The sequence below is a fragment of the Agrobacterium deltaense RV3 genome (assembly GCF_900013505.1).
In the GTDB taxonomy this organism is placed as follows: Bacteria; Pseudomonadota; Alphaproteobacteria; order Rhizobiales; family Rhizobiaceae; genus Agrobacterium; species Agrobacterium leguminum.
On the sequence record NZ_LT009746.1, the window covers coordinates 582,013 to 697,355 of the forward strand.

Here is a 115,343-nt window from a genome sequence, read left to right on the forward strand (position 1 = left end):
AATATCATCGAGGACCGCCATTTGCTGGCGATTCCATTCAACGGCGTCCTCAAACGCCCTGTTTCCCAGTTCCTGCCGCTGATCGCGGCTGGAGGCGAGCTGCAGGATCGCGTCGGCGAAAGCCCGATGGTCATTATCTTCCACAATGACCACGCCGCGCCGGTATCGCTCCGAAAGTCCCCTCACACCTGTCCGGGTGCTGATCGTGGGAACACCGGCCGCCAGGGCATCGAGCAGTTTTATATTGATGCCTGTTCCGAGCGTGATGGGATTGATGGAGAGTGGCGCGCGCGCGAAGGCGTCCTTCAGATTATCCACGCGACCGAGCTTGAGAATGCCTTCCCCGTCTTCGATCTTGCCGCATATGCCGCCCGCCAGAACCAGACGAATATCCGGCCGGGCAGCCCTGACCAGCGGCATGACATTTTGCACGAACCCCTTCAGGGAAATGATGTTCGCGTCGTTGCCGGAACCGAGGAACAGGAAGTCGCTCGGTGTTAAGTCTTCCACCCTTCCACCGAGATCGAGAATATGGCTGACGGTCGCAACAACCGGCGGCTCTCTCCCAAGCCGCTGCCTGAACGTCCGCTCCTCTTCCTCCTGAATGGCGACAACCACATCCGCACGGCGGAAAGCCTTGCTCTCCACGGTCGGCGGAACGGAGAACCAGTATCCATATTTGTTCGCGGTATTGACGAAAGCCTTGTGTCGGTCAGCGAAGGAATCATGGGTATCGAGAATGCGCAGCACACCCTTCGGCAACGCCAGGAACGCCCGCGAATGAAAGGCATATTCGACAATGACGGCATCGAGACCAAGCAGGCGCTGAAGGTCCCGGACCTGCCGACCGATTTCGGGATAATAGAACTCGTCGAGGTAATTATAAAAACCGCTGTCGCGACCGAGAAGACGGTGGAATTTGCGAACGCCGCGAAAAGCTTTGTGGCTGAACTTGAAACCGAAATCGTCGATGAAACGTATTTTCCAATCTTCAAGACGTCGGCTTATCAGATGAAAACACCCCTTCCCAAATTCGGTCTCATGTGCTGCCGGGTCGAAATCGAGAACCATCGGCGTTTCGACATAAGCGAAGTGCACCTCATGGCCGAGCGCGCGAACAGCGCGCGTCAATTGCAGAATTCTGCTGCGATTCCCCTCACTTGCAGGGACGGCAGGGATGGCTGAGACAAAAGCGACTTTCATACCGTCAATCAATTTTTCTTTGAAAAGGCTTCAAATATCTGGAAATTCTTTTTTGACAGGCTGAGCACGTCCGGCAATTTCTGCCTGATACGCTCACGAATATCATCGGCCTGATCGACGAAATTTATCAGGGCATTCCTGATGCCGTCATCCGTATAAAACGCGGCTGGCGACAGCAATTCGGACGTAGCCAGCCCGAAATGCTGGTACAACCCCTCGAATTTTCCCTGATAGGCGATACATATGACCGGGACGCCTTTCCCTAGCGCGGCGATGGCAAGATGCATACGTCCGCTGACAATCCCGTCCAGCTGTCCTGCCACACCTTTCAGCACTGTCGCCGGCCATTCGCCATCAAGATATCGAACCCGATCCGCCAGCGAGGCAGGCACCAACTCCGCAATGGCTCGCAGGCACGCCTGATCGCCAAAGCCTTCCCGGTAGTCATGCGGGATCAGCAACCAGCATATAGGCCTCGCATCTGCCACGAATTGCAACGCTTCCGCTCCGCGCTTGATGATCGTCTCGATCTGCGCACGATCCGCATCCTTAAAGAGCATGGGGTGGAGGTTCAGGCCCATCACCCTGTATCCTTCGGCGCGTTTGCGCGCGATCCACGCATGTGTCTCCTCATCGGGCGCGGAGGGTGCAAGACTGAACGCCGAATCGGCGACCAATGAGGTTCGATCCGTCGCAAAGGACGTCAGGCGCCCTCGCGAAACGGCGTCACGGAGGTTGACCGAAACCCCTGGGTGCAAGGCGCGATAGAACATCGCCAGCGCAGGATGAGGCGCTTCATTGAAGCTGAAACCGAGGATGACATTTCTGATCCCGGTCGCGGCAGCCAAATCCGCACTTGCCAGAAGTTTCGCGCTGACCAGCGCATTGTAGTAGCCGTCCATCACATCCGCGCCGACCACAACGACGCAATCATATTTCCTTGTTTTGAATTGACGACGCAGGGCATCGATAAAATCAGGTCTCCCGAAAATATCGACGGGAACGAAGCCCCTCTGGAGGGCGACTGCGGCGATTTCCATTCCATTGACGAGGATGTCGATCTCCACATCGGGATTGACCGCTCGGGCTTGCTGTAGCGTTGCTGTGATCATAGCGTCGTCGCCGATGGACCCGAAGATCGTTTTCGGGTCACAAGCCACGATCAAAAGGCGCTTGAGCTCGCCACTCGCCGGGCGTGCAGCCCTTAACCTGCGCTTTTCCTTCTGCAAAGCCTCGTAGAATTCATCGATGGTCGGCTCTCGATTGCGACGTTCGTTATACTCCACCCAACTGCGATGCAGCGGTGCTGGAAGCAGTTTCTTTACGAGCTTGCGCATTCAATGTCCTTCCGGGAGAATACTTTGCTCATGACGAACATCGTCGCGGATCGAGCCTGCTCTCTGGCGATCAGGATCATGAGCGAAAAATAAGTAACGACGAACAGGCCGCCGAGCAGCACGCCGGAGATGAAATCGCCTCCGCCTAATTCCCAAATTTCGGGGCGTATCCATTGGACCAGGACAAAGCCCAGGCCGCTTGAAGCGAAACTCGGCAACAGCAGGAGGAATATTCTCCCGAGCGGAACGTCCAGCTCGCGCGATACAAAAAAGAATGTGAAGGGAGTGGAGGTGAGCTGGCCGAGGATATACACCAACACCAGTTCACCGATATTTTCCGTCGGTACGAAAACGATCATTAGGATCGTCGAGATCGATTTGACGGTTCCCGCGATCAGCACCTTGTTCGGCTTGCCGCGAGCCGAAAGAAAGGGGCCGTTTTGGAACTGCACGCATTGCAAGGCGCCGAGAAGAAGCAGAGGTCGCGCGATCGCCTCCGCCCCTTGCCACTGCGTGCCAAACAGAACGCTGCAAATCTCCGGGGCCAATGCGGCAAAAAGAACGAAGATCGGCGTAGAGACGATCGCCGATATCGTTATCAGCTGCCTGTAAAGTTCGGCCATGCGCTCACGCTCATGCGATACGCGGGAAAGCACTGTCAAGGAGACATCATAAAGCGCCGATTGAAGCAGCTGCATGAGAAGCTGGTAGAGCCGGCTGCCGACAGTATAGAGACCGAATACAGCCACGCCATAACGGCCCAGAATCAGGAAATCGATCAGGCGCGTGGCTCCAAAATCCACGATCCGCAAGCCTAGCGCCGAAGAGCCGAAGCGAAACAACTCCACAAAACTATCGAGTTTCAGCCGCGTTCCGGGAAGCCATCGCGGATTTTTCCACAGCCAGACGAGGTTGACGACGGTCGCCACATAACCCTGGACGACGAGGCTCCAGACGCCCAGCCCCAGCCCCGCGAAAGCAAGTGCCGCGGCTCCGCCAATGATATTCGAAATAAACGTTCGGATCGCCAGCGGCCTGAAGGCCAGTGCCCGCCGATAATTCACCTCCTGAAAAAGCGAAGCGGTATTTAACGGTAATAATATGCAGACGGCCACTACAATGGGCGCCAACCCTTCGACCTCAAACCAGCTTTCCAATTGCGGTGAAAAAACGCAAACAGTTATGGTCAGCACCGTTGCAACCGCAACCGATGCATAAAATGGCAGGTTGACGTCGCTGGGCTCAAGATCGCGTTTCTGAACGATCGCATCTGCGAATCCGAATTCCGACACCATCTGGATTAGCATCAGAACCAGCCCCGCGGTGGCGACCATACCGTAATCGGTAGGACTGAGGAAACGGGCCAGAACGATGAAGAGAATGGAGGTGAAAAGCTTGCCGCCCCAGTTCTGGACGATGGACCAGAAGACACCCGTAACGGCGGCGCTGCCTATCGAATTTGAAGTCGACATCAATTAGCCATCCGCAAACTTGGCTGTGGCGCCAAACTGGAGTTGATGAAATTGCGTGCCGGCTTCTCGAACCCTCTGAAAACGACATAGCCCATGAAGGTCAGAGAAACGATCGTCACGCTCAGATAAAGCAGAAAAAAATCGATAGGTTCACCGAGCGCCTGCCACACGAATTTGAATAGTGTGGCGAATAGAATCCCATGAATCATGTAGATTGCGTAGGAGCAATCGCCAGCTCTCGATAAAATGGAAGCGGTTTTCCCAGAGTAGGAAATGCTTCGCTCTCCTAAAGCTGTGGACAGCATCGAAAATGCCAACAGCACCATAATATGATTTGGATTGGAAAGCCGGAACATCCACCACGCCGCAAGTAAAAACGTGGCGATCCCCAGATATAGAAATAGAGAACTTGAGATTCTCACCTGCTGATAGATTCTATAGGTGAGGCATCCAAGCAGAAAGCTCGGTAGAGCACGAAGCATGCCGAAATCATAATTGGCACCATACATACCGCCCGGCTGCTCCCAAACGGGCAGCCACGGGCGCGAAAAAATATAAAAAACAATGAGGACGAGCGGGGCGGAAACGTAAATCTTGACGCTGCGGATCATCACCATAATGAAAGGAAAAAGCAGGTAGCAGAAAAACTCCGCGCTAATAGACCAGGATGGATGATTGAGCGTCAGTTTGTCTGCCAATCCCCAAGCCTGCACAAGAAAAGTGTTCAGCACTATATCCAGGTACTTCACAGTGCTTGTGGGGAGCGGCAGCACAACGGACATGCAAATCAAAACCGCCATGGTTGCGATATGGAGCGGATAAATGCGTGCAAGCCTTCGAACCAGGAACGTCGAATAACTTGCCACACTAAGTTGCAAATCTTTGTAATTGTGAAAAAGAACAAACCCTGACAGCATAAAAAAGAAGTCGACAAAGATACCGAAACTTCCCACATCGATGACTGATTTAGCGCGGCTGTCGATACTGTTTACGTGAAACAGCACCACACCGATTGCAGCAAGAAACCGGTAAAAATCAAGCATGAGGAACCGCAATTTATCGGTACTGGCTGTTTCCATCTGCTTTTCCTTCGAAAAATCCTCGCAACACCGGGCCCGCTGCCGGGTCTACGATGCACGTAAGATCTGGTTTCCGCCCTGCTTTGCCAGCACGTCCTCGTAGAGCTTCACGTAATTCTCACCCACTCGCCGCGAGGTGGATTCCTCGACGATGTTTCCGAAATCGGCCTCCGTCGGCAATTGCTCGCGCGAAAGCGTCAGCACCCGGCGGATACGGGCGGCAAGGTCGGTGGCGTTGCCCGGCTCGAACAGCCAGTCATGGTTGGTCTCGCCGATCAGCTCCGGAATGCCGCCTGAGGCTGCGCCGATGACCGGCACGCCCATGGCATAAGCCTCGTAGATCGTGCGTGGCGAAGGTTCCGCCCAGAAGGAAGGAACGATGAGCACGTCGATCTCTTCGAGAAACTCCTTCGGTTTCGCCCAGCCGACGAATTCAATCGGCAGATCGCCGGCCTGAGCCGTGAAGCGTTCGATCGAATCGTCCATCGCATGGCCGGCGACTAGACAGCGCCAGTTGCCGTGACCGATTTCCTTGAAGGCATCGACCATGTTGCCGACGCCTTTTTCCGTATTGATACGGCCGATATAACCGAAGGTCAGCGGCCGGCCAGTGCGGTCGATCTGCCGGCGGGCGACGGGATCGCCCTCGGGAACCGTGCAGGAATAAAAGATGACGCGGCGCAGGCTTTCCGGAATGTGGTGGAAAAGCCCGTGATTGACATGCGTCTTGAGGATTTCCGTGCCGACGCTTGCGACAGCCGCGATATAGCGCTGGGTGAATTTCTTGGCGAAATTCACCGCCTGACAGCCGAGATGGATGTGCTCGCAGGGCTTGCCGCCCTTGAACATGGCGGCGTTGCCGCACAGGAGATCATATTCGCAGATCGTGTGAACGATCGGAATGCCGCGCTTATGCGCCGCCCGCCACACCAGCGTCGTCACATCCAGAAGCGAGTGGGTGTTGAGAACGTCAGGTTTGAAATCGTCGAGAACGGCTTCGAACTGCTTTTCGACGTCGAAATTCCATTGCTGCTTGAGCTTCTGCATGCGCCGCTGCTGCGGCGAATATTGCGGCCAGTCCTCGAGCCAGAAATCGTTGTTGTGGAACATGCGGTAAACGGTGACGCCGTTGCGCATGGTTTTCGGTTCGGCCTGCCGCTCGATACAGGCGGCGCCGACCGTATGTCCCATGGAAACGAGTTCCTCGGCGAGGTGTTCGACCGAGCGTTCGCATCCACCAACGATATGCGGCGGATAAAGGCTGCTAAGATGGAGAATTCTCATGCGGATACGCTCTGTTTTCCTTCATCGAAAATCTATGGCGTTCATCCCGGGCTCGTTCGTCTCACCTCATTCAGGAGACCAGTGAGACATCTGCAAAAATAAAAGAGCCGGAGCAGAACTAATGTTTGAAAATATGAATTACCAAAATCTACTTTTCAAAAAGCACGGGAATCGGCGCTATTTCAAGTGATTTTTTTCGCGGCGCGGTAAAAGCCATGCGGTGTTGCGAAAAGAACCGGTCTCGTGTTACGGTTTAGCCACTTTAAAGTGCAGGCAATCTGGAGAAATCGGTTGCGTTGCAGCTTGTGATTATGTTCGAGTTGATAATATCTTTTTATTTCAAACACATGAATTTCAGGGCGGTTGTAGATGCCGAAAACTTCCAGGACATTCTGATTTCGAAGCCTTGAGAGGCATCATCGCCATTTAAACGGCGACGTCCGTGTGATGACGTCTGGCTTATATTTTCTCCGGACATACCAGGAGGCGCAGATGAATGGAAAAACGCCGATCGCCATGGGCAGCCTGACACGGCGCAACCTGCTTTCAGCCGCGCCGCTTGCATTGGTCGCCGCCTCCGGTTTGCAGGCCGTTCCCGCACGGGCGCAGACGGTTGCTTCGGCCGGTACCGAAGCCTTTCTGGACAGTGTAGGGGTGTGCGGTCACTTCACCCGTCCCACGGGCGTCTATCCGGAACAGTTCGAGCGGATCGTGCCCGAACTCGAAGCACTGGGCGTCCGGCATCTGCGCGATGACGGGCTGATCACCGCGAGAGACAGTCGCAACAGCCCCGTCTTTCGGCGGCTGCGCCGGATCGTGGCGGCTGGCGTTCGCCTCACCGTCATCTGTTACGACAATCTAAACCCTTACGTTTCCACGCCGCTCGACAGACTGGCGGATTTCTACGACTGGTGCGACGCGGGTATCGATATTTTCGAGGGCAGCAATGAGCCTAACCTGACGAAGGACCCGCAAAATGCTCCGCGAATTTCGGCGGAGCATCAGGCGGCGCTGCACGACGCCATCCGCTCGGTTCCGCGCCTGAGTGCGGTGCCCGTTGCGGCGCCAAGTTATGTCCTGTCGAACAGAGCGCTGGCGCTGGACCTGAAAAATGCCTGCGATTACGGCAATATCCACGCTTACGCCGGGATGGAGCATCCCGAAACGACCGGTCCGGGGGCACTCTCGAAATCCGTCGCCGCTTCGGCGCATATAGCGGCCGGCAGGCCGGTGCTCGCCACGGAAATGGGCTATCATACCTCGCTGCAAACCAAGACCTTTCATTTCCCCGTCACCGAAGGCATCAAGGCGCGCTATATGCCGCGCATGCTGCTCTCGTGCTTCATCAGCGGTATCCGCCGGTCCTACATCTATGAAATGGTTTCAAGCTTCGCCGCCGATCAGACAAACCCGGAATCCTCCTTCGGCCTCCTGCGCCACGATCTCAGCCGCACCCCCGCTTATGAGGCCGTTCGCGCCCTTCTTTCCCTTTGCAGGGCAGAACGGCAAACCGGACCGGAGAAACGACAGCTCGATTTCCTCACCGCCGATTCCCAAAGGTTGTCGCTGCATCTGGTGAGACCGGACGGTGCTTTGCTCGTGCCCGTCTGGCTTGGAATTTCCGGCTGGCAATGGCCGGCCCGCATCGAAAACCCGCCTGCCGAACGGATTGCGACATTTTCGGTGGCCGGCCAGTATAGTCACGTTATCGCACACCGGTTCCGCGATGACGGCTCCGTGAGCCAACAGACAATCACGCAGGAAAGCGGGCAATACCGGCTTTCGGTCAGCGACCAGCTTACGGTTCTGGAAGTTTTCTGAATGGCGCCGACGAAATGCCGCGTCGCAAAATTGTGTGTATCGCGTCGCGTTATTGCATGATAGCCTGCTTGAATACTGAACTTCTGCCCCGTAAAAGCGGCGCAATATAATACTAAATATATCTTTATTTTTTATAGATTGACGATGATGAAAAACTTTAAAGAAGCGCCCGCTTCCGGGGCGCAGCGTCTTGATGTTCTTCAGGTGATGCGCGCCGTCGCGGCAACCATGATTGTTGCGCTGCACGCGGACGTGAACTGGCAATTCACGCTTTTTCCACTGCATCTGCTGAGGCTGGGCGGCGGTGTCGACCTGTTTTTCGTCATTTCCGGATTTGTCATCGTTTATGCGTCCCGGCCCTATTTCGCAGCGACAGGTGGTCGTTCCGCGTTTTTGCTGCGCCGCTTTCTCCGCATCGTCCCGCTTTACTGGTTTGTGCTGACCCTGCGGCTTGCCATGGCCGCCAGCGTGACCCTTATCAGTGCGAAGGCCTTTCCGCCGTTACAGTCGATCCTCACCTCCTACCTGTTTATTCCCTATGACAGCATGGGTTATGGCGACGCCTATCCGTTTCCGCTGATCGATCTCGGCTGGACGCTGAATTACGAGATGTTCTTTTACATCGTTTTCGCAGCGTTCATCTTCCTGCCGCTGGAGCGCGCGGTATTCACGACGGCCGGCGTGCTGTTTGCCGCCGTCATGATCGGCTCCGCCTTCGATCTCGGCCTGCCGTTCAGCTTCTGGTTTCAGCCGATCATTCTCGAATTCGTCGCGGGCATGTTCATTGCAGTCCTCTTCCTGCGAGGCGTTCGCCTGCCGCCCCTGCTCGGGCTTGCAACGGCCCTGTGCGGCCTGGCGATCTGGATGCTGACCGATCTGAGCAGGATAGGATTCAAGTGCGATCCCGGCTGTTATTCCTTTTCACGGCTGTTGGTTTTCGGCGGCGGCGCGATTTTGCTGATGGCAGCGGCGACCTTGACCAGAAACATCTCCCTGCCCCGTTTCGCACGGCCGCTGGCAAAACTCGGCGATTCATCCTATGCGCTTTACCTGCTGCACCCGTTTATTTTCCGGGGCTTCAAGATTGCGCTCGGCGGCGTCACCTTCCCGCCCGAGTGGAGCAACCTCGTTTATCTCGTCATCGTCGTCAGCACCGTCGCCATAGCCCACACCTTCCACGTCCTTGTCGAAACGCCGGCCAATATCTGGCTGCGTGACCGGCTGATAACAGCGCCACGGAAAGTCGCCGTGTCATGAGCAAACCGGAGAAAGGCAAGGGCGGCCGTTAACAATAGCTCAGGGTTTCCGCCGCAGGTTTATTTTAGCGCTTGATCCTTTGCTTGGGCTGTGCGATCTAAAAAGAAATTTTAGATGTTGGGTAACCTTGCCCGGCATTGGATGTATTTAAAGTCGTATTTTAAAAGATTTGGAGAGTTGGATGCCCCGCATTCGTAACGGCTCGATGCTCGTTGGTGCGATGTTTATTGCCAGCATGAGTCTCTTTTCCGCTGTTGCCAACGCACAGAACGTGGAAACCGCACCGCAGCAGGCGCCCTCGGTTGAGAGCGCTGCAACAGGCGCACCCGTCAAGGCCGGCGATGAAACCACCGCTGCATTTCTGAGCCGCGTCAACACCACCAATCCGGACACGGTTTCGATTGCCGCAGCGGAACTGTTCAAGCAGTCTCCGACGCAGGGCATGATCAGGGATCTGGTCACCATCGCTTCCAGCACGGATGCGGCAACAGCCGACGTAACCGGAAAAGTGACGAGCGGGTTTCCGATCATCGCCGTTTCCACAAGCGCGGCACAGTTCTCCGAACAGCTTTCCGCCCTCATCCTGAGTGACTCCGGCCAGTTGCCCACCATCGTCGCACTGGCCCAGAAGGTCGGCAACAAGGACTTCTCCGAAGTCGTCGGCGAAGGCCTGGCGCTCGCCCACGCCACCGCGATGAGGAACGGCAATACAATACTCGCAGCCGCCATCCAGTTGCAGACAAAGGGCGCCAACGTACCCGCCGATCTGCTGATCGCCTTTAGCGAAAATATCGAAGGAACGGCTGCCGGTCCGGCCGCCCCTGCGGCGGCCGCAGCAGCGGCCTCGCCGATCGGCGGCGCCGGTTCCTCGCCGGCAAGCGCCAACAGCATCGGCGGTTCGGGAACGGCAGGTGACGCCGGCGGCACCGCACAGGCGGGTGGCGGTAGCGCACCCGTTGGTGGCGGCGGCGGCAGCAGTGGCGGAACGACGGGCAGCACCGGCACGTCCTTCTTCACCACGATCAACAATTTCTTCTCGACCGGCAGCACCACCACGCCTGTCAGCACAAGTCCCGTTTGAGTTTGGCTTTGTCGCCTTTCCCTGAGGGAAGGCTGCCGCCAGTTCTGTGATGCAACCGTGACTTGGCGGGCGCTGCGCCCGCCTGAAAGAGCGAGGCTGACAGTTGTTGCAAAGGCACGATCCCCTGACGATGGCTGACTACGATAAAGGCGGGCTGACGTCCGAGTTTATCGATATCGACGCCGTTCTCGCAATGATCCGCCGGCAGTGGCGCATCGTGCTTGCCGCGGTGGCAGTCGCCGGGGCAATCGGCCTCGCCTTTGCCGCAACGGCCGTTCCGATCTATTCGGCGACGGCGACGCTGCTGATCGACCGCAATAACAGCCAGATTGTCGAACAGCTTTCGACGATCGGCGGCGTCATAGAGGATGAGGCTTCCATTCTCAGCCAGGTCGAGGTGCTGCAATCGGAAACCATCGGGCTTGCCGTTGTCGATAGTCTCAATCTCACGGAAAATCAGGAATTCAGGGCAACGCGTGCGTCGCTTCTGAGCTCGATATTCGGCACGATCCGCTCGCTCGTCAATGTTTCGCAATGGTTCTCGCCAGCGAAAAAAGAGGCGGTGGTTGATAATGTAACCCTGAAGAGATCGCTGTCAGACCGGCTGCTGAACAACCTCAGCGTCAAGCGCATCGGCCGAACCTACGCGCTGGAGCTCACCTATAATTCGACATCGCCGGTTCTCGCAGCGCAGATCGTCAACGCGGTGGCCTCAGCCTATCTGGTGGACAAGCTGAATTCCAAATATGAGGCGACAAGACGGGCCAGCGACTGGCTGTCGGACCGTATTGCCGAGTTGCGCCAGCGGGCGCTCGAAACCGATCTGGCCGTTCAGAAGTTTCGCGCCGAACATAATTTGATCTCGACCGGCAATAACGGCCTGCTCTCCGATCAGCAGCTGGCGGAATCCAATAGCGCCCTGATTTTGGCGCAGTCGGAAACCGCCAGGGCGCGGGCGCGGGTGCAACGCATCGAACATATTCTCGCCACCGACGATGTCGATGCAGTCGTTACCGACATTCTCGACAGCTCGGTCGCCAACGATCTACGCAAAAAATATCTCGATGCCTCCAAGACTGAGGCGGAAATTACCAGCAGGCTCAGCAGCAACCACATTCAGGCAGTGCGTCTGCGCAATGAAATGCAGGAATACCGGCGGCTGATGTTTCAGGAAATCAGCCGTATCGCGCAAAGTTACAAAAGCGATCTGGAAGTCTCTGAAGCGAGGGAAAAGTCGCTAGCCGAGAGTGTCGCCAAGGCGACCGACATCAGCAACTCCGCCAGCGAGACACAGGTTCAGCTGCGGGAATTGCAGCGCGAGGCCGAAACCTACAAGAACATGTACCAGACCTTCCTGCAGCGATATCAGGAAGCGATGCAGCAGCAATCCTTCCCCGTGACGGAGGCGCGCGTGATTTCCAAGGCGATGCCGCCGGGAATTCCGAGCAAGCCGAACAAAACCATGATTTTGGCCCTCTTCATGATCATGGGTGCTGCAGCCGGCGGCGGCATTGCCGTGTTCCGCGAATTCCGGGATCGTTTTTTCCGCACCGGGGAACAGGTTCGAGACGTTCTCGGGCTGGAATTCCTCGGCAATACCCCGCTCATCCAGAACAACAAGGCGATAATAGAAGATCAGGAAGGCGGCCATCCGACCCTGACGCGCCCCACCAGCGTTGCCCGCTACGCGGTCGACCATCCGCTCTCCTCCTTCGCCGAAACCCTGCGCAGCACCAGGCTCGCCATCGATCTCGGTATTCCCGCGAAAAGCGGAGCGCGGATTGTCGGTGTCGTCTCAGCCTTGCCGAGCGAAGGGAAATCCACGATCTCCATCAATCTGGCGCAGCTGCTTGCCGGGCAGGGTGCGCGGGTCCTGCTGCTGGATGCCGATATTCGCAATCCCGGCGCCACGCGCGCCATGGCGCGTCACGCGAGCGAAGGCCTACTCGAAGTATTGCTGGAAGGCCGTAGCGTGCAGGATGTGCTGCTTCGTGACGAAAAGACACGGCTCGCTTTCCTGCCCACGGTGGTCAAACAGCGTGTCCCTCATTCCTCCGAACTGCTGACCTCGGCGCAAATGCACAAGCTGCTGGCCGAAGTGAGCAATGCTTTCGATTATATCATCGTCGACCTGCCCCCGCTCGGGCCGGTGGTCGATGCACGCGCCATGGCGGGGCGGATCGACGGTTTCATCTTCGTCACGGAATGGGGCAAAACCGCCCGCAGGGCAGTGCGGAACACGGTGGAGAATGAGGTTCATATCCGCAAGAAGTGCCTCGGCGTCGTCCTCAACAAGGTGGACACCGAAAAGCTGAAGCTTTATCGCGCCTATGGGTCGAGCGAATATTATCATTCGCGCTATACACGATATTACCATGACCAGGCGTGACGGTGTGGTGCGCCTGCGGAAAATCCTCGCGGTCGTACCGGTCCTCGTCATTTCCATCTTTGTCCTGTCCGTGGCGGCGCAGGCCTTTTCGCAAAGCCGGCGGTTTTCCGATATTGTCGCATTGGCGCGGATCGCCGACGACAATAATGGCCTCGCGCCTGATCTCCTTGCGGAAACGGTCCCTGAACTTCAGCCCATCGTCACCGAGAAAATCTGCCGTTCGGATATCGTCAAAGCCGGGCTAAGGCTCGTTCTGGCCGATCTCGATGCAAATGGCGTCGATCCGGCATCCGATTCCGGCGCAGCGCGTCTCGGTTTTGCCGAGACCTTTATTCGCCATTCGCTCTCTTGTTTTCCCGCAAATGGCGATGTCTGGCTGCGTCTTGCCATGGTTCGCTCGCTGCGCAACGCCTCGCCCATGGAAGTCGCCGTGCTGATGAATTTCTCCCAGCTCTATGGGCCTGCCGATGCCAATCTGATCCGTGGGCGTTTCGTGATGTGGCAGCAGTTTCCGAAGAACACCTTGCCCGAGGCCGAGTCGGCCCGCGAGGCGGATACGGCCGTCGTCTGCGGCAGGCAGGGGGAAATCCTGCGATGGACCTTGGCGCAAGTCTGCCCAAAGCCACCGCCGGCAGACACAAAACGCCCCGCGCCGCTGTCATGATCTGAAACAATGAAACGGCTGAGCCTCGTCGATATTCGCGGCATAGCCACCACAAACAATTCCGACAAAGCCCAAAGATATGTCGCTCACCGAAGCCCGATCAGAACCGCTCTCCTCCTCGCAGCCCCCACTCGTGGCGGTTCGGGACTATGTCCGGCCGGTCGCAATAGCCGCATTCTGGGCAATATTTCTGCTGGCGCTTCTCAATAGGGGCGCTACGGAAATAGAAAGTCGCATCGTCGTCACGGCCGGGATCTATCTCCTGCTGGTGCCATCGATCCTCCTGTTCGGACCACCGAAGGCCGGTGCGGGCAAGGTACTCGCCGCAGCCTGCCTTTTATTGGGAGCGCTCATCGTTCAGGTGCTGTTGCAGACCTCCTCCATACCCGGCATCGCGCGCCTCAATCCGGCATGGTCCACCGCCGCCATGTTCATGCAGACTGCGCCAGCCGCCACAATTTCACTGACACCTGCGGATGACCGGCTCGGCGTCATGAGCGCCGCCGTGCCCTTCGGCGCCTTCATGGCCGGCCTCGTGCTTTTCGATAGCGACGAGCGTGCGGCAAAGACGCTGCGATGGTTCGCAATTGCCGGTGGCTGGCTCGCGCTGTTTTCCATCGTGCAATTCGTGCTTTTCCCCGAAGCTCTCGGCCTCATCCAGAAGCGCTTCTACCTCGGCAGCCTTACCGGCCTTTTTGTCAACCGCAATACCGCCGCGACCTTCTTCGGTCTCATCCTTCTCACGCTCGCCGCATTATTGCACAAAAGCCTCCTCGCTCCGGATTGGGCCAGGGTAAAAGCGCTCGTGGCAAATCGCCTCACCGTGCCGGCGGAGCAGAAACAGCTTATCCGCAGGGCCGCTTTTCTTGGCGTCCTCGCGGGCTTTTGTTTCATCGCGTTAATGTTGACGGGATCGCGTGCGGGGATCGGCTCAAGCCTCGCAGCGCTGATTGTCCTGATCCTGCTGATTGTGTTCAACTCTCCCCCCAGAACCGGCCGCAATGGAGCCTCCAGCCGGCGTAGGCAGCGCGGGACGAGACGTCGTGCCGCGCTCCTGATCGCAATCGCCATCGCCCTCTTCGCGCTTTTCGCCAACCGGGTGGCGCTTCGCATGGAAACGCGTTTGGAAGACGATATGCGCTTCTGCTACATGCCGGGCATCGCCCGCGCCATCGCCGACAATTGGCCGCAGGGGTCGGGCCTTGCAAGCTTTACGGAAGTCTATGCGCCGTATCATGTGGCGCGGTGCGGGGTGGACGCCGTCGTCACCCATGCCCACAACGTCTACGCGGAGGGATTGCTGACACTCGGTGCGGCCTTCCCGTTTTATCTCGCTTTTTTTGTGCTCATCCAACTGGTGATTTTCATTCGCGGGGCACTGAAACGCAGAAATTATCGTTATGCCTCTCATCTCGGCCTTGCCGCGCTGCTACTCGTCCTGTTGCATTCGACGCTTGATTTTTCGCTGCAGATTCCAGGCTTTGCCATGGCCTATGCCGTTTTCCTCGCCCCGGTCGTCACGCTTTGCCTTAACCCGCCAGGAATGGAGCGGGAAGGCCGCAAACGGCGGAGACAATTTCCGGAAGACGCCGCAATGCCGGTGCCGGTCCGTTCCGACCAGACAGTACAAACGCCGCTTCGTCTGCAATAACGGATTTTACGAATGCAAAACAGGTTTCGTGATCTTGAAGGCGCAGGAATTTGAGCATGCGGATATTGCAGATAGCCTCGCTGTTTTCTCCGGATCGGGTGGGCGGCGCGGAAATATTCGTGGAAGATCTTGCGCGTGGGCTTGCGGATAAGGGGCACACCGTCGCGGTGGCCGCCATCTCGCGTGAAAAGCAGGCAGCACAACAACGAGACGGTTTCACCATTCACCGCCTCGGGCATACCACGCCGTTCTTTATCGGCGACTGGGGGCAACAACCGGAATGGAAGCGAAAATACTATAAGATCGCTGTGCAGCTGGATCCGCGCCTCGTTCGCCGGCTTGCGCGTGTCATCGATGATTTCCGGCCGGACGTGGTCAATACCCATTCGCTGTCGGAACTGACGCCGCTGATCTGGCCGATGATTCGCAAGCGCGGCGTTCCACTGGTTCATTCCCTGCATGATTTCACGAGCATGTGCACCAATGGCTCCCTGTTTCATGACGGGCATATCTGCGATGGCAGCAGCAAAAAATGCCGTGCCTTTTCTTATCTCCACCGGCGTTGCCAATGCGCGGTCGATGCTGTCGCCGGCGTCGGTCGCGATATCGTCGAACGCCACGTGAGGGCCGGTTTTTTCACCCATGTTCCCGAAAGCCGCCGCACGGTGATCTGGAACGCCATCTCACCGCCCAGTTCGCCAGAACCGCGCATTCCCCGCACACCCGGCGAGCCGCTGGTTTTCGGCTATCTGGGCCGCATCGAAGCGGCAAAAGGGACTGACTTGCTGATAGAAGCGTTGCGACTTTTGCCGCCGCAGGGCTGGCGGGCGGTCATGGCGGGCCGCGCGCCAGATGGCATCGAGGCCTATCAGCAAAAGGCAGCCGGCATGCCTGTCGAATTTCCGGGCTATGTGGAGGCTGATCGTTTCTTCGCCGGCATAGATTGCCTCATCGTGCCGCCCCTATGGCCGGAGGCCTTCGGCCGCACCGTCGCTGAAGCCATTTTGCGCGGCGTACCCGTCATCGGCTCAAATATTGCGGGTGTCGCCGAACAGATCGGCGCGGACAGGCCGGAACACCTGTTCGCCCCGGGCAATGCCGCCGAACTGGCCGCACGCATGGCAGAGGCGATGCGCAATCCCGCCATGCTTGCGGAAACACCTGAAACCCGGGAGCGAATTCGTCAAGGCGTTGAGCCCAAAGGGGTCGTCGCGGCGTATGAGAAGCTCTATGCGGATGTGTGCAAAACCGCATGAGCGTGACGACAGCGCCCCTCTTCAGGCTGCGGCTCCTTGCTTGAAAAGCCGCGCGTAGCTCTCCGCCGCCTTCCGCCACGAATATAATTTGCGGTTTTCATGACCCGCCAGGCGGAGATTTTCTGCCAATTCCGGATTATCCAAAAGTCTCTCGAGCGTGTCGACAAGGCTCTGGGCATCCGCCGGATCGAAAGTCAGGGCGCCTTCGCCGGCAATCTCCGGTGTTGCCGAACGATTGGAGCAGACGACCGGGCATCCCAGCTGCTGCGCCTCCAGCACCGGCAGGCAGAAGCCTTCATAGGTGGAGGGGACGCAAAGGCAGGCTGCGTGACGGTAAAGTTCGGCCAGTTGCCGGTCATCTATGCCGGAAAGCCGGATCAGCCGGGCCTTCAATTCCGGATCGTCCAGCGCGCCGGCGATTTCCTCCGCCTCGTCGCGGCCAACATGCACGATGCGCAAATCCGGCCATTTTTTACCGAGTATGGCAAAGGCTTTGCCCAGGAGAGCGAAATTCTTATTGGACGTCGCGTTTCCGACCGCCAGTATGTAGCGTCCGGGAACAGGCGGCAGCGTGTCGAAAACCCCGGGATCGACATTCAGCGTGCTATCGGAATGAATGGTGATGCTCTTATCGGCAGCGGCTGGATAGAAACGCCCCAGATCCTTCCGCGTCGCTTCGGATACGCAGATGACCCGATCCGAACCGGCCATCATCAGCTTAAAGATGAAATCGGTCGTCAGGGTCGCCCGCCAGCCGATCTGTTCGGGAATGGTTTTGAAATAAAGATCATGAACAAGGGTGAGACGCCGTTTGCCGCCGAGGGGACTTCCGAAAGGATCGGCATTAAACAGTACATCGATACCGTGCCGGCGGCAGAGCGCGGGCAGCATCGCGGCCTGACGCACCACATCGAAAACCATGACGCGCGGCCGTGGGATCTGGATGAGCTGCAAGCGGCTGTCGCGCAGGTTTTCAGGCAGTTGCGCCCGCGTCCAGGGAGAGCGCAGAACATAGTCATCACCCGTCTGCTCCAGCAGCCGCTCCAGCAGGCTGAAGGTCACGCGGGCCACACCAGAGGCCTTGCCACCATATTGGCTCGGCATGTTTACGAGAATGCGCATCCTGACCCTTCCGCCTGCCGGCATTGCCTGTTCCTGTCGATCGCCCGGCGAAACTTCACGCCGCCTCCGAGAGCAGCGCGGAAACGGAGCGGCAGGTTTCCTCCAGCGAGAAACGCTGGCTCACATCCTCCCGCCCCTTTTGCGCCAGCCTTTCCGCCAGTGCTGGTTGCGACAGGACACAGCCGATCGCCGCTGCCAGCGCCGATGCATCCCCCGGCGGCACGAGAAGGCCGGTTTCGCCGTCACGGATGATTTCGGTAACACCGCCGCCGCGCGTGGCGACAACCGGACGCCCGCACATCATGGCCTCCACCACCACACGGCCGAAGGGCTCGGCAACAATCGAGGTATGAGCAACCACATCCATCGCCGCCATCAGTTCCGGCACATCCGGGCGGAAACCGAGAAAACGGACGCGACCCTCGAGACCGAGACGGGACGCCTGTTTGCGGATGCGCGCCTCATAGGCCTCCTGCCCGAAAAGCGCACCGCCGACGATGACCGCCTGCACGCCCTCCATCGCCGCAATCGCGTCCAGAAACACATGTTGTCCCTTCCATTCGCTCAGCCGGCCAAAAAGGCCGACAAGCGGTTGCGGACCAAGGCCCAGTTCCGCACGCAGCCGCGCGGCGGTGCCAGGCTCGTAAACCCTTGCTTTCGCAGGGTCGAAGCCATTGTAAACGATGCGAACCTTATCCGCCTCGCCGCCGGCCTCGATGAAAGCCCGGCCCGTCTCTTCGGAATTGACAGCCACCAGCCTGGCGAAAAGGCGCGCAAATGCCAGCGAGGCGCGGCGATTGGTGGCGCTGAAAGCCGGATCGGTGACGATATCGTGTAAAATCCAGACAAGCGGCCGGCGGCTGAGCTTCGCGGCCAAGGCACAGACAAAAAGCGCCTTTTGCGAGTTGGCGCAGATCACATCATAGTGCCTCGCCTCCCGGCTCAATTGCCAGGCAACCGCCATCACGTCGGCCGCCCCGTGCAACAGGGCCCCGAAGGACGCGTTGCGGCGGATCGACAGCATTTTTTCTCCGGCAGACAGCATGATCGGAGCCCGCCCTGCATCAACGAGATCATCTGCGGCCGCACCGCCACTGAGAAAACAGGCGCGCCAGGAGTGCGGGCCCGCCTTGACGAGGTCCGTCAGAAAAAGTTCGGCGCCGCCCTTCTCTCCGGTATGGCTGACGAAAAGAGCAGATGTCATGGCGTCTCTCCTGCCGGATGAGAGGACCGACGATGCACCTGTCTGTGATTGCGGGCATGAACAGCCGGCCGGCAAAAAGAACGAACCTGCCCGAAAGCGACGTGAATATCTTCATCGAAAGCTGCGTGGAACCGCATGTCGCCAGATAAAAACACCAGCCTTAAACCTTTTCTCGTAATAAAATTCAATAATAACAATAATTCTAGAATAATATTCTATTTTTATACTTCAAACGAAACCAGATAAAAATTCCTGACGCTCGTTTTTATGCGCTGTTTTCTGTTTCGCGCCCGGCATTTTTCCCCGGTCCTCGTGGCGGAACTATTCTGAAGCCAGACCAGGAGAACGAACGATGACACCGCCCGAACACAACATATGCATATATACGGCGCGAACGGAAGAGGTGGCGGCATGATCGGCTTAACGCTCGGCATACGTCCCCGAAACATGGGTGACATCGGTTTTTCCCTGACCGCGTTCTCGCCCCTGCGGGCCCGTCTGGCGGCCGGCCAGAATGCCACGATCTTCGTGAACGGCGACAGCACCGCCCATGCCGAAGCCGGACCATTTCAACAATTTGCGATGATGCTTGGCGATCTGCACGATACGACTGTTGTTTTATACCGTTGGGCGGAATGGGAGACGAGCGCCCCCACCGGTCCAAAAACCTATGCAGCCCCAGTCACGCTGCGCGCCGGCAAGGAGGCGACGCTGACGCTCTATCTTGCGACGCTGCCCGGCGGCATGGCGGGTTACATGCTTGCGGAACAGCGCGCAGCAGCGCTGAATATTCCCCGTCCCGATCTCTGCATCATGCATCAGGGCCACAATATGCAGACCTTCGAAGCGCCCGGCGGCATTTTGAGCTCTGGACGATCCGCCCTGCTCGGACCGCTGGGAATGACCGAATGGCAGTGGCCAAATGCTCCGCAACTCATCACCACGCAGAACCCGTGGCGGGATGGGACGGGTTACGACAAGGTCTATCAGGCAATCCTCGACCTGGCCCGAGCCCATCCGAACCTCACGCTGGTGGATACGCATGCCGCATTTCTGGCGAAGGGCAAGGACGCCGCCCTTTATCGGGACAATATTCACCCAAACGAGGCGGGCTCCCGGCTGATTGCCCGGACCCTGTTCGATACCTATCTGGTATCGGCACGCGATAACAGCTTCCAGACACCTTGTTGGCCAAAGCTGCCCGCCGCCAATCTCATCGGCAATGGCGATTTCACCGATTGGACTGGTTCCGTTCCGACAGGTTGGGGCATGACCTCGCCAGGTTCCGCCACCAAAGCTACCGACATCACCTTCTCCCCGTCCTTCGCAAGCAGCCTCGCCCTCTATCCAAATGGCAGCCAGATCGCCGGGCTTACGCGCAATTTCCGTAACGCGGAAGCCATATCGATGATAGGCAGGACCGTTTCTTTTGCCGTACTTTACAAGAATAACGAGAGGCAGCGCTTGCCATACATCACCTTGGTTGCAAAAAGCGGTGGCGCAGTCCGGACAATCGTTTGCTCCGCCCTGCAATTCGGAGGTGCCAACATCGCCGGCAATAGCGGCTGGATGTGGGCGATCGCCAACGGGGTCGCCATCGAGCCTGACATCAACCCGGCGGGGTATAGTTTCTATCTGCGAATCCTTCCGGCATTCGGTACCAGCGCGCCCACCTCGAATGAACCAGTTCACATTCAGCGCATCATCGCGGTCGAAGGGGATTTGCCGAAAGGCAATCTGATCTCATGAAGAAACGATAAAATAGCTTGCGCGGCGACGTCATCGAGCCCACTAATAACCGCCATATTATATTGATTGCCACGCGGTAGCGCTGTCCTGTGGACGGTCGAAATCCGCTTACAAAAGATTGAGACCGCGGATGAAAAGACCAGCAAATCATGCGGCATCGCGCCAGCCCGCTATACCGGGTTTTGTTTTGGCAATGCCGCTTTATCCTTCAAAGACAATCAACATTCCCGGCATCCTTCTCACGACATTCGTTTTCGCTATTGGCTTCTTCATTCAATGCAATGTGGCGACCAGCAATATCGGCCTGCGTTTCCTCAACATTACCGACATGCTGGTGCTGATGACGCTGCCCGTCATCGCCCTGCTTTACATTCGCTGCCTGACGCTGTCGATTATCCTGTTTTATCTTCTCCCGCTGACGATGCTGTTTGTTCTTACGACGCTCTTTGCAGATGCGCGCGGTGATGGCGAGTTTTACACGACGGCGATGACCTATTTTTATGCGGTCTATTTTCTGTTCTTTGCCTATATGCTGTTCAAGGAAAACCTGCTCGAACTGTTCTGCTGGGGCGTATTTGCGGGCTTCATAGCGGTGACGATCCTGCTTTTCCTGGACATCGTCATCCATGACCAGCTCGCCTCCCTCGGATTGTCGTTCATGTTCGATGAGGCGGGCGTGCTGGAGCTTGCGGCAAAAGGTGAGATAACGCCGCTGCTTTTGCGCGTCGAAAAGGCAGGCGGCATCTGGCCCGTTGGCAACACGGCTGGACCGGCCTTCGCGCTGGCCGGATCAGCAGCGGCCTATGTCGCCGAACGCCACAAGCGCCCGGCACTGTTTGCCGTGTTTCTGCTCGTATATCTTGCCAGCTTTACCCTTACGCTTAACCGCTCGGGGGTGTTTGCCGTCCTTGCCATCGGACTCTATTTCTACGTCCGGAATTTTTCGGTCAAAATGCTGCTCAGCACCTATTTCGGTTTTGCCTTGTGCGCCCTCGTCATCGCCGCCGTGTTGCCGCTCGGCGCTTTCGACTTTGCGGAACAGGCCTTTTCGAAACGTTTTCTCGAGGACAGCAATAGCAGCAACAACTTGCATGAGCGGTGGGAGACGATCACCGGCGGCTTTCAGGTCATGTTCCAACATCCTTTGGGCATAGGATTTACCGCGCGATATGAAGAACTTGCGCAGATATCGAGGATCGGCACGCCACATAATGGTTTTATGGCCACCGCCTATGCTTCCGGGTTGGGATTTTGCATCATGAGCGCCTTCGCGCTCTTTTATGTAATTCTCCGGAAACGGAAAATCGGCTTTTTCGCCTATTCGGCAATCGGCGTCATTATCGGCTATCAATTTGAAGAGCTGAATTTCAACCCCGTCTTCATGGCCCATGTGGGACTTGCGCTTGCCTATGCCGCCATTGATCTGGACTTCAGACTTTTCCTGAAAAACACGATGATGCGGATGCTCGGAACGGCAGACAATGCCCGCAACCGGGAAAAAGGAAGCCTCATCGGAAACAGGCCGGGTCTAAGTCCGCCTATGTTCTGACCGAACGCTTCAGGCGACGTCGACGATCTCGATCTCCCTACCGCCCAAACTGACGAGATCGCCGGCCGCTTTTCCCATCAGCACCCTTGCAACCGGGGAAACATAGGACATCGTTCCCGCAGCGGGATCGGCCTCATCCTCGCCGACGATCCGGAACCGTTGCGTTCGCCCGTCATCGCGGCTGAATGTCACCAGGCTTCCGAAAGCGACGACGCCATCCGCTGGCGGATCAGGCATCAACTGCGCGGTGCGGACCCGCTCGGAGAAATATCGCAGATCGCGCAGCGAGTTGGCGGAAATGCGTCGTCTTTCATTGATGTCTTCAATGGCATTGGCCGCCTCGCAGGCTTCGCGCGCCAGACGCAACTGCTCTTCCAGCGCCTGCAGCCCGGACTGCGTTACCAGATTGGGATGAGGCGAGATTACCCGATCCGGCAGAACGGTTTCGGCTGCGGTTTCCGCACTGTCTTCCTTGGTGAAGGCTACGCTCAATCCTGACACTCCATTCCGATATGCCTAGCGACATATTTGCGACCCGCCCCAATCTTGCCACCGCCCGCAGGGACACCGCAAGACCGTGCTGCGCCGGTTCAAAAAGGAATATGTAACAGGCGGAAGCGGGTCATGACAACGCACCTCCTCAACAGCTGAATGCAACCGCAACGGAACATACCCCTCATATTTCGGCCTAACAGGAGGCTTTTTGCCCTGTTAGGGTGTGCAGCAGGAGGAGTGAGACACCAACGCTAACGGACAGGAGACGGTTCATGGCCCGGACAGTAGTGAATGCGCTTGGAGACACACTCTATTACAGCGGCAGTTCCACGGGATTTTTCTCCGCCACGGGTTCCGGCCCGCTGCTCACCGGCACCGCAGGCAATGATTCCATGTGGGGCGACAGTTCCGTCAACGTGACCATGGCGGGCGGCACGGGCGACGATATTTATTATCTCTATTCGAGCATCAATCGCGCCGCCGAAAATGCCGGGGAAGGTATCGACACCATCGATACCTGGATGAGTTACACCCTGCCCGACAACTTCGAGAATCTGCGGGTAACGGGTGACGGGCGTTATGCCTTCGGCAATTCGCTCGACAATATCATTACCGGCGGGTCGGGCAGCCAGACGATCGATGGCGGGGCCGGCAACGACGTGCTGATCGGCGGCGGCGGGGCCGACACCTTTGTTTTCACGAGCGGCAACGGCACCGATCTCATCACGGATTTCAGCGCCAATGACACGATACGGCTCAATGGCTACGGCATCACCTCTTTCGATCAGCTTGTCGGCAGCGCCACGCAGCAAGGCAGCGACCTGTGGCTCAATTTTTCGAATGGCGAGACCATCGTTCTTGCTGGAACGACCATAGACGACCTTCAGGCCGACCAGTTCGAACTCAGCCTCGACCGATCGTCCCTCACCCAGACCTTTGCCGATGAATTCGATACGCTGTCGCTGCGCAGCGGCGATCAGGGCACCTGGGACGCCAAATATTGGTGGGCGCCGGAAAAGGGAAGCTCGCTGACGACGAATGGCGAGGCGCAATGGTATATCAACCCCACTTATGCCGGCACATCGGAGGTCAACCCTTTCAGCGTCGAGAACGGCGTTCTGACCATTACCGCCGAGGAGACCCCGCAGTCGATTGCCGACGAGGTCGAGGGGTATGATTACACCTCGGGGATGCTGAACACCTATTCCTCCTTCAGCCAGACCTATGGTTATTTCGAAATCCGCGCCGATATGCCGACCGACCGGGGCGCCTGGCCTGCCTTCTGGCTCCTGCCCGAAGACGGTTCCTGGCCGCCGGAGCTCGATGTCATCGAAATGCGCGGTCAGAACCCCAATACGCTCATCATGTCCGCTCATTCCAACGCCACCGGTGAACAGACCTCAGTCATCAACAATGTCAGCGTGCCGAGCACCGAAGGGTTCCACACTTACGGCCTGTTGTGGGATGCCGAGCACATAACCTGGTATTTCGACGATGTCGCCGTGGCGCAGACGGATACGCCCGATGATATGCATGACCCCATGTATATGGTCGTCAACCTTGCCGTCGGCGGTACTGCGGGAACGCCATCGGACGCGGATTTCAGCGACGGCTCGCAGATGATGATCGATTACATCAGGGCCTATTCACTCTCCGACTGGGCCGCATGAATTAAAACGCCGGCAGTCGCATGGGGACTGCCGGTGTTTCAAACATCAGCCTGTCGGCTTACGCCTCGTCCAGGCCCATCACTCGGCCGCGAGTTGGGTGCGGGCGCTATTTAGCGCGATCAGATGCCGCGCCGTTTCCAGGCTTGCGGGCTGTTCGGCGCGATAACGGCGGCCGATTTCCATCATCAGTACGGTATCGGGCAGGAAGGAAAGTTCCGAGAAGATGTCCTGCCAGTCGATATCGCCCCAGCCGAGCGGCATGTGCAGATCGCCGATGCCGAGTGCTGTGTTTTCCTGCGGGAAATAGGGCTGATAGAAGCCCTGCGGGCGGCCGAAGGAATCGTGCACATGCAGATGGCCGGCAACCGGCGCCATGGCGCGAAGTTCATGGCGGAAATCGAGGCCACGATAGGTGGATTCGAGATAGGCATGGCTGAAGTCGATCAGCGCAACGAGATTGTCGTGACCGACAGCCTTCACGGTCTCTGCCACTTCGGCCGGCGTCTGGCGATATTGGCCGGGTTCGGTGGAGAAGATATTCTCAAGGGCGATGCGCACGCCATAGGGCCGGCAGAATTCCGCCAGTTCGAAAAGCGCTTCCCGCTCGCGGCTGTCTGCATCGGCCCGTTCGGCGATCTGGTCGGCACGCAGCGCGCCGCTATGCTGGACGAGAATGCCCGCGCCGATACGGTCGCATAGAACGGCAAGCGCCTTGGCCGCATCGATCTGGTAACGGCATGTCACCGGATCCATGAAATTCGAAGAGACGAGACCGTGCACGGTGTAGCGGAAGTCGAACTGCTTTGCGAGCGACACGAAACGGTCGGCGCGCTCTTCGATGATCCGGCCGCCGGCGATCATGTCGAGGCTTGTTGCGGCGATTTCCACGGTATCGCAGCCAATTTCGGCAAGCGCGCGCAGATCGCATTCGAGGGTGGCCAGTTCGCCATCATCCGAGTCGGCGTTGAAGCCGGTACCTATAAGATTGCTCACTTCGTCATCTCCAGGGCAAGAAGGTCATGGGAGTTCAGACGCCGCACATGCGACGCCACTTCAAACAGGTCCGGGCGGTCGATATTGACGTCGTCTATCCCGGGCGATGCGATGTCGTAAGAAAGTCCCAGGTCGCCGCCGTGTTGGTAAAAAGCGACCGGGACATGATGATCCGTTTCCGTTGAAACCGATCACTCAATTAAGTTTCTTCATTTACAGCTTTATGACATTTCCGCAGGCAAACAGCAGGGAGAGCGGGCGTTCGCGGCCGGACAGGCGGCGGCATCGTGAAGAAGTGCGCGGGAGGCTGTCAAAAGGTCAGGTTGCGGACACTCGGGTCCGCTCAAACGGCGAAATGGCCGCAAATTGCGGCGATAGGCCTGCGCGCCAGAGGTCGAAACCGGATGTCTTCCGGCGGGAGGTGCTAACCGAGATTGTGCACCATGAAATAAATCAGCCAGCAATGCGCGATGGCCAATATCGCCCAGGCCCATTTTGCGGCCCTGATATCGGCATCGACAATCCTGTTTCGGATTTCGGCCCCGCCCGACGCTTCTTTTCCGGCTCGATCATCGCCGACGGCGGATGCGGGCAATGTCTGGAAAACGGGCTCGCTGACAACATAGAGCCTGTCGCTGCGCAGAAGCGGGCGCGGCTCGTCCTCAACGCTCTCCGCATCGGAAAGAATATCGTCGTCGGAAACGCAATTCACCGCCACAAGCTGCGATGACATCCCCCCGTTACGCACTTGACCTCTATTGGGCATCATAATGTTCCACACAATAAAAATAAAAATATTCCCGGGTGACTTCCGATAAAGCCGTGCTTTACCGGACATGCCGCAATACGCGCATCCATGCCTTCCGCCCGTTAACCCAAAGAGCGCCCCCCGCGGTCAGGCCATCGGGACTCCCGGCAGACCACGCCTGCCCGCATAGGGTTTTGCCTCCCGCTGGATCAGGAAGACGGATTTTTCCACCGGCAGCGGCTCGATCGTCCGGTAACGCTGAAACCGCCTGGAATATTCGAACCGGATGAGCCTGTCGTCGAACTTGCCCGCCAGAACGCGATAGCCGTTGACGAATTCATTCAGGATTTCCAGTTCTTCTCCCCACACCCAGCCGCCGTAGGACGTCCCCTCATTCGAACGCAGCACGATCTCGAAAAAGTGCCCGCCCGCCACCAACGGCATCCGAAAGAGAATATCGAGATTATCCTCGTCCTCTTCGTCGCCCTTTTCCGCCGACAGCCTGGCATGCGCGACCTTCGCATGGACCAGCGCCGAGACCGGATAGAACGGACGGCCCTTGAACCACATGAATTCACTGACCGCATATCCGACATCGTCGGCACGCTGGTAAGGCTCGATACGCGGCTCGAAGGCCATGTAGCTTCCGTTAAACGCTATCACTGTCGAAAATTCCCGATGCCTGCCCGTCGCATGTCCGCTGTTTTCCACCCGTCATTCATGCTTCTGTCTGCGACAATAGGCAGGCCGCGTCACACCAGCGTCAAATGGAACGCTATGATGACTTTCAATTTCCCGGACACGTTGTTAGATGATGATTCATGAGGGGACGAAAGTGGCTGGGAACGCTGAACTGATACCGATCCGGCTTTTTGGCACCCCGCGCTGTGATGCGGTGCGGGAGGCATTTTTCCCGTCCAAGGGCTTCGCCCTTACCGCCGCCCTCATCCTTGCGCCGAACCAGTCCCTTTCCCGCCAGCATGCCGCATCGCTGCTGTGGGAAAATGTCGAGCAGAAAAGGGCTCTCGGCAATTTGCGGCAGCTCATTCTCCGCCTACAGAAACTGCCCAATGAGGACGATGCCATCCTTCTGACCGAAGGAAACGACCTGAAGGCCGGCAAGCTGGCTCAGCGCACCGACCTTGCCATCTTCCTTGCCGGCGCAAGGGCCGAAGACCCGATGCGGCGGCTCAACGCGCTGCTCGAATTCGGCGGCGAGTTGCTGGAGGGGCTGGAGGCCGGGCAGGACCATCTTTATCTCTGGCTGCTTTCGGAGCGCCGCCGTCTCAGGGACCTGTTCTTTTCGAGCTACACCCAGCTTCTGGAGGAATTGACCCGCTTCGGCCGCGCTAGCTCGAACGACATCGCCAGACTTGCCGAATGCGCCTGCAAGATCGAACCGGAGCGCGAAGAAACCTACCGCGCCGCCATGGCGGCCTATGCGCGGATCGGAAATATCAGCGCCTGCGAGGGCATGTACCAGCTTCTGATGGAGCAGCTTCGTCAGGAGGGTCGTTCGCCGGAAGCGGAAACCGTGGCGCTGAGGCGGAGAATACAAAGTCTGACCACCACGATAACGGCCCCCGCCGAGCCGGAAGAAGGCAGTCGCCGAAAATCAATGGCAAAACCGCGCGTCGCATTCGTGCGCCCGGCACGGGTCGACGGACAGCCGGTCTCGCCGGTCATGCAAGCCTTCGTCGAGGATGTCGCCAACAGTCTTGTCCGATACCGCACCTTCACCGTCCTTTCGCCGCACAGCACCTTTGCGCTGGCGCATGACCGGGCCGATGACGGCTACGCCATGCTGCGGGCGGATTACCGCATCATTTCGACCGTGTTCGACGAAACCCGCATGTCGGTTGCGCTGATCGAGGATGCGAGCGGTGAAATCGTCTGGTCACTGGAAGCGGTCCTGACCGAACGACATATCCACGCCGCCTTCCGGCTGCTCTCCAAACAGGTGGCGGCGGCGCTTGCCCGCGAAATCGAGCGGCTTCAGGTGGAGCCCGACCGCAACCATAGCGGCGAGGCCTACCGGCAATTGCTGGAAGGCCAGCAGCTTCTGCGCGGCAAATGCGATCTGCCGCTTCTCAGAAGAGCCCGTTCGATGTTCCGCAAGGCCGTCGATCTCGACCACAGCATGGCGGTTGCCCGCGCCCGCGTGGCACAAAGCCTGCAGCTGGAATGGCTGATGCTGGGCGGAAACGACCCCCATCTCCTGCACCGCGCCAAGGCGGAGGCCGATTCTTCCGTCGAGATCGACCCCGCCCTCGGTGTTGGCCATTGGATGTGCGCGGTGGTGGCGCTCTACCAGCGGGACTTCGACATCTCCGCCGAAAAATTCTTTGAGGCGGAGGCGCTGGCGCCCAATTCGGCCGACCTCCTGCTCCAGCATGCCGATGCGCTCGCTCATTTCGGCGATGCGGAAATCGCCTGGGAGAAGTTCCAGCAGGCCATCGACCTCAATCCGCTGGCGCCCGACATCTACTGGTGGGCTGGCGCCAGCATCGCTTTCAAGCGCGAGGACTACGGCACGGCGGTGGAACTGTGCGGGCGGATGGAAAATGACGAGCCTGCGCTGCGCGTCCTCACCGCAAGCCACGCGCTGCATGGCGATCTGGCCTCCGCCCGGGAATCCGGCAACAGGCTTCAGGAAAACTATCCGGGTATGACGGCGAGGGAGATCAGCAGCCTGTCTCCAGACCGGGACCCGATAGCGAATGAAAAATTCTATCACGCACTTCGATTAGCTGGGATTAAATAGGAGATACTATGTCCTCGCATTTCTTCATTGTCGGAAAAAAGGGTTTCGGCGTTCTCTTCATTCGCACGGCGCCGCTCAGGGTCGCGTCCGTGTCGCATGAGACGATTGCCGCCTATGAAGCCAGCCATCCCGGCGTGGATGGTTATGCCCGCGTGGCAGCCGCCGCAAAGTCCATGCTCGTTCGCCAGAACGGCCAGCCGGAAGCGGAACTGGACCAGGTTCAGATCCAGGGCATCGAAGCCCTCGTCTCCGGCGGCGCAGTGGTTTCCGAAGCCGATTTCGCCTTCATCGGCGAAGTGAACGACGCCGGCTGGGATTTCAACCGCATGGTACAGGCGCCGATCGAAGCGGCCCTGAAGGCTGTCGGCCCGGCCGGCTCCGTCACCGGCGAGCTGTTCGACGCCATCCTTGCCGACGACAGCAACACGGCGCCCTGATCGCGGTCTCGCAGCCTTGACCGGCGCCGATGCTCCCATATCAGCGACAGCGGCTTCAAGGCATGTCGACGCTTCGTTCTTCGATCCCGGACTGCTTCGGCGGTTCGGGATTACCCGTGTCGGCGACGTGACCGGCCTCGATATTATCGGCATTCCCGTCTGGTTCGCGGCCCGGCCCAATTCGCGCGGGCTGTCCGTCTCGCAGGGCAAGGGGCTTGTCGCGGAACAGGCCCGGCTATCGGCGATCATGGAGGCGATCGAAGGCGCGGTCGCGGAAGAAACCCGTAAACATATCGCCGCCTTCAGCTCCGTTCAGGAGATGCGGGATAAGGGAACTCCTCTAATTCCTTTCGAAACCGTCGGCAGGGTCGATTGCGACGCGCTCGATCCGCGAAAAGAACGCGCCTGGGTGAAGGGCACATCCATTCGCCGGCAGGGGGAGGTTTTTGCGCCTTACGAACTTGTCGGCATGGATTTCCGGGTGGATTTCCCATGGGACCGGCAGGCCTTCCACATGAGTTCCCAAGGGCTCGCGGCGGGGTTCGACCATGACCATGCGGTCCTCCATGCCCTGCTCGAACTCATTGAAAACGATGCCTGCTTTCTCGTCGACACTTTCGAGACGCGCGCCATCGCACCGCGACCGATCCTCATTCCGACGGGCCTCGATCCTTCCTTCGACGGTCTTGTTCAGCACCTTTCGGATATCGGCCTGCCGCCGTCCCTCTTCGACATGACGAATGGGCTTGGCGTGCCGGTGGTGATGGCAAGCCTTCCCCGGTCGCTTCAGGCGCAGGACGGGCCTGCCACCCGCAGCGCCGCCGGGGCCGCCTGCCGGCCTGATATCCATAGCGCTGCCATTGCAGCCTTGCTGGAGGCGATCCAGTCGCGATTGACCGATATCAGCGGCGCGAGGGACGATCTTTCCCCCCTCCGCTACCAGCGGGATATGGTTGCGGCCGGGCCTTTGGCCCCTGGCGTGCAGCCGATGGAAAGGGTGCCGGCCAATCTCGATTTTATACATGACGCGTCTTCGCCGCCATGGCACCAGCTTACGACGCACCTGTTCGGCGGCGGCATCGAGGATATCTATGTCTTTCCGCTGGAAACGGAGGTATCCGGCCTGCATGTGGTGCGGGTTCTGGCAAGCGGCCTTGCTCCGGCCGGCGGCGGCCTGCAACACATCTCGCAGCGCACCCTCGATCACCTGCTGACCGTCGGAGGCCTCGGATGAAGCCGGTGGTTTTTGCAGGCCCGTCCATCCACGGCATCGCAGGCGAACATATGTCCGGTCTCGATCTTCGCGGTCCGGCCGCCTGCGGCGATATTTTCGATGCGGCTCGGCAAGGTGTGGGGACAATCGGGCTGATCGACGGGCTTTACGGCGATTGCGCCGCCGTCTGGCACAAGGAAATCCTGTTTGCACTGGCGAGCGGCGTTACCCTTTTCGGCGCCGCCAGCATGGGGGCGCTCAGGGCGGCGGAATGCGCCCCCTTCGGCATGATCGGCATCGGCGAGATTTTCGAGGCCTATCGCGACGGGCGGCGTTTTTCCGATGCCGATGTGGCGGTGAGCCATGCACCCGGCGCGCTCGATTACCGCCCGCTGACAGTCGCGCTGGTCGATGCCGAGGCGACGCTCGCCGTCTGCCGCGAGACGGTCGCTCCAGAGGAATATGACGCGCTCACCTGCGCAGCCAACAATCTGCATTTTACCCGCAGGACATGGCGCGCCGTCGCCGCGGAAGCGGGCCTCGGCTCCCAGACGGCAAATCTGCTCGCAGCGAATGCGGTTTCCGTCAAAAGAAACGATGCGGCCAGGCTTCTGGCAATGCTCACGGGCGAAACGTTGCCATCCCCACCGCCGCCATCATGGAAACTTCAGAATACGATGTTTTTCCAGCAATTGGCAGCAAGGCAGGCGGCAGGGGACAAAAGGTCTTGAGCGCCATCCAGCCCCTGCCTCTTATGCCCGATTGCGGCGGGCTGATCCGCACGATTGCGCTCGCACTACCCGCCGCTTTTTTTGCGGAAAACAGGGCCACTGACACTGTTTCACCGCTCATTCCAATCGGAAACCTGCTCTCGGCCCTGCCCGCAGATATCACCGCTTTTATCGTGACCGATCAAGCCAGTCTCGCGTCAGCGCGAGACTGGCTCGGCAGCCTGCCAGCCTCCTGCGGCACCGAGCTGATACCCCTTGCCGGAAATGACAGCGTTTCGCATCCTTGGATACAGGACATCTTCCATGTGCGTGCGATTGATCCCGCGACAGAATTCGTCCTGGTGGCGGAGAAGGCCATCGGCGTCAGCCTGGCCGAATATCTGGGAGCGGCAACCACGCATGCGGATGTCGCCTTGGCAGGCGGCAACCAGCTTGTCGGCCCGGATTTTCGGCTGGTGGGCCATGCCAGCCTGCAGGATGACAGGGGGATAGGAAGGAATGCGGCCATCCCTTCGCAGCGGTGGCGAAAAATTCAGGCTCTCGACGGCAGAAACATCTTCAGTTTCGGATATCGGCCGGAAGATCTCGGCAAAGTCCCGGTCTCTTCCGATTTTTCCGCGATGGAAACTTGCGGAGCGGAGATTGCCGGCAAAAAAATGCACCAATGCGGCTTCCACGTTGACCAGTTCGTTTCAGTCACCGGTCTGAGAAGCGGCGGCCGGCCGCGATTGCTCGTTGCCGACCCTGTCGCGCATGGCGGATGCAATGCCCGCGCCGCAACCGAGCTGAAACGAAAACTGGACGCCTCGTCACTTTGGCTCGCGCGACAGGGCTTTGCGATAGAACGAAATCCCATCCCGCTTTCGCCGGCCATCGACACCAACAAATGCCTGCCCCGACTTTACAACAATGTCCTTCTTGAAAATGTCATACGTTCCGGTCAGAAACGGCCATTCGTCTGGATTCCGCATTTCGGCGATACCGAGTCGCTTGAGGAGTTCGATGCAATGAACCGAGAAATTTGGGACAGAATGGGCTTTCAGACCATCGGCGTGGCCGGATGGAGCCATCTTTCCAGCCGCAACGGGGCGTTGCGTTGTGCAACAAAAATAATAAATCGCGGGCCGGACACGCGATTATGAACGAAAAATCGTGCAATCTCGTCAATAAAGCGTCATAATACCCGTGGAAATTGTGTTGAATGTATACCTTCAACGATATTAATTGATCATCGGATTTAGGAACCTCAACCGGAGGAATTTGTAATGCACGCCAAACTACCCAGCCCGATCGACGTCCATGTCGGCGCACAAATCAGAATGCGCCGCAAGTCGCTCGGCATGAGCCAGAGTGCACTGGCCGGGCGATTGGGCATCACCTTCCAGCAGGTCCAGAAGTATGAAAAGGGTGCCAATCGTGTCGGCGCGTCCCGTCTGCAGGCCATTGCGTCGATTCTCGGCGTTGAGGTCAGCTCCCTGTTCGCCAATGCCACGCCCGATGGCGACCCCGCCAATCCGGCCCTTGGCACGATCAATGCCATGCAGACCTTCGTGGCCTCGAATGAAGGCTTCTCGCTCAACCAGGCCTTTTCGCGCATCAAGAGCGCCGCTGTGCGCAGAAGCATCGTCGCTCTCGTTACATCGCTCGCCGCCACTGAAGCGGCGGAAAATGCCGCCGCGCCGGCGGACAAAAACGACGATTGACGCAGGTGTGACGCTCGCGTGACGCTCGATGTGGTCGAAAATGAACAACGCAACATCATCGCGTTTTCATACTGTCGACTGTCGAGAGGGAATCATGGCGGCGTCTACCACAGATATACTTGAACAGGACAATGCAGACGAGATTCTGGCGCTCGGGCGGATGGTTTCCTATCTTTGCCAGCGCTCGAAATCTCTGGAACTGGGCATGTCGACCTATTTCCTTGAGATGGCATTGTTGTCGCTGGCCCAGGACATCAATCAGCAGGGTCTGCCGCCGGTAAGCGCAGAGCTGAATGTCGGCGCCTTCGCTCAAGCCGATCTGCATTGAGCGCTTTCGTAACGGCGTAGATTCGCCGGGATTGAGCGTTTCCATACCGATCTCCAGTCGCAGCCCGGAAACGTTCTCTCTGCCTGTCCGGCTGGCTCCATCCTCCCGGAGAGGCATTCATATGCCCTCCCCCAATTTTCAGGCGTAAGCCATGATGGAGGCCCGGTTCTCGCCGGGCCTCCATTCATATCAAAGCACCGCGCGGCGAAGCTCGGCAGCGGCGGCGACCATGTTGACCAGAGCGGGCCTCACCTCTTCCCATTTACGCGTCTTCAAGCCGCAATCCGGATTGACCCAGAGCTGCCGGTCGTCAAGCCGCTCTCGCGCCAGCGCCAGAAGATCGACCATTTCTCCAACCGCCGGCACGCGCGGCGAGTGGATGTCATAAACGCCGGGACCGATCTGGTTCGGGTATTTGTAGGTCCGAAACGCATTCAGCAGTTCCATCTTCGAACGCGAGGTCTCGATGGAGATCACGTCGGCGTCCATGGCAGCAATGGCATCGATAATCTGGTTGAATTCGGAATAGCACATATGCGTGTGAACCTGTGTGCGGTCACCCACGCCGCTGGAGCAAATGCGGAAGCATTCCACCGCCCAGCCGAGATAATCCGGCCAGTCCCGGTGCCGAAGCGGCAGTCCTTCACGAAGAGCCGCCTCATCGATCTGGATTATCTGCGCGCCGGCTGCTTCGAGATCATTGACCTCATCGCGGATGGCGAGCGCGATCTGGCGGCATGTCAGGCTTCTGGCGATATCGTCGCGCACGAAGGACCAGTTGAGGATCGTCACCGGCCCGGTCAGCATGCCCTTGACGGGTTTGTCGGTGAGCGACTGCGAATATTCCCACCAGCGAACCGTCATCGCTTTCGGACGCGACACGTCGCCGAAAATGATGGGCGGGCGCACATAACGCGAACCGTAACTCTGTACCCATGCATGCTGGGTGAAAGCGAAGCCGGAAAGCTGTTCGCCAAAATATTGCACCATGTCATTGCGCTCGAACTCGCCGTGCACGAGAACGTCGAGACCGATTTCCTCCTGCCAGCGAATGGTCGCTTCGGTTTCCTTCTCCAGGAATTTTTCATATTGCGCATCGGTCAGCGCGCCCTTGGAATGTGCCGATCTGGCCTTGCGCACCTCCGGCGTCTGCGGGAAAGAGCCGATGGTCGTCGTTGGGAAAAGCGGCAGCGCGATGGCCTGCGATTGCACTTTCTGCCGCTCGGCAAACGGGCTCGCCCGCTTCCTGTCGGCCTCGCCAATCGTCGCAATACGCTTCTGCACGGCGGCGTCCGTTACCTTCGGTGAGGATGCGCGCGCGGCAACGGCCTTGGAGGCAGCCGCCAGTTCCGTCGCGACAGCAACCTTGCCCTCACCGAGAGCCTTGCCGAGCGTGGCAAGTTCGCCGAGCTTCTGGGTGGCGAAAGAAAGCCAGCTTTTGAGATCGGCATCGAGGCCGGTTTCCAGTTCGAGATCGACCGGGACATGCAGCAGCGAGCAGGAGGGCGCGATCTGAAACGCCGCCGCACCGCGTGCCGCGATGGCGGGTTCCAATCGGGTAATGATTGCAGCGAGATCAGCGCGCCAGATGTTGCGGCCGTCTATGACACCCAGCGACAGGACGCGATTTTCCGGCAACGCGTTTAACGCCGCCTCCAGCGCATCGGGTGCTCGCACCAGATCGATATGAAGGCCCGCGACCGGAAGCGCTGCGACGGCTTCGAGATTGTCCTCAAGCCCACCGAAATAGGTGGCGAGCAGGATTTTCAGATCCGGCGCGGCCTTCGACAAAGCCCGATAGGCCACAGCCAGCGCGTGACGCTCCCCCTCGGAAAGATCGAGCACGGCGACCGGCTCGTCGATCTGCACCCAGTCCGCACCGGCCGCGCGCAGGCGACGCAGCAGCTCTTCATAGACGGGCAGCAGCCTCGCCAGCAGATCGAGCGGCTTGAAGGCTGCCTCGCGCGCCTTGGCAAGCTTCAGGAACGTGACCGGGCCGAGAATGACCGGACGCGTATGGATACCGAGCGCTTTCGCCTCAAGGAAGTGGTCGACCGGCTTTTGCGAGGTGAGCACGAAGTGCTGATCCTCTGAAACCTCCGGCACCATGTAGTGATAGTTGGTGTCGAACCATTTGGTCATTTCCAGTGCCGGAACGCCCTGACCATGATGCGAATGTCCTTCATGCCCATTGCCGCAGCCTGCATGCCCTTCGCTCTGGCTGCCGCGCGCCATGGCGAAATAGGTGGAGAGGGAAACATCTCCACCCGCCCATCCATAGAGGGATGGAATGGCGCCCACCATCACGGCTGTATCTAGGACATGATCGTAAAGGGAAAAATCGTTGGACGGGATATGGGTAATCCCCTTCCCACGCTGAAGCGCCCAGTTTTCGGCGCGCAGCCTGGCTGCGGTTTCGAGCAGTTCCGTCTCGGAAATCTTGCCGGACCAGAAGCCTTCAAGCGCGAACTTCAGTTCACGATGGCGTCCGATCCTCGGAAAACCGAGCGATGCGACTGGAATGGTCTTGTCTGGCATTGTCATACCCCATTTGGTTGTGGGGGCATGGGTAAAGCGGACGCGCGCAGGCCCAGCCTGTGCCGGACCATTGCAGCAACCACCGGGACACCCCGCCCGTGGACGTTATTTTGTCCTGGCAGGTCTCCTGGCTTACGGGTCGTCGCCTTTGTCCGTCTTCCCGGGGTTTACCCCAGTGACGTGTTGGACAAAGGCTCGCCGCTTACAGTTGCGGGGGCAGCTCCGGTCTTGCCGATCGTCGGCGCACCGGATTCCCTCTTAGCTCCGGGATCGAACAAACAAGCCCGGAGAACCATGACACCCGCATTTCTCACCACGGGCGTCACGATGTCAATAGACATAAAGAAATCTTTATATCTTTATTTCACTGAACTCAGAGCGCCACCGCACCCGGCCCCGGCACCGCACCGGGCGGCACCTTGCCCAAAATGATCATGCCAAGCACTTCGTCCTTGGTGACGTCCTGCGTGCGGGCATGGCCCACCACCTTGCCGTTCTTCATCACGAAGACCCGGTCGGCCAGATCGAAGACATCGTGAATATCGTGGCTGATGAGGAAGATGCCGATGCCCTGCCGTTTCAGCTCCTTGACGAGATCGCCCACCTGCGCCGTTTCCTGCGGCCCGAGTGCGGCCGTCGGCTCGTCCATGATGAGGATGCGGGCGTCGAACAGAATGGCGCGGGCGATGGCGACGGATTGCCGCTGGCCGCCGGACAGCGCCTTCACCGGTTCCTTGAACCGCCGGAAATTGGGGTTGAGACGCCCCATGACCTCGCGGGCCGAGGCTTCCATGGCGACATCGTCAAGTGTGCCCCATTTCGTCTTCAGCTCGCGGCCGAGATAAAGATTGGCCGCCGCATCGACGTTATCGGCCACGGCCAGTGTCTGGTAGATGGTCTCGATGCCGTATTTCTTGGCGTCGCGCGGATTGCGGATATCGGCATCCTCGCCATTGATGAGAATATCCCCGCCATCGCGCCGATAGGCGCCGGAGAGGATTTTGATCAGCGTCGATTTGCCCGCGCCATTGTGGCCGAGAAGGGCGACCACCTCACCGGGGAAAAGATCGACAGAGGCGTTTTCCACCGCATGGATACCGCCGAAGGAAATGGAAATATTGCGCATTTCCACGAGGGGCGTGACTTGGTCCGTCATAGGAGTTCTCCTCGGTTCTTACTTGGCGCGGGCGCGGTAGATGGTGTCGAGCCAGACGGCGACGACCAGGACCACACCGACGACGATGCGCTGGAAGGGCGTATCGATGCCCACCAGCACCATGCCGGATTGCAGCGACTGCATGACGAGCGCGCCGAGCATCGCACCCGCTATGGTTCCGACACCGCCGGCAAGCGAAGTGCCGCCGATGACGGCCGCCGCGATGGTGTAAAGCTCGTCCAACTCGCCCTGGGCATTTGTGGCCGCGTTGAGACGGGCGGTGGAGATGGCGGCGGCGATGGCGCACAGAACGCCCATCAGCGTGAAGATCTTCACCGTCACCCAGCGGGTCTTGATGCCGGCGAGTTCGGCCGCTTCCGGATTGCCGCCGATGGCGAAGACATAACGGCCGAAACGCAGCCGTGTGGCGATGAAAGTCATGACCGCACCGACGGCGAGCGCCATCAGCACCGGAATGGCGATGCCATGCGAAATGAACAGACCGCCTTCAGGCCAGGCGATGCCATTGGCATCGGCATAGTTGCGGGCGATGTTGACCGGCCATGGATAGCTGTTGACCACCGCCACGAAACCGATGACGACAAGGCAGCCCAGCGCGGCCAGAAAATATTCCGCCCAGACGGGCCGCAACGGAAAGCCGAAACGGCGGCGCTGATGGCGGGAGTTCAGGATGGCCGCAATGATGGCGACGCAGGCGATGACAGCGGCGATCCAGCTCCATGTCGCGCCGATCGAACCGCTGGTGCCGCCGCCCATCAGTCTGAAGGTGGAATCCATCGGCGCCACGGTGCGGCCGCTGGTGATGAACCAGGTACCGCCGCGCCAAACGAGCAGGCCGCCCAGCGTGACGATGAAGGACGGCACGTTGAGGAAGGCGATGATGGAGCCCTGCAACATGCCGATGGCGCCGCCGACGAGAATGCCGACCATAAGCGTGACGATCCACGTGGCCCAATGTTCAAAGCCGAGGATCTGCGGCAGGATTTCCGCCTGCATGACACCCATGATCATGCCGGAAAAACCGAGGATCGAGCCGACCGACAGGTCGATGTTGCGGGTGACGATGACGAGCACCATGCCGGTCGCCATGACGGCCACGGACGCGGTCTGCACGGAGAGGTTCCAGAGGTTTCGCGGCGTCAGGAACAGCCCGCCGGACAGGATATGAAATCCGATCCAGATCAGAAGAAGCGCACCGACCATGCCGAGCAGTCTGGTATCCAGCTCGGTGGCGTTGATGAAGCGCGTTATCGAGCCTGTTTTTTCCGTCTTTTGCGACGCTGTAGTATTGGACTGGGTCATATCGGCCATGAACTGCCGGTGCTCCTCACATCTTAGAGCGTTTTCGCTTTTTTCTGGCGCATTTCCGGACGGAAAACCGGGGCCTACTTTTCCTAGAAATGCTCTAAAGGCGCCGCGCCATGAACCATGGCGCAGCGCCCGAACCGGGACCTATTCGATCAATCGCAGGCTTTGACCGTTTTAGCCTTCACGCCCTGGCAGGCCGTTTCCTTCTTGATCCAGCCAGCGTCGATGACGACGTTCAGATTGTCCTTCGTGATGGCGATAGGCTTGAGGAAGACCGACTGCATCTTCACTTTTTTCGGACCGCCTTCAAAGGTGGAGACACCCTTGATCTCGGTCATCTTCTTGCCGCCGGCCAGTTCCAGCGCAATGCCAGCCGCTTCCTTGCCAAGTTCACGGCTGTCCTTCCAGACCGACACCGTCTGCGTGCCGAGTGCGACGCGGTTCAGCGCGGCGAAATCGGCATCCTGACCGGAAACGGGAACCGAACCTGCCATGCCCTGCGCGGCGAGAGCGGCGATTGCACCGCCGGCCGTGCCGTCATTCGAGGCTACGACCGCATCGACCTTGTTGTTATTCTTGGTCAGGAACTGTTCCATGTTCTTCTGGGCATTTTCCGGCTTCCAGCCATCGGTATAGGCTTCGCCGACATTCTTGATCTTGCCGCCGTCAATGGCCGCCTTCAGCACTTCCTGCTGACCGGCGAACAGGAAGTCCGCATTCGGGTCGGAAGAAGAGCCCTTGATGAAGACGTAATTGCCTTCCGGCTTCACCTTGAAGACTTCGGCAGCCTGCAGACGGCCGACTTCCTTGTTATCGAAGGTGATGTAGAAGGCGTTCTGGTTTTCGATCAGGCGGTCGTAACCCACGACCGGAATGCCCTCGGCAACGGCCTTTTCAACGGCCGGACCGATCGCGTCGCTGTCCTGCGCCAGAATGATCAGCGCGTTGGCGCCCTGCGAGATCAGCGATTCCACGTCGGTGAGCTGCTTTGCGGCGGATGATTGCGCATCGGCGGAGATGTATTTCGCGCCGGCCTTGTCGAGCGCCGCCTTGATGGCCGCCTCGTCCGTTTTCCAGCGTTCTTCCTGGAAATTCGACCAGGAAACGCCGACGACGAGATCGGCCGCAATAGCCGCGGTATGCAGGGAAACGAGTACGGCCGTACCCGCCAAAAGCTTGGCAAAAGAATTCATGATGTCCTCCCGGTAAGGGCGAAGCCCCGCACCTCCATGCAGGAAAAACGCCCGGAAAAAGCTGCCGGTCTCTGTGGTTTCACAATTTTCTCGACAGTCGAGAAAATTAATGTCAGAGATTCCCCATGCTGTCAACAACGGCTGCGGGCAGCATCCGGGTGCCTTGATCTTCGCTCTGGCATGCGCCATCAGAGTGGATCAGCACGACAGGAAAAAGGCCGTTCAGGGAGCATGCCCCAGCCCATGTCCGCCATTGCAAGTACGGAACTGGTGCGCCAGAAAAACAGCCTGTCGGTGATGGCGGCGCTGCGCCTGCACGGCAACCTTTCCCATACCGACATGTCGTCTTTCACCGGGCTTGCCTCCGCAACCGTCTCCGCCATCACCACCGAGCTTGAGCGGGCCGGGCTCATTCTGCGGAAAGAGCAGCTCGCCACCGCCGGCCGTGGCCGGCCGCGCATTCTCTTCGGCCCGCGCGGCGCTTTCTGCCATGTCGCCATCGTCATCATCTCTTCCGACAGCGTGCAATATTCACTGGTCGATTATGCCGGCAAGCTGGTGGACCGCTTCACCGAACAGAGGATTACAGCTGAAAAAGGCACATTCGGCGGCGCGATCCTCGCTGGCCTCGCAAGACTTGCCGATCGCTCGCGCATCGACCGTCACGATATCCTCCAGGTCTCGATCAGCAGCAAGGGGCTGGTGGATGCGGCCGCGGCAACGCTTGTCTGGTCGCCCGTTCTCGGTGACGAAAGGATCGATTTCCAGCGACTCGTTTCCGGGGATGGGCGCATTCGCGTGACGCTGAACAACGAGACGCTGCTGGCCGCAAAAGCCATCTGGATGCGGGAGCAGGCACGGGAAAACCCGGCGCCGGAAGCCCTCGTCACCCTGTCGCTCGGCCACAGCATCGGTCTTGGCATCGCCCGCTCGACGGGCGACGCAATCGATGTCAGCGCCCCCAATTTCGGCCACATGCTGCATCTGGCCGACGGCGCGCTGTGCCGTTGCGGCACCAAAGGCTGCATCGAGGCCTATTCCGGGTTTTACGCCATCCTGCGTTCTGCTTTCGAAGCCCCGCCGCAGGCGGAACCGGCGAAATTCGTACCGATCGCCGAGGTGGACAAGATCGCCGCCTCGGCCCGCAACGGCGCGCGCATGGCGCGGTTCGCCTTCCGCACCGCCGGACTTGCGCTCGGCAACGGTCTTTCACGCCTCTTCAGCCTGCATGGCCATATGCCGGTCTTCATCACCGGCCCCGGCACCCGCTATTTCGATCTTCTGGAAAGCGGCCTGCGCGAGGGTCTGGCGCAATCGCAGGCGGTGCGTTTCGGCGGCATGCCGAAAATCGCTTTAGCGCCCAACGAGCCGGAACTGGTGTTCGAAGGGCACATGGAACACGCCCTTTCAGCTGCAGACGACTATATCCTGAGCGCCGACGGCCCGGAGAGACCGGTGAGGAATTCCGGGAGCTGACGGGGCAACCGGCGGTTTTTCAAGCCCGCTCGGCCACGGCTTCGGCCTCTTGCCCGCCACCCATCAGCAAAGCAACGAAGTCATCGAGACCGGCAGCCTCGTCCTTGTTGAGGCGCAGGCCCTGTTTCGTGCGCCGCCAGAGAATGTCCTCGGCCGCGCAGGCCCATTCGTGCTCAACCAGCCAGCGTACCTCGCATTCATAAAGCGTGCCGCCGAAATGCCGGCCGAGGCCGGAGACATCGGTAGCGCTGCCCAACAGTTCCGCCGCCTTGGTGCCGTAGTTTCTGACAAGTCGCTCGGCATGACGTCCGTCAAGGAAGGGATAACGGGAGACGAGCGACCGCACCTGCGCCTCATATCTCTCAGCGCCGAAATCGCCGCCCGGCAGGTGAGAGCCCGCCGTCCACGGCTTGCCCTTTTCACCAATCGCCGCACCGATCTTTTCCAGCGCATGTTCCGCCAGCCGCCGATAGGTGGTGAGCTTGCCGCCGAAAATATTGAGGAGTGGCGCCTCACCCGCTGTCTCTTCAACCTTCAGCACATAATCGCGCGTCGCCTCCTGCGCTTTCGATGCACCGTCATCAAAAAGCGGGCGAACGCCGGAATAGGTCCAGACGATATCTTCCGGCCGGACCGGTTCGCTGAAATAGTCGCTGGCCGCGTTGCAGAGATAGGAAATCTCCTCCTCGGAGATGCGAACCCTGGCCGGATCGCCCTTGTAATCGCGGTCCGTGGTTCCGATCAGCGTGAAATCGCGCTCATAGGGAATGGCGAAGATGATGCGGTTATCCGGGTTCTGGAAGAAATAGGCGCGCGGGTCGGAAAACTTCCTGCGCACGATGATATGGCTGCCCTGAACGAGCCGGACATTGTGCACGTCGTTGCGGCCGAAGACGCCGGAAAGCACCTTGTCCACCCAGGGGCCGGTGGCATTCACCAGCATACGCGCCTTGTGCGTGGCCGCGCGTCCGGTTTTTTCGTCCAGCGTCTCGATGAGCCACAGCTCGCCTTCGCGCCGTGCGGAAACGACCCGCGTGCGGTTCATGATCGTCGCGCCGCGATTGGCCGCATCGCGCGCGTTGAGGACCACGAAACGGGCATCATCCACCCAGCCGTCGGAATATTCGAAAGCCGTGGCGAAAGCCGGCTTCAGCGGCTTGCCCGCCGGGTCCCTGCGAAGGTCGAGCGTGCGGGTCGCCGGCAAAAGCTTGCGGCCGCCGAGATTGTCATAAAGGAACAGGCCGAGCCGGACCATCCAGGCCGGGCGCACGCCGCCTTTCTGGATGGGCAGGACGAAACGCATGGGCCAGATGACATGCGGCGCCATGGCCCAGAGGATTTCCCGCTCCATCAGCGCTTCGCGCACCAGACGAAACTCGTAATGCTCGAGATAACGCAGGCCACCATGAATAAGCTTGGTGGCGGCGGAAGACGTGCCGGAAGCGAAATCGCCCTTTTCCGCTAGCGCGACGGAATAGCCCCTGCCCACCGCATCGCGGGCAATGCCGCAGCCGTTGATGCCGCCACCGATGACAAAAAGATCGAAAATATTCTCGCCGGACATAGAGCCTCCACGACAGCGTCGGGGGATCGCACCCCCATCGTTGAAAGACAATTGCCATAAAAACGAAAATAAAACGAATGTCAAAAGAAAACAAACGAAACATGTTCCGGCAAAGGCGAACGGCAGCTGCGCGCCGTTCACCGTATGCCAGCCTCTTACGGGGTCTGTGTTTCAGCCGTATGTTTGGGAAACCTGCTCAAGCTCATAGAGCACGCCACCCATATCCTTCGGATGCAGGAAAAGAACGGGATTGCCATGCGCGCCGATCTTCGGCTCGCCATCACCCAGAATTCGAACGCCCTTTTTGACGAGATCGTCGCGCGCCGCGACAATGTCAGGCACTTCAAAGCAGAGATGATGCGTGCCGCCGCCCGGATTTCTCTCGAGAAAAGCGGCAATCGGCGAATCTTCGCCGAGCGGGTGAAGAAGCTCGATCTTGGTATTGTCAGCCTGAATGAAAACCACCGTCACGCCGTGTTCGGGTAGCGATTGCGGTTCCGAGACATCTGCGCCGAGCCCCCTATAACGGGCGATGGCGGCATTCAGATCGGGCACCGCGATGGCGACGTGATTCAATCTTCCGAACATGGCCGTCTTTCCCTCACGCGTTGCGCCTGATGCCTTCTAGCAGGTCGAGCACCTTGTTCGCAGCATCCATGACATTGGTGCCGGGGCCGAAAATCGCCGAGACACCGTGGTCGAGCAGGAACTGATAATCCTGCCGCGGAATGACGCCGCCGACGACGACGATGATATCTTCCGCGCCCTTCTGTTTCAGCGCCTCGACCAGCTGCGGCGCCAGCGTCTTGTGACCGGCGGCGAGCGACGACATGCCGACCACATGCACCTTGTTCTGAACAGCGAGATCGGCCGCTTCAACGGGTGTCTGAAACAGGGGGCCGGCCAGCACATCGAAACCGATATCACCGAAGGCAGACGCAATGACCTTCGCACCGCGATCATGGCCATCCTGCCCGAGCTTGGCGACCATGATGCGCGGCTTGGTGCCGATCCTCTCAGCCACACCGGAAAGCCGGGCGGCGAGCGTGGCAAGTTCCGGCTCGTCCTTGTAGGCCTCGCCGTAGATATCGCTCACCACCTCCGGCACGGCGGCATGGTCGCCGAAGGCCGCACGCAGCGCATCGGAAATCTCTCCCACCGTCGCGCGGGCGCGGGCGGCGACAACGGCGGCCTCGAGAATATTGCCCTTGCCGCTGCGGGCGATCTCGGAAAGTGCTGCCAAAGCGGCGGTCACGTCCTTGCCATCGCGGCGGCGGCGCGTTTCTTCGATGCGGCGGATTTGTGCGGCCCGCACGGCGGCGTTGTCGATATCGAGAACATCGATATCTTCCTCGTTTTCGAGACGGTAACGGTTGACACCGACGATAACCTCCTCGCCCTTGTCCACCGCCGCCTGCCGTCGCGTTGCCGCCTCTTCGATCAGCCGTTTCGGCAAGCCTTCCGCCACCGCCTTGGTCATGCCGCCAAGCGCCTCGACCTCCTCGATCAGCGCCCAGGCCTTCTCTGCCAGTTCGTCAGTCAGGCTTTCGACATAATAGGAGCCGGCCAGCGGATCGACGACTTTTGTGACGCCGGTTTCGTGCTGAAGGATAAGCTGGGTATTGCGGGCGATGCGGGCGGAAAACTCCGTCGGCAGGGCAATCGCCTCATCGAAGGAATTCGTGTGCAGCGACTGCGTGCCGCCCAGCACGGCGGACATGGCCTCGAAAGCGGTGCGGACGATATTGTTATAAGGGTCCTGCTCCTGAAGCGAGACGCCGGACGTCTGGCAATGGGTGCGCAGCATCAGCGACGACGCCTTCTGCGGCTTGAACTCCTCCATGATGCGCGACCAGAGCAGGCGCGCGGCGCGCAGCTTGGCAGCCTCCATGAAGAAATTCATGCCGATGGCGAAAAAGAACGACAGGCGGCCGGCGAAATCATCGACGTTCAGTCCCTTGGCCAGCGCCGCCCGCACATATTCGCGGCCATCCGCGAGCGTGAAGGCCAGCTCCTGCGTAAGCGTCGCGCCCGCTTCCTGCATGTGATAGCCGGAAATGGAGATGGAATTGAATTTCGGCATCTCCTTCGCCGTATATTCGATGATGTCGGCAATGATCCGCATCGAAGGTTCCGGCGGATAGATATAGGTGTTGCGGACCATGAACTCCTTGAGGATATCGTTCTGAATGGTGCCGGAAAGGGCGGCGCGGGGCACACCCTGCTCTTCCCCCGCAACGATGAAACTGGCAAGCACGGGAATGACCGCGCCATTCATGGTCATCGACACCGAGACTTTTTCGAGCGGAATGCCATCGAACAGGATTTTCATGTCCTCGACGCTGTCGATCGCCACGCCCGCCTTGCCGACATCGCCCTCCACACGCGGATGATCGCTATCGTAACCGCGGTGGGTGGCGAGGTCGAAGGCAACCGAAACGCCCTGCTGACCGGCGGCGAGCGCCTTGCGGTAAAAGGCGTTCGAGGCTTCGGCCGTGGAAAAACCGGCATATTGGCGGATGGTCCAGGGCCGGCCGGCATACATGGTGGCGCGCGGGCCGCGCGTGAAAGGCGCAAAGCCCGGCAGGCTGTCCAGATGGGAAATCTTCTGAAGATCGTCAGCGGTATAGAGCGGCTTCACCTCAATGCCTTCGGGTGTGTGCCAGACGAGCGTTTCCGGTGAACGCTTCAGCTCTTTCTCGGCAAGCTGCAGCCAATCCCGCGCCGTTTTTTCACCCGACATGCATCTCTCCCCTTCTGCATTTCATTTTAGCACTGTGGCCGGTGATCGTGACGAAAATCGAACGATCCGCCCGCAGGTCCGACCCCGTAAACCGCTCCGGCCCACATGCGTTCCGGAAAAACGGCAGCGGCATCACTCGAATTCGAGGATGACTTCATCCACCGCAAGGCTGTCGCCCGGTTTTGCCGCCACTCTGGCAACGCGGCCGCGTTTTTCCGCGCGCAGGATGTTTTCCATCTTCATGGCTTCCACCGTCGCCAGCGCCTGACCGGCCTCCACCTCATCGCCCTCACCCACCGAAATACCGGTGATGACGCCCGGCATGGGGCAAAGCAGCAGTTTAGATGTATCCGGCGGCAGCTTTTCCGGCATCAGCAGCGCCAGTTCCGCCACACGCGGGCTACGCACATGGGCACGAATATCCATGCCGCGCCAGCGCAGGCGGATAGCAGCACCTGCAAGATCGACCTTGGCGGCGATAACCTCACCCGCTACCGTGAACAGGCCAAGGCTCTGGCCGGGAAGCCAGCCGGTATCGACGGTGAGCGCCGCCCCGTCTTCAAAACGGATCGCCGTGCCATCCGTGCCGATTTCAACCGCAACCCTGTGGCGGGATGCGCCTGATGACACCACCCAGTCCTGGCCGACGATGCGGCGATGATTGCCGATGGTGCCGGAAATTTCGACCGCACGGCTCTGCAGCCGCTGATGGATGATGGCGGCGATGGCGGAGAGCTGGCGCGCCGTGGCCTCATCCGGTTCCACGCCGGAAAATCCTTCCGGAAATTCTTCAGCGATAAAGCCCGTCGTCAGGCGGCCGGCGCGGAAACGCTCATGCTGCATGACGGCCGACAGGAAAGGCAGATTATGGCCGATGCCCTCCACCTCGAAACGGTCCAGCGCCTGCCCCATTGCGTCGATGGCGGTTTCGCGATCCTTGCCTAGAGCGCACAGCTTGGCGATCATCGGATCGTAATACATCGAAATTTCGCCACCTTCGAAGACACCGGTATCGTTGCGGATGACGGTGCCGTTCTCCTGCGCACCCTCCTGCGGCGGGCGATATCGTGTCAGCCGGCCGATGGAGGGCAGGAAGTTGCGGTAGGGATCTTCGGCATAAAGCCGGCTTTCGATGGCCCAGCCGTTCAACCTCACATCCGCCTGCCCGAAGGAGAGCTTTTCTCCTGATGCCACACGGATCATCTGTTCGACCAGATCGATGCCGGTGATGAGTTCCGTCACCGGATGCTCCACCTGCAGGCGGGTGTTCATTTCCAGAAAGTAGAAATTCCTCTCGCCATCGACGATGAACTCCACCGTGCCGGCCGAATGGTAACCGACGGCTCTCGCCAGCGCCACGGCCTGCTCGCCCATGGCTTTGCGGGTCGCTTCGTCCAGAAAGGGCGACGGCGCTTCCTCGATGACTTTCTGGTTACGGCGCTGGATCGAGCATTCGCGTTCACCCAGATAAAGTGTGTTGCCGTGCTTGTCGCCCAGCACCTGAATTTCAATGTGGCGCGGCTGGGTGACGAATTTCTCGATGAAAATGCGGTCATCGCCAAAGGAGGATTTCGCCTCGTTTTTCGAGGACTGGAAACCCTCGCGCGCCTCGGCATCGTTGAAAGCGATGCGCATGCCCTTGCCGCCGCCACCGGCCGACGCCTTGATCATGACGGGATAACCGATCTGCGAGGCGATCCTCACCGCCTCATCCGCATCCTCGATCAGCCCCATATGGCCGGGAACGGTGGAAACACCCGCTTCCGCGGCCAGTTTCTTGGAGGTGATCTTGTCGCCCATGGCCTTGATGGCGCCAACAGGCGGACCGATGAAGGCGACACCCGCCTTTTCCAGCGCCTCGGCGAAGGCAGCATTTTCCGACAGGAAACCGTAACCGGGATGGACAGCATCCGCCCCGGTCTTCGCGATTGCCTCAAGAATCCTGTCGATGACGATATAGGACTGAGACGAGGGGGCCGGGCCGATATGAACGGCCTCATCCGCTTGTCTCACATGCAGCGCATTGGCATCCGCATCCGAATAGACCGCGACAGTGGCGATGCCCATCTTGCTTGCCGTCTTGATGACCCGGCAGGCAATCTCGCCGCGATTGGCGATGAGGATTTTCTTGATCATGCGGTTATTCTCCCCTCGCATCGTCATCGTCGTCGCGGAATTTCTTTTCATAGGGCATCATCAGGATCGCCGAGGCGGTGGCGGCCGCGCCGAACAGGGATGCAATGGGCATGACGACCAGCAGCACGGGCACGACCGGATTTGCCGCACGGCCGATGCGCGCGCCCAAACCGCCAATGTCGAGAAAGATCAGCGCTGCACCGACGCAGACGCCGATCAGCACGCCAACTGCCGCATTGAGCGCCATGAAACGCAACATCTGCCGGTGATCGAGCCGGGCGGCTTCCGGCGTCATCCTGGGTTTGAGCTTGCGGTTGCCGGGCTTACGAGCACCGCCGCCACGCCGCTGCCTTAGCCAGCGATGCAGCCAATCCATATCGATCTGAAATATGCCGACACCCATTTCGCCTCCCTCCTCCATTACCAAACGTCAGCCCGTCACCCGTCGCTCTCCGCTGAGGAATCCTCGAACTGGGTCAAATAGGCAAAGGGCACGGCGTCCGTCAGCCAAACGCCGTTGTCGGCTTGGTAGAAATTGCAGCCATCCGCAAACATCCGGCCGGCATCGACAATCAGGACCACAGGTTTTCCATGCCGTTGTCCGACGGTAATCGCAGTCTTCCGGTCAGCGGAAAGATGAACCTGCTGCCTTTCCCCCGGACGCAAGCCTTCCCGCAGAATGGAATCGAGAAAGCGGGTTGCCGTACCGTGAAACAATTGCGGCGGCGGCTCGACTGGCGGCCGGCCAAGATCGACCTTAACGGAATGCCCCTGCGCCGCCCGGATGCGGCGGCCGTCTTCCGACAACGTGAAGCGCTTCTTGTCGCTTTCTGCGACGACCGAAAAGAGGCCTGCCTCATCGAGCGGCGTGCCGCTCGCATTCGCTTTTGCCAACAGATCTGCGACATCCGCCCAACCCTGAGCATCCAGGGTCAGGCCGATGCTTTCAGGCGCATGGCGCAGAACGTAACTCAGAAATTTGCTGGTCGCTGTCGACATCGAATTTCATTCCCCGTTGGCGGATGACCGCACACTCAAATCTCGAAAAAATTCTCGAAGGATTCCGGGAAGTTCTGCCGGGCGACACGTTCGTCAATGACAAGCATCGCCTGATAGGAAAGCGGGTCGAAATTCTTCTCCGCCGGCACCACCTCGCGGCCGAAGAGCAGGTTGAGGCGGGCGGCGTCGAGATTGCCGCGCTCGAAGGGCTCGGCACCGAAATGGTGCCAGAGCGAATGCAGGAAGGCGGCATCGATGCGATGCTCCTTGGTGTCGTTGCGCGCCCGGCGGGGTATCATCTTGATAGGCGTTACCCCTTTGGGGTTGGCGCGGCGGATGGTGAACTGGACACCCGTGCTCGGCATGCCGGAGGGAAATCCCTTGTGTTTGGTCATTTCGGGCAGGTTCGCCATCTTTTGTCCTTCCAAAACATTTCCAGTAAAAGCGGCCTTGCTTTTACGTCCGGAAATGCGCCAATTCAAATAGTTAGAGCGCTTTTGGCGCTCTAATCTTTCTTTACGCCCTGCCGATCTTGTCCTGCGTCTTCGTCTCGAAGTCGGAGGCATCGTGGCGTTCATGCAATTGTTCGGACGGATCGCCCGAGGTCTTGTTGACGATCACGCCACGCTTGACCGCCGGGCGTTCGCCGATTTCCAGCGTCCAGCGCATGACGTTTTTGTAACCGTCCGCCTCAAGGAAAGCACCGGCATCGCCATAGGCCTGGCCGAGCGCGATCTTGCCGTACCATGGCCAGACGGCCATGTCGGCGATCGTATATTCCGAACCCGCCAGGTAGCGGTTCTCGGCCAGATGCCGGTCCAGCACGTCGAGCTGGCGTTTGACTTCCATGGCGTAGCGGTCGATGGCGTATTTGATCTTCACCGGCGCATAGGCATAAAAATGGCCGAAACCGCCGCCGAGGAAGGGGGCGGAGCCCATCTGCCAGAACAGCCAGTTCAGCGCCTGCGTGCGGGCATTGCCCTCTTTCGGCAGGAAGGCGCCGAATTTTTCGGCGAGATAAACGAGGATCGAGCCGCTTTCGAAAACGCGCGTCGGCTCAGGCGTCGAGTGATCCATCAGCGCCGGGATCTTGGAATTCGGATTGACGCCGACGAAACCGGAACCGAACTGGTCGCCTTCACCGATCTTGATCAGCCAGGCATCATAGTCTGCGCCCTTGTGGCCGGCAGCCAGCAATTCTTCCAGCATGATGGTGACCTTCTGGCCATTCGGCGTCGCCAGCGAATAAAGCTGCAGTGGATGCTTGCCGACGGGAAGTTCCTTTTCGTGGGTCGGGCCGGCGATAGGCCGGTTGATATTGGCGAACTGGCCGCCATTGCCCTTTTCCCAGGTCCAGACCTTGGGCGGTTCATATCCGGCGGGGAAATTATCTGCGGAGGAATTTTCGGCCATGAAAATGTGTCCTTGTGCGTTTCGGGAGGACATCCGGACATCCGGGCGCCTGAACAAACATATAGTAAGGTGGCCGAAGCATTTTTCCAGCCCTGCAGCAGATCAGAGCGGAATGGTGTCGTGTTTCTTCCAGCGGGTTTCCACGTTCTTGTTACGCAGCGACGCAAACGCGCGGGCGATGCGGCGGCGTGAGGAATGCGGCATGATCACCTCATCGATAAAACCGCGCTCCGCCGCCACGAAGGGATTGGCGAAACGCTCCTCATATTCCTTCGTGCGCGCGGCGATCTTTTCCGGATCGGCAAGCTCGGAACGATAGAGAATTTCCGCCGCCCCCTTCGCGCCCATCACGGCGATTTCCGCCGTCGGCCAGGCGTAATTCACATCCGCGCCGATATGTTTCGAGGCCATCACGTCATAAGCGCCGCCATAGGCCTTGCGGGTGATCAGCGTCACCATCGGCACCGTCGTCTCCGAATAGGCGAAGAGAAGTTTTGCGCCGTGCTTGATGACGCCGCCATATTCCTGCGCGGTTCCCGGCAGGAAGCCCGGCACATCCACCAGCGTCAGCAGCGGAATATTGAAGGCATCGCAGAAGCGCACGAAACGGGCGGCCTTGCGCGAACTGTCGATATCGAGGCAGCCGGCCAGCACCATCGGCTGGTTGGCGACAACCCCCACCGTCTGGCCTTCGAGACGGATGAAGCCGGTGATGATGTTGCGGGCAAAGGCCTCCTGCAACTCGAAGAAATCGCCCTCATCGGCCAGCGCGTGGATCAGTTCCTTCATGTCATAGGGCTTGTTGGAACTATCAGGGATCAGCGTATCGAGCCGCGATTCCAGCCGCGCCGGGTCGTCGTGGAACGGCCGCACCGGCGGCTTTTCGCGATTGTTAAGCGGCAGAAAATCGAAAAGCAGCCGCACATGTTCCAGCGTCTCGATGTCGTTTTCGTAAGCGCCATCGGCGACGGAGGATTTTTTGGTATGGGTGGAGGCCCCGCCCAGTTCTTCGGCCGTGACGATCTCGTTCGTCACCGTCTTCACCACATCCGGCCCGGTCACGAACATGTAGGAGGTATCGCGCACCATGAAGATGAAATCGGTCATGGCCGGCGAATAAACTGCACCGCCCGCGCAGGGCCCCATGATGACGGAGATTTGCGGCACGACGCCGGAGGCGACGACATTGCGCTTGAACACATCGGCATAACCGCCGAGCGAGGCCACGCCCTCCTGAATGCGCGCGCCGCCGCTGTCGTTGAGGCCGATCACCGGCGCGCCGTTGCGCACCGCCATATCCATGATCTTGCAGATTTTCTGGGCATGGGTTTCCGAGAGCGAACCGCCAAGCACGGTGAAATCCTGCGAAAACACATAGACCTGCCGGCCATTGATGGTGCCCCAGCCGGTCACGACACCGTCACCCGCCACCTTCTGCTCCGCCATGCCGAAATCCACCGCCCGGTGGGTGACGTACATGTCATACTCTTCGAAGGAACCTTCATCCAGGAGCACGTCGATACGCTCGCGCGCCGTCAGCTTGCCCTTGCCATGCTGCGCCTCGATGCGCTTGACGCCGCCGCCGAGCCGCGCCTCAGCGCGCCGCGTTTCCAATTGCTCCAGAATGCCGGGCATGTTTCCTCCATGCGTTGTGCCACGATCAATAGCCCAGAAAACATTCGCCAAGAAGCCTTGATCGTGCGCGTATGCGTGCCATAAATATTTGCAATGTTTAATTTTGCAAAGTTGCAACATGGCGACGGAAAAACTCTTCATCGGCCGCAAGGTTCGCGGCCTTCGCGAAAACGCCCGCGCCACACAGGCGCAATTTGCCGACCGGCTCGGCATTTCCGCGAGCTACCTGAACCAGATCGAGAATAACCAGCGCCCGGTTTCGGCCAGCGTTCTGGTGACGCTGGTGGAAAAATTCCAGCTTGATATGGCGGAACTGGCGACCGGTGAAAGCGACCGGCTGGTTTCCGCCGTGCGCGAGGCGCTGAAAGACCCGCTGTTCCTGAATTATGAGCCGGGGCTTCAGGAGTTGAAGCTGATTGCCCAGAACGCGCCGGGTTTTGCCCATGCGCTGCTGCGCGCCCATCAGGCCTATCGCCAGAACAGCGAGCAGCTGGTGCAGCTGGATGACCGGCTGGGCCGCGGCACCGCGCAGGTGGAAAGAACCCCCTATGAGGAGGTGCGCGACTTCTTCCACTTCGTCGACAATTACGTTGCCGAGATCGATCTTCTGGCCGAGGAGCTGGCGCAGGAACTGGGGATCGAGGGAGGCGAGACCGACGCCATTCTGGCAGCGCATCTCAGGAGCCGTTACGGCATCCATATTACAAGAACAGAGGCGGCAGGCGGGCTGATCCGGCATTTCGATCCTGTCGGCAAAACGCTCGCCCTGAGCTCCTACATGGCCGCATCCACCCGCTGTTTTCAGCTTGCGTTGCAGATCGCCCAGCTTCACGCCGGCGCGACGGTGGACAGGGTGCTGGCTGGCGCCGGTTTCCGCAACACGGAAGCGGCCGAAATCTGTCGTATCGGACTGCACAATTATTTCGCCGCAGCCCTCATCCTGCCCTATGGCCGCTTTCACCGGGCGGCGCAGGAGCTACGCCACGATCTCGAGCTTCTGGCCGTTCGTTTCGGCGCGAGCCTTGAGCAGGTGGCCCACCGGCTGAGCACCTTGCAGCGGCCGGGCATAAAAGGCGTGCCGATCTTTTTTGCCAAGATCGACCGCGCCGGCAACATCACCAAACGCCACAGCGCCACGCGGCTGCAATTTGCCCGTTTCGGCGCGGCCTGTCCGCTGTGGAATATCCATCAGGCTTTCGAAAGCTCCGACAGGATCGTGCGGCAGCTAGCCGAAACGCCTGACGGCGTGCGCTATCTTTCCATCGCCACCCAGATCGAAAAGGCCGGCGCCGGTTTCAATACGGAGCGACCGCGTTACGCCATTGCACTCGGCTGCGAAATTTCCCATGCGCAGAATTTCGTTTATGCCGATACGCTCGATCTCGGCAATGCGGCCTCCTTCAAACCGATCGGCATTTCCTGTCGGGTCTGCGAGAGGGTGGATTGCGTGCAACGCGCCGTGCCGCCGCTGAAACGCAAGCTGCATTTCGACCATCTCTCGCGCGGAGCGCTGCCCTACAGTATCGCCGATTTTTAACCCGCTCAGGGCAGCGGCACCATGGCGCGCCGCATGATGTTGGCATAATAGCCCCAGAAAAGCCGCGCGGCCACGGAGCGCCATGGCGACCAGATTGTCGCCCGCTCCGCCAGCCATTTCGCTTCCGGCCTCACCTCCAGCGCAAGCGCATGAGCCACCGCCGATCTCAGCGCCACATCGCCAACCGGAAAAATATCCGGATGCCCGCCGCAGAACATCAGATAGACCTCCGCCGTCCACGGGCCGATACCGCGAAGCGCAACAAGCTCGGAAAGGGCCACACGCCCCTCCTTGCGCACCACACCGTCAAGATCGATCTGCCCTTCCGTGACGGCGCGCGCCAGTCCTTCCAGTGTCGTCGCCTTGGCGCGCGAAAGGCCGAAAGTGGCGCGCAATTCCGCCGACGCGCCGAGATAATTTTCCGCCGTGACCGCGCCGCCGGTGCCGGCAAAAATACGCGCCCATATGGCATTGGCGCTGGCGCGCGACACCATCTGCGAGACGACGATATGGGCAAGGCCGGAAAAGCCGGGCTCATGAATGCGCAGTTCCAGCGGGCCGGCTTTTTCGATGACGAGGCCGAGAGCCGGATCGAGTTGGGCGAGATGCTCCAGCCCTTCGCTGATGTCGTCCATCCCGGTAATGATTTTCATGTCCGTCATTCCATATGCCGCCAGCCGGCTGGTAGGGTGCTTTAAAACATGGCAGAAGAAACCATGCCTTCGCCTCTCCGTCAAAAACCGGTTTACCGTTTTGCGCCAAGCCCCAATGGCCTTCTGCATCTCGGCCACGCGCTTTCCGCCTTCCTGAACCACGATATGGCGCGAGACAATGGCGGCCGCTTTCTGCTTCGCATCGAGGATATCGACCAGACGCGCTGCACCCCGGAGCTGGAACAGGCGATCTATGACGATCTTGGCTGGCTGGGTCTCGACTGGGAGAAACCGGTGCGGCGGCAATCGGAGCATTTCGAAGAGTACCGCGTGGCGCTGGACAGGCTGATCGAGGCAGGACTTGCTTACCCTGCTTTTCTAAGCCGTGGAGAAACCAGGGCGATCGTTCGTACTTTCGAGGCGGAGGGCGGGCTCTGGCCCCGCGATCCCGATGGCGCGCCGCTTTACCCGGCCATCGACCGGGAGAGGCCAAGGGCGGAGCGGGATGTGCTGCTCGCCTCCGGCCGTCCGCACGCCTGGCGGCTCGACATGGAAAAGGCGATCCGCGCCGCCGGCATCCCTCTATTCTGGGAAGAGAGCGGCGACGGCGAGACGGGGCAGATCGAGGCCCTGCCAGCGCTTTGGGGCGATGTAGTGCTGTCGCGCTCCGACGCGCCTTCAAGCTATCATCTTTCCGTTGTGGTGGATGACGCGTTGCAGGGCATCACCCATGTGGTGCGCGGCATGGATCTCTATCACGCCACCGCCATTCACCGGCTGTTGCAACACCTGCTGAACCTGCCGCAGCCGGCCTATCACCATCACCGGCTGATCCTGGGCGCGGACGGGCGCAAGCTCTCGAAAAGCGAAGGCAGCACCGGGCTTTCTGCCCTTCGTTCGGAAGGTGCTGCGCCCTCAGATATCCGCCGGCTTGTCGGTCTCGTCTAGTACCTGCCCGCGGCGCGCGCCGTTGCCACCGATATTGCGGCGGATGATCTGGCGGACCTTGTATTTCATCAGCGCGGCATTCACCTCAGCCCCCAGCATGAAGATGACGCCGACCATATAAAGAAACACCAGAACCACCATCACAGAAGCGAGACCGGCGTAGGTGGCGGCATAATTGGCAAAGGTCGAGAGGTAATAGGCGAAAATCGCCGCGCCGATGACCCAGAAGAGCAGGGTGAACAGAATTCCCGGCCAGACGTCCCAAATGCGCCGCTTGCCGGCCGGAAGCCACAGATGCGCCGCCACCAGCCCCGCCGTCAGCACGACGATGGTGCCATAAAGACCGAGGCTGGAGATGGTGTTCAGCACATCCGTCAGCCACGGAAACCGCTGCTCGGCAAAAGATGTGGCGACCGGCACGGCGACCAGTACGATGCTGATGCCGGCAAAGACCACGACGGCGATAAGCACATAAAGCAGGCTGAGCAGGCGGGTGACATACCACCAGCGCGTTTCGGTAACACGATAGGCGCGGTTCAATGAAATGCGCAACGCCTCGACACCATTGGACGCAAAATAGGCCGCCGCCAGCACCGAAATCGTCAGCAGCCCGCCGCGCGGAATGGTCAGCACCTGCTGCACCTGCGCCGCCAGCGGCCCGGCAATCGCCGCTGGCCAGGTGTCGAAAATCAGATGCACCGCCGTTTCGGAAAACTGGTCCGCCCCCAGAAAACCGGCAAGAGCCGTGCCGAAGATCAGGAACGGAAACAGGGCCAGCAGGATCGACAGCGCCATATGGCTCGCCATCGCCCAGCCGTCATCCTCGGCGAAATGGGAATAGGCATCGAAGGCAACCTTGCCTGCCAGGCGCACTGCGGCAACCATGTCACCTCCATTCATCGGCATTTCATTTGTAACTTCGAGCCGAATATGGGAAATCAGCTTCGCTTTGTACAGCGCGCAAGCTGGCCTTTCGGTTCCAGAAGGGCACGGATTTCGCGCGATCGGATTTTAACGGGCCGGGCAATCGGGCCAGAGCAACAGTCGGTTTCCCGGAGCGGCAAATGTCTGAAAAACCCGTCATCATCATCACCGGATGCTCCTCGGGCATCGGCGCCCATTGCGCCGGCGCGCTCCACCGAGACGGCTGGCGGGTTTTCGCCACCGTGCGGCGCATCGCCGACATGGCGGCGCTTGAAAACCAGGGCATCGAGACCCTGATCATGGATTACACCAAGCCGGAAACCATCGCCGCGCTGGTAGACACCGTCGCAGCCCGGACCGGCGGCCGCATCGATGCGCTTTTCAACAACGGCGCCTATGGCCAGCCGGGCGCGGTGGAGGACTTGCCCGTCGAAGCGCTGCGGGCGCAGTTCGAAACCAATGTCTTCGGCTGGCACGATCTGACGCGGCGGGTCATTCCTTTCATGCGCGCCCGAGGTGCGGGGCGCATCGTGCATTGCTCCTCCATTCTCGGCCTTGTGCCTTATCGCTATCGCGGCGCTTACACCGCCTCGAAATTCGCCCTTGAGGGGCTGGGCGTCACGCTGCGCATGGAGCTTCAGGGCAGCGGCATCCATGTCAGCCTGATCGAACCGGGGCCGATCACCTCGAAATTCACCGCGACGGCGCTTGCCCATATCAACGAGCAGATCGATCTCGAAAATTCCGCCCATGCGGCGGAATATAAACGCCAGCTGGCGCGCATGGATGGTTCCGGCCCCGTCAACCGCCACAAGCTCGGCCCGGACGCCGTTTATGCCGTGTTGAAACATGCCCTGACCGCCAAAAGACCGAAACCGCATTATCCCGTTACCGTGCCGGCCAAACAGGGACTTGTGCTGAAACGGCTCTTGCCTGCCGGACTTTTCTATCGTCTGCTGCGCAGATTCGATTGAGGAGGAGTAATACCGCATGTCCGGCTTCACCACCGTTCTGGCCCTTATCTTCATGGGCCTCGTCGTCATCGTGCTGATACGCGGCCTCTTCAACATGCTGAAGGGACAGGACGCCAACCGCTCCAACAAACTGATGCAGCTTCGCCTGCTTTTGCAGGCCGTGGCGATTGTGCTGATCATGTTCACCCTCTGGCTCACCGGCGGTGGCCGCTGACATGGTGAAGCTGAACAAGATCTACACCCGTACCGGCGACAAGGGCACCACGGCTCTGGTTTCCGGCCCGCGCCGCCTGAAGCACGATCTTCGCGTCGAGGCCTATGGCACGGTGGATGAGACCAATTCGGCCATCGGTGTCGCGCGACTTCATACCGGCGGGATGGAAAAGCTGGATGCCATGCTTTTCCGCATCCAGAACGATCTTTTCGATCTCGGCGCCGATCTCGCCACGCCGGACAGCGGCGAACCGCTTTCCTACGAGCCGCTGCGCATCGTCGAAAGCCAGGTCACGCGGCTGGAAAACGAAATCGACGATCTCAATGCCGCCCTTGAACCGCTGACCTCTTTCGTGCTGCCGGGCGGCAGTGCTGCGGCGGCCAGCCTGCATATGGCGCGCACCGTCTGCAGGCGCGCGGAAAGACTGATGGTGGAACTTTCCGTCACTGAGAATGAGATCGTCAGCCCGGCGGCGCTGAAATATGCCAACCGCCTGTCCGACTTCCTGTTCGTCGCCGCCCGCTTCGCCAATGATGCCGGCAAGGCCGATATATTGTGGGTTCCCGGCAAGAACCGCTAAAGCGTTTCAATGACGCAACCAAAGGGCGTTCGATGTTCATACCGCTGCACGATGCGAATTCCCTCAAACATATCCGGCTGCAATATGTCACCATCGGCCTGATCGTGGTCAATGTGCTGGTCTGGCTGTTTACCGGGGTGCTGGCCAGCGACACGCAGGCCAATGCCGCAGCCCTCGGCCTCGGTTTCATTCCGGCAGTGGTGTTCGACTACGCCTATCTGGAACCCGCCCTGCAGGTCGTGCCCGATGACCTGACCGTCGTTACCTATGCTTTCCTGCATCTCGATTTCTGGCATCTGGCCGGCAACATGCTGTTTCTCTGGGTCTTCGGCGACAATGTCGAGGATGCGCTCGGCCATTTTCGTTTCCTGATTTTCTACATCCTTTGCGCCATCGCCGGCGCGCTGTTTCACGGTTTCGTCGCCCCCACCTCCGAAGGGCCGCTGATCGGCGCTTCGGGTGCGGTTTCGGGCGTCGTCGCGGCCTATTTCCTGCTGCATCCCAGGGTGCGCGTCTGGGTGCTGGTTCTCATGCGCATTCCGCTTCCTTTGCCCGCCTTCATTCCGCTGGCGCTGTGGATCGGCCAGCAGTTCCTGATGCTGGCGCTCGGGCTCGAGGAAAACGTTTCCTGGGGCGCGCATGTGGGTGGCATCATGGCGGGCGCAATCATGGTGATTTTCATGCGCAGGCGGGGCGTTCCCCTGTTTGACCGCACCATTGTTCCGCCGAGGGCGGCACAGTTCAAGAATCCGTCGCAAACGGCGGGGTTGTCGCAAATCGAACGGGGCTATGACGGGAGCAGATGAGCTCTTGTGAAAGAGATAGAGTATTTACGTGAACGTCAACGTAAGATATGCCTTACGTGCATGTGATAATGAAGATTGCTCCGTTGTAATTGCGGGAAAAATGCTTATCCATGTCGCCAACCTGTTTTTGGAGGTCCGCGCGGTCAACTGGCCAAAGCGGACAGGAGTTTGAGGAAAGCCGCCGATGAAAATCCTTGTCCCCGTTAAACGAGTCGTCGATTACAACGTGAAGATCCGCGTGAAAGCCGATGGTTCTGGCGTTGAGCTTGCCAATGTGAAGATGTCGATGAACCCGTTCGACGAAATCTCGGTGGAAGAGGCGCTGCGCCTGAAGGAAGCCGGCAAGGCCGAAGAGGTTGTGGTCGTCTCCATCGGCCCGGCCAAGGCGGAAGAAACGCTGCGTACGGCGCTCGCCATGGGCGCCGACCGCGCTATCTTGATCGAGACCGATGAAACGGTCGAGCCGCTCGCCGTCGCCAAGCTTCTGAAAGGCGTTGCCGAGGCTGAGCAGCCCGGCCTCGTCATTGTCGGCAAGCAGGCAATCGACGACGATTCGAACCAGACCGGCCAGATGCTGGCCGCATTGCTCGGCTGGGGCCAGGGCACCTTCGCCTCCAAGGTCGTACCCGCAGATGGCAAGGTCGCAGTCACCCGTGAAGTCGATGGCGGTTTGCAGACGGTGGAGCTGAAGCTTCCCGCTGTCGTCACCACCGATCTTCGTCTCAATGAGCCGCGTTATGCATCGCTGCCGAACATCATGAAGGCGAAGAAGAAGCCGCTCGACAAAAAGGCGCCGGCCGATTTCGGCGTCGATGTTTCGCCGCGCCTGAAGGTGCTGAAGACCGAAGAGCCGGCAGGCCGCAAGGCCGGCATCAAGGTCGGCTCGGTTGCCGAGCTGGTCGAAAAGCTCAAAGCCGACGGCGTCCTCTAAGGTTTCGGAAAAGGGAGATATTCTTATGGCCATTCTTCTTCTGGCAGAACACGACAACGCAACCCTTTCCGACCTGACGGCAAAGACGCTGACGGCGGCAACGCAAATCGGCGGCGACGTCCATGTGCTGGTCGCTGGCTCAGGCGCCAAGGGTGCCGCCGACGCTGCCGCGAAACTCTCCGGCGTATCCAAGGTGCTGCTCGCCGACGACGCGTCCTATGCCAATGCGCTGGCAGAACCGCTGGCGGCGCTGATCGTCTCGCTCGCCCCTTCTTATGACGTCATCATCGCCCCGGCCACCGCCTCGGCCAAGAACGTGACGCCGCGCGTGGCCGCCCTTCTCGATGTTGCGCAGGTCTCGGAAATCATCGAAGTTGTCAGCCCTGACACCTTCAAGCGGCCGATCTATGCCGGTAACGCCATCCAGACGGTGCAGGCGACCGATGCGAAGAAGGTCATCACCGTGCGTCCAACCGCCTTTGCAGCAGCGGCCGAAGGCGGTTCGGCAGCGGTTGAAACCATCGGCGCGGCCGCAAACCCCGGCCTTTCCAGCTTCGTTTCCGATGCTCTGGCCTCGTCCGACCGTCCGGAACTGACATCGGCCAAGATCATCATCTCGGGTGGCCGCGCGCTCGGCTCTTCGGAGAAGTTCAAGGAAGTCATCCTTCCCGTCGCCGACAAGCTGGGTGCTGCCGTTGGCGCCAGCCGTGCGGCTGTCGATGCCGGTTATGCGCCGAACGACTGGCAGGTCGGCCAGACCGGCAAGGTGGTTGCACCGCAGCTTTACATCGCCGCCGGCATCTCGGGTGCAATCCAGCATCTGGCCGGCATGAAGGATTCGAAGGTCATCGTCGCCATCAACAAGGACGAAGAAGCGCCGATCTTCCAGGTGGCCGACTACGGCCTCGTCGCAGACCTGTTCGAGGCGCTGCCCGAACTCGAAAAATCGCTGTAATTTAAGCATAAATTGGAGGCGGCGCGTTTTTTAAACGCGCCGCCTTCTCTTTTTCGGCGATATGCGTAACATCGCCGGCAATAACGCAGACAAAATCCCTGAGAGGAGACCAGCCTATGACCGCCCCCTTTAAGAACATCGGTGTCATCGGAGCCGGTCAAATGGGATGCGGCATTGCGCATGTCTCCGCAATTGCCGGCTACAAGGTCCATATCTACGATCTTTCCAAGGAAGGCATCGAGGCCGGTCTTGCCACGATCAACGGCAATCTCGCCCGCCAGGTCACCAATGGCAAGCTTTCCGACGACGCCCGCAAGCAGGCGCTGGCGCTGATCAGCGGCTCGACCGACATCAACGATCTGGCAGCCATGGACCTCGTCATCGAGGCCGCGACGGAAAACGAAGAGATCAAGCGCAAGATTTATGCGCAGGTCTGCCCGATCCTGAAGCCCGAGGCGCTGCTCGCCACCAATACCTCGTCCCTCTCCATCACCCGGCTTGCATCCGCCACCGACCGTCCCGAACAGTTCATGGGCATTCACTTCATGAATCCGGTGCCGGTCATGAAGCTGGTGGAACTGGTGCGCGGCATCGCCACCAATGAAAAGACCTTCGATGCGGCAAAGGATTATGTGCGGACGCTGGAAAAGGCGATCACCGTTGCCGAAGATTTCCCGGCCTTCATCGTCAACCGCATCCTGCTGCCGATGATTAACGAGGCGATCTATACGCTTTATGAGGGCGTCGGCTCGGTGGAAGCCATCGACACCGCCATGCGGCTGGGCGCGAACCACCCGATGGGACCGCTGCAGCTTGCCGATTTCATCGGTCTCGACACCTGTTTGTCGATCATGCAGGTGCTGCATGACGGCCTTTCCGACAGCAAGTATCGCCCCTGCCCGCTGCTGGTCAAATATGTCGAGGCCGGCTGGCTCGGCCGCAAATCCGGCCGAGGCTTCTACGACTATCGCGGCGAAACTCCGGTTCCGACGCGCTGACCGAATGCCGGATGAGGGAGGGAAAACCCTCCCGCACGAATTTAAAAATTATTTAGCCTTCACCGCCGATACCAGCGCCTTGGCATCCTCGCTGTCCCACGCCGCTGGGCCGTTCATGGCCGCAAGCAGGCAGCCGTTTTCGTCCAGCAGCAGGGTTGCCGGCAGGCCGAAGGCTAGGCCTTCCTTTTTCAGAACGTTGAAGACGCCCATGGAACTGTCACGGTAGTGCTTCAGGGCATCGATCTTGTATTCATCCATGAAGGCTTTCGGTTTTTCATCCGCGCCGGTATCGATGTTGACGGCCACGACCTCGAAAGCGTTACCGCCCTTTTCCTTTTCAAGCGCGTTCAGCGCCGGCATTTCCTCACGGCAGGGCACGCACCATGTGGCCCAGAGGTTGAGAAGAACCGTCTTACCCTTGAGATCGGCAAGCGTCATGTCCTGCGCCTGCGGCCCCTTGAAGGAGAGGGGAATGACGCGCGGCGTGTCCGTGGCCGACATGGCCGCCACCTGCCCCTTCAGAAACGGCTTCAGCGAGGCGATACGGTTCGCCGCACCCTCACATAAACCGGCGTCAGCGACCGCTGCCCCTTGAACCGGGCTCTCAGACCCAATATGCCTGAACCAGACCGCACCCGCACCGGCGAGCACGCCGGCGACGGCAGCAATTGCAACCAACTTGGCGGAAGGAAGCCTGAACGGCCTTTTTTCTGTCATCGACTACTCCAGGGCATTACACATGGCTGACGGCACAGATCAGAAATCCTCCAACCAGATGTGGGGCGGACGCTTCGCTTCCGGGCCATCTGCCATCATGGAAGAGATAAATGCCTCCATCGGCTTCGACAAGAAGCTTTACGCCCAGGATATCCGCGGCTCTATGGCGCATGCCGCCATGCTGGCATCTAAAGGCATTATTTCGCCGGAAGATAAAGACAAGATCACCGAGGGCCTGAACACGATCCTGTCAGAGATCGAAGCCGGCAGCTTCGAATTCTCGCGCAAGCTCGAAGACATCCACATGAACATCGAAGCGCGGCTTGCGACGTTGATCGGCCCCGCCGCCGGCCGCCTGCACACCGCACGCTCGCGCAACGATCAGGTGGCGCTCGATTTCCGCCTGTGGGTCAAGGAAGAACTGCAGAAGACCGAGGGTATGTTGACCGCCCTCATCGCCGCCTTCCTAGACCGCGCCGAAGAAAATGCCGATACGGTCATGCCTGGCTTCACCCATTTGCAGACGGCCCAGCCCGTGACCTTCGGTCACCACTGCATGGCCTATGTGGAAATGTTCGGCCGTGACCGCGCCCGCGTGCGCCACGCCATCGAGCATATGGATGAAAGCCCGATCGGCGCGGCCGCCCTTGCCGGCACCGGCTATCCCATCGACCGCCACATGACGGCCAAGGCGCTCGGTTTCCGCGAGCCGACCCGCAACTCCATCGACACCGTCTCCGACCGCGATTTCGCGCTGGAATTCCTGTCTATCGCCTCCATCTGCGCGACGCACCTGTCGCGTCTCGCCGAAGAAATCGTCATCTGGTCGACGCCTCAATTCGGCTTCATCCGCCTGTCGGATGCCTTCTCCACCGGCTCCTCGATCATGCCGCAGAAGAAGAACCCTGATGCCGCTGAGCTGGTTCGCGCCAAGACCGGCCGCATCAACGGCTCGCTGATCGCCCTCCTGACAGTGATGAAGGGCCTGCCGCTCGCCTATTCCAAGGACATGCAGGAAGACAAGGAACAGGTTTTCGATGCCGCCGAAAGCCTGGAACTGGCGATTGCCGCCATGACGGGCATGATCCGCGACCTCGAGGTGCGCAAGGACCGCATGCGCGCCGCCGCCGGTTCAGGTTATTCCACGGCCACCGATCTTGCCGACTGGCTGGTGCGCGAAGCGGGCCTGCCCTTCCGCGATGCCCACCACGTGACCGGCAATGCCGTGGCGCTGGCGGAGAAGAAGGGCTGCGACCTCGCCGATCTTTCGCTGGAGGAATTGCAGGCCATCCACCCCGGCATCACCAAGGGCGTTTTCGACGTTCTGTCCGTCGAGGCATCGGTTGCCAGCCGCACGAGCTTCGGCGGCACGGCGCCTTCGGAAGTGAAGAAGCAGATCGCCTGGTGGCGCGGACGCAACTGATAAAATCGCGTTACGCTGCGATCACAAGAAACAGGGTGCACAAGCGCCCTGTTTTTCGTTATCAGAGAGGCACATATTTCCTTTGGACAGGCCCATGCTTTCAAAAACCGCGCGCAAACTCATCGTTCCCATCGGCATGACGCTCGCCGTCAGCCTTGTTCTCAGCGCCTGCGGGCGTAAGGGCGACATCGACCCGCCGAGCACGCCGGTCGAAATGCGCAACAAGCGCAATGCCGACGGAACGGAGACAAAGCCGGCGACGGCGGAACGGCCGTTCATTCTCGACAAGCTTCTCTGACGGATAAAAGCCTGTGAACCATTTTGGCTATATCGACGGCGTGCTGCACGCCGAAAACGTGCCTGTGCCCGAGATCGCCAAGGCGGTCGGCACGCCATTCTACATCTATTCGACCGCGACGCTGGAGCGCCATTACAAGGTGTTTTCCGGAGCTTTTGCGGATGTGGACGCCATGGTCTGTTACGCCATGAAGGCCAATTCCAACCAGGCGGTTTTGAAGACGCTGGCAAAGCTCGGCGCGGGCATCGACGTCGTCTCGGGCGGCGAATTGCGCCGCGCACTCGCAGCCGGCGTTCCGGCAAGCCGCATCATGTTTTCCGGCGTCGGCAAGACGGTTGCGGAAATGGATTACGCGCTGGAAGCCGGCATCTACTGTTTCAACATCGAATCCGAGCCGGAACTGGAAGTCCTCAACCTGCGCGCCGTGAAAGTCGGCAAGCGGGCGCATGTGTCCTTCCGCATCAATCCGGATGTGGATGCGCGCACCCACGCCAAGATTTCCACCGGCAAGAAAGAAAACAAGTTCGGCATTTCCTATGAGCGCGCCCGCGCGGTCTATGCCCATGCCGCCACCCTGCCCGGCATCGAAGTGACCGGCATCGACATGCATATCGGCAGCCAGATCACCGAATTGCAGCCTTTCGAGGACGCTTTCCGGCTGCTGCGCGAACTTGTCGAGGCGCTGCGCACTGACGGCCACACGATCAGCCACGTCGATATTGGCGGCGGTCTCGGCATTCCCTATCGCGATGACAATAATCCGCCGCCGCTGCCGGATGCCTATGCGCATATCGTCAAGAACGAACTAAAGAGCCTCAACTGCAAGATCGTCACCGAGCCCGGCCGCCTGATTGTCGGCAATGCCGGCATTCTGGTGACGGAGGTGATTTATGTGAAGGATGGCGGCGAAAAGACCTTCGTAATCGTCGACGGCGCGATGAACGACCTCATCCGCCCGACGCTTTATGAGGCCTATCACGGCATCCGTCCGGTGGTGCAGCCGGCAGAGAACACGCCACGCATCAAGGCCGATATCGTCGGCCCCGTTTGCGAGACCGGCGACTATCTGGCGCTCGACCGCGAGATGGCTGCGCCGCAGCCGGGCGACCTGATCGCCGTCAGTTCCGCCGGTGCTTACGGCGCGGTGCAGGCCGGCACCTACAACTCGCGCCTGCTGGTGCCGGAAGTGCTGGTGAAGGAAGACAAGTTCCACGTCATCCGTCCGCGCGGCACCTATGAAGAGCTGATCGCGCTCGATTCCGTGCCCGCCTGGCTCGATTGATCTCGCCTGCATCGCCGGTTGGTCGATCACAATCAAGCGAAGCTGCCTAAAAAATGGGGGTGAGGGCTTGGGTGCCCTCGTCTTCGCCACAAAGAATGTTATCCTTGCTCCGTGACATGAAACAGCTCGCCGTTCCGGGAATGGCGTTCGACGTGGCCAGAACCGGGAGAACGGATTGATGACCACAGCCGGAGAGGACAGGACAGGCAGAAAGCGCCCGACCGGCGCATTCGCGCAGCGGCCGGACCTTGCCCGCCGCGTTGCCGCCAAGCGCTTCTTCGCGAAAATCGTGCTGCTTTCGGAGAAAATTGCGCCGAAAACGCTCTGGCCTCTCTCCATCTCCGCCGTGTTTCTGGCGCTTGCCTGGTTCGGTCTTTACCGGCAGATGCCGGATTTCCTGCGGCTCGGCGTTGTTTTCGTGCTTGTTTTCAGTTTCATCGCCACGCTTTTGCCAATCCTGCGGCTGAAATGGCCGACGGATAATGATGCATCCCGCCTGCTTGAGGACCGCAACGGTCTCGCGCACCAACCGGTTGGCGTGCAGGAGGACGAACCGGCCTTCGACACGCCTTTTTCCCGAACGCTGTGGAAAGAACATCAGATCCGCATGGCGGAGCGCATCGCCGCGCTGAATGCCGGCCTGCCGAAACCCGATATCGCCCGCTACGACCGTCTGGCGCTGCGCGCCATCCCCGCCCTTCTTCTGGCCGCCGCCTTCGGTTTTTCCTACTCCAACGGCGCGGGCACGATTGCCGATGCCTTCCGCAGTCGGCCGGCTGTCGGTCCGCTCAATCCCGATATCCGTCTCGATGCCTGGGTCACGCCGCCATCCTATACCGGCCGCGCGCCGATTTTCCTGACCGGACGTGACGCAACCAACCGTGACGCGGTTTCCGTGCCGCAATCTTCCAAGCTGACGATCCGCATGACCGGCGGCGATGGCGGCGAGGAAGTGACCTTCGAGCCTGAAATGGCGGGCGCGCTGCAAAAGCTTGCGCCGGAAGCGGCACGTGCCGATAGCGCAAGCGGCGAGGTTGCCGTTCAGACGCCGGCTCGTTCGGCGGATCAGCCGGTCGCGCCGCGCACTTTCGCCATGGATGTTACCGAAAGCGGCATGATCACCGCGAATGGCGAACAATGGGTGTTCAACGTCATTCCCGACCAGCCGCCCAGCATCGCCTTCGACAACATGCCGCGCCGGGCCGTCAATGGCGCGCTGGAAGTGGGCTTTACCGCCAAGGACGATTATGGGCTGAAGGAAGCCCATGCCATCATCGAGCCGATTGGCGTTGCAGAAGGTGCGACCGCGCTTTACCCGCCGCCGGAATTCAAGCTCGATCTGCCGCGGCAGAACAATCGCGAGATCAAGGGCCTGACCAGCCGTAACCTGACCGAACATCCAATGGCGGGAAAACGCGTGCGCATCACGCTGGTGGCGACGGATGGCGCCGGTCAGACCGGCCGCAGCCCCGCGCATGAAATGGTGCTGCCGGGCCGCAATTTCTCCGAACCGCTGGCAGCCTCCATTGCCGAGCAGCGGCAGATATTCTCGCTCGATACGCGCCAGATGCCGAAGGCGATTGCCTATAACGAGGCGGTCGGCCTGCGCCCGGAAGAGACCATTCCCAACACCACCCATTACCTCCTGCTGCAATCGGCGCAGACCCGCATGCGGCTCGCCTATAACGAGGAGATGCTGAAGGATACGGCCGATTATCTCTGGGAAATCGCGCTCGGCATTGAGGATGGCGATCTTTCACAGGCCGAAAGGCGCCTGCGCGATGCGCAGAATGCGCTTTCCGAAGCGCTTCAGCGCAATGCCTCCGACGAGGAAATCGCCAAGCTGATGCAGGAACTGCGCGAAGCCATGCAGCAGTTCATGAGCGAGCTTGCCCAGCGCATGCAGAATGCGCCGCAGGCCAACATGAACAGCCAAGCACAGAACGTGCTGCGCCAGCGCGATCTGGAAAACATGATGAACCAAATCGAAAACCTCGCCCGTTCCGGCAATCGCGACGCGGCGCAGGAAATGCTCTCGCAGCTGCAGCGCATGATGAACAATCTGCAGGCGGGCCGCCCGCAGCGTCAGGGCCAGCAGGGGCAGCAGCAGAGCAGCAAGATGCGCCAGCAGATCGACAAGCTGGGCGAAATCCTGCAACAGCAGCAGAAGCTGATGGATGAGACCTTCAAGCTGGATCAGGCGCTGCGCGACCGGATGCAGCGCGGCGACCCGCAACAGGGCGGCGAAGGCGAAAACGACCAGCAGATGGGCGAAAACGGCCAGCAGCCGCGAGAGGGTCAGCAAGGCGAACAGGGTCAAAATGGTCAGCAGGGCGGACAACAGCCGAGCGACCAGATGACCGCTGAACAGCTACGCGAGGCGCTGAAAAACCTGCGGGCGCAGCAGGATGCGCTCGGCAAGCAGCTCGGCGAATTGCAGCAGGGCCTTCGCGATCTCGGTATGGAACCAGGCGAAAACTTCGGCAAGGCGCAACAGGAAATGCAAGGCGCCGGCGAGGCGTTGGGCAAGGGCCAGGGCGAACAGGCTGTCGAAGGTCAGGGCAATGCTCTGAACGCGCTGCGTCAGGGCGCACAGGACATGATGGGCCAGATCATGCAGGCCATGCGCCAGCAGGGCCAGCAGCCGGGGCAAGGTCAGGAGGGCATGGCGGGCCAGGGCGGCCAGAACGGCCGTGATCCGCTTGGCCGTCCGCGCAGCACCACCGGCCCGGATTTCGGCGATCAGGTGAAGGTGCCGGACGAAATCGACGTGCAGCGCGCCCGCGAAATCCTCGAGGCGATCCGCGAGAAGCTCGGCAACAATCCGCCGGGCGAGGTGGAGCGGCGTTATCTGGAGCGGTTGCTGGATATTCGGTGAGGGTTCGCACAGGTAATGGTGCGCCTCGTCACATCCTGTTTCAGAAGCTAAAGTTTCCGTCATGCCGGACTTGATCCGGCATCCAGCAGACGCGCGTCTGCGCGGCGGAAAGAGTTCTTTCAGCCCAAGGACTTGGGCTGGCTGGATTCCGGCTCAAGGCCGGAATGACGGAGGCAGGAACTGCGCTGAGCCAGGGGGCTGATCAACAAAAAAGGCGGCCCGACGGCCGCCCTTTAATCTCTGCAATCCTGTAGCTCAGGCCGCAAGCGCCCGCGCCACGGCCTTGCGAATATCGGGAAGCGCAAAGGGTTTGGAAACCACGTCCACAATCTTCGTCGCCAGATCGTCAGCCCGTTCGCGCTGCTCGGCATAACCCGTCATCAGCAAAATGCGCATGGCCGGGAAGCGTTCGGCGGCGCGGTGCGCCAGCTCGATGCCATCCATGACCGGCATGCGGATATCCGAGAGAAGAAGATCGAAACTGGTTTCCTGAAGCTTTTCCAGCCCCTGCTCGCCATCCGCCGCCTCATGGGTCTCGTGACCGTCGAGACGCAGCGCGCGAGCGACGAAAGCCCGCAATGCATCCTCGTCTTCGGTAATCAGAATCTTCGCCATTACTCATTGCTCCTGGGCATCATTTCCAGCCGTGAGCAACATCGCAGGCTCCTCTTTTCAAGAGGTAAACACCCAGCCCTTCGCTGGGTGAATGGTTAATGAGGCGTCTCCGTCCTGTGCCGTTCCGGCACGGCAAAGATGCTCAGGCGTCGCCGGTCACGACGCCGACAAAGGGCAGTTCGCGGAAGGCATAAGCGACATCCATGCCGTAACCCACGACGAAATAATCCGGACATTCGAAACCGACATAATCGGCCTCCAGATCTTCCTTGCGCTTGACCTTCTTGTCGAGCAGCACGGCGATGGTGACGTTGCGGGCGCCACGCTCGTAAAGCAGTTCCTTGGCGAAACGCAGCGTGCGGCCGGATTCGAGAATATCGTCGATCAGGAGGACATCGCGGTCCTTCACGTCGCTGTCGATATCCTTGACGATCCTGACGCCTTGCGAAACCGTGCCGGTGCCATAGCTCGAAAGGGTGATGAACTCGACTTCAGGGGCAAGACCGCTGTCATGCAGCGCGCGGATAAGATCGGCCGCGAAAATGAACGATCCCTTGAGCACGGCAATGACCAGTAAATCCTTGGTCGGGCCGCTGGCGATGTGCCTGGCCATGTCGCGATTGCGCTCGGCGATCTGCTCGGCGGTATAAAGCGGCTCGATGTTTTTTCCACGGACGACGGGCATTCTTACTCCTGTGCTGCGCCTTGCCGATTTTACCTTTCAGTAAAAATACGAAGACCACGCGTTAGCACAGTCAGCGTTCGGACGCACCCGCCTCGACGAAGGAAAGCTTGATCTCAGGCGTTTTTCCACCGGGATGGCGCAACTTTGCCGAAAAACCGTGGCTGAAACCGGGCTGCATCTCCTTCACCGGCGGTTCGATGACCATGCTGGCCACCAGCTGTCCCTTGGCGGCGAAGAGATCGGCGCGGAGGGCCGGCACCTCTTCGAGATTGCCGCCATTGTTTTCGACAATGCCGTTGATGAGCAGAGTATCCATGCCATCCGCCTCCATCGGGGTCACGGTGACATGGGAAATGGCGAGCGGGTTCACCGAAGCGGCAACAGCCGGCTTCTCCGGCACGACCACAGAGAGACCGCCCGAGCAGACGAAGACGAAAATCGCGAGCCCCGCCACCAGCGCCGAATAGGCATCTGCCGAAAGACGGGATAATCTGCGGTCCAGCCAGCCGATGAAAGCGAGGCCGAGCACACCGATGGTGACGGGTGGTTTTGCCGCCTGCCGGCGCGCAGCACCGCGATTGTCGTTTCCGGGTTGCCGCGAACGGTTTTCCTTGATGGTGACAAATTCCGCGTCTACCACATCGCGGTCGGGATTTTCCGCCCGCGCCGTGCGGCGCACCGGCGTTTCCGGCATCAGGAGGTCGAAATCGAATGCCGCTTGCCGGCGAGATGAACGGAACATAGCCATAGAATTCCCTGGGTGAGGTTTTCCGGCCCGCAAAACTGGGCATTGCAACGAATCCTGCCAAGTTTTAAATTTAATTGGTTAATGCTTCGCAAAAACGTCTCGCACAGGCTGCCGGATCCGGGTTAAACCCCGACATCCGAACCCCACGCGCCAGCGGCTTGCGAACCACCACGAAACGAAGAGACTGGAAGTCCGTTGATCCATTTCGAAAATGTCGGGTTGCGTTACGGCATGGGACCCGAGATCCTGAGGGACATGACCTTCGATATCCCCAAGGGTTCGTTCCAGTTTCTGACCGGCCCGTCGGGCGCCGGCAAGACGACGCTGCTCCGCCTGCTTTTAATGTCGCTGCAGCCGACACGCGGCAATATCCGCATGTTCAACCGCGATGTATCCCGCATTCCGCGCAGCGAGTTGCCGATGCTGCGCCGCCGCGTTGGTATCGTGTTTCAGGATTTCCGGCTGCTCGATCATCTGACGACCTATGAGAACGTCGCCCTGCCGCTGCGTGTGCGCGGCAAGGAAGAGAGCGCCTATCGCAACGATGTGATCGAGCTGCTGAAATGGGTCGGGCTCGGCGAGCGCATCAATGTGTTGCCGGCCATTCTTTCCGGCGGGGAAAAGCAGCGCGCCGCCATTGCCCGCGCCTTGATGGACCAGCCCGAAATCCTGCTGGCCGACGAGCCGACCGGCAACGTCGATCCGCCGATGGCCAAGCGCCTTCTCAACCTTTTCCTGGAACTCAACCGGCTGGGCACGGCCGTCGTCATCGCCACCCATGATTTCGGCCTGATGGACCAGATCGATGCGCGCCGGATGATCCTGACCGAAGGGCGGCTCGACATCTATGAATGAGATCAACCGCAAACAATTGAAGCCGGAAGCGGCGCAGCCGAAGCGCCCGCCCATGCGCATCCGCCCGATGGCGCCCATCCTGCCGCCCTCCAATATTCAGGGCAATGCGCTGATGGTGGTCATCGCCATCATGGCCTTTCTCGCCTGCCTGACGCTGGGCGCCGTCTCCATGGTGCGCGCCACAGCCGCCACCTGGCAGAGCCAGATTTCCCGTGAGATCACCATCCAGATCAAGCCCGAGGACGGGCTGGATATGGATGCGGCGCTGAATAAGGCGCGCAACCTGGCGCTCACCTTCGTCGGCACGCGGGATGGCACCATCCTCGACGATGCGGCGACATCGCGCCTTTTGGAGCCGTGGCTCGGCAGCGGTCTCGATCTTTCCGAATTGCCGGTGCCGCGTCTCGTCGTCATCACCATCGACGAAAACAATCCGCCCGATTTCCAGGCGATGCGCGATATGCTGAAGGCGGAGATTCCGCAGGCGTTTCTGGACGACCACCGCACCTGGGTCGACAGGCTGGTCTCCATGGCGAGAACCACTGTGATGATCGGCGTCGGCGTTCTTATCCTCGTCTTTACCGCCATGGTGCTGACGGTGGTGTTTGCGACGCGCGGCGCGCTTTCCGGCAACCGGCATATCGTTGAGGTGCTGCATTTCGTCGGCGCGGAAAGCAGTTTTGTAGCGCGCGAATTTCAGAAACACTTCCTGAAGATCAGTCTCAAGGGGGCGGCGGCGGGCAGCGCTCTGGCCGCGGCGGTTTTCCTTGTCGCCGGTTTCTGGCAATCGAGCACGGTCGCCACGCCGCAGAGCGATCAGGCGAGCGCGCTTTTCGGCTCGTTTTCGGTCGGTCTCGGCGGCTATTTCGGCATTGCCATGACGATGATCATCATCGCGCTTTTGACCACCATTACGGCCCGCGTGACCGTCATCCGCACCATCGACGATATCGACCGCGTCCGCTCCGATCCATCGAAAAGCGACGGCCTTGCATCGTGAGAACACCCCCGGAATCCTGCGGTAGAACTGAAAGCGTCACAAGCCGGATGTAACCTGCAGGCGGTGGACAAAAATGCCTGTTCCTTGCCTTAATCGGCGAGTATTCAGGAGGAATGTTTGTGAGTCGGATGGACCAGGATCAGGCGACAGCGCGACCGGCCAGAAAGGGCCTGTTGTCGCGGCGCGGTCCTCTGCGCCGTTTTATTCGCGGCCTCATCCTGCTTTGCGTCATTGTGCTCGGCGCATTTTCCGGCGGTTTCCTGTGGTTTGCCGATTCCGTCGCCTCCATGCGTCCGCCGGAGGGGGCAAGAGGCGATGCCATCATCGTGCTTACCGGCGGTTATCAGCGTATCGAACAGGCGGTCGGCCTGCTGAGAGATGGCGTGGGCAAGCGTCTTCTGATTTCCGGCGTCAACCCGGCCACCACCCGCTCGCAGATCCGCAAGATGACGCAAGGGTCATCGGACATGTTTTCCTGCTGCGTGGATATGGGCTACAAGGCGATAGACACGATCGGCAACGCCAGTGAGGCGGCAAGCTGGATACGCGACCACAATTATTCCTCCATCGTCGTCGTCACCAATAATTATCACATGCATCGCAGCCTGCATGAATTGCGCAGCGCCAGCCCGCAGACGCAATTCATCGCCTATCCCGTCATCAGCGCCGATCTTGCCCGCACCAACTGGTTCGTGGAGCCGGATGTGGTGAGAACCATGCTTTACGAATATCTGAAGTTCGTGGCGGCAGCGGGACGCGACCTCACCGGCTTCGGCAAGGGCGACGGTCTGCGCAAGGCCGCCGCCGATCATTCCCGGATAAAGACGACAACCGCTTCGTCCTGACCGGCGAGAACGCGCTTGCTGCGGCCCCTTGTTTTCGTGTAGGCGTCTGGCATCGGCATCCGGCATCGAGACCTGTCCAGGGCTTCGGAACGGCTGCGCTCCGGGAAGGCTGTTGATGCTCAAGCTGCGCTCTTTTCTTTTCAATACGCTGTTTTATCTCAACCTGATTGTCCGCATGATCGTGCTGACGCCGATCTATTTCATTCTGCCGCGCAAGATCGCCTATGAAATTCCCAAGAACTGGGCGCGATCCAACCACTGGCTGATGAAAACCATCGTCGGCACCACCTTCGAAGTCGAAGGGCTGGAAAACATTCCCGAAACCGGCTGCATCTTCGCGCCCAAGCATCAATCCTTCTGGGACACCTATGCGCTGCTGCCCAATCTTCCCGATCCGGTCTATATTCTGAAGCGCGAGCTTTTGTGGATTCCGCTGTTCGGCTGGTACGCCATGAAACAGCGCATGATCCCGGTTAACCGCGCCGCACGCGGCAAGGTGATGCTGAAGGTGATGGAGCGGGCGAAAGAGGAAATGGCCGCCGGCCGCGAACTCATCATTTATCCCGAGGGCACGCGCCGCCCACCGGGGGCCGAACCCGAATATCGCTACGGCATCGCAAGGCTTTACCGCGATCTGCAGGTTCCGGTCATTCCCGTCGCCATGCATCCCGGCCTCTTCTGGCCGCGCCGTTCCACCATGCGCTATCCCGGCCATTTCAAGGTGCGTATCCTGCCGGCCATCGAGCCGGGGCTCGACCCCGATGTGTTTTTCAAGCGCCTGATCGATGTAACGGAAAAGGCGAGCGACGAGTTGCTGCTGGAAACCGTGCGCAACAACCCGCATTTGCCGCTGCCGCCGACCGCCGTGAAGCGGATCGCCGAACTTCAGGGCAAGGAAACCGCCGCCGCCGGCTGAGCGGCGAGCGTGCCGACATTTTTGGCGATGCTCTCCAGCAGGGAATCGCGGATGCCCATCTCCTGCAGATGCTGCACGGTGTTGAAGACATAATCCGTATTCGGCCCGGACCGGCCCGATGCGGCTGCAACGATGGTCGCCGATTCGGCAACGCCGAGACCGCCGATATATTGCTCATGCGCGGGATCGGCCACATAGGTCACGGCGCTGCTGCGCCTGCCATCGGAAAGCGCGATGGAAACCAGCCGCTCCTTATAGACATTCGTCACCAGTTCGCGCTCGCGCAGATAGATCATGACCGGCTCACGGTCCTGTCCGCGCACGCGGAAAGCGACGCCAAGGCAGGAGCCGCCGCGCTCCAGGCCGAGAACGAGACCGGGCTTTTCTTCGGTGCCTCTATAAAAGTTGGAACTGATACAAAGCGAGCGCCGATACCCGTGCAGCCGCGCCTGCTGCCGCTCTTCAAAGGCGAAGCCGGGGTTCCACATCAACGAACCGTAGCCAAAGACCCAAAAATCGTCCATATCCCAAGCCAAATCGAAATTGTCTGAAGTCTGTTCATCGGAGATCAATATGGCAGCGTCAAGCCAATCCGGCACCGCCAAAAAATTCCTCTGGCTCGCCATCGCCATCCTCGTGGTCATCGGACTTTATACCGCCGGGTGGTTTTACGCCGCCGACAGGCTGAAGCAGACGGTTCTGAACGTCATTGCCCCCTCGCAGGCCCGCAGCGTCAGCGGCGAATGCGGCGATATCGCCTTCAAGGGTTATCCCTTCCGCATCGGCCTCTTCTGCTCCAGAGTGACGGTGGATGACAAGGAGAACGGCGTTTCCGCTTCCTTCGGCGAACTTCGCTCGGCAGCGCAGGTCTATAATCCCGGCCACATCGTCTGGGAACTCGATTCGCCGGCGGAGATCCGTTCCGCCCATGGCCTGACAATTTCGGCCGCCTGGCAGAACATGCAGTCCAGCATCGTCACCAAGCTGAAGGGCATCGACCGCAGCTCGCTCATCATCGACGGGCTGAAAGCGCAGGCAGTTTCCTCCGTCACCGGCCAGACCATCGACTTCGATGCCGTCAAGACGGAAATGCATCTGCGCCAGAACGGTGCCGATCTCGACGGGGCCATCACGCTCACCGACTCGGCAACCGTCATCAAGGACTGGCCGCAGCTTCTGCCGCGCCTCAACGCCATCGCCGATGTCACCCTTGCCGGCAAGGCGGGCATGGTGGATGGCAGCGACAGTTCGGGCCTGTATGGCGCGAGCGGCGAGCTTCGCCGGCTGGTGGCCGATATTGGCGAGGGCCGCACCATGCGCATCAGCGGCCCCTTCTCCTTCGACAATGAGGGCTATCTCTCCGGCCAGTTCAAGCTGGAAATCGAAAAGCTCGGCGCATGGTCGGACAATGCCAAGCAGGTCTTCCCGCAGCTGCAGTCCACCATCGATACGGCCCGCAAACTACTCGGCGCGCTCGCCGGCGGCGGCGACCGGGCATCCGTCGATCTCGTTGTGGATCGTGGCCGCGCCACGGTCAGCGGCTTTATTCCGCTTGGGAGAATCCCGCCGATTTGACGTTTAGCCCCATATTCGACGTCATCCTCGGGCTTGTCCCGAGGATCTGCATCCGGTTGTTTGTGTCGATGTGTTTAGATCCTTGGGACAAGCCCAAGGATAACGAAAGCAAAGCTCTGACACTTTGCCAGCGGTCTGATGGCCGGATCAAATCCGGCCATGACTGTCGCCAGCGGCGATTTATTTCTTCTGGTCCAGCGCGTGACGGCCGAAGTCCGGTGCGTCGACATCCTGGCCCGCCTGCACGATGGAGCGGCGGATGGCGCGGGTGCGGGAAAACAGTTCGAACAGCTTTTCGCCCTCCCCCCAGCGGATCGCCCTTTGCAGGGATGCCAAATCTTCGGAGAACCGCGCCAGCATCTCAAGGATCGCATCCTTGTTATGCAGGCAGACATCGCGCCACATGGTGGGATCGGAGGCGGCGAGACGGGTGAAATCGCGGAAACCGGAGGCGGAATATTTGATGACTTCCGATTCGGTCACCGTCTCCAGATCATCCGCCGTGCCGACGATATTGTAAGCGATGATATGCGGCAGATGCGACACGATCGCCAAGACCTTGTCGTGATGTTCGGCATCCATCTCATCGACGCGCGAACCAAGCGCCCGCCAGAAATCCTTCAGCCTTTCCAGAGCCTCGGCATCCGTGCCCGGCAGCGGCGTGAAGATGCACCAGCGGTCGCGGAAGAGACCGGCAAAACCGGCATCCGGGCCGGATTTTTCCGTACCCGCCAGCGGGTGGCCGGGAATGAAATGCACATTGTCAGGCATATGCGGCGCCATCTGTGCGATGACCGAAGCCTTGGTGGAGCCGACATCGGTAACGATGGCGCCCGGCTTCAGATGTGGCGCGATCTGCTGCGCAACGCTCTCGGAAGCACCGACCGGCACCGAGACGATGACGAGATCGGCATCCTTTACCGCCTCCGCCGCCGAAACGGTGTAATCCGTGCCAAGCGCCAGTTCTTCCGCCCGTTTCAGCGTGTCTTCGCTGCGGGTGGAAATCGTCACATGGCGGGCAAGACCCAGCTCTTTGACATCGCGGGCAATCGACGAGCCAATCAGGCCGATGCCGATCAGCGCGATGCGTTCAAACATGATCTCAGCCATCACGCCTGCCCCATGAACTCGGTGAGGGCCGCGATGACGCCGAGATTGGCCTCCTCCGAACCGACGGTCATTCTCAGCGCATTCGGGAAACCGTAACCACGTACCGCACGCAGAATGTAACCGCGGCGGCTCAGGAACTCGTCCGCATCCGCCGCACGCTTGCCGTCCTGATCCGGGAAATGGATGAGGATGAAATTGGTGACCGATGGCGTGACGGTGAGGCCGAGGCCGGTAAAGGTCGTGACCAGCTTTTCCATCCACAGCGCGTTATGCGCCACCGCCTTCTCTACGAAGGCCTGATCGCGGATTGCCGCAGCACCCGCCGCGATGGCCGGCGCGCTCATGTTAAACGGGCCGCGCACGCGGTTCAATGCATCGATGACAGCGGCCGGACCATACATCCAGCCCACGCGCAAGGCAGCGAGGCCATAGACCTTCGAGAAGGTTCGCGTCATCACCACGTTGCGGTTGCCGGAAACCAGCTCCAGCCCGGCCTCATAGTCGTTCTTGCGCACATATTCGGCATAGGCCGCATCCAGCACCAGCACGACATGTTTCGGCAGGCCGGCCTGCAGGCGGCGGATTTCCGCGACGGGAACATAGGTGCCAGTGGGATTGCCCGGATTGGCGACGAAAACCATCTTGGTCTTCGGCGTCACGGCGGCGAGGATCGCATCCACATCCACCGCGCAATCCTTTTCCTTCACCGTCACCGGGGTCGCGCCCGCACCCATGATCTGGATCTTGTAAACGAGGAAACCGTGTTCGGTGATGATCGCCTCATCGCCAGCGCCCAGATAGACGTGGCAAAGCAGGCCGAGAAGCTCGTCCGAACCGTTGCCGCACATGATATTCGCGATGTTGAGACCGTGCACGTCGGCAATCGCCTGGCGCAGCGCGATCGCCTGACCGTCCGGATAGATTTCCAGATGGCTGGCAGCAGCGCCAAAAGCCTCTATCGCCTTCGGGCTCGGCCCAAGCGGTGTCTCATTGGAGGAGAGCTTATAAACCTTCGCGACGCCGTCCACATGTTCCTTGCCCGGAACATAAGCGGCGATATCCAGAATACCCGGACGCGGAACAGGTTGGCTAAGCTCTGCACTCATTTGATCGACCTTTGGAAAAGCGCCGGAGAACCCGGCAAAAGCAATGCCGGAGGCATTAGACCGGAATGGGCGCTTTGTCGAGGGTCAGCGCGGCTTTCCTTGGCCTGCGGCAGTGCGGGTGGTGGGCACCCCCTGCGGGGCCAGCACGGGCACAAAAACGCGACGCGAGGCGCGCTGGGTGACGGGCAATCCCTGATAGAGACGCTTCTGGGCTTCCACCACGATGACACCGGAAAAAAGCGGCCACAGCCGGCGGCCGGTATGTTCAAGATAACGGCGGAATTTCAGTATCGGCCGGCTGGTGGTGGGCGGGAAGAACAGCGCCTCGGCGGTGGCGCCCGGCGTGAAATTGGTTTCGCGCAAAAGCGCCGTCAGCTGTCCGCGCGAATAGGGCCTTCCGGAACCGAAGGGCGTATGCTCCATGCGCGCCCAGACGCCGCGCCGGTTCGGCACCACGATCACCAGACGGCCGCCGGGCGCCAGCACCCGCCACAGTTCCTTCAGGCTTTCACGCGGATTTTCGGCAAATTCCAGCGCATGCACCATCAAGACCCGGTCTATCGACGCATCGGGCAGCGGCAATTCCTCATCGAAAACCAGCGCCGTGGAAGACAGTTCGCCCGCCGGCCAGTTCACCGCCCCCTGCCCCGCCGGCATGAAGGCGAAGGTGCGCTCCGTATCGCGACGAAACCGCTCCAGAAACGGCACGGCATAGCCGAGCCCGACCAGCCGCTCTTCCGGCAAAGGCGGCCATAGCGTCGAAAGCGCCATGGTGATCGCCTGCTCGGCCGAGCGGCCAAGCGGAGAGTGATAGAATTCGCGCAGATCGACGATATCGGTATTCATGGGCGAGAATGTAGCATCAGGCGGTTGGACTTCAAGGCGTCTGCCCTTACATAGAAGGTCAGGCGGGCGATGCGCCGGTTTTGGCCGGCAAATGGAGAGGATAAGATGAAACCTTTGGAAATAGACGTCTTTCTTTGCCGCAGCGACAATTTCGGGGTTCTCCTGCACGATCCCGAAAGCGGCGCGACAGCCACCATAGACGCACCGGAAGAAGGACCTATCCTGCAGGCGCTCGACGGCCACGGCTGGAAGCTCACCCATATCTTCACCACCCACCACCATCAGGACCATGTGGAAGCCAATCTGGCCCTGAAAGACAAGTTCCGCTGCGAAATTCACGGCCCCTACGACGAAGCGGTTGCGATACCCGGCCTCGACCGTTCGCAGGCCGATGGCGACGAATTCGAATTCGCCGGCCGCCGCGTACAGGTCATCGGCACGCCCGGCCATACGGCGGGACATATCTGTTATTATCTGCCCGATGACGGGCTGCTGTTTGCCGCCGATACGCTGTTTGCGATGGGTTGCGGCCGCCTGTTCGAACGTCCGGCGGCAGATATGTGGCATTCCTTTCAGAAACTCATGGCGCTGCCGGATGAGACCAAGGTTTATTTCGGCCATGAATATACGCTGACGAACGCCCGTTTTGCCCTCACCGTCGACCCGGAGAATGCTGTGCTGAGTGAGCGCGCGGCCCACGTCGAGAAGGCGCGGCAGGCGAATGAATTCACCATTCCCACCACCATCGGGCTCGAAAAACAGACCAATCCCTATATGCGGGTGGCCGATGCCGGTATTCGCAAATATCTTGGCCTTGAAATCGCCACCGATGCCGATGTTTTCGCGGAAATCCGCACACGCAAGGACAATTTCTGATGGGAACGGATATATCGGCGCAGGCGATCATTCGCGAACTGGGGCTGGAGCCGCATCCCGAGGGCGGTTTTTACCACCAGACGTTCCGCGATAAGGCGGGCGGTGAGCGCGGCCATTCGACGGCGATCTATTATCTTCTGGAAAAGGGCGACCGCTCGCACTGGCACCGGGTCACCGATGCAGTGGAGGTCTGGCACTATTATGCCGGCGCGCCCATCGCATTGCATCTTTCGCAGGACGGCCGGGAAGTGCAGACCTTCACACTCGGCCCCGCCATTCTTGAAGGCGAGCGCCCGCAGGTCATCGTTCCCGCCAATTGCTGGCAATCGGCCGAAAGCCTCGGGGACTTCACGCTCGTCGGCTGCACCGTCTCGCCGGGCTTTGCCTTTTCGAGTTTCGTTATGGCAGAGCCCGGTTGGTCGCCGGGCGATGCGCCGTAATTGCCTCAGCCACCGTATTTCGTCGCGGTAATATAGACCTGCCCCACCCGGGTCGGAATGATCGCATAAACAGGCGCATAGACATCCATGTTGTTCGACTTGGCGAACCAGATCTCCATGGAGATGGATTTCAAATATTCGATGTCCTTGCGCCCCTGCCGATAGCCCGACTTCGGCACATACCGCGCCTTGCAGACGATGGCGTCGCCATTAAAGCCGTTGGTCTTGAACGGCTTGGTGCCACTGGAGCTCAAAACCAGATCGAGTCGCGATTCGCCGTCATAGATCGGCAGGCGAGTCGGGCAGATGCGGCCGCCCGCGGGAATGATGAGGCCGGAGATCGGATCGAGAACCGAGCGCAGGTCGCGGTCCTTCACGTCCACCCAGTTGTCCGGCCGGGCTTTCGGCTCAGGCTTCACCGTCGTCGATGTGACGTTGCCGTTGCGATAGACGACGTCATAGGTGCGCACCCGCTTGCCGTCCTTATAGACCAGCGAATATTCGTTGGCCTGCAGCCGGTGGCCGCGCTTGGCGCCGGAAACGGTCGTCTTGCCGGAAATATCCTTGAGGATGCTGGCAAGACCGGCGGCGCTGAAGGAGCCGGAGATCGAATAATTCGGTCCGTCCATGCGAGTCGAGAAACTTGCCCTCGCAATCGGCAAAATGCCGAGATTGATGCTGTATTCGCTTGTGTGGCGCGCTTCGGCGGCGAGCGAGGGGGAGACGCCCGTTAACGCTATTGTCGCGGCCACGAAAATGCTTTTTCCTCTGGCAATCATTTCGATATCACCTTAAAAGAGGCGCGGAAGCGGCCTTATCGGGCGATCATATACGCTGACTTGTGGCAATAAAAAAGCGGATGCCGGTTGAAAACGCCGGAATTTCCTTTCATTTGATCGCGAGCGGCTTGACTGTTAAGTCTCGTCTGACTATAGAACCGCAACTTTCCAATCATGGCCAGTTGGATTGCCACCCCGGTTTTGCCGGTGGCGAGCCAGTGGTGAAACAGACGAAACGAAATAGGTGTACCCATGTCCCGTGTATGCGAATTGACCGGCAAGGGCGTCCAGACGGGCAACAACGTCAGCCACGCCAACAACAAGACCAAGCGCCGGTTCCTTCCGAACCTCTGCCAGGTCACGTTGATCTCCGATGCTCTCGGCCAGCGTTTCCGCCTGCGTGTTTCCGCAGCCGCTCTGCGCTCCGTTGAACACCGTGGCGGCCTCGATGCCTTCCTTCTGAAGTCCGGCGAAAACGAACTGAGCATGCGCGCTCGTCTCCTGCGCCGCCAGATCGCCAAGAAGACGGCCGAAGCTGCTTAATAGCGGTTTCGACATCATCGATATTCAGAGGGCTTGAATGGCTTTTGCCGCTCAAGCCTTTTGTTTGTTCCAGATTTTAGTTGCATCGGGTTTTGCGAAAACCGTTTGAGATGTTTTCCTCCGATGCTTGGCTCCAACTGGTGGCATCACCCAGGATAAAAAAATGCCCTATCTGCGCTTTACGCTTATCTATGTCCTGCTGATGACACTGGTGGTCGTCGCGTCCAATATTTTGGTGCAATACCCGCTTTCCGGCTCGTTGTTCGGCGTCAATCTCGGCGACCTTCTGACCTGGGGCGCCTTCACCTATCCGATCGCCTTCCTCGTCACGGACCTGACCAACCGCCAGTTCGGCCCCTCCATCGCGCGCCGCGTCGTGCTTGCCGGCTTCGTCGTCGGGGTCACGCTGTCCTTCTGGACATCCATTCCGCGCATCGCGGTCGCCTCCGGCACCGCCTATCTGATCGGCCAGTTGCTGGATATTTCCGTTTTCAACCGCCTGCGCCGCCAGCGCTGGTGGCACGCGCCGCTTGCTGGCTCCATGCTGGGATCGGTGCTGGATACCGCACTGTTCTTCTCCATCGCCTTTGCCGCAAGCTTCTCCTTCGTCGGCCCCAACGATGCCTTCGCCATCGAAAACGCTCCCATTCTCGGTGTCTTCGCCGTGGAAGCGCCCCGTTGGATTTCCTGGGCGCTGGGTGATCTCTCGGTGAAGGTTCTCGTCGGCCTCGTCATGCTCCTGCCCTACGGCGCTCTGATGAACACGCTGAAGCCGATGCCGGGCGCCGTCAAAACGGGCCGCGTTTGAGGCCAGGCAAGCGCGGATCAAATCGCGCTTGCAAGCCAGCCGTCAGCATTGCAGTCTGTCGTCCGTTGCACAGCGCGGAGGCAGGTCGACATGCAGATCAAGGACGTTATAGACATCGTGGAGGCCGCCAGCGCCACGCTTTCAGGCTCAACCTTCAACGACGTCAATCTATCCGGCACGGTCTTCGACAACGTCAATCTTTCCGGGGCGAGCTTCAACAATATCAATTTGTCGGGTGCGTCGTTCACGGATAACAACATGTCCGGCTGGTCGATCGATGACGTCAATTTTTCCGGTCTGAAACTGAGCAACTCAAATCTGTCCGGTGCGCAGATAACCTCATGCCGGATGACCGGCATGAAGATCGACGGCATTCCCGTCGAGGACCTGATGGCAGCCTACGAGGCGGCACAGCAGCAGCAGGCCTGATTTTATTCCACCAGCTTGAATTCCAGCATCAGGTTGCGCTGGAGGAACGAGTGATTGTCATCGGAAACGATGATGAGGCGCGTCGAGCCGTCCGGCCCCTTTACCACATCCATGCCTTCCATATTGTCGATCTGGTAGGCCATGCCGGCTTCCATGAGGATTTCGCCATCCACCACCGCGCCCGGCCGGACATCGGCCCCACGGATGCGACGGATGCGCATGCCCACGCCTTCGGCGAAATTGAAGCGGCGCTCAAGAAGCAGCAGGTCGCCATTGGGCAGGAATGCGCCGTCCGTCACGTCGAATGAAGGATGATGCGTGACGGCGAATGTGCCCTTGCGCGGACCTTCCAGTATGGCGGCGAGAAGATTGCCGTCCGTGTCGATACTTTTTTCAGCCACCACGACCAGAGCGCCGGCGAGCGGCGAATCGGCGGGCGATACCGCGAGCGCCTCCAGGCCGCCATTATGGCGCAACTCGTTGCTGGGGATGAGATATGGCAGGCGGTCTAGCGGCTTTGCGGTGGCGAAGCCCGGATCGGGATAGATATCGATCCTGTGGCGCTGCTCGTAACTGACAAAAACCTTGCCGTCGCGCAGCGCCAGCCCTTCCGCATCCATCTCCATCTTGCGCGGCGGTTCGCGCCCGCTCATGTCCAGCATGGGGGTGATGCGGACATCGGCAAGCCCGGACAAAGCACCGCGAGCGTCACGCAAGACCCTGCCCGTCAGCCAATGGCCGGTATCGAGCACCGCAACGAAATCCTCCCCATTGGGGCGGAAACGGATGGAGGATATCGCCCCGAACAGCTTTTCCGGCGCGCTCATCACCATGCCGCCGATAAATTCCAGCTTGCCGAAACGTTTTTCGCTGGTGCCGACCTCGAAAGAGGAAAGCAGGCGCACGCTTACCGGCACATCGATGGTGGAAGCGCCGATGGAAACCGGACACAACGATGCGGCCGCCAGAATGGCGGCCATCGCAAGCGTTTTGCAGGCGGAAGAAGCCCGGCCCCGCTTATCCCGCACGGCGAACCCTGCGGGACGAACCGGAAGCGCCGCTCGTATCCTCGAAGAGCGCCGCAAGCTGCTCCGTCATCGCGCCGGCCAGCTCGTCCGCATCCACGATAGTCACGGCGCGGCGATAATAACGCGTCACATCGTGGCCGATACCGATAGCCAGCAGTTCCACCGGCGAGCGCGTTTCGATCTGCTCGATCACGGCGCGCAGGTGCCGCTCCAGATAATTGCCCGGATTGACCGACAGGGTCGAATCGTCCACTGGCGCACCATCCGAGATCATCATCATGATCTTGCGCTGCTCGGGGCGGCCGATCAGGCGATTATGCGCCCACATCAGCGCTTCGCCGTCGATATTTTCTTTCAGCAAGCCCTCGCGCATCATCAGGCCGAGATTGCGCCGCGCGCGCCGCCACGGAGCGTCCGCCGACTTGTAGATGATGTGGCGCAGATCGTTGAGACGGCCGGGCGACGCTGGCTTGCCATTGGCAAGCCACTGTTCGCGCGATTGCCCGCCCTTCCACGCCTTGGTGGTGAAGCCCAGAATTTCGACCTTCACGCCCGAGCGCTCCAGCGTGCGCGCCAGAATATCGGCGCAGGTGGCAGCCACGGTAATGGGACGGCCGCGCATCGAACCGGAATTGTCTATGACCAGCGAAACCACGGTATCGCGGAACTTGGTGTCGCGCTCCTTCTTGAAGGAAAGCGGCTGCATGGGATCGATAATGAGCCTGACGAGCCGGGCCGGATCGAGATAGCCCTCTTCCAGATCGAAATCCCAGGAACGGTTCTGCTGCGCCATCAGGCGGCGCTGCAGGCGGTTCGCTAAGCGCCCGACCGCGCCCTGAAGGTGAGCGAGCTGCTTGTCGAGGAAAGCGCGCAGACGGTCAAGCTCGGCCTCGTCGCACAGTTCCTCGGCGTGAATTTCCTCGTCGAATTCCTGGGTGAAGATGCGGTAATCGACCTTCTCGTTGAAATCGTCGAAGGGGCTGTTGGGGCGGCGGGTCTCGCCGGGCGTTTCGGAATCCTCGTCGAGATCGTCGGACATTTCCTCGTCCGACATCTCGGCGCCGTCCATCTCGCCTTCTTCCATTTCCTCCTGCGAGGCCTCGTTTTCATCGGCAGGCGTCGCGTCCGAACCGGCTTCTTCCTCGACCTGCTCTTCTTCGGTCTCGTTGGTGCGCGGCTGGTCCTCGTTGGATTCCGCCTCCTGGCTCTCGGGCTCGTTATCCTCGTCGCCGAAATCTTCCGCCATCTGCATGGAGGTCAGCATCTTGCGCACCAGCCGCGAAAACGCCTTCTGGTCGGTGATGACGCTGGAGAGATCCTTGAGGTCGCCGGCCGCCTTGTCCTCGATGAAATCGCGCCACAGATCGACAACCTTGCCGGCGCTTTCCGGCGGCTTCTCACCCGTCAGCTTCTCGCGCACCAGCAGCGCAACAGCCTCTGCAAGCGGCGCATCGTCCTTGTTGTTGATGCCGGCGAAATTGGCCTTGGCGTATTTTTCCGTGTTCATGGCATGGATGTTGGAGGCCATGCCCGGCATGCGCAGCGCGCCGATGGATTCCACGCGCGCCTGTTCGACAGCATCGAAGATCAGCCGCGCTTCGGCGCCCTGCGGCGACATCACAGCGTGGGTATCGGCATCATGGCAGGCAAGACGCAGCGCCATGGAATCACCGAGGCCACGCGTGATGGCGATTTCCTGCGCGGTCGGCTTCTTGGAAATTTCCGGCAGGCGCATGCGCTCACCGGCAAGACCCGGCCGTTCATTGGCGAAAACGACTTCGACTTCGGCGTCGCCAGCGACGGATCGCACACATCCGGCAATCGCCTGACGCAACGGCTCCGTATCAACCGCCGTACCCGGTTTTGCTCTGGAATTGTCGCCGCGCGCTGCCATTGTCTTTCCTGTCATTTGTCGGCGCCTGCGGCACGCGATCGGAAGATCGCGCGCCCCACCGGCGTCTTCAAGTCATCGGTGATCTTCCCCGGACAAGCCGGGGACTATCAGGCGCTGAGAACGATGTTCGCAGCGCTTTCCTTCAGCTCGACGCCGAAAGCCCGCTGATATTGCTCAGCCACCAGCGTGCGCTCCAGCTCGTCACACTTGTTGAGGAAGGTTACGCGGAAGGCAAAGGCGAGATCGCCGAAGATTTCCGCATTTTCCGCCCAGGTGATGACGGTACGCGGGCTCATGACCGTGGAAAGATCGCCATTGATGAAAGCCGAACGGGTGAGATCGGCCACGCGTACCATCTTGGAGACGGTTTCACGGCCCTTCGGATTGTCGAAGCTCTTCACCTTGGCGGCGATGATGTTCACTTCCTGCTCATGCGGCAGGTAGTTGAGCGTGGTGACGATGGACCAGCGGTCCATCTGCGCCTGGTTGATCTGCTGCGTGCCGTGGTAAAGGCCGGTCGTATCGCCAAGGCCGATGGTGTTGGCGGTTGCGAAAATGCGGAAAGCCGGGTGAGGACGGATGACGCGGCTCTGGTCGAGCAGGGTCAGGCGGCCGGAGGATTCCAGCACGCGCTGGATGACGAACATCACGTCCGGGCGGCCGGCATCATATTCGTCGAAAACGAGCGCCACATTGTGCTGGTAGGCCCAGGGCAGAATGCCGTCCTTGAATTCGGTGACCTGTTTGCCGTCTTTCAGAACGATGGCGTCCTTGCCGACGAGGTCGATACGGCTGACATGGCTGTCGAGGTTGACGCGCACGCAGGGCCAGTTCAGGCGGGCGGCCACCTGCTCGATATGGGTGGATTTACCCGTGCCGTGGAAACCGGAGACCATGACACGTCGGTTGTGAGCAAAACCGGCAAGGATCGCAAGCGTCGTGTCGCGATCGAAAAGATAGTCGGGATCAAGGTCAGGCACATAGGCGTCGCCCTGGGAATAGGCGGGAACCCGCAGATCCGTATCAATGCCGAAAACCTCCCGCACGGACACCGTCGTGTCGGGCAGGTTGGAAATATCAAGGTCGATTTTGCTCATCACGTCTCCAAGGCGGGCGGCAGCCACCCGGCCACATCATCAATCAGGCGGTAAACACATAAGTTGGCTTAGCAGAAACCTGACTGCTTTAACAATTGATATGCTTGAACAACAGCCCGAAAACGCTCTTCCGAACCACGATCGCCACCATTAGCATCAGGATGGTGCTTTTTGACAAGCTCCTTGTAGCGCCTTTTTATGTCTTCCTGCTTTGCGGTGGAAGAAAGACCGAGCGTATCGAAGGCTTTTGCCTCCAGCGTCTTCAATTTGCGATCCTGCTGCATGCGGGTGCCGCCTGCCCTTGCGCCGCCCGCAAAACCGCCGGCGAAGCCGAAAGGATCGCGGATACGGGCGTTCCCGCTCGCCGTGCCGGAACGCAGCGTAGAGTGCAGCGGGCTGTCGCGCGCCGTCTTGTTGACGCCCACCGTCCAGGTGGGGCGATGGCCGGTGATCGCTTCCTTCTGGTAACGGGCGATCTCGCTGTCGGACAGGCCTGAAAAATAATTATAGCCCTTGTTGTATTCCTTCACATGCTCAAAACAGAACAGGAAGAATTGCCCCTCGGCATTGCGGCCGACAGGTGCCCGGTGAATACCCGGCTTGTCGCATCCGTCCCACTGGCAGGTCGGGGCCTGAACCTCAGGTTCCCTCTCCCTTTTCCGGCGCGTGCGGATGCGATCGAAATATTTCGAATCCAGTTTCATGATGCCCTGATTATGGGGTGCGAAAAGCCGCACAACAAGAATTGACAAAGCGGAATGTTGCTGGCTTTTAGGTAGCCCCCTTCAAGACCAGCCAACGAGAATGGAGCCCGTCGCATGTCCCTGCGAGAACGCATAGAAACGAAGCTTCGGGAAAGCTTTTCACCGGAGCGCCTGAGGGTCGTCGATGAAAGCCTGATGCATGCCGGCCACCAGCCGGATATGACCGGCACGGGCGAGACGCATATGCGTGTTCAGATAGTGTCGGAAAGCTTTTCCGGCAAGTCTCGCGTCGAGCGCCACCGGGCGATCAACGCGCTTTTGAAGCCGGAACTCGATGCCGGCCTGCATGCACTGGCGATTGAGGCGGCGGCGCCGGGGGAAGCGGTGCGGTTTTAAACCTCGAGCAAGCCCCCTCATCCGGCCCTGCGGGCCACCTTCTCCCCGGCGGGGAGAAGAAACCGGGCGGCAGCACCGTGCTCAAAGCTCTGACCTCAATCTAAGCTGAACCAACGCTGTCTCGTATGGCATTGCCATCATGGCTTGTTCTTCTCCCCGCCGGGGAGAAGTGCCGGAGCGAAGCGAGGCGATGAGGGGGCGCCCTCACCGTATCGCTCAACATCTCACCCCGGATGTTTTTCCGACAGGAAGGACTGCACCTCGGACGCCGCAACATCATCGGCCACGAAGGACTGGCCGATGCCGTGGGTGAGGATGAAGGTGAGCTTGCCGCCCTTCACCTTCTTGTCCTGCGCGATTGCCGCCATCAGCGTTTCCACCGGCGGCAACTCGCCGGGAATATCCTTCATCGTCGTCGGCAGGCCGACGGCCTTCAGATGCGCTTCGACGCGGGCGGCATCGTCCGGGCTTGCGAGGTTGAGGCGGGCGGAGAACTGGTGCGCCAGCACCATGCCGATGGCGACGCCTTCGCCATGCACCAGCCGCTTGCTATCGTAATTGGTCGCCGCCTCCAGCGCATGGCCGAATGTATGGCCGAGGTTCAGAAGGGCGCGCACGCCGTTTTCTTTCTCGTCGGCTACCACCACATCGGCTTTCGCCTGGCAGCTGGTCGCAATCGCCTGAATGCGGGCGGGGCCGCCGGTGCGGATTTCATCCCAGTTCTTTTCCAGCCAGAAGAAGAAATCCGGCTTGTCGATCAGCCCGTACTTCACCACTTCGGCATAACCGGCGCGGAATTCCCGCGGGCTCAGCGTATCGAGCACGGCCGTATCCGCCAGCACCAGATCGGGCTGGTGGAACACGCCGACGAGGTTCTTGCCATGGCGGCTGTTGATGCCCGTCTTCCCGCCGACAGAGGAATCGACCTGCGCCAGAAGCGAGGTCGGTATCTGCACGAAGCGCACGCCACGGCGCACGATGCCAGCTGCGAAACCGGCGAGATCGCCGATCACGCCGCCGCCGAGCGCGATCACCGCATCGTTACGCTCCACCCTTGCTGCCAGAACCGCATCGCAGACGGTGACCAGATGCTCGAAGCTCTTGGTCTTTTCGCCGGCCGGCAGGGTCAGCGAAACCGCCTCGATGCCGTCGGTCTGCAGCCCGTCCATCAGGCCTTCGAGATAGAGCGGCGCGACATGTTCATCGGTGATGATGGCCGCGCGCCGACCCTTCATCCGCGCCGAAATTTCGCCGCCCGCCCGGCCGATGAGGCCCGGTCCGATCAGAATGTCATAGGCGCGCTCGCCGAGCGGCACATGCACGAGACGTTCATCGGCGTGGATTTCGGAAGGCGTCATGGGGATCAGTCTTTCTGTTCGGTGCCGGCTATGGCGGCCAGCACTTCTGTCACGATGATTTCCTTGCGGACATCGCGGGATTCGATGGTCAGATCCGCTTCCGCATAGATCGGATAGCGCTTCTCCATCAGGGCCGCCAGCGTGGCTTTGGGGTTTTCGGTCTTGAGAAGCGGGCGGTGGTCGCGCTTGTTGACCCTCTCCCACAACACCTCGAGATCGGCCTTCAGCCACAATGAAATGCCGCCGCGCGTGATGTGCCGGCGGGTATTGTCGTTGATGAAGGCGCCGCCGCCGGTGGAGATGACCTTGGGGCCGCCGCGCAGCAGCCGCTTGATGACCCGCGTTTCCAGCGCCCGGAATTCTTCCTCGCCATAGGTGGCGAAAAGTTCCGATATCGTCATGCGCGAAACGCGCTCGATTTCGACATCCGTATCGATGAACGGAACCCTGAGCTGCTGGGCTACCATGCGGCCCACCGCCGACTTTCCAGCCCCCATCAGCCCGACGAAGACGATGTTGCGCCGTCCGAGCTTTGCCCGCGCTTGCTCCCCGAGTGTGGCCGGGACGGATAAATTCGTTTCATTCATAGATTTGAAAGCCCGTTTGGCATGGATATCTGCAAATGTTTACGAAGCGTCAAGCCAAATTGCTGACTGAATTGCGGTGAATCACAATCATCGCCGCATGCGGCATGGAGCGGAGCGGGCATTTTGATCTTGTCGCCGCTTTCGCCGCACCGCATATACGTTTCGACCGCCACCTGCACGGAGCCGCCATGCCCACCCTCTTCCGCTTCACGATGATACTGGCGACCATCGCGGGGCTGATCTATGGCGGCATGGTGCTGCTCGTCATGGTCGTCAAACCGCGCGACCGCGAAGTGACGGTACGCATCCCTTCCGAGCGGCTGAACCCGCCGTCTACCGAACCGGCAAGGCGCACCCCATGAGCGGACCGGCAGGAGGGCGCGACGGCGCGCGGCTGGAAAGTTTTCTGGAAATGATGAGCGCCGAACGCGGGGCTGCCCCCAACACGCTCTCTTCCTATGAGCGCGACCTTGCTGACCTGCGCGAATTTCTCGGCCGTCGCGGCCAGACCCTGACGGAAGCGCAGACGCCCGACCTTTCCGCCTATCTGACCCATCTTTCCGCACAGGGTTTTGCCGCAACCTCACAGGCGCGACGTCTTTCCACCATGCGGCAATTCTATCGTTTTCTCTATTCGGAAGGACTGCGCGGCGACGACCCGACCGGCATCATCGATGCGCCGAGAAAAGGTCTCGCCTTACCGAAAACGATGAGCGTCGCCGATGTGAACCGGCTTCTTAGCCTTGCCGCGCAGGAAGCCGCCACATCCGGTCCTGGTCAGCTTGCCCGCATCCGCATGCATCTGCTGCTCGAACTGCTTTATGCCACCGGCATGCGTGTCAGTGAGCTTGTCTCGCTGCCGGTCAAGGTGCTGCGTCAGGAAGGCCGCTTCCTGATGATACGCGGCAAGGGCAACAAGGACCGCATGGTTCTTCTTTCCCGCGCCGCCATCGAGGCGATGGAAAAATACGAGGCTGCCAGAAAGGCGCTCGCATCGGAGAAAAGCAGGGCGGCCGCTTCGCAGAAAAAACCGGAGACACCGGAAAGCCCGTGGCTGTTCCCTTCGCGCAGCAAGGAAGGCCACCTGCCCCGCCAGGTCTTTGCCCGCGACCTCAAGGACATCGCCATCCGTGCGGGCCTGACCCCGTCTGCGATATCGCCGCATGTGCTGCGCCACGCCTTTGCCAGCCACCTTCTGCAGAACGGCGCGGATTTGCGCGCGGTGCAGGAACTGCTCGGCCATTCCGACATTTCCACGACACAAATCTATACACATGTGCTGGAAGAACGCTTGCAAGAGCTGGTACAAACACATCACCCCCTTGCCAAACAGGGCAAAAACCTTGATTAGAGCGACCGGAACCGCCGGATAATCCGGTCAAACCTTGCGCAAAACGATCGGAAACGGATCTCATGCACAATTATCTCGACTTCGAAAAACCTATCTCGGACCTTGAGGGCAAGATCATCGAGCTGAAGAAGCTTGCCGATGAAGACGAGAGCATAGACACCTCGGAGGAGATCAACCGTCTGGAATCGCGCGTCAACGACGCGATGCAGGACATCTATTCCAAGCTCAACGCCTGGCAGAAAACGCAGGTCGCGCGCCATCCGCAGCGTCCGCATTTCGTCGATTACGCCAAGGCGCTGTTCACCGATTTCACGCCGCTGGCCGGCGACCGCAAGTTTGCCGAAGACGCCGCCATTCAGGCAGGCCTCGGCCGTTTCAACGGTCAGCCCGTCGCCATCATCGGCCAGGAAAAGGGCAACGACACCAAAAGTCGCCTGAAGCATAATTTCGGCAGCCCGCGCCCGGAAGGTTACCGCAAGGCGATCCGCGTGCTGGAACTGGCCGACCGTTTCTCGCTGCCGGTGATCACCCTCATCGATACGGCAGGCGCCTATCCCGGCGTCGGCGCGGAAGAGCGCGGCCAGGCCGAAGCCATCGCCCGCTCGACGGAAATGTGCCTCAACGTCAAGGTGCCGATCGTCTCCGTCGTCATCGGCGAAGGCGGCTCGGGCGGCGCAATCGCGATCGCCACCGGCAACCGCGTCTATATGCTCGAACATGCGATCTATTCGGTGATCTCGCCGGAAGGCGCCGCCTCCATTCTCTGGCGCGATTCGACCCGCGCCAAGGAAGCCGCAACCAACATGAAGATCACCTCGGAAGATCTGAAGGCGCTCGGCGTCATCGACGGAATCATTCCGGAGCCGATCGGCGGCGCACACCGTGCTCCAGAAACCGTGATCGGTGCGACCGGCGATGTCATCGCCAAGGCGCTGGCCGATCTCTCCCAGCGTTCCGGCACACAGCTGCGCGCTGAACGCCGCCAGAAGTTCCTGGATATTGGCCGGAATCTCTAACGCCGGCCTTATTTTCCTTGAATATTGCCCCAACTCGGCCATAGTCCGGTCACATCAAAAGATGTATCGGCGGCCGCGGGGCGGGTCCGATTTGAGTTAAGAAGATGTAAACGGTTAATACCGTATTTAAAATACACACGGGACGGTGTAGAACTGCCGCCGCTTCGTGCCATCGTCTTTCGGATCAGATCATGCGTTTGACACATTTTGCACTTCTTGCCTGCACCGCGCTCGTTCTTGCCGGCTGTAACGATACGCTCGAAACCGTTGAACGCGACGTCTCCCACGTCAAGAACAAGGTCGATTACCCGCTGTCTCCGGCCATTCTGGCCGAGATCGACAAAAGAGGCATGGACCGCACCTCGCCGATCATGATCCGCATCTTCAAGGAAGAAGGCGCGTTGGAAATCTGGAAAGCCAGGCGCGACAACCGTTTCGAGAAGATTGCCAGCTACGAGATTTGCGCATGGTCCGGCAAACTCGGCCCGAAGGTGAAGGAAGGCGACCGGCAGGCGCCGGAAGGTTTCTACAACCTGACGCCCGCGCATCTCAATCCGAACTCGAAATATTATCTCGCCATCAATACCGGTTTCCCGAACCGCTACGATGCCGCCAATGGCCGCAACGGCACCAATCTGATGATCCATGGCGCCTGCTCGTCCTCCGGCTGTTATTCGATGACGGATGCGCAGATTCTTGAAATTTACGGTTTTGCCCGTGACGCCTTCAAGGGCGGCCAGAAGACCGTGCAGCTGCAGGCCTTCCCGTTCCGAATGACGGCGGAAAACATGGCCCGCCACCGCCAGAGCGAACATCTCGAATTCTGGAAGATGCTGAAGGTCGGTTACGACAATTTCGAAGTGACCAAGCGCCCGCCGGAAGTGAATGTCTGCGAGAAGAAATATGTCTTCAACCAGCAGACGGAAGGCGGCAGCTTCAACGCGTCTGCCCAATGCCCGGCCATGAGCACACCGCCGGCGCTCGTCAGCGCGCTTTCGAGCTACGAGAAGACCTACGATCTCGCCTATGAAAAGGCGATGAAGAAATACGACGGCATGGCCTGGTACGACCCGAGCGAAGCCGAGCGCAAGGCGCTGGTCGCCGAAAAGCGCAAGGGCCGCGAGCCTGCCTATGCCCCGACAGGCTCGGCGCTGAAGGCTGGCAAGCTGATGAAGGAAACGGAATATGCCGCGCTGATGGAGAAAAAGGCGCAGCAGGTGACCACCTCCTCTCCGGCCACGACCGCAACCGCTTCTTCCCTGCGCGGCCCACGGCCTTCGGCTGTCCAGCCCGCCACGGCACCGCAATCGAACCCGGCCCCGGCGGCACCGACGATGGTTGCCTCGGCTACCCCCGCAGCAGCCGGCCAGACCGGAGCTGCTGCCCCAAGCATCCCGGTTCCGGCCATGAACCCGCTTGCCTATTCCGCAGCACCTGCTCCCGAAGCGCCGGAAAAGAAGCCGTTCTGGAAGTTCTGGGCCAAGGAATGAGCGACACGGCCGAGATCGTTTATGATTTGAGGGGGCTTAAATGCCCCCTTCCGGTTTTGAGAAGCCGCAAGAAACTCGCAACCCTGAAGGCGGGTGATGTTCTGACCGTCGAGACGACCGATCCGCTGGCGGTGATCGATATTACGCATATGTGCAATGAGGATGGGCATAGGCTGGTGGAAACTACTGCGCTGGATAAGGGGCATCGGTTTCGCATTGTGAAGGGGTTGTAGTATACGACGTTTCAACGTCCTCAGCCGTGGTTACCCCCCTCTGTCCTGCCGGACATCTCCCCCTCAAGGGGGGAGATCGACAAGCGGCTTGCTCCGCACATCTTTATCGATGCAGCAGCCCGAAGTGCAGAGCTTGTGAGAAAACGAGCGGTCGCCGCAACTGATCTCCCCCCTTGAGGGGGAGATGTCCGGCAGGACAGAGGGGGGTGAACCACACCCACCGACCTGGACCATCACGACACGCCCTAAAACCGCAACCCCGAAACCGCCAGCGGATTATCCGTCATCGCCTGCCTGTCCGGCCGGTCGATGCCCGGTGCGCTTGTGAAGGCTGCGAACAGGTCCTGCACGAAAGCCTCCGGCAAATCCTTCGTGATCAGCACCATGCGGGTTCGCTGATCAGCCGGGTCCGGCCACGCCGCGAGGCGCTCCGGCGTGTGGAAAATATTCTGCACCCCATGCAGCACCAGCGGCCGGGCCGGATTATCCGACAGCTTGACGATGGCCTTCATGCGCAGGAGCTTTTCACCATGTGCCGAGCGCAGCAGATCAACGAACATGTCGATCGCCATCGGGCTGACTGGCTGATCGTGAATGATCGAGAAGGAACGGATAGACGCATCGTGCCGGTTCACATCGTGATGATGATGGTGGTCGTCGTGATCGCCATGATGGTGGTGATGGTCGTGACCGTGATCATGATCGTGGTGATCGTGTACCGCCTCTTCGCCCAGCCAGCGGCCGACATCGGCATTCTTGCTGCCGGCATCGTAAAGGCCGTTGTCGAGAAGCCCCGCAGCGCTCCACTCGGTTTTGTCGCCATCCTCGATGGACGCGCGCGGATTGAGCGCTTGTAGACGGGCTGTCAGCGCGGAAATCGTGGCAGCATCCGCAAGCGCGCGCTTGGTCATCACCAGACGGTCAGCCACGGCGGCCTGTTTCACCGCCTCCTGATGATTGTCCAGCGTGGAAAGGCCGTTGACGGCATCCACCACCGTAATCATGCCGTTCAGCACGAAATTCTGGGCGATGACCGGGTTGCCCATGACCGACTGCATAACGGGGGCGGGATCGGCAAGGCCCGTGGTCTCGATCACCACCCGTTTTACCGGCTTCAGCTTGCCTGTCTGAATGCCGTCCATCAGTTCCGCCAGCGTATCCACCAACTCGCCGCGCACCGTGCAGCACAGGCAGCCCTCCGCCAGCTCAATGATGCCCTCACCAGCACTTTCGACCAGCATGTGATCGATGCTGACATCGCCGAATTCGTTGATGATGATCGCCGCATCGCTCATCGCCGGATCCTTGAGGAGCCGGTTGAGCAGCGTCGATTTTCCGGCTCCGAGAAATCCGGTGATGATGGAAACCGGGATGCGATCGCGAGACATGACTTGCCTGTGTGTTGATGGCCGCTCCGGCAGGTCACTGGAAGACACGAAACCCGGAGCCGCATGGAGCTAAAAGAAATCGCCCGCGCCTGGAAGCCGCGAGCGACACTGTAATATCATAACATCATCGACCTGCGAATACACAAACCGCATTGCAACGGCGAGGCTCGGCCTCGAGGCATTCATCGATCATCAGAATGTCGGGCGCGGGATCGGGATCGGCACGTTGGCCAGTTCGCCCTTGCCGGCTCCCTTGGTGGCATTCACCGCCACCGTCTCGCTGCCCGGAATGAGACCGGCGAAGGAATATTCCGGCGGGCGGGTCATTTCCTGCACATAGGGCGAATGGATGACCATGCGGCCAGCCTCGTCGCGGCTTTCGCTGCGCACCTTGGCGGCCTTCGGGTTGCAGATTTCGGCGCTGATATCGTTCACATCGCCGGTATCGCCATAGGGCGCCAGCGCGGCGAGCGAAACGCCTTGGCCCGAAGGCGCCGTCAGCCCCATCTGCAACAGATCGGCCGATTGATCGGTGCGTCCGGCAAGGCTGTCCGCACCCAGCACGACCGTGATGACCGAGCGGCCATTGCGCACGGCCGACGACACCTGGTTGAAGCCAGAGGCACAGATGAAGCCGGTCTTCATGCCATCCGCGCCCTCGAAACGGCCGACCAGCATGTTGAAGTTGGCGTAGTTCTTCTTGCCGGTGCTGACGCCTTCCAGCGAGAAATAATGGGCATATTCCGGAAACTCGCGCTTGATGATCAGCGCCAGCAGCGCCAGATCCCGGGCGGTCGTATATTGTCCCTTGCCGGGCAGGCCATTGGCGTTGATGTAACGGGTGGAACTCATGCCCAGCCGCTGCGCCTGCGCATTCATCTGCGCCACGAAATTATCGCTGGTGCCGCCGATGGTCTCGGCAATCGCCACGGCGATGTCATTGGCGGATTTGATGAGCAGCAGCTTCAAAGCGCTATCCATCGTCAGCTTCTGGCCGGGCTTGAAATACATTTTCGAGGCCGGCTGATCGGCGGCCTTCTTACTCATCACCACTTCCGTCTGCGGGCTGATCTTGCCGGCCTTCATCTGCGAAAAGGCGATATAGGCGGTCATCAGCTTGGTGAGCGAAGCGGGATACCACTTGCGGAAGGCTTCCTGATGGGAAATCACCTTGCCGGTTTTGACATCGACCACCATTTTCGGATTGGCATTTGCCACGGGTGCTGCGGCAACGAGGCCTGCGGTCATGATGGCAACGGCTGCGGAAAGCCGTCTGGCGGCGTTTGGCGATTTAAAAGTCTGTGGCAAGGCTTGTCCTCGAATTCCCGTCTTCGGTCGGGGAATGGCAATATTCACCATATATGTCCTAGCAATGGCAAAGTACATTGATTACGTCAATTATGCGGCGCACTATCCACCACGGAGGATAGGATTTTACGACACGCCGCACCGATGAACCCAGGAATGAACGAATGCCGATTTTGAACAGAGCCGCCGAACTCCAGCAGGAAGTCAGCGAATGGCGGCGTCACCTGCATGAAAATCCCGAGATTTTGTATGATGTCGACAACACCGCGGCCTTCGTTGCGGAGAAGCTGAAATCTTTCGGCGTTGACGAAATCGTGACCGGTCTCGGCCGCACGGGTGTGGTCGGGATCATCAGGGGCAATCTTCCGGGCAATCGCACCATCGGCTTTCGCGCGGATATGGACGCTCTCCCAATTTTAGAGGAAACCGGCAAGCCCTGGGCCTCCAAAACCGCGGGCGCCATGCATGCCTGCGGCCATGACGGCCACACGGCCATGCTGCTTGGCGCGGCCAAATATCTCACCGAGACCCGCAATTTTGCGGGCTCCATCGCCGTCATCTTCCAGCCGGCGGAAGAAGGCGGCGCCGGCGCTCTCGCCATGGTCGAGGACGGCCTGATGGAGCGTTTCGGCATTAACGAGGTCTACGGCATGCACAACATGCCGGGCATTCCGCTCGGCGCCTTCGCCATCCGCAAGGGCGGCATCATGGCGGCACCGGACAAGTTCTCCATCACCGTCAAGGGCCGTGGCGGCCACGCGGCACAGCCGCACCGCACCGTCGATCCGATCACCATCGGCGCGCAGATCGTCGGCAACCTGCAGATGATCGCCTCACGCAATGCCGACCCCATCCGCTCGGTAGTCGTCTCCGTCACCCGCTTTCAGGCCGGTTCCAGCCACAACATCATCCCCAACGAGGCATTGATCGCCGGCACGGTGCGCAGCCTCGATGAAACTGTGCGCGATCTGGCGCAGGATCGCATCAAGCAGATGGCGGAAGGTATTGCCCTTGCCAACGGCGCGGAAGCGGAAGTCGTCTATGAGCGTTATTGCCCGGTAACCTTCAACCACGCCGCCGAGACCGACCACGCCATCCGTGTGGCCCGCGATGTGGCGGGCGAACCGAATGTCGACCCCGATGTCGATCCTTCCATGGCGGGAGAGGATTTCTCCTTCATGCTGAAGGAAAGACCAGGCTGCTTCATCTTCATCGGCAACGGCGATTCGGCCGGGCTTCACAATCCCGGTTATGATTTCAACGACGAGGCCATCGTTTACGGCATTTCCTACTGGGTGAAACTGGCCGAACAGCGTCTGACGAACTGATTGCCGACTGACGCGAAGAAAGCCGAGGAAGAGATCGACCGCGATGAAGAACGCGGTTGATCCGCAGGCATCGTCAGGTTAAAGAGCAATTCAGTGTCCACGTAGCTCAGCAGGATAGAGCACAGGATTCCTAAGACAAATTGGGGGTTGCGCCCGGAAACGACGCAATCGATCTGCTCAAAGTCGGGGAAAGCTTCGCTGGTCTTCCAGCATGCCAATCCCGAGCCAAGCTCCGGAGAAATCCGGTGAAGGTGTAGAGACTGGATGGGCAGCACCTAAAGGCCGCAAGGCCCATGGTGAAGGGACAGTCCAGACCACGAACGTCTTGCCGGCAAATGGCGGGACGGCGGCGAAAGCCGAAGCGGTATGAATCCTGGGGTCGGAGGTTCGAATCCTCTCGTGGACGCCAATTTCCTGCAAAACGCAGCAAAAACAATGTTATAGTTTGAGCGCGGCCCAGCGCGGCTGATAGCCGTTTGGCAGGTCTCTACTTCGACCGGAGTCTTAGTGACATCCTTCACGAACACGAGAAATTAAAAGCTTCAAAAGGGAACGTTGAAAGCGGGCAATTGCTTCCTATTTCCTATCTGTGATGATGAAGCGCCTGTCAAAATTAGTTGCGCTAGAGGAAGGAGATTTGATGATCGACGAATATGGTCCATATGTGCAGATGTCCACGCTTGGAGAACAGATGGCTGCCTGCTACCAGACGGATGCAAATCTCGTATTGGAACCGCATCTGGCGCATTACATGGACGAGGTGGAGATCAATATCGCCGCCGATAGTTTTAATCACGTTGGCTTTCTGAACAACATCACAAGCCGGCTACAGGTGACACTGACGGCAACGACCAATCCCAGGCGCCGGGAATTTCTACAAGCCGTTGTGGCTTCGCTTCAGGAGCGGATCCACCGCCATTCACTCGATGTGGCGTAATAGAGCTTCGTCGTCACTCTTGTACAATTGCTTGCTGCATATCTTTGGCAAGACGGCGAAAAAAACTGACGAGACGCTCGAGGCGCAAGCCCGGAGCAACCCCTCGTACAGTTGGACATCCCTGCTATTCGACGAAAACCCGCACGCTCGAGGCGCGGCCGTCGGCGTCGATGACCGTCAGTGTGGAAAATCCCTGGCCTTCCGGCCGCCATTCGCTGTTGCGGCGATGGGAGGCGTTCGGCAAAGGCAAACCATTGGCGAGCCAGCGGAAGGGCGCCCGCCCGCCCTGCAGCTTCAATACCAGCGGCGAGATGCCCGACTGGCCAGAAAGCTCCACCCGCGCGCCTTCCGGCGGGTAAACGATGCGCGGGGCGCTTTCACGTCTTGAAGCAGAAAGCAGGCCGCTGGCCGTCGTGGTGAAACGCCGCTGGTTGGCGGGGAGGTCATTGACCACGACCCGCGCGACACCGGAAGGTGCGGCCGGCATCGGCGTGATCGCCACGCCGGATTTTTCGAAAGCCTCGAACAGGATCGGGGCGGCTGTCGCATAACCGGCAATGCCCGGCACCGCGCCATTGTCGGCCCGGCCGACCCAGACGCCGACCACATGCCGCCCGTCATACCCCACCGACCAGGCATCGCGATAGCCATAGCTGGTGCCGGTCTTGTAGGCGATGCCGCGCTGTTTCATGCCGAGCGGCGGCAGCACGCCGGAGAGGATGTCGGAGATGTTCCAGATAGCGGCATCGGAGAATAACCGGTCCCCCTCCAGCCGTTCCGGGGCGGCGCGGACGCCGTCTCCAAGCCGCACGGGATCGCCGCCGCCGGCAAGCCCCGCATAGAGCTGCACCAGATCGACCAGCGAAACACCCGCGCCGCCAAGGGCGATGGCAAGCCCGGGCGCTTCATTGGCGGGAAGAACGAGTTTGACGCCCACCCGGCGGAACCGCACCATCAGCGCCGAGGGGCTGACGGCATCCAGCAGCTTGACGGCAGGCACGTTGAGCGACAGTTGCAGCGCCTGCCGGATGCTGACATCGCCCTGATAATGCATGTCGAAATTGCGCGGCCTGTAACCGGAAAAGTCGGCCGGGCGATCCTCGATGATGGTTTCCTGCCCGACAAGACCGTCTTCGAAGGCAAGGCCGTAGATGAATGGCTTGAGGGTGGAGCCCGGCGAGCGAACGGCCCGGCTCATCTCCACGAAACCGCGTCTTGCCGTATCGAGATAATCCGCCGAGCCCACTTCCGCCAGAATATCGCCGCTCTGCGCATCGGCCATGACGATGGCGACGGAGACCCTGTCGCCGAGCTTTTCCGCCGCATGGCGGGCAACACCCTCCAGCTCCCGCTGGATCGGCAGCTTCAGCGTGGAACGCACCTCGGCAGTATCCGGGAATTTCACCCGTGCGGCGACGGCCATATGCGGCGCATAGGCCGGCAGGTCCCGCCGGTTGGTGGGCACATTCGCAAGCGCCGACCGTTCCGCTTCCCCCTCACCCACCACGCGTTCCACGGCAAGCCGTTGCAGCACCCGCTCGCGCGCCTGCTTCGCCGCCTCCGGAAAGCGATCCGGGCGTCGCTTTTCCGGCAATTGCGGCAGCGCCACCAAAAGGGCTGCCTCCGCCGTATCGAGCCTGCCCGGCTCCTTGCCGAACCAGGCGAGGCTTGCGGCGCGAATGCCTTCGAGATTGCCGCCATAGGGCGCGATATTCAGATAGAGATCGAGGATTTCCGCCTTGCTGAGCCTTCTCTCGATCTGGAGCGCGCGCGCGGCCTGCAGGAATTTCGCCGAAAACGACCGGTCGGCGCGCGGCTCGATCAGCCGCGCCACCTGCATGGAAAGCGTCGATGCGCCGGAAACGATCCGGCCGTTGCTGGCCAATTGCCAGGCGGAGCGCAAAAGCGCCCAGGGATCGACCCCGTGGTGATCGTAGAAACGCTGGTCTTCATAGGCCACCAGCATGCGCAGGAACTGTGGGTCGACTTGGGCGGCCGAGGTTTTCAGCCGCCAGCGGCCATCGGCTGTCGCAAAAGCGCGCAACAGCTTGCCGTCACGGTCCAGAACCTCGAAGGATCGTTGCTGCGCAGCGTCCAGCGGCGGCGGATAGGCCTTGTCCAGCGCATCGAGACCGAAGGCCGCGCCGCCCATAAGCAACGCGGACGTCATGATGCCGACAATGATCGCCTTCTTCCGCCTCATGGGTTTGCCGAGCGCACCTCCATGCGGCCGGTTGCCGTGCGGGCGGCAAATTGCGGCCGGTACATATCCTCAACCGAAGCTGCCGGATGATCGTAGGTGCCGGGGGTAACGGCGCGGACCACATAGGCAAGGGCAATTTCCGAACTGTCGCCGGCCGAGCGGTCGAAGGCCGCCACGAAACGGTCGTAGCGGAATTCCGTATGCGCCGCTTCCGTTTCCGGCAACCAGTCGAAATTCGACAGTTCGGCCGAATTGACGAGGCTCGGATTGTCGATTTCGAAACCGGAGGGCAGCAGGTCGGTCACCAGAATGCGCGACTGCCAGTTATTCTGCGGCACCACATTAAGCACCACGACATAACGCTCGTTCTGGACCACCTCGCTCGGGTTCACCTCCTCGCCATCCATGGAATAATAGGTGCGGGTGATGGTGAAGCCTTCGCCGCCGGCGGCAAGCGGCTGCGCCGGCGGCGCCACCGTGGTGACGACGGCCGTGACCGGATCGGCCGAGGCATTGGCGATCTTCAAGGGTGCGGCCAGCAGTTCATCGCCGCTCATCCGCTTGCCGAAGCCGCCAGTCTGCAGATCGCCGTTCACATCGAGACGGATATCCTTGTCTTCGCCTTTGACGGCGCGGGCGGCCAGCAGCATCCATGCCTGTTCCTGGGTGCTGGTATAGGGCTTCTTTTCCCATTCCTTCGCCACCGCACCGGCAAGCTGCGGCACGACGGCCGGAACCGGCCGGCTTTCCGCCGCAAGCGCCAGCGTCGCCGCGCCGTCACGCAGGGCGGAGCCATAATCCGCGCGCGAGAAACTGACATTGGTGGTGCGGCTTGCCATGTCGAGCGAAGCGCCGAATACGGCCTTCGAACGGGCCTGATCGCCATAAAGCGAAAGGGCGGCGGCAACCTGCGCCTTGGCGAGCGGTGTGGCGAAATCGGCCAGCGCCGTATCCGCGTAATAACGCAGATCGTTGATCGCCGCCTTGCGGTTGCGCGCCAGCACATAAAGCGAATAGGCGATCTCGTTGCCGCGATCCTTTACATTGCTGTCATAGGAAAGACCGTTTTGCAGGTTGTTCAGCGCCTGCACCATGGCTGCTTCGGGCACATCGTAATTCTGCTCGCGGGCGCGGGTCAGGAAGTCGCTGATATAGGCATCGAGCCACAGATCGCCGTAACCCGGCGACCAGAGGCCGAAGCTGCCGGAACTCGACTGGAAGGACAGCACGCGGTAGATCGCCTCCTGCACGCGCTTGCGGGTATCGGGGTCTTCTGCAAGGCCGCTATCCTTCATCAGTTCCGAAACGTAAAGCAGCGGCAAAGCGCGGCTCGTCGTTTGCTCGGCGCAGCCGTAAGGATATTTGTCCAGCATCATCACCAGCGCCGGAATATCGAAGGCGGGCGAGCGCGTGACATTGACCGCGACGGAAGAGCCGAGCAGCATGCTGTCGGCCAGAAGATCGCCATTGATCGTCAGGCTGCTATTGGGTGCGATCTTGATTTCTCGCCGCGTCGTCACCGGCAGTACGGCCGGGCGCACCGGAACGTTCAGAACCTGCTCCAGTGAAAGACCGGCGGCATTGGAAACCTTGATGGTGATCGCGCCATTGCCGGGCTGTTCACCCGTCAGCGGCACGGTCAGCGAAGACTTGCCGCCTTTCTGAAGCGCGAGAGTTTGCGACATCTCGCCTTGATCGACCGTCAATGCGGTATTGCTGGTCACATCCAGCCGGTAGTCGCCGGCCTCCCCATCGGTATTGGCGATATCGAGCCGCAATTGCGAGACATCGCCGGGAGCGAGGAATTTCGGCGCGCTGGCTGTGACGACGACAGGATCGCGAATGATAGCGTCGGAGACAGCATGTCCCACGCCTGTCTTCGTCCAGGCCACCGCCATGATGCGGGCGGTGCCGTTGAACTGCGGAATATCGAAGCTGACCGTCGCCTTGCCGTTAGCGTCGAGTTCGACCGGACCGGCAAAGAAGGCCACGAGTTTTTCCGTGGGCGGGCTGCCCTGAAGGGCTGCCTGCCCTCCGTCACCGCCGGTGCGCAGCCGGCCGGTGGCGCCGAGCGAACCGTCGATCAGGCGGCCATAGAGGTCGCGAATTTCCAGCCCCAGCCGACGCTGGCCGAAATACCATTCATCCGGCTTTGGCGGCTCATAGCGGGTGAGGTTCAATATGCCGACATCGACTGCCGCAACGATGACATAGGCCTTTTCGCCCACGCCGGCACCCGCAACGGTGATCGGAATTTCAAGCGGCTGGCGCGGCAGCGTTTTCTGCGGCGCGCCAAGCGTGACGGCAAGTTTGCGCTCGGCCGGATCGACGGCAAGCCATTTGATGCCGATGGCGCGCATCGGCATACGGCTTTCCTGCGCATCGCCGGGACGGAACAGCGTGGCTGTCACATAAGCGCCCGCACCCCATTCCTCTGTGACGGGAATGTCGATCTCGCCGCCATCCTCGCCGATCTCGGCATTCTGCACGGCAATCAGCTTTTCCGAACCGGAAGTCACCATCAACTCGCCGGCAAAACGCGAGGAAACCTTGAGCTTGGCCGTATCGCCGATCTTGTAGCTCTGCTTGTCGAGAGCGATTTCCAGCGCATCCGGCGTTTCCGTCGAGCTTGCCTCCACATAAAAACCGGCGTCGAACTCAACGCTCGAAACCGGCGCGCCATTGCCGGCGCCCTCCACTTCCAGCCGATAGCGACCCCAGGTGACGGGCACGGAAATCTCGCCGCCATTCGCATCGACCGAAAGCGTGCCCGCTTCCTGCTGCTTGGTATATTCCACCGGCTCGTAACGCCAGGAATTGCCCTGACGATACCATTGATAGTTCCGCTCGACCTTGATGAGCTTCCAGTTGAGGCCGCTCATCGCCTGTTTGGCACCGTCGGCGTTGACGCCGATGATGTGGAAACGACCGACGGAATTCTGGGCAAGGTCGCCGGAAAATTGCGGTTTGATACCGATGACCGGCGCTTCAGCCTTGATGGGTAGCGTCAGGGAGCGCTCCACGGCACGTCCACCGGCTTCGCGCATGCGCACGGTGATGTTGGCGGAAAGAAGCTGCGTTGTGGATGGCAGATCGGTGAGATCAACATTGAAGCTCGCCTTGCCCTCTTCGTCCAGCGCCGGCAGATCGGCAAGCGTGGTGCGGTTTTCCTCTTCGCTTTCCTCATCGGCCAGACCGAAGAAATAACCTTCGAAATCGGCGCTGGTGCGCGTCGGTTTGATGGCGACCTCGCCCTCCAGCGTCAGGCCGGCTGCGGGCGCGCCATAGAGGTAACGGCCATCGACATCGATTGCCGTTTCCGCGCCAGGGTCGATCTGTTTTGCCTTGCTCGAGAGGTCGAACTCTGTGCGGTCAGGCACGAAATCATCGACGAGGAAGCTCTTTTCGCTGATGGCAGCCGTCTTCGGATCGGTATGGATGCGCAGCGTCCAGGTGCCGCGCATGGCATTTGCCTGCAACGGCAGATCGACCGCATGGCCGCCGAGCGCCTTGCCGTCGCTGACGAAACGCCGGTCCTCGACACCATCCGGGCGCGAGAAGATGAAAGTGAGCGGCAGATCCTCGATTGCCTTGTCGTCGACATCGCGGGCAAGGGCTGCGGCATGCACGGTCTCGCCGGCGCGGTAGATGCCGCGTTCCGTCCAGCTGAACACGTCGATGGCGCCGGGGGCTGCACGGCCCGTCACGCCGCGATCCGAAAGATCGAAGCCGGCGCGGGTCATGTCGAGGAACACATAGTCCTTGTCGCCGTTGCGCGCCGTCAGAATCGCAGGCGCCTGCGCCGCCGTGCCGCGCATTAGGCCGGCTGAGAACACCGCGCGGCCGTCCGCATCGGTCTTCGCAGTGCCCAGCACCTCGTTATTCTTGGCGAGCAGCTGCAAATCCACATCTGCCAACGGCTTGGCGCTGCCAAGGGCGCGGACGAAGACATTGAGCCCATCGGTTCCGGCATAGGTGGTGATGCCGGTATCGGATACGAGGAACCATTGCGTGGCGCGCGAATCCCAGGTTTCCGGTGCGGTGCCCGGCGGTACGGCGGTCAGCACATAGATGCCGGGCTTGCGCTCGGGCAGGGCCTCATCCACCGGAAAACTCGTCACCACATCCTTGTTGAGATCGGGCTGGATATCGATCGAGCCCTGCCAGACAAGCTCGCCAATTTCGTTCTCGATACGGTCGGCGTTGTAGCCATCCATCTGCGTCAGAAACTGCGAGTTTGAAAGAAGCGAGGTGATGTTGCGGTCGCCGACGCGATAAAGCTTCAGGTCGGCCTTGTCGGCATTGACAGAGACGATTGGAATGCCGCGGCGCGCCGTGCCCGGCAGCACGAAGTTCTCGCCGGTGAAGCGCACACTGGCGGCACGGTCACGCACGTATATATCGAGATCGACCTGCTTTTCGAGAGGCTCTTCCACCGAAGACGGCAGGCCGGCGCGAAACGCAATCTTGTAACGCTGGCCATGGGTCAGGCCTTCCACGCAAATCTCGCTGCCCTTCGCCTCGATGGCCTTGGGCGCTGCCCCATCGAGCGTGATGAAGGACGAATAATCGATGCCGTTCTTCACCAGCGGCTCGGAAAACTGCACGCAGGCGCGCGGGCTGATGCTATCGGTATCCACGGTATTGTTGATGACGCGGAAACCCTGCCGCGTGCGCAGATCGGCATAGGCCGCCTTGGTCTGTGCATTGTCGGCAAGCGCAAGGCTTTCCTTATAGGCATTGAGTGCCGCGCGATAATTCTGGGTTTTTTCAAACGCCTTCGCCAGCTGGTTCAGGGCCTCGGTGCGGGCGCTGACCGTGCGGCTCAGCTGATAGGCATTGATGGCGGCGGAAGCGGCTTGTCCCGCTATCGAATAATTATCGGTGACCTGCGCGGCCTTTTCCGACAATTCCGCCCAGAGCGCCCCATCGTCAGGTGTGATCGCAAGGGCCTGTTTATAGGTCGTGACTGCATCGGGAATATTGCCGGCAGCTGCCTGCTGGCGCGCCGTTTCCACGAGAGCTTCCAGGCCCTGTTCGCCCTCGCCCTCATTTGCCGCGAGGCCGGATTTCAGCCGGCGCGCTTCCTGCTGCAGGCTGTCGGTCACGAAGGACAGGCGCTGCGGTGCGCCGATATCGGCTTCCGCGGCCACTTCCACAATCTTGCCGGCAACTGCGCCAGGGAAGGCGTTCAGCTGATTGAAATCCGACTTCAGGAAGCACCATTTCACCTTGGGATTGTAGGTAAAGGCCTTGCAGGCGGTATCGCCGACGCAAATCTCGCCGCATTGCTCCAGTGAGACATTTTGCTCCGTCCTGAGATCGAAGCCGAAATAATCGCCATTTTGGGTCGTAACGACCTTGCGGGAGGGTTCCGCCGCCATAGCTGGTGGAAAAAACAGGGCGGTTGAGACCGCAACCAGCGAAATCCGGACGAGCGCGCGCAACGACATCAGTTTTCTCCCCGCAACAGACATGTCGGGCGGGACTCTGGTCAAATCCACGCATGGTTGTCAACGCATCTTCGTCAATTCGCGACACGCAATATGTGAAGGCGGGCAAGCGGGAAGGTTAGTCTTCTATTTTGCGCGCTTCCGAAATCAGCATGATCGGCACGCCATCGCGGATCGGATAAGCGAGCCTCGCGCTTTCGGAGATGAGTTCATTGCGGGCGCGGTCATAGGCAAGGCGCCCTTTCGTCAAAGGGCAGACCAGAAGCTCCAGCAGCTTGGGATCGACATTACTCATCCTGTCGTCCATGCCAGCGATCCTATTGCAGCACGGTGCCGCCCTCGCCCGAACCCTGGGCAAGAACGATCTCGGTGATGGCGATCAGTGTTTCGGCCCTCGTCTTCAGATCAGGCGCTTCCAGCAATGCCTGTTTTTCGGCGGGCCCGAAAGGCGACATCATGGAAAGCGAATTGACGAGAACGCGATTGCCCGCCCTCTCAACGCTTTCCCAATCCGCCTCCAGCTGATTGGCATCCAGAAACGAGCGGAAGACACGCAAAAGGTTCTCGCGGTCCACGGCTTCCTCGTCATATTCGCCGCTAAGATCGGCGATGAAGGGCGCGTGCCGGAAACTTCGATAGGGCTCACCCGCGGCGACCTCCTCCAGCAGGCGGAAGCGGCACACGCCGGTGAGCGAGATGATATAACGGCCATCGCCGGTTTCGGAAAAGGACGTGATGCGGCCGAGGCAGCCGACCGCGCTCAGCGGACCGCCCTCAAGCCCCGCCTCGATGACATGCAGCGCGGGCTGCACCATGCCGATGATGCGATGGCCGGCTAACGCTCGGTCGATCATGGCGAGATATCGAGGCTCGAAAATATTGAGCGGAAGATGGCCTTCCGGTAGAAGCAGCGCGCCCGGCAATGGAAAGACCGGCACGGTTTCCGGCAGATCGTCGTTCTTCACATATCTCGCATTTCCGACATGCATGGGAATCAAGCCCCCTGTTCACTGCTGCCCGGCCGGCGGATCAACCGCCACGGCCGGGATATGCCCGCATTACGAAAACAGTATCGCCGAAAGCTTCCTGCGGCCGGCAACGGTTGCCGGATCCTTGAAGCCCCAGGCCTCGAAAAACTCCAGAAGCTGGCGGCGCGCGCCGTCATCGTCGAAGGTCCGGTCCTTGCGCATGACGTAAAGCAGATGGTCCGCAGCCTCATCGCGCCGCCCTTGAGCATTCAGCACCTTGGCAAGCTTCACCCGCGCCTCGTGACGATCGGGATCGAGCGCAAGCTCGCGCTCCAGCGCCACGGGGTCGCCGATCTTGCGGGCTTCCTCATATTGCGCGATCTTTTTCGAAACGAGCTGAATACCCGCATCCTCATTGAGTTCCGCGGGCAGCGAAGAGAGCAGTTCGCTTGCCCGCTCATATTGACCGGCGGCGATCATGCATTCCGCGATACCGGCAATCGCTGCCGGATTTTCCGGATCGGCCTGCATGACGGCGCCGAAAAGCTGCGCCGCGCCGTTGAAATCGCCATCCGCCAGAAGCTGCTTCGCTTCCGTCAGAACAGCCTCGATCTCGGCCTTGGGATCGCCCGCGTCAGGCCCGGCGATCTTCTCGATGAACTGCTTGATCTGGCTTTCCGGCACGGCGCCCATGAAGCCATCCACCGGCCGGCCGTCGGCAAAGGCGACGATTGCCGGAATGGACTGGATGCCGAGCTGGCCGGGGATCGACGGGTGGTCGTCAATATTCAGCTTCACGAGCTTCACGCGGCCATTCGCCTCGTTGATGACCTTCTCGAGCACTGGCGTCAGCTGCTTACACGGACCACACCAGGGCGCCCAGAAATCCACCAGAACCGGCTGGCGACGCGATTCCTCAAGAACGTCCCTGGAGAAACCCGCCGTCGTGGTGTCCTTGATGTGGCCGGAGGCCGCACCGTTCAGCTCGCCATTATGATGGGCGCTTGCGGTCATCTGCCCGCTATAGGAACCGCCGTAAGGATTATTTTCGCCGCTCATGCCGGTCTCCCGTAACCTCTGTCATATGTCTTATTTGAAGCAAAGATCGTATCTCACTCGGTGACTTTCAAGACAAGCGGCGCATGTCCGGTTGCCTCGAGAAAGCGAATGAGATCCGTGGACGCGATCGTTGTCGTCTGGTCGTTGGAAAGCGGATGGCCATTGACCAGCTCGTTTTCCAGAAGCCCGCTGTCGAGCACGAAGGTGACCTGCCTGTCGGTGTCGTTGATGGCTCCGAACACCGTCACCGAGCCCGGCACGACGCCCAGATATTCAAGCATCTTTTCCGGTCTGCCAAAGGACACGCGGCTTGCCGCACCGATGGTCTTGTGAACGCTTTTCAGATCGACGACCGCATTTTCCTCAACGGTCAGAACGAAATACTGATCCTTCTTGTCCTTTACAAAGAGGTTCTTTGTATGGCCGCCGGGAATGAGATCGCGCAGCGACTGGGATTCGGCGACGGTAAACACCGGTTCATGTTGCTTCGTGGTGTGGGAAATGCCGAGTCCGTCGAGAAACTCGAACAGCTCCGATGCCGTCTTTCGAGAATTTTCCGCCATATCCTGCCACCTGCCTCTGCCGATTCCACTATCCTTGTTTCCTGATTAAGCGGGCAACCGACGCTTGGCAACGCAGGAAAAAACAGCGGGATGAAAAATTCTCAATCATTTCCGCCGCTTGTCGCATTTCTCAAAGAAATTTTCGCGTTTTTGTCATTTCCCTGTTGCATTCCAAAATCGATTGAGCGATATAGCGCCCGTCGCCGCTTGGCGGCCCACGGTTCAGCGAACTACCCCGGACCGGTGGATTTGAGCGGGTGTAGCTCAGGGGTAGAGCACAACCTTGCCAAGGTTGGGGTCGAGGGTTCAAATCCCTTCGCCCGCTCCAAACTTCCCTAAAGATAGAATCATCATCAAAGTATCGTCGTTCGCGCGTGTCGCATCGTTCCGTGTCGTGCGGCTTGAAACTCGGCCTGCGCAGCCCTTGTCGGCAAGGTGCGACGGAAATTATTCCGCAAGTGGAACTTATGACGAAGATGTCCGTTTCAGACCCGAGGCTCCTAACCTCAGTTCCCCTCTGATTGCCCGCGATGAGCGGGCATTTTTTTGCCGATGTCCCTGGAACAGCTTATGTGCGCAGCACGTTCTCCTGCGTTGTTCAACGCGGGGAAGAGCCATGTCCGCACATCCTGGAAGAATTCTCTTGATTGCCGCAGTCGCGACCTTGTCGATACCCGGCATATCGCCTGCCGCCGATATGACGGTTTATCGTGAGGAACGGGTTTCACCGCACAAAGCACATTATCGACCGCAGCGGATCGAAAATACCTATTCCAATTGCGCGGAAATGCGCTGCACCGAAAATATCGTGTCCTATCGCTCCCCTTACGAACGGCACACGGAACAGGTCACGCTCTGCCATCCGCCACTAAACTGGCGAACAGGGCCATCAACCGCAACAATATGGTCGCCTTGATCTTGCCATAATTCATTCAATGTGCTTTTGTGCAGCCGCCCTTGTGGGAGGGGGTAAAGGTTGAGGCCCGCTGGCTGCGTTTTGGCAGTAAGCGGGTTTCCCTTTTTTTGGGCATAACTTACCGGCAGGCACCATCGGATCCATTGTTTCTCCGGCTCGGAAAATCAATGAAACATGGGCGCATAATCGTTCGGTTTGGATTTTTCGCATGAAGGAAAGTGGTAGCGGGAGAGGGACTTGAACCCCCGACACGCGGATTATGATTCCGCTGCTCTAACCACCTGAGCTACCCCGCCACAGGGGAAACGTGACAGTCATGTGACCGGCCGTTCCATCAGGATGAGCGGCTTATAAGGTGCCGCTCCCCAAAGTGTCAAGCGCAAGATGCGCAAAAAATTCGCTTTCCGCATCGCTGCAAAAAGCGAATGGTTTCAGGCGGCAACCGGCTTTTCCAGAAGCGCCTTCAGCGACGCCTCGGCTTCCGCCGAGCGTTCCGACCGTTCGATGAAACCGCCGCCGTAAACGCGGGCATCGGCCCCCGGTGCGGAATAAAGCACGCAGGCCTGACCGGGAGCGACACCGGCCTCCCCGGTCATCAGGTCCACATAGATACCGTTTTCGTCCGCATGCAGCATCGCTTCCGTCGGCGGGCGGGTGGAGCGCACCTTGGCGAAACAGGCAAAGCCCTGCCCGGCATCGCTCGTCAGCTCGCCGTCACCCAGCCAGTTCATGTCACGCAGATAGACCCGGCGGGTTTCCAGCGCTTCGCGCGGGCCAACGATGACCCGGCGGCCGCGTGCATCGAGATGCACGACATAAAGCGGCTCCCCCGTCGCGACACCAATGCCGCGGCGCTGGCCGATCGTATAATGCACGATACCATCGTGGCGGCCGAGCACACGCCCGTCGAGATGGACGATATCGCCCGCCAATGCCGCATTCGGCTTCAGCTTGTTGATGATATCGGTATATTTGCCCTGCAGCACGAAACAGATGTCCTGGCTGTCGGCCTTCTTGGCAACGACCAGCCCCATATCTTCCGCCAGAGCGCGCGTCTCGGCCTTGGAGAGGCCGCCGAGTGGAAAGCGCAGATAATCGATCTGTTCCTGCGTGGTTGCAAACAGGAACCAGCTCTGGTCACGGTCGCTATCGATCGGCCGATAAAGCGCACGCCGCCCCGGCTGACCGGAAACGGGATTGGGACGCGAACGAATATAATGGCCGGTCGCCAGCGCATCTGCGCCCAGTTCCTGCGCGGTGGCGAGCAGATCGGCGAATTTTACCGTCTGGTTGCAGGCCACGCAGGGGATCGGCGTTTCACCCATCGCATAGGCTTCGGCAAAGGGGTTGATGACGGTTTCGCGGAACCGCGCTTCGTAATCCAGCACATAGTGGGGAATGCCGAGCGTTTCGCAGACCCGGCGCGCATCGTCTATATCCTGCCCCGCGCAACAGGAGCCGGCGCGGTGCACGGCAGCTCCGTGGTCATAAAGCTGGAGGGTAATGCCGAGGACATCATAGCCCTCGCGCTTGAGGATACCGGCCACCACCGAAGAATCGACGCCACCGGACATGGCGACAACGATCCGGGTATCTTCCGGCCTCTTGTCAAAATCGAGCGTATTCACGTTTTTTCCCATCGTCAGTCATAACGGGGGTAAAGGCCCCGCCGCCTGTCGGTCATCCGCCGCGAGAAACCTGGCCGTCAATCGGGCTGTCCTGTCTCGTCATCCTGCGGATTTAAGGGCTGCATATAGAAAGGAATGGCCGCGCACGCAAGTACGGGGCGGAAAACCGCCCCGCAAAGCCGTCAGATTCGGGCTGGGACCGGCCCTCAGGCGCCGGCCGTCTTCTGGCCGCTGCTGCCGAACCACTTGTCGCGCTCCCGCCACAGGGCTGGCAGGGCCAGCAATCCGATAGCCGTGAAGGCGATCAGGGTCTTGTTGAGCTGAGACAGTTCCGCCGTGCGGCCGTCCAGATAATAGACGCCATAGACGATGGCCACGTGCCAGACATAGACCTGAAGCGAATGGCGGCCGAGCAATTGCAGGAACTTCAGCGACAGCACCCAGATGACGCCCTCGGCGATGGAGCGCACGAGCGGACGATGATGCTTCGGACCTGCGATCACCAGCCAGGTCAGGCCGACGCCGACGGCGAGGAAGTTGATGAGATAGACCGGACCGAAATCGGCGCGGATTTCCATGGTGGAGAATTTGCCCATCATGAATTCCGGCATCAGGCCCCAGGCTGTGGCGATGCGCAGCGGCATGAAGAACAGGCAGATGACGAGCGCCGCTTTCGGCAGCCACGTATGCTCAGGCGAGAAGATCGCCTTCCACGGAATGCGGTTCTGCGCCGTCATCGCGCCCATCACCAGCGCTGAATAGAATACGAGCTGCCAGCCGAGCAGGTTGAAGCTGACGCGAATGCCCTGCTCGTCCGCACCCTTCACGAGTTCGTTGAGGGGGGTCGTCACGATCTGCTGCAGGCCGAGCTGACCGGCCATCCAGACCAGCAGGGAGCCGGCCATGACATAGGCCCACTTGCCATCAAGGCAGAGCTTCACCAGCACCGGCGCAAAGATCATGTAGACGATATATTGCGGCAGAATATCCATGAAGGTCGGCTGGAACAGGAATGTCGCGATCGCCGCCAGTCGCAACGGATCATCGAACGACGTCATGCCGAGCCAGTTGTACCAGATATAGGGTGCATGCGGGATGACCATGCGGAAGAACAGCACGGCGATGACGAGACCCATCGCGTAACGATAAAGCTCCAGCGCCCGGTTCCAGATCATCTGCTTGCCGGCGTCATAGCCGTATTTCATCATCTTGCGCGCATAGACCATGCCGATCAGCAGGCCGGACAGGAACACGAAGCCCTGCGCGTCCTCGACAAAGGCAAACTGCCGGTGATTGATTTCCACCAGCCAGAAACCGCCGGCAAACACCAGATGGTTGATCAGCATGAAGACGAGGAAGTAACCACGCATCCCGTCGATCAGGTCAAAGCGTTTCATCTCGATAGCTCTCCGTTCTCGCAGGGCCTGCATTGCCCAGCCACCCAGCCCGGCTTGGGAGGGGCCGGGGATTGGATTGTCAACGCTGTTTTGCGCCTGAGGTTCCCTTTCCAAAGCGGTTTAGAACCGGCACGAAAAGTCACATTGACGTGTATGCATTCTGGTTAGGATGCAGGGACTGAATGCCGGATGAATAAAAAAAGGCAATTCCGTGGAGCGAATGAGCCATGCGCGGGCAACATGCCGCGACAGGCAGCGCTCAAAGCGTTGCATAGCAGGGCGAAGCGGAATTCACCGCCGATGAGCGGTGGAGATATCACCCGTTAGATTTATCAGTCGTTTTTTTGACCGCATCTTTCCGCCCCTTTTGCGGAGCGAGCCTCGGCGTGACCATGCCCTCTGGAGGCGAGACGAAAAAAGGCCCGGCGGTCGCCAAACCGCCGGGCCTTTATCCGTTAAACACATTCCGATTCGTCAGGCCGCGGCCTGAATAGCGGCCACCTGCCAGTTGTCGTTTCCGGGGCGGCGAACGAAGGTCCACATTTCCACCGCTTCAGAAGGCTGGTGCTCGTCACCTTCGATTACCTTGCCGGAGGTGCGGTCGCGCATCACGTCGATGGCGGAGTAGCGCATCGCCACCGTTGCATAGTCCTGGCCCTCTTCGTGCCATGCTTCGGCAACGTCGCCCTGTAGCAGCGTCACATCGCGCACGTCATTTTTGACGCCGCTCGTGGCGTTGTCGCTCAGTTCTTCTGCGAGGTAAGACATGGCTTCCGGCGTCGTCAGCTTGCGCAAGGTGCCGTAATCCTCGGCGGCATAGGCGGCCTGTACGTCTTCCAGCATTTTCTGGAACGTTTCGAGATCGCCCTGGGTAATGCCGATTTCATCGCCTTCCGACATGGCATTAGCATGAGGCGCAGGCTTTGCCGTTGCGGCAGTGGCGGCCACACCGCCCGCAGCGCCTGCCAGCGCACCGATCTTCGGAATCTTGAACGAGGAAGCGGCAGAACCCGCCTGCGAACCGCCATTATAGGAGGAACCGGAATGATCCGTGCGCTGCGATCCGCCGGCCGAGCCATAGGCGGGCTGGCCCTGACGGCGCGAGGCGAAGAAACGCATGGCGAGCATAACCAGAAGACCGATCAGCGCCACCTGCAGCAACATGCCGAAGAAACCGGCCATGCCGCCAAAACCGCCACCCAGCAGCATGCCGAACAGACCGCCCATCAGCAGGCCGCCCATCAAACCACCCATCATGCCGCCGAACAGGCCGCGATTCTGCTGCGGCGCCTGCGCGCCCGGACGGGCCGGCTGAGCAGCGCTCGGCGCTGCCTGATTGGTGTTGGGCGTCATGCTGCGGTTGATCGGCGCGGTCTGGCCGGGGGCCGTGCTGGTCGAAGGCGGAGCGGAATAGGTCCGCGTGCCGCGGCTGCCGAAACCGCCGCTGGCGCGACGCGCTTCTGCCATATCAACCGCCACGAAAGACACCGCGATACCAAGCGCGGCGACTGCGAACAAACCCTTGAAGCGCCGAAAGGCAGCAAACATCGTTATCTCCTGTTGGCCGCCCTCCCATGAGCGGCATGTCAGCAAGCGATATAGCAACTCATGATCATCATTTTTAGACCAGTTGGCTTAAATTTTTTGTGATATGCAACCAATGCGATAGTAGCCCGTATTTTGCGACGAAACAGACACGGGAAATACGAAAAACCCGGCACAGGGTTTCCCCTGCGCCGGGCCTTATTGTCCCTTGGGAGGAACGATAGATCAGTCGACGTTAAACGTCAGCGGCTTGACCTGGCGGATCGCCGGGTTGGCGCGCAGCTTGTCCAGCACGGCTTCGGAAACCGGGCCGTCGACATAAAGCAGCGCGATGGCGTCGCCGCCTTCCTTTTCACGGCCGAGCTGGAAGTTGGCGATGTTGACGCCAGCCTCGCCGAGCGTGGTGCCCATGAAGCCGATCATGCCGGGAACGTCGGTGTTGGTGATGTAGATCATGTGCGACCCGACATCGGCATCCATGTTGATGTTCTTGATCTGGATGAAGCGCGGCTTGCCATCCGAGAACACCGTACCGGCAACCGAGCGGATCTGATTTTCCGTCTTGACCGTCAGCTTGATGTAGCCGTCGTAAACGCCGGTCTTGTCGCGCTTGACCTCGGAAAGGATGATGCCCTTTTCCTTGATCATGACCGGGGCCGAAACCATGTTCACATCCGCAACCTGGCTGCGGATCAGGCCGGCCAGCAGGGCGCTGGTCAATGCCTTGGTGTTCATGCTGGCGGTTGCACCGTCATAAAGGATTTCGATTTCCTTGGTGGCGCTTTCCTGCACCTGACCGACGAAAGAGCCGAGAACATCCGCCAGACGGATGAAGGGCTTCAGGCGGGGTGCTTCCTCAGCCGTGATCGACGGCATGTTGATGGCGTTGGAAACCGCACCCTTGACGAGGTAATCCGACATCTGCTCGGCAACCTGAAGGGCAACGTTTTCCTGTGCTTCCGTGGTCGAAGCACCGAGATGCGGCGTGCAGACGACGTTGGGCAGGCCAAAAAGCGGGCTCTCCGTGGCGGGCTCGACTTCGAACACGTCAAAACCGGCGCCGGCGACATGGCCGGACTTGATGGCATCGGCAAGGGCCGCTTCATCCACCAGACCGCCACGGGCGCAGTTGACGATACGAACGCCCTTCTTGGTCTTGGCGAGGTTTTCGGCATTAAGGATGCCGCGCGTCTTGTCGGTCATCGGCACGTGCAGGGTGATGAAATCGGCCTGCGCCAGCAACTCGTCCAGCTCAACCTTGGTGACGCCCATTTCCTGCGCGCGTTCCGGCGACAGGAAGGGGTCATAAGCGAGAACATGCATCTTGAGGCCAAGCGCACGCGAGCAGACGATGGAGCCGATATTGCCGGCGCCGATGACGCCGAGCGTCTTGCCGGTGATTTCGACACCCATGAATTTCGACTTTTCCCACTTGCCGGCCTGCGTGGAGCTGTCGGCTGCCGGAAGCTGGCGGGCAACTGCGAACATCAGCGCAATCGCATGTTCTGCCGTTGTGATGGAGTTGCCGAAAGGCGTGTTCATGACGATGATACCGCGGCGCGAGGCAGCCGGAATATCGACATTGTCGACGCCGATGCCGGCGCGGCCGATGACCTTGAGGTTGGTCGCAGCCTCGATCAGCTTTTCGGTTGCCTTGGTGGCGGAGCGGATGGCGAGACCATCGTAGTTGCCGATGATTTCGGCAAGCTTGTCCTTGTCCTTGCCGAGCTTCGGCTGGAAATCGACTTCGACGCCACGATCGCGGAAGATCTGGACGGCGGTTTCCGACAGTTCGTCGGATACGAGTACGCGAGGTGCCA

General features: G+C 60.0%; 102 protein-coding genes, 2 tRNA genes and 1 riboswitch (1 of these 105 running past the window's edge). Of the genes, 50 read left to right on the forward strand and 54 right to left on the reverse strand.

The window, feature by feature from the left end:
- From AGR7B_RS17040 to AGR7B_RS17060, 5 genes are all read right to left on the reverse strand, one after another.
- Nucleotides 1-1,203 (reverse strand): glycosyltransferase family 4 protein (locus AGR7B_RS17040; RefSeq protein ID WP_080857406.1); only part of this gene is annotated, 1,203 nt, incomplete at its 3' end.
- An 8-nt stretch (nt 1,204-1,211) separates the two neighbouring features.
- A complete protein-coding gene (locus AGR7B_RS17045) occupies nt 1,212-2,540 on the reverse strand; it encodes a polysaccharide pyruvyl transferase family protein (RefSeq protein WP_080857407.1) in 1,329 nt (442 codons plus the stop codon).
- Nucleotides 2,525-4,012 carry a lipopolysaccharide biosynthesis protein gene (locus AGR7B_RS17050; protein WP_080857408.1) on the reverse strand — a complete coding sequence of 496 codons (1,488 nt, stop codon included), beginning with the start codon at nt 4,010-4,012 and terminating at the stop codon, nt 2,525-2,527. Before AGR7B_RS17050 ends, AGR7B_RS17045 begins: the two co-directional genes overlap by 16 nt.
- Nucleotides 4,012-5,091: an acyltransferase family protein gene (locus AGR7B_RS17055; RefSeq protein ID WP_080857409.1), complete on the reverse strand. Its 1,080-nt coding sequence runs from the start codon at nt 5,089-5,091 to the stop codon at nt 4,012-4,014. Before AGR7B_RS17055 ends, AGR7B_RS17050 begins: the two co-directional genes overlap by 1 nt.
- Before the next feature lie 48 nt (nt 5,092-5,139).
- Nucleotides 5,140-6,375 carry a glycosyltransferase family 4 protein gene (locus AGR7B_RS17060; protein ID WP_080857410.1) on the reverse strand — a complete coding sequence of 412 codons (1,236 nt, stop codon included), beginning with the start codon at nt 6,373-6,375 and terminating at the stop codon, nt 5,140-5,142.
- Nucleotides 6,376-6,867: 492 nt separating this feature from the next.
- Between AGR7B_RS17060 and AGR7B_RS17065 the strand changes: the two genes are divergently transcribed.
- From AGR7B_RS17065 to AGR7B_RS17095, 7 genes are all read left to right on the forward strand, one after another.
- Nucleotides 6,868-8,196 (forward strand): hypothetical protein, encoded by a 1,329-nt coding sequence (locus tag AGR7B_RS17065; protein ID WP_080857411.1) that lies wholly within the window; start codon nt 6,868-6,870, stop codon nt 8,194-8,196.
- Nucleotides 8,197-8,340: 144 nt separating this feature from the next.
- On the forward strand, nt 8,341-9,453 hold the full coding sequence (locus AGR7B_RS17070; RefSeq protein ID WP_080858142.1) for an acyltransferase family protein: 1,113 nt from the start codon (nt 8,341-8,343) through the stop codon (nt 9,451-9,453).
- Nucleotides 9,454-9,634: 181 nt separating this feature from the next.
- A complete protein-coding gene (locus AGR7B_RS17075; protein ID WP_080857412.1) occupies nt 9,635-10,534 on the forward strand; it encodes a hypothetical protein in 900 nt (299 codons plus the stop codon).
- Between the two features lie 130 nt (nt 10,535-10,664).
- On the forward strand, nt 10,665-12,923 hold the full coding sequence (locus AGR7B_RS17080) for a polysaccharide biosynthesis tyrosine autokinase (RefSeq protein WP_080857413.1): 2,259 nt from the start codon (nt 10,665-10,667) through the stop codon (nt 12,921-12,923).
- Nucleotides 12,910-13,587, forward strand: a complete 678-nt coding sequence (locus AGR7B_RS17085) for a hypothetical protein (RefSeq protein WP_162934186.1) — start codon at nt 12,910-12,912, stop codon at nt 13,585-13,587. The genes AGR7B_RS17080 and AGR7B_RS17085 overlap by 14 nt, the downstream gene beginning before the upstream one ends.
- Before the next feature lie 79 nt (nt 13,588-13,666).
- Complete coding sequence (locus AGR7B_RS17090) at nt 13,667-15,238, forward strand: O-antigen ligase family protein (protein ID WP_121490433.1); 1,572 nt, start codon at nt 13,667-13,669, stop codon at nt 15,236-15,238.
- Nucleotides 15,239-15,294: 56 nt separating this feature from the next.
- Nucleotides 15,295-16,494 (forward strand): glycosyltransferase family 4 protein, encoded by a 1,200-nt coding sequence (locus AGR7B_RS17095; protein WP_080857415.1) that lies wholly within the window; start codon nt 15,295-15,297, stop codon nt 16,492-16,494.
- 21 nt (nt 16,495-16,515) lie between these two features.
- Here AGR7B_RS17095 and AGR7B_RS17100 read toward each other — a convergent pair whose 3' ends face one another.
- Nucleotides 16,516-17,616: a glycosyltransferase family 4 protein gene (locus AGR7B_RS17100; protein ID WP_080857416.1), complete on the reverse strand. Its 1,101-nt coding sequence runs from the start codon at nt 17,614-17,616 to the stop codon at nt 16,516-16,518.
- 55 nt (nt 17,617-17,671) lie between these two features.
- On the reverse strand, nt 17,672-18,820 hold the full coding sequence (locus tag AGR7B_RS17105; protein WP_080857417.1) for a glycosyltransferase family 4 protein: 1,149 nt from the start codon (nt 18,818-18,820) through the stop codon (nt 17,672-17,674).
- 411 nt (nt 18,821-19,231) lie between these two features.
- Here AGR7B_RS17105 and AGR7B_RS17110 point away from each other — a divergent pair, with 411 nt between their 5' ends.
- Both AGR7B_RS17110 and AGR7B_RS25980 read left to right on the forward strand, forming a co-directional pair.
- Nucleotides 19,232-20,569 carry an SGNH/GDSL hydrolase family protein gene (locus tag AGR7B_RS17110; protein WP_162934187.1) on the forward strand — a complete coding sequence of 446 codons (1,338 nt, stop codon included), beginning with the start codon at nt 19,232-19,234 and terminating at the stop codon, nt 20,567-20,569.
- Nucleotides 20,570-20,699: 130 nt separating this feature from the next.
- The gene (locus tag AGR7B_RS25980; protein WP_162934188.1) at nt 20,700-22,118 is read left to right on the forward strand and encodes an O-antigen ligase family protein; all 1,419 of its coding nucleotides are present in this window, start codon (nt 20,700-20,702) and stop codon (nt 22,116-22,118) included.
- A gap of 9 nt (nt 22,119-22,127) precedes the next feature.
- On the opposite strand, the gene greA is transcribed toward AGR7B_RS25980, so the two are convergent.
- Nucleotides 22,128-22,610 carry a transcription elongation factor GreA gene (greA, locus tag AGR7B_RS17120; protein ID WP_080857419.1) on the reverse strand — a complete coding sequence of 161 codons (483 nt, stop codon included), beginning with the start codon at nt 22,608-22,610 and terminating at the stop codon, nt 22,128-22,130.
- Between the two features lie 275 nt (nt 22,611-22,885).
- Here greA and eglC point away from each other — a divergent pair, with 275 nt between their 5' ends.
- On the forward strand, nt 22,886-24,283 hold the full coding sequence (eglC, locus tag AGR7B_RS17125) for an endo-1,3-1,4-beta-glycanase EglC (RefSeq protein WP_080857420.1): 1,398 nt from the start codon (nt 22,886-22,888) through the stop codon (nt 24,281-24,283).
- 78 nt (nt 24,284-24,361) lie between these two features.
- Here eglC and AGR7B_RS17130 read toward each other — a convergent pair whose 3' ends face one another.
- From AGR7B_RS17130 to AGR7B_RS17140, 3 genes are all read right to left on the reverse strand, one after another.
- Nucleotides 24,362-25,276, reverse strand: coding sequence for a TIM barrel protein (locus AGR7B_RS17130; RefSeq protein WP_080857421.1), 915 nt, complete (start codon nt 25,274-25,276; stop codon nt 24,362-24,364).
- A 424-nt stretch (nt 25,277-25,700) separates the two neighbouring features.
- Nucleotides 25,701-26,009: a hypothetical protein gene (locus tag AGR7B_RS17135; RefSeq protein ID WP_236775008.1), complete on the reverse strand. Its 309-nt coding sequence runs from the start codon at nt 26,007-26,009 to the stop codon at nt 25,701-25,703.
- Between the two features lie 162 nt (nt 26,010-26,171).
- Nucleotides 26,172-26,663, reverse strand: coding sequence for a hypothetical protein (locus tag AGR7B_RS17140; protein ID WP_080857422.1), 492 nt, complete (start codon nt 26,661-26,663; stop codon nt 26,172-26,174).
- Nucleotides 26,664-26,835: 172 nt separating this feature from the next.
- Between AGR7B_RS17140 and AGR7B_RS17145 the strand changes: the two genes are divergently transcribed.
- The 7 genes from AGR7B_RS17145 to AGR7B_RS17175 all read left to right on the forward strand — a co-directional run bounded on the left by AGR7B_RS17145 (nt 26,836) and on the right by AGR7B_RS17175 (nt 33,200).
- Nucleotides 26,836-28,788 (forward strand): AfsR/SARP family transcriptional regulator, encoded by a 1,953-nt coding sequence (locus tag AGR7B_RS17145; protein WP_162934189.1) that lies wholly within the window; start codon nt 26,836-26,838, stop codon nt 28,786-28,788.
- A gap of 8 nt (nt 28,789-28,796) precedes the next feature.
- Entirely contained in the window at nt 28,797-29,225 is a 429-nt protein-coding gene (locus AGR7B_RS17150) for a hypothetical protein (RefSeq protein ID WP_003520863.1), read from the forward strand.
- Between the two features lie 37 nt (nt 29,226-29,262).
- On the forward strand, nt 29,263-30,459 hold the full coding sequence (locus AGR7B_RS17155; protein WP_080858147.1) for a YcaO-like family protein: 1,197 nt from the start codon (nt 29,263-29,265) through the stop codon (nt 30,457-30,459).
- On the forward strand, nt 30,456-31,169 hold the full coding sequence (locus AGR7B_RS17160) for a TfuA-like protein (RefSeq protein WP_080857423.1): 714 nt from the start codon (nt 30,456-30,458) through the stop codon (nt 31,167-31,169). The genes AGR7B_RS17155 and AGR7B_RS17160 overlap by 4 nt, the downstream gene beginning before the upstream one ends.
- The gene (locus AGR7B_RS17165; protein WP_080857424.1) at nt 31,166-32,311 is read left to right on the forward strand and encodes a hypothetical protein; all 1,146 of its coding nucleotides are present in this window, start codon (nt 31,166-31,168) and stop codon (nt 32,309-32,311) included. Before AGR7B_RS17160 ends, AGR7B_RS17165 begins: the two co-directional genes overlap by 4 nt.
- 123 nt (nt 32,312-32,434) lie before the next feature.
- Complete coding sequence (locus AGR7B_RS17170; RefSeq protein ID WP_003520859.1) at nt 32,435-32,872, forward strand: helix-turn-helix domain-containing protein; 438 nt, start codon at nt 32,435-32,437, stop codon at nt 32,870-32,872.
- 94 nt (nt 32,873-32,966) lie between these two features.
- Nucleotides 32,967-33,200, forward strand: coding sequence for a hypothetical protein (locus tag AGR7B_RS17175; RefSeq protein ID WP_065657079.1), 234 nt, complete (start codon nt 32,967-32,969; stop codon nt 33,198-33,200).
- A gap of 189 nt (nt 33,201-33,389) precedes the next feature.
- On the opposite strand, the gene metE is transcribed toward AGR7B_RS17175, so the two are convergent.
- From metE to xylF, 4 genes are all read right to left on the reverse strand, one after another.
- The gene (gene metE, locus AGR7B_RS17180; RefSeq protein ID WP_080858148.1) at nt 33,390-35,738 is read right to left on the reverse strand and encodes a 5-methyltetrahydropteroyltriglutamate--homocysteine S-methyltransferase; all 2,349 of its coding nucleotides are present in this window, start codon (nt 35,736-35,738) and stop codon (nt 33,390-33,392) included.
- Between the two features lie 100 nt (nt 35,739-35,838).
- Nucleotides 35,839-36,050: riboswitch (cobalamin riboswitch) on the reverse strand.
- A gap of 61 nt (nt 36,051-36,111) precedes the next feature.
- Nucleotides 36,112-36,894: an ATP-binding cassette domain-containing protein gene (locus AGR7B_RS17185; RefSeq protein ID WP_078053354.1), complete on the reverse strand. Its 783-nt coding sequence runs from the start codon at nt 36,892-36,894 to the stop codon at nt 36,112-36,114.
- 18 nt (nt 36,895-36,912) lie between these two features.
- Nucleotides 36,913-38,226, reverse strand: a complete 1,314-nt coding sequence (locus AGR7B_RS17190) for a sugar ABC transporter permease (protein WP_078053353.1) — start codon at nt 38,224-38,226, stop codon at nt 36,913-36,915.
- A gap of 149 nt (nt 38,227-38,375) precedes the next feature.
- Nucleotides 38,376-39,416 (reverse strand): D-xylose ABC transporter substrate-binding protein, encoded by a 1,041-nt coding sequence (gene xylF / locus AGR7B_RS17195; protein ID WP_065657077.1) that lies wholly within the window; start codon nt 39,414-39,416, stop codon nt 38,376-38,378.
- A gap of 243 nt (nt 39,417-39,659) precedes the next feature.
- Here xylF and AGR7B_RS17200 point away from each other — a divergent pair, with 243 nt between their 5' ends.
- A complete protein-coding gene (locus tag AGR7B_RS17200; RefSeq protein WP_162934190.1) occupies nt 39,660-40,892 on the forward strand; it encodes an ROK family transcriptional regulator in 1,233 nt (410 codons plus the stop codon).
- Between the two features lie 19 nt (nt 40,893-40,911).
- Here AGR7B_RS17200 and AGR7B_RS17205 read toward each other — a convergent pair whose 3' ends face one another.
- The 9 genes from AGR7B_RS17205 to AGR7B_RS17245 all read right to left on the reverse strand — a co-directional run bounded on the left by AGR7B_RS17205 (nt 40,912) and on the right by AGR7B_RS17245 (nt 51,382).
- Nucleotides 40,912-42,456, reverse strand: a complete 1,545-nt coding sequence (locus AGR7B_RS17205) for a glycerol-3-phosphate dehydrogenase (protein ID WP_080857426.1) — start codon at nt 42,454-42,456, stop codon at nt 40,912-40,914.
- 171 nt (nt 42,457-42,627) lie between these two features.
- Entirely contained in the window at nt 42,628-43,044 is a 417-nt protein-coding gene (gene mce / locus AGR7B_RS17210) for a methylmalonyl-CoA epimerase (RefSeq protein WP_080857427.1), read from the reverse strand.
- A 13-nt stretch (nt 43,045-43,057) separates the two neighbouring features.
- The gene (scpA, locus tag AGR7B_RS17215; RefSeq protein ID WP_080857428.1) at nt 43,058-45,199 is read right to left on the reverse strand and encodes a methylmalonyl-CoA mutase; all 2,142 of its coding nucleotides are present in this window, start codon (nt 45,197-45,199) and stop codon (nt 43,058-43,060) included.
- A 132-nt stretch (nt 45,200-45,331) separates the two neighbouring features.
- The gene (locus AGR7B_RS17220; protein ID WP_080857429.1) at nt 45,332-47,335 is read right to left on the reverse strand and encodes an acetyl-CoA carboxylase biotin carboxylase subunit; all 2,004 of its coding nucleotides are present in this window, start codon (nt 47,333-47,335) and stop codon (nt 45,332-45,334) included.
- 4 nt (nt 47,336-47,339) lie between these two features.
- Nucleotides 47,340-47,738, reverse strand: a complete 399-nt coding sequence (locus tag AGR7B_RS17225; protein WP_174036970.1) for a hypothetical protein — start codon at nt 47,736-47,738, stop codon at nt 47,340-47,342.
- 35 nt (nt 47,739-47,773) lie between these two features.
- Nucleotides 47,774-48,334, reverse strand: a complete 561-nt coding sequence (locus AGR7B_RS17230; protein ID WP_080857430.1) for an RNA 2'-phosphotransferase — start codon at nt 48,332-48,334, stop codon at nt 47,774-47,776.
- 35 nt (nt 48,335-48,369) lie between these two features.
- Complete coding sequence (locus AGR7B_RS17235) at nt 48,370-48,747, reverse strand: hypothetical protein (protein ID WP_003520841.1); 378 nt, start codon at nt 48,745-48,747, stop codon at nt 48,370-48,372.
- Between the two features lie 103 nt (nt 48,748-48,850).
- A complete protein-coding gene (gene yghU, locus AGR7B_RS17240; protein ID WP_078053346.1) occupies nt 48,851-49,747 on the reverse strand; it encodes a glutathione-dependent disulfide-bond oxidoreductase in 897 nt (298 codons plus the stop codon).
- A gap of 102 nt (nt 49,748-49,849) precedes the next feature.
- Nucleotides 49,850-51,382, reverse strand: coding sequence for an acyl-CoA carboxylase subunit beta (locus tag AGR7B_RS17245; RefSeq protein WP_080857431.1), 1,533 nt, complete (start codon nt 51,380-51,382; stop codon nt 49,850-49,852).
- Nucleotides 51,383-51,500: 118 nt separating this feature from the next.
- Between AGR7B_RS17245 and AGR7B_RS17250 the strand changes: the two genes are divergently transcribed.
- The gene (locus tag AGR7B_RS17250) at nt 51,501-52,919 is read left to right on the forward strand and encodes a helix-turn-helix domain-containing protein (RefSeq protein WP_080857432.1); all 1,419 of its coding nucleotides are present in this window, start codon (nt 51,501-51,503) and stop codon (nt 52,917-52,919) included.
- Between the two features lie 5 nt (nt 52,920-52,924).
- Here AGR7B_RS17250 and AGR7B_RS17255 read toward each other — a convergent pair whose 3' ends face one another.
- Nucleotides 52,925-53,581, reverse strand: coding sequence for a DNA-3-methyladenine glycosylase family protein (locus tag AGR7B_RS17255; protein WP_198939179.1), 657 nt, complete (start codon nt 53,579-53,581; stop codon nt 52,925-52,927).
- 39 nt (nt 53,582-53,620) lie between these two features.
- On the opposite strand from AGR7B_RS17255, the gene gluQRS reads away from it, so the two are divergent.
- Nucleotides 53,621-54,520, forward strand: a complete 900-nt coding sequence (gene gluQRS / locus AGR7B_RS17260; RefSeq protein WP_080857433.1) for a tRNA glutamyl-Q(34) synthetase GluQRS — start codon at nt 53,621-53,623, stop codon at nt 54,518-54,520.
- Here the strand turns inward: gluQRS and AGR7B_RS17265 are convergent.
- On the reverse strand, nt 54,488-55,405 hold the full coding sequence (locus AGR7B_RS17265; RefSeq protein ID WP_080858149.1) for a YihY/virulence factor BrkB family protein: 918 nt from the start codon (nt 55,403-55,405) through the stop codon (nt 54,488-54,490). The two genes, gluQRS and AGR7B_RS17265, sit on opposite strands and share 33 nt — an antisense overlap.
- A 179-nt stretch (nt 55,406-55,584) precedes the next feature.
- On the opposite strand from AGR7B_RS17265, the gene AGR7B_RS17270 reads away from it, so the two are divergent.
- The 7 genes from AGR7B_RS17270 to AGR7B_RS17300 all read left to right on the forward strand — a co-directional run bounded on the left by AGR7B_RS17270 (nt 55,585) and on the right by AGR7B_RS17300 (nt 60,902).
- On the forward strand, nt 55,585-56,418 hold the full coding sequence (locus tag AGR7B_RS17270) for an SDR family oxidoreductase (RefSeq protein ID WP_080857434.1): 834 nt from the start codon (nt 55,585-55,587) through the stop codon (nt 56,416-56,418).
- Between the two features lie 16 nt (nt 56,419-56,434).
- Entirely contained in the window at nt 56,435-56,632 is a 198-nt protein-coding gene (locus tag AGR7B_RS17275; protein ID WP_065657065.1) for a twin transmembrane helix small protein, read from the forward strand.
- 1 nt (nt 56,633) lies between these two features.
- The gene (locus AGR7B_RS17280) at nt 56,634-57,212 is read left to right on the forward strand and encodes a cob(I)yrinic acid a,c-diamide adenosyltransferase (RefSeq protein ID WP_020813416.1); all 579 of its coding nucleotides are present in this window, start codon (nt 56,634-56,636) and stop codon (nt 57,210-57,212) included.
- Between the two features lie 32 nt (nt 57,213-57,244).
- Entirely contained in the window at nt 57,245-58,018 is a 774-nt protein-coding gene (locus tag AGR7B_RS17285; RefSeq protein WP_080858150.1) for a rhomboid family intramembrane serine protease, read from the forward strand.
- A gap of 184 nt (nt 58,019-58,202) precedes the next feature.
- Nucleotides 58,203-58,949, forward strand: a complete 747-nt coding sequence (locus AGR7B_RS17290; RefSeq protein ID WP_022563006.1) for an electron transfer flavoprotein subunit beta/FixA family protein — start codon at nt 58,203-58,205, stop codon at nt 58,947-58,949.
- Between the two features lie 25 nt (nt 58,950-58,974).
- Nucleotides 58,975-59,904 (forward strand): electron transfer flavoprotein subunit alpha/FixB family protein, encoded by a 930-nt coding sequence (locus tag AGR7B_RS17295; protein WP_078053341.1) that lies wholly within the window; start codon nt 58,975-58,977, stop codon nt 59,902-59,904.
- Nucleotides 59,905-60,020: 116 nt separating this feature from the next.
- On the forward strand, nt 60,021-60,902 hold the full coding sequence (locus AGR7B_RS17300; protein WP_003523331.1) for a 3-hydroxybutyryl-CoA dehydrogenase: 882 nt from the start codon (nt 60,021-60,023) through the stop codon (nt 60,900-60,902).
- 48 nt (nt 60,903-60,950) lie between these two features.
- Here the strand turns inward: AGR7B_RS17300 and tlpA are convergent, their stop codons facing one another.
- Complete coding sequence (tlpA, locus tag AGR7B_RS17305) at nt 60,951-61,619, reverse strand: thiol:disulfide interchange protein TlpA (protein WP_080857435.1); 669 nt, start codon at nt 61,617-61,619, stop codon at nt 60,951-60,953.
- Between the two features lie 22 nt (nt 61,620-61,641).
- Between tlpA and argH the strand changes: the two genes are divergently transcribed.
- The 4 genes from argH (at nt 61,642) to AGR7B_RS17325 (ending at nt 67,500) form a co-directional block, all read left to right on the forward strand.
- Nucleotides 61,642-63,042 carry an argininosuccinate lyase gene (gene argH, locus AGR7B_RS17310; RefSeq protein WP_065657061.1) on the forward strand — a complete coding sequence of 467 codons (1,401 nt, stop codon included), beginning with the start codon at nt 61,642-61,644 and terminating at the stop codon, nt 63,040-63,042.
- A gap of 94 nt (nt 63,043-63,136) precedes the next feature.
- Entirely contained in the window at nt 63,137-63,340 is a 204-nt protein-coding gene (gene lptM / locus AGR7B_RS17315; RefSeq protein WP_003497438.1) for an LPS translocon maturation chaperone LptM, read from the forward strand.
- A 13-nt stretch (nt 63,341-63,353) separates the two neighbouring features.
- Nucleotides 63,354-64,622, forward strand: coding sequence for a diaminopimelate decarboxylase (gene lysA, locus AGR7B_RS17320; RefSeq protein ID WP_078053337.1), 1,269 nt, complete (start codon nt 63,354-63,356; stop codon nt 64,620-64,622).
- A 178-nt stretch (nt 64,623-64,800) separates the two neighbouring features.
- Entirely contained in the window at nt 64,801-67,500 is a 2,700-nt protein-coding gene (locus AGR7B_RS17325) for a TIGR02302 family protein (protein ID WP_080857436.1), read from the forward strand.
- A 255-nt stretch (nt 67,501-67,755) separates the two neighbouring features.
- On the opposite strand, the gene AGR7B_RS17330 is transcribed toward AGR7B_RS17325, so the two are convergent.
- The 3 genes from AGR7B_RS17330 to AGR7B_RS17340 form a co-directional block, all read right to left on the reverse strand.
- Nucleotides 67,756-68,115 (reverse strand): response regulator, encoded by a 360-nt coding sequence (locus AGR7B_RS17330; RefSeq protein WP_046799828.1) that lies wholly within the window; start codon nt 68,113-68,115, stop codon nt 67,756-67,758.
- A gap of 142 nt (nt 68,116-68,257) precedes the next feature.
- Nucleotides 68,258-68,800: a hypoxanthine phosphoribosyltransferase gene (gene hpt, locus AGR7B_RS17335; protein ID WP_080857437.1), complete on the reverse strand. Its 543-nt coding sequence runs from the start codon at nt 68,798-68,800 to the stop codon at nt 68,258-68,260.
- Between the two features lie 70 nt (nt 68,801-68,870).
- Nucleotides 68,871-69,542: a hypothetical protein gene (locus tag AGR7B_RS17340; protein WP_080857438.1), complete on the reverse strand. Its 672-nt coding sequence runs from the start codon at nt 69,540-69,542 to the stop codon at nt 68,871-68,873.
- A 201-nt stretch (nt 69,543-69,743) separates the two neighbouring features.
- Between AGR7B_RS17340 and ftsE the strand changes: the two genes are divergently transcribed.
- From ftsE to AGR7B_RS17360, 4 genes are all read left to right on the forward strand, one after another.
- Complete coding sequence (ftsE, locus tag AGR7B_RS17345; RefSeq protein ID WP_003497447.1) at nt 69,744-70,403, forward strand: cell division ATP-binding protein FtsE; 660 nt, start codon at nt 69,744-69,746, stop codon at nt 70,401-70,403.
- A complete protein-coding gene (locus tag AGR7B_RS17350; RefSeq protein WP_065657057.1) occupies nt 70,396-71,403 on the forward strand; it encodes a cell division protein FtsX in 1,008 nt (335 codons plus the stop codon). The genes ftsE and AGR7B_RS17350 overlap by 8 nt, the downstream gene beginning before the upstream one ends.
- 128 nt (nt 71,404-71,531) lie before the next feature.
- Nucleotides 71,532-72,248, forward strand: coding sequence for a YdcF family protein (locus AGR7B_RS17355; RefSeq protein WP_161987828.1), 717 nt, complete (start codon nt 71,532-71,534; stop codon nt 72,246-72,248).
- A gap of 115 nt (nt 72,249-72,363) precedes the next feature.
- The gene (locus tag AGR7B_RS17360) at nt 72,364-73,164 is read left to right on the forward strand and encodes a lysophospholipid acyltransferase family protein (RefSeq protein ID WP_080857440.1); all 801 of its coding nucleotides are present in this window, start codon (nt 72,364-72,366) and stop codon (nt 73,162-73,164) included.
- Here the strand turns inward: AGR7B_RS17360 and AGR7B_RS17365 are convergent.
- Nucleotides 73,134-73,688, reverse strand: a complete 555-nt coding sequence (locus AGR7B_RS17365) for a gamma-glutamylcyclotransferase (RefSeq protein WP_080858151.1) — start codon at nt 73,686-73,688, stop codon at nt 73,134-73,136. The two genes, AGR7B_RS17360 and AGR7B_RS17365, sit on opposite strands and share 31 nt — an antisense overlap.
- A gap of 49 nt (nt 73,689-73,737) precedes the next feature.
- Here AGR7B_RS17365 and AGR7B_RS17370 point away from each other — a divergent pair, with 49 nt between their 5' ends.
- The gene (locus tag AGR7B_RS17370; RefSeq protein ID WP_080857441.1) at nt 73,738-74,739 is read left to right on the forward strand and encodes a DUF2125 domain-containing protein; all 1,002 of its coding nucleotides are present in this window, start codon (nt 73,738-73,740) and stop codon (nt 74,737-74,739) included.
- Nucleotides 74,740-74,919: 180 nt separating this feature from the next.
- Here AGR7B_RS17370 and AGR7B_RS17375 read toward each other — a convergent pair whose 3' ends face one another.
- The 3 genes from AGR7B_RS17375 to AGR7B_RS17385 all read right to left on the reverse strand — a co-directional run bounded on the left by AGR7B_RS17375 (nt 74,920) and on the right by AGR7B_RS17385 (nt 77,801).
- On the reverse strand, nt 74,920-75,849 hold the full coding sequence (locus AGR7B_RS17375; RefSeq protein WP_080857442.1) for a prephenate/arogenate dehydrogenase family protein: 930 nt from the start codon (nt 75,847-75,849) through the stop codon (nt 74,920-74,922).
- Nucleotides 75,849-76,955, reverse strand: coding sequence for a histidinol-phosphate transaminase (gene hisC / locus AGR7B_RS17380; RefSeq protein ID WP_080857443.1), 1,107 nt, complete (start codon nt 76,953-76,955; stop codon nt 75,849-75,851). Before hisC ends, AGR7B_RS17375 begins: the two co-directional genes overlap by 1 nt.
- 84 nt (nt 76,956-77,039) lie before the next feature.
- The gene (locus tag AGR7B_RS17385) at nt 77,040-77,801 is read right to left on the reverse strand and encodes a class I SAM-dependent methyltransferase (RefSeq protein WP_078051970.1); all 762 of its coding nucleotides are present in this window, start codon (nt 77,799-77,801) and stop codon (nt 77,040-77,042) included.
- A 105-nt stretch (nt 77,802-77,906) separates the two neighbouring features.
- Here AGR7B_RS17385 and gloB point away from each other — a divergent pair, with 105 nt between their 5' ends.
- Complete coding sequence (gene gloB, locus AGR7B_RS17390) at nt 77,907-78,677, forward strand: hydroxyacylglutathione hydrolase (RefSeq protein WP_080857444.1); 771 nt, start codon at nt 77,907-77,909, stop codon at nt 78,675-78,677.
- The gene (locus AGR7B_RS17395) at nt 78,677-79,117 is read left to right on the forward strand and encodes a cupin domain-containing protein (RefSeq protein WP_162691912.1); all 441 of its coding nucleotides are present in this window, start codon (nt 78,677-78,679) and stop codon (nt 79,115-79,117) included. The genes gloB and AGR7B_RS17395 overlap by 1 nt, the downstream gene beginning before the upstream one ends.
- Before the next feature lie 5 nt (nt 79,118-79,122).
- Here AGR7B_RS17395 and AGR7B_RS17400 read toward each other — a convergent pair whose 3' ends face one another.
- Entirely contained in the window at nt 79,123-79,896 is a 774-nt protein-coding gene (locus AGR7B_RS17400) for a DUF3108 domain-containing protein (RefSeq protein WP_003523301.1), read from the reverse strand.
- A gap of 252 nt (nt 79,897-80,148) precedes the next feature.
- On the opposite strand from AGR7B_RS17400, the gene rpmB reads away from it, so the two are divergent.
- The 3 genes from rpmB (at nt 80,149) to AGR7B_RS17415 (ending at nt 81,676) form a co-directional block, all read left to right on the forward strand.
- Nucleotides 80,149-80,439: a 50S ribosomal protein L28 gene (gene rpmB / locus AGR7B_RS17405; RefSeq protein WP_003509888.1), complete on the forward strand. Its 291-nt coding sequence runs from the start codon at nt 80,149-80,151 to the stop codon at nt 80,437-80,439.
- 163 nt (nt 80,440-80,602) lie between these two features.
- A complete protein-coding gene (locus tag AGR7B_RS17410) occupies nt 80,603-81,247 on the forward strand; it encodes a queuosine precursor transporter (protein WP_080857445.1) in 645 nt (214 codons plus the stop codon).
- 90 nt (nt 81,248-81,337) lie between these two features.
- Nucleotides 81,338-81,676 carry a pentapeptide repeat-containing protein gene (locus tag AGR7B_RS17415; RefSeq protein WP_080857446.1) on the forward strand — a complete coding sequence of 113 codons (339 nt, stop codon included), beginning with the start codon at nt 81,338-81,340 and terminating at the stop codon, nt 81,674-81,676.
- A gap of 2 nt (nt 81,677-81,678) precedes the next feature.
- Here the strand turns inward: AGR7B_RS17415 and AGR7B_RS17420 are convergent, their stop codons facing one another.
- The 4 genes from AGR7B_RS17420 to AGR7B_RS17435 form a co-directional block, all read right to left on the reverse strand.
- Nucleotides 81,679-82,656, reverse strand: a complete 978-nt coding sequence (locus AGR7B_RS17420; protein ID WP_162934248.1) for an esterase-like activity of phytase family protein — start codon at nt 82,654-82,656, stop codon at nt 81,679-81,681.
- A gap of 37 nt (nt 82,657-82,693) precedes the next feature.
- Nucleotides 82,694-84,598, reverse strand: a complete 1,905-nt coding sequence (gene cobT, locus AGR7B_RS17425; protein WP_080857448.1) for a cobaltochelatase subunit CobT — start codon at nt 84,596-84,598, stop codon at nt 82,694-82,696.
- Between the two features lie 107 nt (nt 84,599-84,705).
- On the reverse strand, nt 84,706-85,695 hold the full coding sequence (gene cobS / locus AGR7B_RS17430; RefSeq protein ID WP_004445672.1) for a cobaltochelatase subunit CobS: 990 nt from the start codon (nt 85,693-85,695) through the stop codon (nt 84,706-84,708).
- Nucleotides 85,696-85,763: 68 nt separating this feature from the next.
- Complete coding sequence (locus AGR7B_RS17435) at nt 85,764-86,399, reverse strand: J domain-containing protein (protein ID WP_059755848.1); 636 nt, start codon at nt 86,397-86,399, stop codon at nt 85,764-85,766.
- Between the two features lie 114 nt (nt 86,400-86,513).
- On the opposite strand from AGR7B_RS17435, the gene AGR7B_RS17440 reads away from it, so the two are divergent.
- The gene (locus tag AGR7B_RS17440) at nt 86,514-86,795 is read left to right on the forward strand and encodes a BolA family protein (RefSeq protein ID WP_065656776.1); all 282 of its coding nucleotides are present in this window, start codon (nt 86,514-86,516) and stop codon (nt 86,793-86,795) included.
- 224 nt (nt 86,796-87,019) lie between these two features.
- On the opposite strand, the gene aroB is transcribed toward AGR7B_RS17440, so the two are convergent.
- Nucleotides 87,020-88,153, reverse strand: a complete 1,134-nt coding sequence (gene aroB, locus AGR7B_RS17445) for a 3-dehydroquinate synthase (RefSeq protein ID WP_080857449.1) — start codon at nt 88,151-88,153, stop codon at nt 87,020-87,022.
- 5 nt (nt 88,154-88,158) lie between these two features.
- Nucleotides 88,159-88,740: a shikimate kinase gene (locus AGR7B_RS17450; protein WP_080857450.1), complete on the reverse strand. Its 582-nt coding sequence runs from the start codon at nt 88,738-88,740 to the stop codon at nt 88,159-88,161.
- A gap of 188 nt (nt 88,741-88,928) precedes the next feature.
- Between AGR7B_RS17450 and AGR7B_RS17460 the strand changes: the two genes are divergently transcribed.
- The 5 genes from AGR7B_RS17460 to AGR7B_RS17480 all read left to right on the forward strand — a co-directional run bounded on the left by AGR7B_RS17460 (nt 88,929) and on the right by AGR7B_RS17480 (nt 92,830).
- Complete coding sequence (locus AGR7B_RS17460; RefSeq protein ID WP_035239639.1) at nt 88,929-89,102, forward strand: hypothetical protein; 174 nt, start codon at nt 88,929-88,931, stop codon at nt 89,100-89,102.
- Nucleotides 89,099-90,091, forward strand: a complete 993-nt coding sequence (gene xerD / locus AGR7B_RS17465) for a site-specific tyrosine recombinase XerD (protein ID WP_080857452.1) — start codon at nt 89,099-89,101, stop codon at nt 90,089-90,091. The genes AGR7B_RS17460 and xerD overlap by 4 nt, the downstream gene beginning before the upstream one ends.
- 62 nt (nt 90,092-90,153) lie before the next feature.
- Nucleotides 90,154-91,107 (forward strand): acetyl-CoA carboxylase carboxyltransferase subunit alpha, encoded by a 954-nt coding sequence (locus AGR7B_RS17470; protein WP_080857453.1) that lies wholly within the window; start codon nt 90,154-90,156, stop codon nt 91,105-91,107.
- A gap of 191 nt (nt 91,108-91,298) precedes the next feature.
- Nucleotides 91,299-92,597, forward strand: coding sequence for a L,D-transpeptidase family protein (locus AGR7B_RS17475; protein WP_121490434.1), 1,299 nt, complete (start codon nt 91,299-91,301; stop codon nt 92,595-92,597).
- Nucleotides 92,594-92,830, forward strand: coding sequence for a sulfurtransferase TusA family protein (locus tag AGR7B_RS17480; RefSeq protein ID WP_080857454.1), 237 nt, complete (start codon nt 92,594-92,596; stop codon nt 92,828-92,830). Before AGR7B_RS17475 ends, AGR7B_RS17480 begins: the two co-directional genes overlap by 4 nt.
- 245 nt (nt 92,831-93,075) lie before the next feature.
- Here AGR7B_RS17480 and AGR7B_RS17485 read toward each other — a convergent pair whose 3' ends face one another.
- Nucleotides 93,076-94,218 (reverse strand): CobW family GTP-binding protein, encoded by a 1,143-nt coding sequence (locus tag AGR7B_RS17485; RefSeq protein WP_080857455.1) that lies wholly within the window; start codon nt 94,216-94,218, stop codon nt 93,076-93,078.
- Nucleotides 94,219-94,410: 192 nt separating this feature from the next.
- Nucleotides 94,411-95,466, reverse strand: coding sequence for a D-alanyl-D-alanine carboxypeptidase family protein (locus AGR7B_RS17490; RefSeq protein WP_065656314.1), 1,056 nt, complete (start codon nt 95,464-95,466; stop codon nt 94,411-94,413).
- 224 nt (nt 95,467-95,690) lie between these two features.
- Between AGR7B_RS17490 and AGR7B_RS17495 the strand changes: the two genes are divergently transcribed.
- Together AGR7B_RS17495 and AGR7B_RS17500 are read left to right on the forward strand one after the other, a co-directional pair.
- Nucleotides 95,691-96,854, forward strand: a complete 1,164-nt coding sequence (locus tag AGR7B_RS17495; protein ID WP_080857457.1) for a M20 aminoacylase family protein — start codon at nt 95,691-95,693, stop codon at nt 96,852-96,854.
- 640 nt (nt 96,855-97,494) lie between these two features.
- Nucleotides 97,495-97,791: a hypothetical protein gene (locus tag AGR7B_RS17500; RefSeq protein WP_078052013.1), complete on the forward strand. Its 297-nt coding sequence runs from the start codon at nt 97,495-97,497 to the stop codon at nt 97,789-97,791.
- 124 nt (nt 97,792-97,915) lie between these two features.
- Here the strand turns inward: AGR7B_RS17500 and pbpC are convergent, their stop codons facing one another.
- The 6 genes from pbpC to AGR7B_RS17530 form a co-directional block, all read right to left on the reverse strand.
- Nucleotides 97,916-99,994: a penicillin-binding protein 1C gene (gene pbpC / locus AGR7B_RS17505; protein ID WP_162934191.1), complete on the reverse strand. Its 2,079-nt coding sequence runs from the start codon at nt 99,992-99,994 to the stop codon at nt 97,916-97,918.
- Entirely contained in the window at nt 99,991-105,447 is a 5,457-nt protein-coding gene (locus tag AGR7B_RS17510) for an alpha-2-macroglobulin family protein (protein WP_080857458.1), read from the reverse strand. Before AGR7B_RS17510 ends, pbpC begins: the two co-directional genes overlap by 4 nt.
- A 118-nt stretch (nt 105,448-105,565) precedes the next feature.
- Complete coding sequence (locus AGR7B_RS17515; protein ID WP_003523265.1) at nt 105,566-105,754, reverse strand: Trm112 family protein; 189 nt, start codon at nt 105,752-105,754, stop codon at nt 105,566-105,568.
- A gap of 10 nt (nt 105,755-105,764) precedes the next feature.
- Nucleotides 105,765-106,436, reverse strand: coding sequence for an LON peptidase substrate-binding domain-containing protein (locus tag AGR7B_RS17520; RefSeq protein WP_065656418.1), 672 nt, complete (start codon nt 106,434-106,436; stop codon nt 105,765-105,767).
- Nucleotides 106,437-106,505: 69 nt separating this feature from the next.
- On the reverse strand, nt 106,506-107,474 hold the full coding sequence (trxA, locus tag AGR7B_RS17525) for a thioredoxin (RefSeq protein WP_035261692.1): 969 nt from the start codon (nt 107,472-107,474) through the stop codon (nt 106,506-106,508).
- 53 nt (nt 107,475-107,527) lie between these two features.
- Nucleotides 107,528-108,037, reverse strand: coding sequence for a prolyl-tRNA synthetase associated domain-containing protein (locus AGR7B_RS17530; RefSeq protein WP_080857459.1), 510 nt, complete (start codon nt 108,035-108,037; stop codon nt 107,528-107,530).
- Nucleotides 108,038-108,290: 253 nt separating this feature from the next.
- On the opposite strand from AGR7B_RS17530, the gene AGR7B_RS17535 reads away from it, so the two are divergent.
- A tRNA-Gly gene (locus tag AGR7B_RS17535) sits at nt 108,291-108,365 on the forward strand.
- 807 nt (nt 108,366-109,172) lie between these two features.
- Here AGR7B_RS17535 and AGR7B_RS17540 read toward each other — a convergent pair.
- The 5 genes from AGR7B_RS17540 to serA all read right to left on the reverse strand — a co-directional run.
- Nucleotides 109,173-109,249, reverse strand: a tRNA-Met gene (locus AGR7B_RS17540).
- A 135-nt stretch (nt 109,250-109,384) separates the two neighbouring features.
- Nucleotides 109,385-110,581 carry a tRNA 2-thiouridine(34) synthase MnmA gene (gene mnmA, locus AGR7B_RS17545; protein ID WP_080857460.1) on the reverse strand — a complete coding sequence of 399 codons (1,197 nt, stop codon included), beginning with the start codon at nt 110,579-110,581 and terminating at the stop codon, nt 109,385-109,387.
- A gap of 206 nt (nt 110,582-110,787) precedes the next feature.
- Nucleotides 110,788-111,978: an OpgC family protein gene (locus tag AGR7B_RS17550; protein WP_080854269.1), complete on the reverse strand. Its 1,191-nt coding sequence runs from the start codon at nt 111,976-111,978 to the stop codon at nt 110,788-110,790.
- 474 nt (nt 111,979-112,452) lie between these two features.
- The gene (locus tag AGR7B_RS25590) at nt 112,453-113,526 is read right to left on the reverse strand and encodes a Tim44 domain-containing protein (protein WP_121490436.1); all 1,074 of its coding nucleotides are present in this window, start codon (nt 113,524-113,526) and stop codon (nt 112,453-112,455) included.
- 222 nt (nt 113,527-113,748) lie between these two features.
- On the reverse strand, nt 113,749-115,343 hold the 3' portion of the coding sequence (gene serA, locus AGR7B_RS17560; RefSeq protein WP_003523252.1) for a phosphoglycerate dehydrogenase. Its footprint extends 1 nt past the window's final position; 1,595 of the gene's 1,596 nt are visible here — the last part of the coding sequence; only part of the start codon is in view: it crosses the right edge, with 2 bases visible at nt 115,342-115,343; the stop codon is at nt 113,749-113,751.

Bases quoted from the DNA above. Each gene is read 5' to 3' on its own strand.
- AGR7B_RS17045 (WP_080857407.1), bottom strand. From the start codon at position 2,540: ATGCGCAAGCTCGTAAAGAAACTGCTTCCAGCACCGCTGCATCGCAGT.
- AGR7B_RS17050 (WP_080857408.1), bottom strand. From the start codon at position 4,012: ATGTCGACTTCAAATTCGATAGGCAGCGCCGCCGTTACGGGTGTCTTC.
- AGR7B_RS17055 (WP_080857409.1), bottom strand. From the start codon at position 5,091: ATGGAAACAGCCAGTACCGATAAATTGCGGTTCCTCATGCTTGATTTT.
- AGR7B_RS17060 (WP_080857410.1), bottom strand. From the start codon at position 6,375: ATGAGAATTCTCCATCTTAGCAGCCTTTATCCGCCGCATATCGTTGGT.
- AGR7B_RS17065 (WP_080857411.1), top strand. From the start codon at position 6,868: ATGAATGGAAAAACGCCGATCGCCATGGGCAGCCTGACACGGCGCAAC.
- AGR7B_RS17070 (WP_080858142.1), top strand. From the start codon at position 8,341: ATGATGAAAAACTTTAAAGAAGCGCCCGCTTCCGGGGCGCAGCGTCTT.
- AGR7B_RS17075 (WP_080857412.1), top strand. From the start codon at position 9,635: ATGCCCCGCATTCGTAACGGCTCGATGCTCGTTGGTGCGATGTTTATT.
- AGR7B_RS17080 (WP_080857413.1), top strand. From the start codon at position 10,665: ATGGCTGACTACGATAAAGGCGGGCTGACGTCCGAGTTTATCGATATC.
- AGR7B_RS17085 (WP_162934186.1), top strand. From the start codon at position 12,910: ATGACCAGGCGTGACGGTGTGGTGCGCCTGCGGAAAATCCTCGCGGTC.
- AGR7B_RS17090 (WP_121490433.1), top strand. From the start codon at position 13,667: ATGTCGCTCACCGAAGCCCGATCAGAACCGCTCTCCTCCTCGCAGCCC.
- AGR7B_RS17095 (WP_080857415.1), top strand. From the start codon at position 15,295: ATGCGGATATTGCAGATAGCCTCGCTGTTTTCTCCGGATCGGGTGGGC.
- AGR7B_RS17100 (WP_080857416.1), bottom strand. From the start codon at position 17,616: ATGCGCATTCTCGTAAACATGCCGAGCCAATATGGTGGCAAGGCCTCT.
- AGR7B_RS17105 (WP_080857417.1), bottom strand. From the start codon at position 18,820: ATGACATCTGCTCTTTTCGTCAGCCATACCGGAGAGAAGGGCGGCGCC.
- AGR7B_RS17110 (WP_162934187.1), top strand. From the start codon at position 19,232: ATGATCGGCTTAACGCTCGGCATACGTCCCCGAAACATGGGTGACATC.
- AGR7B_RS25980 (WP_162934188.1), top strand. From the start codon at position 20,700: ATGAAAAGACCAGCAAATCATGCGGCATCGCGCCAGCCCGCTATACCG.
- eglC (WP_080857420.1), top strand. From the start codon at position 22,886: ATGGCCCGGACAGTAGTGAATGCGCTTGGAGACACACTCTATTACAGC.
- AGR7B_RS17135 (WP_236775008.1), bottom strand. From the start codon at position 26,009: ATGTCATCGCAGCTTGTGGCGGTGAATTGCGTTTCCGACGACGATATT.
- AGR7B_RS17140 (WP_080857422.1), bottom strand. From the start codon at position 26,663: ATGGCCTTCGAGCCGCGTATCGAGCCTTACCAGCGTGCCGACGATGTC.
- AGR7B_RS17145 (WP_162934189.1), top strand. From the start codon at position 26,836: ATGATGATTCATGAGGGGACGAAAGTGGCTGGGAACGCTGAACTGATA.
- AGR7B_RS17150 (WP_003520863.1), top strand. From the start codon at position 28,797: ATGTCCTCGCATTTCTTCATTGTCGGAAAAAAGGGTTTCGGCGTTCTC.
- AGR7B_RS17160 (WP_080857423.1), top strand. From the start codon at position 30,456: ATGAAGCCGGTGGTTTTTGCAGGCCCGTCCATCCACGGCATCGCAGGC.
- AGR7B_RS17170 (WP_003520859.1), top strand. From the start codon at position 32,435: ATGCACGCCAAACTACCCAGCCCGATCGACGTCCATGTCGGCGCACAA.
- AGR7B_RS17175 (WP_065657079.1), top strand. From the start codon at position 32,967: ATGGCGGCGTCTACCACAGATATACTTGAACAGGACAATGCAGACGAG.
- metE (WP_080858148.1), bottom strand. From the start codon at position 35,738: ATGCCAGACAAGACCATTCCAGTCGCATCGCTCGGTTTTCCGAGGATC.
- AGR7B_RS17185 (WP_078053354.1), bottom strand. From the start codon at position 36,894: ATGACGGACCAAGTCACGCCCCTCGTGGAAATGCGCAATATTTCCATT.
- AGR7B_RS17190 (WP_078053353.1), bottom strand. From the start codon at position 38,226: ATGGCCGATATGACCCAGTCCAATACTACAGCGTCGCAAAAGACGGAA.
- xylF (WP_065657077.1), bottom strand. From the start codon at position 39,416: ATGAATTCTTTTGCCAAGCTTTTGGCGGGTACGGCCGTACTCGTTTCC.
- AGR7B_RS17200 (WP_162934190.1), top strand. From the start codon at position 39,660: ATGTCCGCCATTGCAAGTACGGAACTGGTGCGCCAGAAAAACAGCCTG.
- AGR7B_RS17205 (WP_080857426.1), bottom strand. From the start codon at position 42,456: ATGTCCGGCGAGAATATTTTCGATCTTTTTGTCATCGGTGGCGGCATC.
- mce (WP_080857427.1), bottom strand. From the start codon at position 43,044: ATGTTCGGAAGATTGAATCACGTCGCCATCGCGGTGCCCGATCTGAAT.
- scpA (WP_080857428.1), bottom strand. From the start codon at position 45,199: ATGTCGGGTGAAAAAACGGCGCGGGATTGGCTGCAGCTTGCCGAGAAA.
- AGR7B_RS17220 (WP_080857429.1), bottom strand. From the start codon at position 47,335: ATGATCAAGAAAATCCTCATCGCCAATCGCGGCGAGATTGCCTGCCGG.
- AGR7B_RS17225 (WP_174036970.1), bottom strand. From the start codon at position 47,738: ATGGGTGTCGGCATATTTCAGATCGATATGGATTGGCTGCATCGCTGG.
- AGR7B_RS17230 (WP_080857430.1), bottom strand. From the start codon at position 48,334: ATGTCGACAGCGACCAGCAAATTTCTGAGTTACGTTCTGCGCCATGCG.
- AGR7B_RS17235 (WP_003520841.1), bottom strand. From the start codon at position 48,747: ATGGCGAACCTGCCCGAAATGACCAAACACAAGGGATTTCCCTCCGGC.
- yghU (WP_078053346.1), bottom strand. From the start codon at position 49,747: ATGGCCGAAAATTCCTCCGCAGATAATTTCCCCGCCGGATATGAACCG.
- AGR7B_RS17245 (WP_080857431.1), bottom strand. From the start codon at position 51,382: ATGCCCGGCATTCTGGAGCAATTGGAAACGCGGCGCGCTGAGGCGCGG.
- AGR7B_RS17250 (WP_080857432.1), top strand. From the start codon at position 51,501: ATGGCGACGGAAAAACTCTTCATCGGCCGCAAGGTTCGCGGCCTTCGC.
- AGR7B_RS17255 (WP_198939179.1), bottom strand. From the start codon at position 53,581: ATGACGGACATGAAAATCATTACCGGGATGGACGACATCAGCGAAGGG.
- gluQRS (WP_080857433.1), top strand. From the start codon at position 53,621: ATGGCAGAAGAAACCATGCCTTCGCCTCTCCGTCAAAAACCGGTTTAC.
- AGR7B_RS17265 (WP_080858149.1), bottom strand. From the start codon at position 55,405: ATGGTTGCCGCAGTGCGCCTGGCAGGCAAGGTTGCCTTCGATGCCTAT.
- AGR7B_RS17270 (WP_080857434.1), top strand. From the start codon at position 55,585: ATGTCTGAAAAACCCGTCATCATCATCACCGGATGCTCCTCGGGCATC.
- AGR7B_RS17275 (WP_065657065.1), top strand. From the start codon at position 56,435: ATGTCCGGCTTCACCACCGTTCTGGCCCTTATCTTCATGGGCCTCGTC.
- AGR7B_RS17280 (WP_020813416.1), top strand. From the start codon at position 56,634: ATGGTGAAGCTGAACAAGATCTACACCCGTACCGGCGACAAGGGCACC.
- AGR7B_RS17285 (WP_080858150.1), top strand. From the start codon at position 57,245: ATGTTCATACCGCTGCACGATGCGAATTCCCTCAAACATATCCGGCTG.
- AGR7B_RS17290 (WP_022563006.1), top strand. From the start codon at position 58,203: ATGAAAATCCTTGTCCCCGTTAAACGAGTCGTCGATTACAACGTGAAG.
- AGR7B_RS17295 (WP_078053341.1), top strand. From the start codon at position 58,975: ATGGCCATTCTTCTTCTGGCAGAACACGACAACGCAACCCTTTCCGAC.
- AGR7B_RS17300 (WP_003523331.1), top strand. From the start codon at position 60,021: ATGACCGCCCCCTTTAAGAACATCGGTGTCATCGGAGCCGGTCAAATG.
- tlpA (WP_080857435.1), bottom strand. From the start codon at position 61,619: ATGACAGAAAAAAGGCCGTTCAGGCTTCCTTCCGCCAAGTTGGTTGCA.
- argH (WP_065657061.1), top strand. From the start codon at position 61,642: ATGGCTGACGGCACAGATCAGAAATCCTCCAACCAGATGTGGGGCGGA.
- lptM (WP_003497438.1), top strand. From the start codon at position 63,137: ATGCTTTCAAAAACCGCGCGCAAACTCATCGTTCCCATCGGCATGACG.
- AGR7B_RS17325 (WP_080857436.1), top strand. From the start codon at position 64,801: ATGACCACAGCCGGAGAGGACAGGACAGGCAGAAAGCGCCCGACCGGC.
- AGR7B_RS17330 (WP_046799828.1), bottom strand. From the start codon at position 68,115: ATGGCGAAGATTCTGATTACCGAAGACGAGGATGCATTGCGGGCTTTC.
- hpt (WP_080857437.1), bottom strand. From the start codon at position 68,800: ATGCCCGTCGTCCGTGGAAAAAACATCGAGCCGCTTTATACCGCCGAG.
- AGR7B_RS17340 (WP_080857438.1), bottom strand. From the start codon at position 69,542: ATGTTCCGTTCATCTCGCCGGCAAGCGGCATTCGATTTCGACCTCCTG.
- AGR7B_RS17350 (WP_065657057.1), top strand. From the start codon at position 70,396: ATGAATGAGATCAACCGCAAACAATTGAAGCCGGAAGCGGCGCAGCCG.
- AGR7B_RS17355 (WP_161987828.1), top strand. From the start codon at position 71,532: ATGGACCAGGATCAGGCGACAGCGCGACCGGCCAGAAAGGGCCTGTTG.
- AGR7B_RS17360 (WP_080857440.1), top strand. From the start codon at position 72,364: ATGCTCAAGCTGCGCTCTTTTCTTTTCAATACGCTGTTTTATCTCAAC.
- AGR7B_RS17365 (WP_080858151.1), bottom strand. From the start codon at position 73,688: ATGGACGATTTTTGGGTCTTTGGCTACGGTTCGTTGATGTGGAACCCC.
- AGR7B_RS17370 (WP_080857441.1), top strand. From the start codon at position 73,738: ATGGCAGCGTCAAGCCAATCCGGCACCGCCAAAAAATTCCTCTGGCTC.
- AGR7B_RS17375 (WP_080857442.1), bottom strand. From the start codon at position 75,849: ATGGCTGAGATCATGTTTGAACGCATCGCGCTGATCGGCATCGGCCTG.
- hisC (WP_080857443.1), bottom strand. From the start codon at position 76,955: ATGAGTGCAGAGCTTAGCCAACCTGTTCCGCGTCCGGGTATTCTGGAT.
- AGR7B_RS17385 (WP_078051970.1), bottom strand. From the start codon at position 77,801: ATGAATACCGATATCGTCGATCTGCGCGAATTCTATCACTCTCCGCTT.
- gloB (WP_080857444.1), top strand. From the start codon at position 77,907: ATGAAACCTTTGGAAATAGACGTCTTTCTTTGCCGCAGCGACAATTTC.
- AGR7B_RS17395 (WP_162691912.1), top strand. From the start codon at position 78,677: ATGGGAACGGATATATCGGCGCAGGCGATCATTCGCGAACTGGGGCTG.
- AGR7B_RS17400 (WP_003523301.1), bottom strand. From the start codon at position 79,896: ATGATTGCCAGAGGAAAAAGCATTTTCGTGGCCGCGACAATAGCGTTA.
- rpmB (WP_003509888.1), top strand. From the start codon at position 80,149: ATGTCCCGTGTATGCGAATTGACCGGCAAGGGCGTCCAGACGGGCAAC.
- AGR7B_RS17410 (WP_080857445.1), top strand. From the start codon at position 80,603: ATGCCCTATCTGCGCTTTACGCTTATCTATGTCCTGCTGATGACACTG.
- AGR7B_RS17415 (WP_080857446.1), top strand. From the start codon at position 81,338: ATGCAGATCAAGGACGTTATAGACATCGTGGAGGCCGCCAGCGCCACG.
- AGR7B_RS17420 (WP_162934248.1), bottom strand. From the start codon at position 82,656: ATGGCCGCCATTCTGGCGGCCGCATCGTTGTGTCCGGTTTCCATCGGC.
- cobT (WP_080857448.1), bottom strand. From the start codon at position 84,598: ATGGCAGCGCGCGGCGACAATTCCAGAGCAAAACCGGGTACGGCGGTT.
- cobS (WP_004445672.1), bottom strand. From the start codon at position 85,695: ATGAGCAAAATCGACCTTGATATTTCCAACCTGCCCGACACGACGGTG.
- AGR7B_RS17435 (WP_059755848.1), bottom strand. From the start codon at position 86,399: ATGAAACTGGATTCGAAATATTTCGATCGCATCCGCACGCGCCGGAAA.
- AGR7B_RS17440 (WP_065656776.1), top strand. From the start codon at position 86,514: ATGTCCCTGCGAGAACGCATAGAAACGAAGCTTCGGGAAAGCTTTTCA.
- aroB (WP_080857449.1), bottom strand. From the start codon at position 88,153: ATGACGCCTTCCGAAATCCACGCCGATGAACGTCTCGTGCATGTGCCG.
- AGR7B_RS17450 (WP_080857450.1), bottom strand. From the start codon at position 88,740: ATGAATGAAACGAATTTATCCGTCCCGGCCACACTCGGGGAGCAAGCG.
- AGR7B_RS17460 (WP_035239639.1), top strand. From the start codon at position 88,929: ATGCCCACCCTCTTCCGCTTCACGATGATACTGGCGACCATCGCGGGG.
- xerD (WP_080857452.1), top strand. From the start codon at position 89,099: ATGAGCGGACCGGCAGGAGGGCGCGACGGCGCGCGGCTGGAAAGTTTT.
- AGR7B_RS17470 (WP_080857453.1), top strand. From the start codon at position 90,154: ATGCACAATTATCTCGACTTCGAAAAACCTATCTCGGACCTTGAGGGC.
- AGR7B_RS17475 (WP_121490434.1), top strand. From the start codon at position 91,299: ATGCGTTTGACACATTTTGCACTTCTTGCCTGCACCGCGCTCGTTCTT.
- AGR7B_RS17480 (WP_080857454.1), top strand. From the start codon at position 92,594: ATGAGCGACACGGCCGAGATCGTTTATGATTTGAGGGGGCTTAAATGC.
- AGR7B_RS17485 (WP_080857455.1), bottom strand. From the start codon at position 94,218: ATGTCTCGCGATCGCATCCCGGTTTCCATCATCACCGGATTTCTCGGA.
- AGR7B_RS17490 (WP_065656314.1), bottom strand. From the start codon at position 95,466: ATGACCGCAGGCCTCGTTGCCGCAGCACCCGTGGCAAATGCCAATCCG.
- AGR7B_RS17495 (WP_080857457.1), top strand. From the start codon at position 95,691: ATGCCGATTTTGAACAGAGCCGCCGAACTCCAGCAGGAAGTCAGCGAA.
- AGR7B_RS17500 (WP_078052013.1), top strand. From the start codon at position 97,495: ATGATCGACGAATATGGTCCATATGTGCAGATGTCCACGCTTGGAGAA.
- pbpC (WP_162934191.1), bottom strand. From the start codon at position 99,994: ATGAGGCGGAAGAAGGCGATCATTGTCGGCATCATGACGTCCGCGTTG.
- AGR7B_RS17510 (WP_080857458.1), bottom strand. From the start codon at position 105,447: ATGTCGTTGCGCGCGCTCGTCCGGATTTCGCTGGTTGCGGTCTCAACC.
- AGR7B_RS17515 (WP_003523265.1), bottom strand. From the start codon at position 105,754: ATGGACGACAGGATGAGTAATGTCGATCCCAAGCTGCTGGAGCTTCTG.
- AGR7B_RS17520 (WP_065656418.1), bottom strand. From the start codon at position 106,436: ATGCATGTCGGAAATGCGAGATATGTGAAGAACGACGATCTGCCGGAA.
- trxA (WP_035261692.1), bottom strand. From the start codon at position 107,474: ATGAGCGGCGAAAATAATCCTTACGGCGGTTCCTATAGCGGGCAGATG.
- AGR7B_RS17530 (WP_080857459.1), bottom strand. From the start codon at position 108,037: ATGGCGGAAAATTCTCGAAAGACGGCATCGGAGCTGTTCGAGTTTCTC.
- AGR7B_RS17550 (WP_080854269.1), bottom strand. From the start codon at position 111,978: ATGAAACGCTTTGACCTGATCGACGGGATGCGTGGTTACTTCCTCGTC.
- AGR7B_RS25590 (WP_121490436.1), bottom strand. From the start codon at position 113,526: ATGTTTGCTGCCTTTCGGCGCTTCAAGGGTTTGTTCGCAGTCGCCGCG.